Genomic DNA, 115,343 nt, shown 5'->3' with positions numbered 1-115,343 from the left:
CGACTAAAAATACCAAAGCAATCCAAGCGGCGGAACCAACCCAGAGCAGTTTTTTAGATTCAACCCAATTTTGGGGAGTAGCATAAGCTACGGGAACGCCAACAACCAGGACAAAAGACAATAGAACTAGGCTTATCAAAGCGAATTGGAATATTATGGTCATTTTTGCTTCTCCCAATACAGCGAAATAGTGATATGTCTTACACTAACAGTAAGGTGTACAGTGTGGGCAACGAGGGTTACTCCTGCTATTGCATAGGACATTTCCAGGAGCTTCTGGCCAGAAGCTTTGGTTTTATGTACCTGTGATCCCCCACGGTCAAAAATTTGATTTTTTCTTCCTTTCGTACCCCACAAATTTTACGACACAGGATGAATTGCTTATGACTTTTGCACTGATGTGTCAACCAATGGTAAATTTCCATTCTTTGAAAGGATGCCTACTTGTTTCCCGTTGTCCAACGTTTCACGTAGGTTTCCTAGAGGGCAGTAAGCGAGGTGTATCAATGACCGTGGTGGCGAGTAACTCTTAAATCATACAACGCCGCGATCGCGTATTTCAGAATATTCGACAATTAGGGCGCTGACTATGAGGGTTAAAAGGTGAAGCTCCTGTCCATTTTAGCTAAAGGGCAACACTGATACTTTTTTCTTATTTCTCAGTTACCAAAAATTACAATATTTTAGTCGTTTGTCCTTTGTCTAAGCACCAATGACCAATGGCTCTCAATACTATGGATTTAATTCTTTGCCACACAACAGCAGATTTTGACGCACTAGGGGCTGCGGTAGGGTTAACGCGCGTGTTACCAGGAAGTAAAATTGTTCTAAGTGGCGGTTCTCACCCTCCTGTAAGGGATTTTTTAGCATTGCATCGGGATGAATATCCCTTAATTGAACGCCGTTCGGTGAATCCAGAAAAAATTCGTTCTCTGACTGTGGTGGATACGCAACAGCGCGATCGCTTAGGGAAAGCTGCTGAGTGGTTAGATTTACCCCATATTGGAGAAATTATAATTTATGACCATCACTTAGGACAAGAGTCAGATATTCCAGCTACCGAATCATATATTTCCTCAGTAGGAGCAACCACAACTTTAATCGTTGAGCAATTGCAACAACAGGAAATTTCCCTAACTCCTGCCGAAGCAACTGTGATGGCTTTGGGTATCCACGTTGACACTGGCTCTTTGACTTATGATCAGTCCACACCACGAGATGCCCTAGCTTTGGCTTGGTTGATGCAACAAGGTGCGAGTTTATCGGTAATTTCCACCTACCGTGACCCTGGTTTATCTGTGCAATTGCAGCAATTATTAACTGAATCGCTGGAAAACTTAGAATATTTTTGTCTACATGGATATACGGTTGCTTGGGTAACTCTAAGAACTAAAAATTTTGTGCCTGGATTATCGAGTTTGGCATCAGAACTTGTGGAATTAACCGAAATTGACGCCTTATTGTTGGCTAATGAGTATCCTTTAGGTGAAGAGGATTCACGCTTAACTGTAATTGGGCGATCGCACATTCCTAAAACGAATCTTAATGTATTATTTCAACTTCTAGGTGGCGGTGGTCATTCACAAGCCGCATCGCTAAATCTAAGAGGAGTTGATTCAGAGGCAATATTAAAACAACTCCTTGACGGCGTAAAAGCACAAATTCCCCATCCCCTCACCGCTAGGGACTTGATGTCCTCTCCTGTTCGCACGATTCTACCTGAAACCACAATTGCCGAAGCCCAGCGTATTTTATTACGCTATGGACACTCTGGTTTATCTGTAGTTGATGCCCAAGGACAACTAGTAGGTATTATTTCACGCCGGGATCTTGATGTTGCGCTGCACCACGGATTTAGTCATGCGCCAGTTAAAGGCTACATGACCACAAATCTTAAAACGATCGCACCAGATACAACACTGCCAGAAATTGAGTCGCTGATGGTGACTTATGATATTGGACGCTTACCAGTATTAGAGAATGAACAGTTAGTTGGTCTGGTCACTCGTACTGATGTGTTACGGGAATTACATCAAGAAAGGGATGAAGACGAAGATGGACAAAAATTCAAAATTCAAAATGACGCTAACGCTACGCTAACAAAATTCAAAATTCCTCTCAGCACTGAGTTGCAAAATCGCCTTGTACCGCAATTGTGGAAATTACTCACTACAGCATCGCAAGAGGCAGAAAAACGGGGTTGGCATCTTTATCTTGTCGGGGGTGCGGTGCGGGATTTACTGCTAGCTGAAGCAACATCAGGCACTTTGATGATTAAAGATATTGATCTTGTGGTTGATGGCTTTCACAAATCAGCAGATGTTGGTGCTGGTGTGGAATTAGCAAAGGCACTCCAACAACTTTACCCTGCGGCTCGTTTAGAAATCCACGGGGCTTTTCAAACTGCGGCTTTGTTGTGGCATAAAGACCCAGAATTAGATTCTCTATGGGTAGATATTGCCACCGCTAGAACAGAATTTTATCCTTATCCGGCGGCTAATCCTGAAGTTGAGGCGAGTTCTATTCGTCAAGACTTGTATCGTCGAGATTTTAGCATCAATGCCCTTGCTTTGCGCCTTACTACTCCCCGTGCTGGTGAATTACTCGATTTCTTTGGCGGATTACTAGATTTACAAGCCAAGAAAATCCGGGTTTTACACCCCAACAGCTTTATTGAAGACCCCACCCGGATTTATCGTGGCGTGCGCTTTGCTGTGCGCTTCGGATTTCAAATTGAACCGCAAACTGAAGAGTTTATCCGCTATGCCATCAACAGTGGCGTTTACGATCGCACTGCTCAAGAGAATAGCAAAACTCCAGCCCTACAAACTCGCCTGAAAACAGAATTAAAGCACATCCTAGAAGCTCCCTACTGGAAATCGGCTTTACAATTACTCGATAATTTAGGGGCATTGCAATGTATTCATCCTACCCTGAAGCTAGACGCAGAATTGCTGCGACAACTACGTTTGCTAGAACGCTGCTTGCGGCGATTTGATGCTGAACAAACCCTCATCCATTGGGAAATGCGCTTAGAAGCGTTAATCGCTCATCTAGCACCAGAATATCGGGCGAAAGTAGCAAAGAATTTGCAACTGCAAGAGGATACTATTAAACGCTTGCAAAACTTGGCTTCTGCCCAAACTGAGGTGATGGAATCTTTGCCTAAGTGTCAAAGTCCCAGTCAAGTAGTGCAGTTGTTGCGACAGTACGATTTACCAATGCTGATTTTAATTGCTTTGCAAAGTCCGCGATCGCTTAGACATCAGATTTGGGAATATTTAACTGTTTTGGCTAATGTGCAGCCACTATTGAATGGCAATGATTTAAAGAAACTTGATTACAAACCAGGGCCGCAGTATCGGCAAATATTAGATGATGTAGTTGCTGCTACCTTAGATGGAGTGATTAAAGATAGAACGGAAGCTGAGGAGTTTTTAGCGCAACACTATCCTAAATGAATTAGCTCTGGTCTAAATTGTATCTGGATCGATATTTAACTCCCGTAGTTTTGCTGCTAAACGTTCAGCTTTTTGTTCGGCTTGTTCAGCTTTTTGTTCGGCTTGTTCAGCTTTTTGTTCGGCTTGTTCAGCTTTTTGTTCAGCTTGTTCAGCTTTTTGTTGTATCTGATCTGCCGTTTCTTCCGGTGTTGGTACTAATTGCCCATCTCGTGTAAAAAACCGCAATAAACCTTCATAAACTCCCAAGTTTAACCCTAGCTGATGACTCCACAAATATCCTTGTTCACTTGCTTGTAGAGGTTGATATTCTCCATCTACTAAATGAAATCCCGCAAATTCTTGTGTGTAAGGGTCGAACCAAAAATAATCGGGTGTGCGGAAGGTATCTTGATAAATCTTTTTCTTTAAATCTTTGTCAGTATTTGCTGTTGAGTCAGACAAAATTTCCAGAATTACATTCGGATATTTGCCATCTTCTTCCCAGACTACCCAACTTTTACGGGTTTTACGTTCACATCCCAGCACTACAAAAAAGTCTGGCCCCCGGAAGTGTTCTGATTTGCGTTGGCGTGGACTATAGTAAATAGTCAGATTTCCCGCCGCGTAGAAATCATTTCTATCTCGCCACAACCATTTTAGGCATTTGAGTAAGAGCATGATTTGCTCTAGATGAAGTTCGCTTTCCAAGGGAGGCTCATCACTATATAAATCACCAGGGGGAAATATAACATCTTGACAGATGCCTTTTTGATCATCTAATTCTTGAGCTATGGTCATAGAATGGATACGGCATCAAGTAGTTATGGATTTATTTTAGCAGTGTTGTAGTTAGCGATCGCTTAGTTATAGGTGCAGGACATCTAATCAAGATCCCTCCTGTAACTCTTGCCTTTGCGTTCTCTGTTCCTCTGCGGTGAAAAATTTTTATTAACCACAAAGGCACAGAGAAGAAAAAAGCGATCATTACCCTTCCGAAATACCTTCATGCTAGACTGTAGTCAATATCAAACCTCATCACAATTCCAACGAGATAGCACAAATGAAGTAGTACGAAGCACCTGTTGCGCCCAAGCAACAAATGTCAACAAAGAATAAACGCAACTAGTTTGACAGGGTTACTTCACATAGTCATGTACTAAAAATATTTTCATCACTCGTATCTACATTAAACCGCTTGACAAGTGTCTGCGGCTAAGTTCGCTTTGTGTCTAATCTACCCGTAATTGTTGTGAACAAGCGGGTGGAAGTTTGCGAATTGAGGTTTGAGAATAATGCAGAAAAAATCAATATTATTAGCTGAGAATTTAGCCTACGAACTCAGCTTAGACAGAACTTTGTTTCAAAAAGTTCAGGTGAGTATCGAAGCAGGCGATCGCATTGCTTTAATCGGTCGCAACGGTATAGGGAAATCAACCCTACTCAAGATAATTGCAGGTCAAATTAGCCCCAATGCAGGCTCAGTTTGGCGTAATGGTATTGTCTATTATTTGCCACAAATCAGCACTATCAGACAAAAAATAACAGCAGATACAGTACTTAGTTTTTTGATTTCCACGTCTGATGAATGGTGGAAGATTGAGGATATTTTGCAAATACAATTTGATACAAATATTGATTTGTATCTACCAATTACTAACTTGAGTGGAGGAGAACTCACAAAACTATTTCTAGCGATCGGTTTAGCTCAAGCACCAAATTTGCTGTTGCTAGATGAGCCAACCAACCACATGGATTTGCAAGCGTTAGAAAGTTTAAGGCAATTTCTCTTGAATTTTAATGGTGCGTATGTAATTGTCTCACATAAACCTTTTTTCCTAGACCAAGTTACATCTGTAACTTGGGAACTTACACTTGTTGGAATAAAGGTATATGGAGGCAATTTTTCTCAGTATCGAGAACAGAAAGAAATCGAGTTAGAAGCAGCGTTGCGATCGCACGAAGTCGCCAGAAAGGAACTCAAACGTACCCAAGCCACAGCTATGCAAGAACAGCAACGTGCAGCCCAATCTAGCCGCAACGGTCGCGCCAAGTTTCTTAATGGCAGTATTGATAAAATGGCAGCAGGGCTGATGAAAACCAAAGCTGAGGTGTCTACTGGAACTGCGAAAAAGAAACATGAAGCAGCAGTAGCAAAGGCTAATCAAAAGGTTGCAGAGACGAAGGTCAAAACTACGAAAATAACTAGTATTCAGTTAGAAGAAAAAAAATCAAAAGCGCCGAAATCTAATTAATATCCAGGGTGCAAATCTTAGGGTATCAGAACGTCTATTGATTCAAAATATTCAATTACATGTATCATCTGGCGATCGCATAGCCATTATCGGTGCAAACGGTTCTGGTAAATCGAGTCTGGTAAAAGCAATTTTGGGGATGGAAAACCAAACCACAGTTTTGGACTCAGGTGAGGTTTTGCTTGCACCAGCGATAAAAGCTGTATATCTCGATCAAACCTACGAATTGGTAAATCGACGATACACACTTTTGGAAAATATGCAAGCTGCCAATCCTGATCTCAGCTATCAGCTTTTGCGTCAACAACTAGGACACTTTCTGTTTAAATATGATGACGTTCACAAAAGCGCCTCTGTATTGAGTGGGGGTGAATTGGCAAGATTAGCAATCGCTATGATCAGTATCTCAGAAATCGATTTGCTGATTCTCGATGAGCCAACTAATAACCTGGATATTGAAACTGTTGAACAAATGGTAGTAAGTATTAATGACTATCAAGGCGCACTTTGGGTAATTTCCCACGATCTAGACTTCCTTAGCCGAACTAACATTACTCAAAGTTTTAAGTTGAGAGAACAAGCCTTGCAAATGACAACCTATTTACCCAATACACCAGAGCAATATTATTGGGAATTACTCGAAATCTCTGACCCAAGATCGTTGTAGCTCTCGCTTAAATGTCCGTAAACTTTGCAAATTCTATTCACTAAGGCTGAAAGTCGCCCATCCTGCCACGTAAATTTCTAACTCTACAACAGAAGCCGTAAAGCATACGGGCAAGTTATAATTCTCTTGCGGTGCAACGTAACAAAAATTTATGAGTAACCCCCTTGTGCAAGCCTTTTTCGTAGGCAGAGCAGTAGCTGAAGTAGTTAATGAGCGTTTAGAGGTCGCCTTGACCGATGCTTTGAGCGATCTGGGCAAATTTGATGCAGAAGCTAGAGAGCATCTGCGCCAGTTTACAGACGAAGTTCTAGAGCGGGCAAATCGGGCAGCAGAAGCTGCTAATGGTGGCCAAAGTACTACAGGTACTGGACAAGGCAGTTCTGATTCTGGTGACTTACAAGCAGATATTGATGAATTACGAGCAGAAATTGCCCTGTTACGAACAGAATTGCAACATTATCGTAGAACTTCGGCATAAATTTTAGTCATTAGTCATTGGTCATTAGTCACTTGTACAGAGCTTTGCCGTTAGCGCAGCCTCTCCAAGAGTTGTATTGGTCAAAAATTATTATGTACAAATGACAAATGACAAAGGACATTAAAAAAAAGTTTAGGAATCAGGTGTCTTTTCTTTCAAGGAATTCGGTTGCAAACCAACGGTAAACAAAGTATATGGAACAAGGTTATTCAGATAAATCATACCGTTGGAATCGGGAACAATACTCTAGCAGACGGCGTTTTGTGGACATTTGGTCTTTTGTTTTGACCTTATTGTTCAAACTTTGGCGATACAACAAATCTTGGAGTTATCCGGGTGGTGTGACTGAGGCAAAGCAAGCCGCAAGACGCAAAACCCAAGCGGTATGGATTCGCAATACCCTGCTGGATTTAGGCCCAACCTTCATCAAAGTAGGGCAATTGTTTTCTACCCGTGCTGATATATTCCCTGGTGAATATGTAGAAGAACTAGCCAAGTTACAAGACAAAGTACCGGCATTTAGCTATGAGCAAGTAGAAGCAACCATTGAGAAAGAACTAGGCAAGAAAATTCCTGAACTCTTTCATAATTTTGAACCGATTCCTTTGGCTGCTGCTAGCTTAGGGCAAGTACACAAAGCTGTGCTACATAGTGGGGAATCGGTTGTTGTCAAGGTGCAACGTCCTGGACTAAAGAAGTTATTTGAAATAGATCTACAAATTCTTAAGGGAATTACCCGCTATTTTCAAAACCATCCCGAATGGGGACGGGGACGAGATTGGTTAGGTATTTATGAAGAATGTTGTCGCATTCTTTGGGAAGAAATTGATTATCTCAACGAAGGTCGTAATGCTGATACTTTTCGCCGGAACTTTCGCGGTTACGATTGGGTGAACGTCCCAAAAGTATACTGGCGTTACGCTTCGTCTAGAGTGTTGACTTTAGAATATCTCCCTGGAATTAAAATTAGCCAATACGAAGCTTTAGAAGCAGCAGGTTTAGATCGAAAGGCGATCGCTCGTCAAGGCGCTCAAGCCTATTTACTACAATTACTCAACAGTGGCTTTTTCCATGCCGATCCTCATCCAGGCAATATTGCCATCAGTACAACTGGTGCTTTGATATTCTACGATTTCGGCATGATGGGGCGGATTAAGTCAAATGTCCGTGAAGGACTCATGCAAACACTGTTTGGCATAGCCCAAAAAGATGGCGATCGCGTTGTTCAATCTCTGATCGATTTAGGCGCGATCGCCCCAACCGATGACATGGGCCCAGTCCGGCGTTCCGTCCAGTACATGCTGGATCATTTCATGGATAAGCCCTTTGAAAACCAATCAGTGGCAGCAATTAGTGACGACCTTTACGAAATCGCTTATAATCAGCCATTTAGATTTCCAGCAACCTTCACTTTTGTGATGCGAGCCTTTTCTACCTTAGAAGGGGTAGGCAAAGGTTTAGATCCAGAGTTTAACTTTATGGAAGTTGCCAAACCGTATGCAATGCAGCTTATGACCGATATGAATGGTTCTGAGGGGAATAGCTTTATTAACGAATTAAGTCGTCAAGCAGCTCAGGTAGGTAGTACCGCGTTTGGTCTGCCACGTAGATTAGAGGATACCTTAGAGAAGCTAGAACGGGGAGACATGCGCCTGCGCGTTCGGTCTATCGAAACTGAACGCCTATTGCGCCGACAGAGCAGTATTCAGCTCTCAATAAGCTATGCTCTGTTAATCAGTGCTTTCACCCTTTCAGCTACGATCTTAGTAGTTACCAATTATGTATGGTGGGCACTCGCACCTGGTTTAATTGCAGCAGGGCTTTCAGTGATCCTGATCAGACTACTTTTACGCCTTGACCGTTACGATCGTATGTATTAATTGTTGGTTGGTTGCAAAAATAATTTATGAAACTTAATTTCACGGGTTTTAGCGATCCGGGACTTATTCGTTCTAATAATCAAGATGCTTACTATATCGACCCAGAGGGACGATTTTTCGTTGTCGCCGATGGAATGGGTGGTCATGCCGGAGGTGAAGAAGCAAGCCGCATTGCCACTGGAGAAATTCAGGCGTATTTGCTGGCAAATTGGGAATCTTCTAAATCTTCCCAAGAATTACTAGAGCAAGCTTTGTGGGATGCCAATGAAGCGATTTTGCACGATCAGCAAAATCATCCCGAACGCGCCGACATGGGTACAACGGTTGTAGCGGTAATTTTTCGCGCCCCAGAAACACCCTGGTGCGCTCATGTTGGCGATTCGCGCCTGTATCGCTTCCGAGACTCGCACTTAGAACAAGTCACAGAAGACCACACTTGGGTAGCACGGGCAATCAAAATCGGTGATATCACCTTAGATGAAGCACGATCGCATCCTTTTCGTCATGTATTATCGCGCTGTTTAGGGCGTGAAGACTTGCATCAAATTGATGTACAACCACTAGATGTCAAAGCTGGCGATCGCTTGCTGTTATGTAGTGATGGTCTCACAGAAGAACTTGTCGAACAGAAGATTGCTAGCTGCCTCCAAGACAGCCCTTGGCTTGATAAAGCCGCCATCTCTCTAGTTGAGGCTGCCAAAGACCACGGAGGGCACGATAACATTACAGTTGTCATCGTCTCACTCGACTAAATAGTTATTGGTCATTGGTCAAGAGTTACTTGGACAAGGGACAAAGGACAAATGACAAATCTGGTAGATATACTCAGCAATTTGTTCAGCATGAGCATTTTTACTTTTTACAATTTGATACAAATATTTTTAGCCTCTAAAGTGATTTAAAAGAGGCTAAATTTGCATAAATTGGTAGATTTACATCTTGCACCTAATAAGGTAGAGCAACTATAATTCACGCTTATTACCATCCATTCTCCAACCTCCTGAAAGTCCCAACCCTCCAAAGCTTCTTCCATATTGGGAGGAGACAAAATCTTAGTTTTTCTCAAACAAGGATAACTATGTAGGATTTAGGACAAAATTTGCTTATCTCCTCAAAGGAGATTTATGCAAAGCAAAAAGCAGTCAAGAGGTAGTCATATTTATCCAAGACCAACAGAGAATATTTTCCGGAATATGGCTTGGCTGACTTGGGTAGTATATCACTAGGATTAGGTGCAAGATATCAGAGCAGAAAAGTTCCACACTTTGGATGTGGGCAATGTGTCAAACACTTGTTATCTTTCGTAATACGGAGGAACAAATGTTGGACAGATATCAGTCCAAATATCATCCAATTTGGACTTCTGTAAGCGATATCACCTTTATTCTTTGTTTTTTCGGAGTTAATTATGAACCAACCAACGAAACTTTCCTTAGAACAGCAATTCAGCATCTGCTCATTTGCTACTCAGGTACAAAACATGAGCCACGATCAAGCTAAAGACTTTTTAGTAAAGCTCTATGAGCAAATGGTCGTGCGCGAGGCAACTTATCAAGAGCTTCTTAAGCACCAGTGGGGCTTAGATTCAGGTTCCACTATGGCATAGAGTCGTTCTACTGTCGCAGTGGGCGACCTCCTTCTCTTGCTTGGTTCCAAGGAGGAAAAGAGCTGGGGATGTCGGGGCGTCAACTTCGATAAACAATTTTCTAAACGTTGGACAAAAATTAAATTCCAAAAACTAACAATGAGTAAACTTTTCGACGATACATCTGCTAGAGTCTAAACTTACTTAAATCTTGTAGGAAAAATCTACTTTTGGCTTTAGACAGACTTTCTTTTGGTTCGTCTAATATGAAAATTAACCTGCGTAAATCTACAATCTCCCGGAATATATACACAGAAAGATTGAGAGAGAATTTAAATAGCCGTGATTTGGCAGCTAGTTTTTTCACTCTTTATACATATAACTAGAACTTACATCTTTATACATATTTTGTTTATAAAAGTTTACATTATTCAAGAAACACCCTTTAATTACATATAAGACATGTAACATAAAGAAATTATTCCTAGTTGGAAAGATCGTATGGAGAATCTGTATCAATACTTTCCAGTTTTGCGAGAATTTGAGGCTTAATCTTTTCATACTCACTTTTGAGTAAGCTTTTACTAATTTGCGAGTCGGCAGAAGAGATCAATGTATTGCTCATTGCAAGCCACTCTTGCAAACGTTGGCGCTGGGCGGAAGCGATGCTGGAATGTAAGATATGGGTACAGCGATTTGGTGTTTCTCGTGCAAAGAACAACAGACGATAATAACCTGTGTGCTGTAGTAACCGGGCAATTTCTTGACCAAGACTGGTTTTAAGATCAAGGTAGTAAGGTAACCATTTAGCGCCATGTTTGCGGTTGTAGATGACAGTAATCCATAGCAGCATGGGATGGGGAATAGAGATAAAAAGAAATTGGTTATAGCGGGTACAGAGTAAGCGCTTTTGAATTTCCTCTTGCGGTAGCATCACCCACAGAGCGGGTAAAAGCTCCCCATTGTTATTAATGGACTGGGGAAAAACAATATCGGCAAGTGGTTTATTTTGGGGCCAGGAAATAGCACGAGCGATTTCATCGTTTGCTGAGGATATCCGCGAATCACCTTTTGTCTTTTGTTCAAACTCATTGCTTACTTTAGTGGCAGGAACTAGCGCCTGGATGTCTTGCTTAATTTTGCGTGTATGCTCAGGCTGTTCTAGAGATGCTAAAACCTTAAGGATTTCAGTGATATTTTGGGGGCGATCGCGTGGTACTTTAGCTAGACAACTCATCACCAAATTTTCGATTTCTTTTGGTAATTCTAATCCGGGCGCAACCTCAGCAAAAGAACGTGGTTTTTGATAGTGATGTATTTTATACCACGCTCCAAAAGAGTGAGTTGATGGCGCCAGTGGCATTTTGCCTGTGAGCATCTCAAACATCATGACGCCCAAACTATAAATATCAGAACGATTGTCTAATTCTTTACCCTCCATCTGTTCGGGAGAAGAATAAGCCAATGTCCCCAAATAGAATTTTGTATGGTCGCCATCTGACTGTAATAATTTAGCAATACCAAAATCTAAAACCTTGACCAATTCTCCAAAACTGGGATCTTGAATTACCAGCATATTGCTTGGCTTAATATCGCGGTGGATAATTGGGTAAATATGACCCTCAACTGGGATGCCATCATGAGCGCACTGTAACCCCAGGCTGAGTTGACGCACCATACTCAAAAATCTTGGTAAAGGCAATCGTTGCTTGCGAATAATATTGTTCAGGCTTTGTCCTTGTAGGTATTCCATGACGTAGAACGGGGTATTATTGTCATCTACGCCATAGTCCATGACTCGGACAATGTGAATGCTTTTTTGCCCTAGTAAAGCACAGGTTTTTGCTTCTCGCTCAAAGCGGTCTTGCAATTGCATCTTTTCATTTTGGATTGATAGCGCTAGAAACTTAACCGCAACAGGTACACCTCCTAACAAAGTATCTTTAGCACGATAAACCCGACCCATTGCTCCAGTACCGATTAACTCCTGGAGTTGGTAGCGTTTGCTGAGTAAGCGACCAATGTTGGGGTCTGACATAGAGAATTTGAATCCAAAAGCAGGTTGTAAGTGTTTAGAAGGAAAAGTACATTCAAACTGATATTTGATTATTGTGCCTATAAATCACTTTCTAGGCTGATACCGCAAGGCAGAAGTCAAAAGGAGCCATTGCGCCCTTGCAGTGCCGACTTATAGCCCTACGGGGAAGTAAGCTACGCTCTTAGCGTTATGGCTCTCAAAAGTCAAAGAAATTGTATTCTGAGCTTCTTGCGCCATTTGAAATGGTGAACCAGCGCTGCGGGAGGGTTTCCAACGCCAGATGCTCCACTTGGGGAGACCCCAAGACCGCACTGGCTCCTCCACAGGCGACTGGTGTTAGCGTAGCGGTAGCGACGTAGGAGCGTCACCCGAAGGGTATATTTATTTCCGCGCTTGCTGTACTAGCTTTTTTCAGTCCTCTTTTAGAGATTGAAAGCATGATCTAGCCGTTTGCAACCGAGGCAGTTCTTACAACTGGTGCAACATGTAAGATCAAACAAGCAGAAAGGGTAGATTTATAATGAGGCTTTGTACCATTTTGCACTTTCATTGTGGTGTAATTTTAGTTTGCCCAATTTTGACTAAATAGATAACTCTAGGATCTACCAAAAAATTTAATTAGGTAGTACTACAATCACCATAGAGTTCTAAGAACTCAGTAATGAGTGTGGAGTTTTGAATATCAATAACGTCTTCAGGGACGACATGAAGTCGTGCTGGGCAGCTTTCATAAGCTCCAAACCCTCATGCCTTATAAATAATGCTCTAGCTTATTACGATTTATGACTGTTGTTTTAACGTGAATTCGACGGCTCATATAGTGTCAACCTAATTAGCCTTGCTCAAAAGACCTCTAATAAGTTTTACTACCCAAAATCGTCCCTATCCCAGTGGGAGAGGGAGGACTTAAACTAAAATTCAAGGGCAGGAGAGGTTCGTCAGACTCAGGTTATTTTAGTGAGCAGTAGTCTACAACAACTAAAGTTTTGCTTAATTTAGTAGTTTCCTCCTACCTCCAGCAAGGCTGTACTCTGCGTTTATTTTATAAGTAGGAATAATTAAACATACTTATTACCTTACCAGGTTTTTGACCTTCAAGCTGATTCTGACTACACAAAGATGGATTATTTATTTAAACAAATATGATAATACTAATTGCTAGTTTTTCGTTCTCTCTGTATGTTATAAGAAATGTCAAAAACTGATTTATTACCCATTACATAGTATTGAATTCGGCGTTCGATAATATTGTTTAATCGGGAAATAAAATCATAAAAGAAGTACGGATTTTTACCCATTTCTGTTAATGCTTTTAACCATTTCCCTTCCTTGAGAGGCTCTACAACTTGAAGGTAAGCTATATGTTTTTTATAGACTGAATTATTATAAGACATAGCACGCATTAAAGCTGGATTGTTTTTCACAACTTCTTGTTGCATGAAAGAATTACTAGCGTTCAAATATTGATTTAGACGTGACAATTGGCTTTTATGTACAAGAGATCCGGGGCGTGAGCGGTAGTAATAATAGGGTTTTGGCTCAAGGAAAAAGCGAGCACCTTTGATTAAGCATTTCATATCAATCCAAAAATCTTGACCCATCCTGATGGCATCATCGTACTCAATGCCGTGCTTAACCATAAATTCTCGTTTGAATAGAGGCTTGCTGATCCCAAGATGCAATCCTGGTTGTCCATAGACATCAGTTTCTACAAAATAGACGATATCAATTTGGAAAATTTTATCTATACTTTCTTCACTTTCTTGAATCAATGTACTCCAAGGAGATGTTTCGCCATCTTTGATTAAATAAAGATCGTCAGCAATCATATCTGCATTTTTTTCGTTTGCCAGTGAAACAAGCTTTTCCAATCTTTCAGGAGCATACCAATCATCTGAATCAAGCACAGCAATCCATTCTCCTTGGGCTGCTCTAAGGGCACGATTACGCGCAGCAGCAGCCCCAAGGTTTTGTTGATTAACTATTACTTTGAGACGTGGGTCAGTAAAACTTTTAGCGACTTCTACAGTTTTATCAGTTGAAGCATCATCGACTATGATAACTTCAATATCTGTGAGCGTTTGCTCTAAAACTGACTCTATTGCTTTCGCAAGATAAGCTTCAGTATTGTAAGCAGGGATAATTACAGAGACTTTAGGATTCATGAAACTGGACTCCAGACTACACGGTTCGGTAAAAATACTAAAAGTCTAAAGATAATTTGATAATTTCTTATTTAGTATACAACTCAGTAGGTCAGTGAGAATAAATGATGACTCGTTGAGGTCTAGCATGAGATATTAGGCTTTGAAGAAGCAGAAGCAGCAATAGATTAGCATTGTTTGAGCGGCAGGCTTCCAGCCTAGACAGACAACAGCGCTACTTTAGGTTGACTGACGCTCTAGGCTAGCTTCCATTGTGTTAGTTAAAAAATGACCAGCCAAAATGCCACTACTGAGGTAATATCTATCTTCCGAAATTCGGTGCAGGGTTTCAAAGCCACTACGACGCTGACGATCGCCTATTACCCAATAACGCTGCACAATAGTATCTAAACCAATCCAGCCTTCACCTTCAATCTGCCCCAAAGTATTATGTTGAAGTAAAAAAGTATACTGACGCTCTCCCTCATGCAGCCGCCCTTTATATTGCAGAGAGATTTCTGAGCGCTCGCTACCAGGAAATATCAGTTTTGTAGCCATAGTAAACCAGTTATCTCGATTCCAAGCTACCAAGGTCATACCCTTGACACTGATTGGCATACCATTACGTTCCAACCAATTTCCTTGCATTGTCCAGCGTCCTGGTTCCAATAAAAAAGTATGAGCCACCTTCTATATTCCCTATTCCCTGTCTTGATCGAGTGCCGCCAAGACTACAGTTATAGCAGTGCTAAGTTGCGTTAGCGATAGCAGGGTATTGAGCCAGTGCAGAATGAAGAAATTTTTGATCTTGTTTATTGTTCCTGTCTCAGCACTTAGTACTGACTTTGGTGAATTTCTCCCAAAAGCACTTCTTGAGGTGCCCCAGTCGCAGTAGGCAGGTTGCCAGGAATACCCAAAAGTCGCCAGTAGGCTAAAACTGCAAAGGCGATCGCTTCTTTAAAATCTGCACTTAAACCAACTTCATCTGTAGTCAAGACTGGTATTGATGGCAACAACAACTCTAATCGACGTTTCAAATAGAGATTGCGACTACCACCGCCACATAATAGTACCCTTTGTGGCATTTCTGGCAAAAAAGTACGGTAACTATGAACAATTGAAGCAGCTGTAAGTTCCGTGAGAGTTGCTAGTAAATCGGCAGCACTGAGTTGATATGCTTGGGCATCTTCTAAACACTGATGCAAGTAAGCTACACCAAATAACTCTCGACCAGTGGATTTAGGCGGGGGCAGATGAAAATAGTCTTGATTGAGCCATTGTTCTACCAATGGATCGCAAGGAGTACCACTTGCTGCCCAATTGCCATCTTCATCGTAAGTTTTAGCACCAGCGCTTAAATGCTCCACTGCTAGATCCAACAGACTATTTCCTGGGCCAGTATCCCAAGCGCGAATTTTTGAGAGCCAGTCGCCATGCCGAGGTGGAATATAAGCAACATTACCAATACCACCAATATTTTGAATACAACGCCCTTCTTCAGGATGGCTGAGTAAATAGGCATCTACTCTGGGCACGAGAGGCGCACCATGACCACCAATAGCGATATCAGCAACGCGAAAGTTGCTCACCGTTGTAATGCCCGTAATATGAGTGATTAATTCACCGCGCCCTAATTGGAGACTGTAACCTAGTGGGGAGTGGGCAGAGACGTGATTAATCGCGTCTGTACTAGAGAGTGGGGAGTGGGGAGTAGTTTTGTTTCTGATTCCCCTATCCGCAGGTGGTCGGTGATAAACTGTTTGACCGTGGGAGCCAATGAGAGTAGCTGGCTGATGACTAATTTGAATATTTTGGGCGGCTTGGGCGAAGACTTGGGCGATCGCATCATCTATTTCTGCTAATTCTGCCATTGAGATGGCAACACCAGCACCAACTGCCAAGATTCTTTCTCTGAGTTCGGCTGAATAAGGATATGTTGCCCCGGCTAGCAACTCAATTTTAAGATCCAATTCTGTACCAGATATCTCAACCAACGCAGCGTCTATACCATCTACGGATGTGCCACTAATTAAACCGATAACGCGAGTAGAGACAGCAGCTTCTTCAGTTGGATGCATTGATCAAGACTGTTTTGTTGCAAGACGTAGTTTAATTCATCTTACTACCCATGTCAAAAAAACTCAGGTGGCATAGTTGACTAGAGAAACACAAATGGTTAGGGAAGGGTTGAGAAGCAGGCTACAGCTACCCGTCAAAGAAAATGCTATTTCTTTGAACCAGAAAGAAGAATTAAATTTATTACTTTAAATAAAAACCAAGATAATCTTGAGCGTAAGGTTGAAAAACTATTCAGCCAAGGGATATGCACAGGTTTTCAATAAATTGGTATAGCACAACGCCTCATGCCTTCTTTATCTAGAACCCTAAAAAGATGAACTGCCTGCAAATCACAAAATCGCACTTTTTATAAATAAAGTTTGTTTATAATTTACCACTGATAACTTTGCGCTTTCTACATAAAGTGATAAACATCATAGCAAATAATCACAGTGATTACACTTTTAAATCAGTAATATATGTTACATTGCCTGTCTAAATATAATCAAATAGAAAAAGTAGTAATCCCTCTGATGTTGGAATCTAGAAGCACATCGCACAATGGGCATGAACACGAAAGATTTTAAAACGAGAAAGATTTGTAAAATGAAAAGTCTTTTAATTAAGTCCGCGATCGCTTCTGGTGTTGTTTTGTCTTTGGCTACTGTTACCCGCCCTGTAATGGCTGCGTCTTTTTCCATATCAATAGAAGAGGCAGGCAAACAAGCTGCAAATTACTCAAATCTTCTTAATTATAATGTACAAAATTTTGATGCTTCAACACTAGCAACAGGTTACAGTGCAACAGGCTTTGAATGGACTAATGTTGGTAGCTATACGAATACTTTAATCGTGGATAAAGACCAATATGGTGGTGCTGATGGAACAGGCAAATATTTTGACGTAGATACGAACAGATCGGGTGGTCAGCAAACGGTTTCTACCTTAAATTTAACAACCGCACAAAGTTACTTTGGACTTTGGTGGTCTGCGGGAGACGCTAATAACGTACTTGAATTTTATTCAAAAGGTAATCTTGTAGAAAGAATTACCACTGCTGATGTGGTTAGTTATATCGCAAAGCTACCAAATAAAACCAGCTACTACGGTAATCCTAATTCAGCATTCAAAAATCAAAATTCTGGAGAACCCTATGCGTTCATCAACTTCTATGATGTTGCCGGAACTTTTGACCAGGTTAAATTCACCAATATTGGCGGAACTGGTTTTGAATCAGACAATCACACAGTCGCCACTGGCTACAAGAGTATCACAGGTAATGTCATTACAGCAGTTCCTGAGTCTTCTTCTGTATTAGGAGTTTTTGTGATTGGTTTTGTGGGTGCTGCTTCAGTTATGACTCGTCGAGTCAAGAAAAAGTCAGTTTTAGAATTGTCATAAGTCTAGCGGCTTGCAAATAAGACAATTTATGGTTCACATTAAGCATCTTTTGCACTTCTGATCAAATTTGCGGGAATGTCAATCTCAAGCGATCGCCACTTTCATACCACCGTTTTAAAGCAATCTTATTAAAGATACCAGTTGTAACTCAGTAAGATTTGCCTGATTTTCTCTGTGTCGTACTCCCAGGCTCGACTTCGCATAGTGTGTCGTAGGGAGGATTTCAGAAGTTCCAGCAATAAGTAAATATTAGATACAAGTTAGGGTGAGCTTACTTAGGTAAACTCGCCCTAATTCTTTTGCTATCTATTTTATGAGCAGCCACTCTACAACACTCAGACAATGCCCGGATTACCTCCTGCTTCAGCTTGCAGGTGTCGTTATCACCCAGCCTATAGGCTTAACTGGGGATAAAGCTGATCCTAAAGCATACTTCTGAAGAATCGATATGATAGAAAAGTAGATAAAACTTAAAAAATATTTATCGAATGGTGCTTCAATCATCTGGCTTGTCCAAGGTCAAAGACTCCATAACACAAAAAATCTTCTTGGGTAATGAACCTAATGCAGAATTAATTGCAATTCTTACTGTTTATTTTGTCCAAGGAATTTTAGGATTATCGCGTCTAGCCGTTAGCTTTTTCCTTAAAGATGAACTGCTGCTGAGTCCAGTTGAGGTGTCGGCGCTGTTGGGAATTGTTTTCCTACCTTGGATGATCAAGCCGGTGTTTGGTTTCATCTCTGATGGCTTGCCTATATTTGGCTATCGTCGGCGTCCTTATTTGATTTTATCGGGGATACTGGGAACTGCATCTTGGGCGAGTCTTGCCACAATAGTTCATACTAGCTGGGCAGCTACATTAGCGATCGCTCTTGGTTCTCTTAGTGTCGCCATGAGTGATGTCATAGTTGACTCGCTGGTTGTGGAACGAGCTAGAGGCGAATCGCAAGCAAAAGCCGGTTCATTACAATCTTTGTGCTGGGGTGCTTCTGCGATCGGAGGTTTAATAACAGCATACTTTAGTGGTCTGCTGCTTCAATACTTTACTACCCGTACTGTCTTTGGAATTACCGCCTTATTCCCTCTCATCGTCTCAGGGGCCGCTTGGTTAATTGCTGAGTCTCCCGTTAACAAAGATCCTCAAGATAGTAATCAGACAAACCCTTTACCAATCAAACATCAACTGGGGCAGCTACGCCAAGCCATTAGCCAAAAAAGTATTTGGCTACCAACAGCGTTTATCTTCATCTGGCAAGCTACCCCAAATGCTGACTCAGCCTTTTTCTACTTCTCTACCAACGAACTTCACTTTGAACCAGAATTTTTGGGGCGGGTGCATTTGGTGACAAGTTTCGCTTCTCTAGCAGGTGTTTGGATTTTTCAACGTTTCCTCAAAAGCATCCCTTTTCGTGTAATTTTTGCTTGGAGTACCGTCCTTTCCTCAATTTTAGGGATGACGATGCTGTTGTTAGTGACTCACACAAACAGGCGGTTAGGTATAGATGACCACTGGTTTAGTTTGGGTGATAGTCTAATTCTCACTGTGATGGGGAAAATTGCCTTTATGCAAGTGATGGTGCTAACAGCAAGGCTTTGTCCCTCTGGTGTGGAAGCGACATTATTTGCCTTGTTAATGTCGGTCTTTAATTCAGCAGGAACGGTTTCTCATGCATTCGGGGCATTAATCACCTATTGGCTGGGCATCACCGCCACGAATTTTGAATCACTTTGGCTATTGGTGCTAATTACTAACCTCAGCACGCTATTACCCCTACCATTTATCAACTGGCTACCGGCTGCTGAGGAAGAAACTGAGACATCAAAAGATGAGGAACAAGCGTTTTTGCCAGATTTGATGTCTGAGTTGGTACTGAGAGAACCAGAGTCGAAAATAGTCGAATAATGTAATAAATTTCACGCTAATTCGAGATAGTGCGCTGCGATCGCGTTGTAGTAACTAGCGGAATAAAGCTGCAAGTAAATTATTTCGAGCGGCTACCAATTTTTTTGCAAAATAACAAGAAAAAACAAAGTATATGTATTTGAAAAGTCAAGAAAGCCGAGTTACAGAAAAATCCTACACCCGTGCAGACTGGCAAGGAGGATATCAATCTCTCCCTCAAGAGTTTGATTATTGGATTGATGATATAGAAGGGCAAATTCCTAAAGAATTACAAGGTACGCTGTTTAGAAATGGCCCTGGTTTGCTCGATGTGAATGAGCAACCTCTTCATCATCCGTTTGATGGGGATGGGATGATTAGCAAAATTACCATTACCAATGGTCGCGCTCATTTTCGCAACCGCTTTGTCCGCACAACTGGCTATTTGGCAGAACAAAAGGCGGGAAAAATTCTCTATCGCGGTACTTTTGGCACTCAAAAATCTGGCGGTTGGCTAGCTAATATTTTTGACTTTAAACTCAAAAATATCGCCAATACAAATGTTATCTATTGGGGTGGTAAACTGCTAGCCCTCTGGGAAGCGGCGGAACCATATCGTCTCGATCCTTACACTCTTGAAACGCTAGAAAATGAATATTTTAATGGTGCTTTATCAGCAGGTGAAGCTTTCGCTGCACATCCCCGCGTGGAAAACAATTGTTACCAAGATGGGGGCGCACCTTGCCTGGTAAACTTTTCAATTAAGCCGGGATTATCTACCACAATTACTATTTTTGAGCTAAACCTAGCAGGTGAAATTATCAGACAGCACGCTCATAGTGTTCCAGGTTTCTGTTTCATTCACGATTTTGTTATTACTCCCAATTACTGCATATTCTTTCAAAATCCTGTCACCTTTAATCCCATACTTTTCGCTTTGGGAATACGTGCGGCGGGAGAATGTATCAAATTTCAGCCAAATCAGCCAACTCAAATCATAATTATTCCCCGCTTTCCCAAAGAAGGGCAAGAAGAGATAAAATTTCTGGAAACTAAGTCTGGTTTTGTCTTCCACCATGTTAATGCTTTTGAGGTAGGAGACGAAGTTTTGATTGACTCTATTTGTTACCAAAATTTGCCAGAAGTGGAACCCGAAAGCGATTTTCGACAAGTTGATTTTGAGGCAATTTCTCCTGGGCAACTTTGGCGATTTTGTCTGAATATAAAAGATGGGACAGTCGGGGAGGAATTGATTGAGAGCCGATGTTGTGAATTTCCCAGTATACATCCAGCGAATGTGGGACGTCCTTATCGATATCTATATATAGGTGCGGCTCATGCAGAAACTGGTAATGCTCCCTTACAAGCATTGTTGAAAATTGATTTAGAATCTGGAGAAAGACAAATTTGGAGTGCTGCACCCCGTGGTTTTATTGGTGAACCGATTTTTGTCCCGCGCCCAGGTTCTGAAAAGGAAGATGATGGTTGGGTATTAGCTTTGGTTTATGATGCTGCCCATCACCGCTCAGATTTGGTAATTTTAGATGCTAGTGATTTCTCTACAGGCATAATCGCTCGCCTCCATCTCAAGCATCATATCCCCTATGGTTTGCATGGAAGCTTTACTTCTGAGGTTTTTGGGGAAATTTGATTGCCTATTTGGGTGAAACCATTTTTTCGCTAGCAATGATATGCAAATCTATATTTTTGAGCAAGTGGACTAATTTTTGCGTCAAAGATCCTTTGAGGAGCATTTGCCAGCGCGATCGCTGACTCTCTCCGATTACAATTTGGGTAATCCGATATTTCTCGGCGGTTTGGGCGATCGCATTTGCTACGTTACTGTTGGTAACACGAATAAAACTACCTTCAAATTCTTTACAGAGTTTCTCACAAGTGTGGATGTGTAAGCTTTCCTCTTTGGTGAGAAAACGTTCTGGATCGGCGACAAATAAGGTATAAAGCGGCGCGTTCATGTAGTTAGCCAGCCTCGCACCCCGGCGTAACAGCTGTACTGAGTTGGGATAAGTAGATATACACACCAAAACCCGCTCGTGAATATTACAAAATTGCCCATTGGGGGTAGTAGCGTTCGCATTTTCTTCCACATTGTCTGCCACTTCCCGCAAAGCCAACTCCCGCAAAGCAATCAGGTTACGCCGTTGAAAAAAATTATCCAGGGATTGTTGAATTTTTTCTGGTGCGTAAATCTTCCCTTCTAATAACCTTTCTTGCAGGGTTTCTGGTGTAACATCCACTACCACTATTTCATCCGCTTCATCCAGAATCCTATCAGGAACACGCTCACGTACTACCACACCTGTAATTCTGGCTACTAAGTCATTGAGACTTTCCAAATGTTGCACATTCATTGTGGAGTAAACATCAATACCTGCTGCCAAAATTACTTCTACATCTTCGTAGCGTTTTTCGCGTGGGGAACCAGGGACATTGGTATGGGCAAGTTCATCGATTAGGGCTAATTGGGGCGATCGCTTTAAAATTGCATCTGTATCCATATCCGTTAGCGTCAACTCACCGCGAGGATATTGCTTACGGGGTACAATCTCCAGCCCCTCTGCCTTCTCAACTGTGTCCTTGCGTCCGTGGGTTTCTAAAAGCCCAACAACGACATCAAGCCCTTCGTATTTAAGTGCATGTCCCTCTTCCAGCATCCGGTAGGTTTTGCCTACTCCTGGAGCCATGCCAATAAATATTTTATGCTTGCCCCGCCGCCGTCTTGGATAATGCGAATAACTTGCAGAATTTAAAGGTACAGTGCCAGCTGAACCAGTATTACTTTTATTTGACATTTAAAAATAGGGAGTGGGGAGTAGGGAGTAGGGAAGATGAGGGAGCAGGGGGAGAAGAACTATTAATTATTGCCCCATGCCCAATGCCCAATTTACTGATTTGGCTGACGATTAAAATCATTGAAGTCAAGAGCATAATTCAATCGGAAAACATTGACTCCCGGTTCGCCAAAAATCCCTAAAAATCTGCCATCAGTATACTCATTAATTAAACGTAGGATCTCATTTTCTTTTACTCCCCGCGCACTAGCAACCCGTGTCAATTGCTGCTGTGCTGCTTTGACGGAGATATGCGGGTCTAAACCAGAGCCAGAGGTATAAATCATATCAGCGATTGGTCGAAGATTTTCGTCTCGCAATTGATTTGCCTGTTCTAGAATCCGGTTGAGTAGCTCTGGATTGCTAGCAGCGAGATTGCTAGCTCCAGAGATGCCAGTTGGCTTGGCTTTTTTGCCTTGGCTATATCTAACAGTACTGGGACGAGAATGGAAATATCGATCAGATGTGAACACCTGACCAATCAAAACCGAACCAATTGGTTCTTTATTTATTAGATTCTCCTTGATGCTGCCATTAGCTTGGTAGGGCAAAAAAACTTGACCCACTACAAGGATTATCAGAGGATAGATGATTGCAGTCAACAACCAAAGCATTAGAGTTATAAAAATTGCTCTAATAGTTTCTCGAATAATAGCCATAAAAGTTTTCCAATTGCTGCTAATATTTTATTTTTTACTGTCTTTAAGCCAAGCCCACAATTGTAATCAGTAAATCTATCAACTTAATGGCGATAAACGGCGCAATCACCCCACCTAAGCCATAAATTAAGATATTGCGTTCCAGTAGCTGATTAGCTCTCAGCGGCCTAAACCGCACACCCTTCAATGCCAACGGAATCAAAGCGGGAATAATCAAAGCATTATAAATCAGTGCTGATAAAACAGCAGAATTAGGGCTAGTCAAATTCATAATATTTAAGCTTTGTAAATTAGCAGCGACAAATATCACTGGGATAATCGCAAAGTATTTAGCAATATCATTAGCGATAGAAAATGTGGTCAATGCCCCGCGAGTAATCAACAATTGTTTGCCAATGCTAACTATATCGATCAGTTTTGTGGGATCGGAGTCCAAATCTACCATGTTGGCGGCTTCTTTGGCAGCTTGTGTCCCTGTATTCATAGCAACGCCGACGTTAGCTTGGACTAATGCTAGGGCATCATTAGTCCCATCTCCTGTCATGGCAACTAATTTACCTACTGCTTGTTCTTTCTTAATGATGCTGATTTTGTCTTCTGGTGTGGCTTCGGCGATAAAGTCATCAACTCCAGCTTCTTTAGCAATGACAGAAGTTGTAATCTGGTTGTCTCCAGTTACCATGATGGTATTGACTCCCATCCGTCGCAGTGCAAGAAAGCGATCGCGGATACCAGGCTTAACTATATCTTTGAGATAAATAACCCCATAGATTTCGTTATCTAAGCTAACTGCTAGGGATGTACCTCCCAGGCGAGAAACTCGTTCGTAGGTAGCATCCAATTCTGGTGTATCGCGTCCGTTGCGGGAACGGATGAATGCTTTAATGGCTTCTACTGCTCCCTTTCTCGCCTCATATCCACCAGGCAAGTTTGTACCACTCATGCGTGTTTTGCCAGAAAAATCAACTCCTTCTGCCTGGTTGAAGTCGAAATCAAACCTTGCGCCTAACTTTTCTGCCAGTCGGACAATGGATTTACCTTCTGATGTATTGTCAAATACACTAGCCGCCCAGGCAACATTAGCAATTTCTGACATTGAATGACCGTTGATGGGAATAAATTCTTCCGCCAAACGGTTGCCGAGAGTAATTGTACCTGTTTTATCAAGAACTAAAGTATTGATATCTCCACAAGCTTCGACTGCTCGTCCTGAAGTGGCAATGACGTTAAATTGGGCAACTCGATCCATCCCAGCAATGCCGATGGTACTTAGTAAGCCACCAATGGTTGTAGGAATTAATGCTACTAATAGGGCAATTAAAACTGGCACGCTAACTGGACTGTTGACATAGTAAGCAAGTGCGGGTAGAGTTACTACGACTAACAAAAATACTAAGCTGAGAACTGCCAGCAATACTGTCAGAGCAATTTCATTAGGTGTTTTGCTGCGTTCTGCCCCTTCTACCAAGGCAATCATCCGGTCAATAAAGCCTTTACCTGGGTCATTAGTGATGCGGATAATTAATTCATCTGAGATAATCCGCGTTCCACCAGTGACGGAACTGGCAACGTCGGAACCTGATTCTTTTAATACTGGTGCGGATTCCCCAGTAATTGCCGATTCATCCACTGAGGCAACACCCATAATTACTTCACCATCGGCGGGAATGATATCGCCAGCCATGACGTAGATGTTATCGCCCTGTTTAAGGCTGGTGGATGAAACTTCATTAATTGTGCCGTCGGCAGCAATTTTTTTAGCGATCGCTTCTGATCTCGTTAATCGCAAGGCATCGGCTTGGGCTTTACCCCGCCCTTGGGCAATTGCTTCAGCAAAATTGGCAAACCAAACTGTAAAGAATAAAATCCCCGATAACAAGCCGTTAAAAACTTGCGGGTTCTTTTGCAGGGTTGGGCCAAATAGGTTGGGATCAATTGTTAGCAATAGGATGATGATTGTCCCTACCCAAACTACAAACATCACTGGATTTTTGATTGCATACTTAGGGTTGAGCTTGACAAAAGCATCTTTTATTGCCCTTAAGTACAGCCACTTATTAATTGTCCTGGCCTTTTTACGTGCTTGGCGGCGATCGCCAGAACGAGGATTTGGCCGTCTAGCTTTGAAGTTAGTTGCCACTTGATTTATGAATAAAGTTAGGAGTTACAGACGCGATGAATCGCGTCTGTACAAAAGTTAGGAGTATCGCTGTCAAGCTAAATCTTGTATTCATTACGAGCTTCTGAACTCGGAAGTTGAGCCTTTGAACTCGGAATTTTCAAAATTCTAAAAGAACAAGCGAAGATTTTGTTTGAGAGAATATGAAATTTAAGCTACATATCACCTTGACAGGGCTAGAGTTAGGAATTATTACAATACTGCTCGGTTAAGTTTAAAAAAGCACTACTTGGTAGGTTGGGTTGAGGAATGTAGCAACATCCCACAGAGTAAACCAACATTTTTAGGGCTTTATTGGGTTTCTTTCAACCCAAACTAAAAATCTACTTAACCGAGAAGTATTGGGAGTTATTAAGAACTTCCAATAAAAAACAGATCCAATCTGTAGAGTGCGCTACGCGTAGGCGTAGCCCGTCGTAGACATCGCTAACACACCCTATGAAACCGACGAAACCGGATAATTTATTTTTTAGTATTGTCTTAATATTCCAAACTTATAACTCATAACTCCTGTACAGACGCGATTAATCGCGTCTCTTTTGTCATAAATTTTTTAACTGCCAGATGCTAGTTTCATACTCTCGGCTATGGGGCCTAAAGCCAGAACGGGAAAGAAAGTCAATACTCCCAAAACTATTGTCACTCCAGCAGTGATACTAGTAAATACTAGAGAGTCCGTTCTTAGAGTACCAGGGGTTTCTGGAACTGGTTGTTTGCGAGACATGCCGTCAGCTAACAAAAGGATGGCAATTATCGGAATGTAGCGTCCTCCAATTAAGCTAACTATTGTACTCAAGTTCCACCAGGTGGTATTATCCTTCAACCCTTCTAAGCCGGAGCCATTATTTGCTGCTGCTGAGGCATATTCATAAACTACTTGAGAAATACCGTGATAGCCACTGTTGCTAATTCCAGATAGGGAGATGGGATAAGCCAAGGCGATCGCACTGGGAATCAAAACTAGAATTGGGTGAATCAACAGCACGACGCTGGCGAGAACGATTTCTCGCTTTTCAATTTTGCGTCCTAAAAATTCTGGGGTGCGCCCTGCCATTAGTCCGGTTAGGAATACTGTGAGAATTAAGTAAATAAATAGGTAAGCTGTTCCTGTTCCCTGGCCACCCCAGATAACCTGAATAAACAAGTTGAAGAGTGTCGAAAATATTCCTTGCGGCATTAAAGAATCGTGCATCCCATTCACAGCACCAGACATAGTAGCGGTAGTCATAACTGCCCAAAATGCCGTTTGTGCCCAGCCAAATCGAACTTCTTTACCCTCTAAATTGGGCTGTTCTAATCCAAAGGCGTTATTAACAAGGGGATTACCTTGGAGTTCTCCTACGGCTGCTACTCCTACCAGAACTACAAAAATCACAAACACCATCCAAAAAAGTAGCCAAGCTTGTTTGATGTTGTTGGCAAATATACCGTAGGTGTAAATCAAGGCTGCTGGTATAGAAATCATGGCGATCATTTCTATCAAGTTAGAAGCACCATTGGGATTTTCAAAAGGATGGGCTGAGTTTACGGCAAAAAAGCCTCCGCCGTTGTCGCCCAAAAGTTTGATCATTTCAAAAGATGCTACCGGGCCTCTGGCAATATATTGCGTTCCACCTTCTAAGGTTCTCAGAACTAAAGTCTCTTTTAATGTTTGTGGTACACCTGCTATAAGCAAGGCGATCGCTCCAATAATCGAAATTGGCAGCAATATTCGCGTAATTCCACGGACAAGATCGACGTAAAAGTTTCCTAACTTTCTACCCGTCAACCCACGAATAAAAGCAATTCCCACGGCTAACCCGGTAGCTGCGGAGGTGAACATCAAAAAGCCTAAAGCCGCTACCTGGCTAAAATAGCTTAAAGTTGTCTCACCAGCATAGTGTTGCTGGCCGGTATTGGTTACGAAGGAAATGGTTGTGTGCAGTAATACATCCCATTTGATAGCACCGAAGCCGTTAGGATTCCAGGGCAAGAGTCTCTGAAAATATATCAGTAAATACACTGAAATACCCATGAGCAAGTTACTAAAAACTACAGCCTGGATATACTGCAAACCCGTCATATCATCTTTCCTGCGGACACCTGCTAGTACGAACATACTTCGCTCTATCGGGTTTATTAGAAAATCAAGCAGTGTTCTTTCTCCCAAGAAGACACGCGCTATGTATTTACCTAGTGACGGAGTGATTGCTATGACAATACACAGCGTTAAGCCAATTTGCAAAAAACCTTGTCCCATATATTTCGCGCTCAATTAAATTTAAGTGCTAGCAAGCCAATTCTTAGAAATAACAGATTAACTGTTGGGGTATTTGATTTTGAGGGATTTGGTGATATTTTATGTCACCGTCATTTTTAAATCTGGATTTACTTTTTTCAGTTATTACTATCCAGATACTTATTCAATTTATTGTTAAGAATATTTAATTTTTTATGATTAATTCATTTATCTCGCTAGTTAGGATTATTTGTTTATACAATACATTATCGAAGTTTGCTACTTTCAAAAAATATAAATATTCCAGAGAATTTTAGGAAAGGAATTACAGTTTGGGAAGGTTGTAGTAAATACTCCACCCTTTATGGGTAACTACTTAGCCCCCAATCTTCAGTTAACCAAGGCTATTTCATTCTCAACTAGCCCGCCTCAGAATGAATTCTGAGTCTAATAGCGAAAGTCGTCTAAAGACGACTGAGAAAAGGTTATAGCCCGTTTTAACGGACTTTGGGGGTTTAAGTCCCTTTGAAGGGCAGCGCGAATTGAACGCCTAAATTTAAATCCCCGGATGCTCGCAGACTCGCTAACACAAAACGTAATTGCTCTCTTCTCTACGAGACGCTTTGCGAACGTAGCGGGGCGTTCGCTTTTAGCGTCTCCAAGAGTTGCCCATTGCGAATTGATTTAACGGACTTTAGCTATAAAAGAGGTTTAGTTCTGGGCAATTTATGTCTAGAACGAAATAGCCCTATTAGCCCCTAGTCGCGGTTTTTGCATCTGGACAAGATAGAATTTTCGGGTTAATGGTCAAGTTAACATTTGCAGATATAGATTGCAGATAAATCATAATCGCTGAATTAAATAATTGTAAAGATTGTAGGATAACGATTTTTTAGTAAATGAGAAATGAAGATATTAAATCGATTAGTAGCTATGAAAGAAGCTATAAACGAGCGTGGGGAGACTTATGGGCTAATAGCGATCGCCTTTGCGATCGTGATAGTGTTGGAATTTTCAACACCACCAGAGTACGTATTTGGCTACCTCTACACAGGAACGATTTTGTTAGCAAATTCACGATTGAATCGGGGTGCTGTGTTGGGTATCACTCTTGCAGCTACAGGATTAACATTATTAGACTTGCTTGTTCCCGGAAGAGAAATACTTTATCTCCCAACGTTGGCTAATAGGCTGATTGCAGTATTGGCGTTGGTGGTGACTGGTTGGTTAAGCGATCGCAACCACCGCAATGAAGAAGCGATCGCTTATACGCAAGCACAATTACGCTCCCAAGAACAACTAGCTACCATGCGTGAAGATTTTGTTTCTACCCTAACCCATGATTTAAAAACACCCCTATTAGGAGCAATTGAAACGCTGAAATATTTGCAAAATGAGCAATTTGGTGAAATTACGCCAATGCAAGCAAAAGTCTTACAAACAATGGCTCGTAGTCATCGGAGTACACTGCAATTAGTCCAAACACTTTTAGATGTATACCGCAATGATGCCGAAGGGCTGAAACTACAGTCATTACCTGTTAATTTGGCAAGTGTAGCCGAGGAGGTAATCGCCACCCTGACTGAACTAGCCAAAACACGCCAGGTTTATATTTCTCTCCACTATGGCGAATCAGATTTTCGCAGCTTTCTTTGGGTAAACGGCGATCCTTTGCAACTGGGGCGAGTCTTCACCAATCTCCTGAGTAATGGTATAAACCATACCCCTCGTGGCGGTAAAGTAGAAGTAGTACTTGAAAGTTATGCTAGCGATCAAGTAGTAAAAATACTCGATACTGGTTCCGGCATTACCGAAGAAGAGTTACCCCACTTGTTTGAAAGATTTTATCAAGGACATAGCGATCGCCATGTTTCAGGATCTGGACTAGGGCTTTATTTAACTAGGCAAATTATTACTGCTCATGGGGGTACAATTTGGGCAGAGAATCGCTCACCGCGAGGCGCACTGTTTGGTTTCCGCCTCCCAGCTTGTCCACCACCGGGGAGATGAGGGCGGGAGGCAGGGGGAGCAGGGGAGGCAGGGGGAGAATAATAATTGCTAACTTCTGACCAATGACCAATGACCAATGACTAATGACAAATGACAAAAATCTTACTCGTTGAAGATGATGAATTATTTCGGCTTGGTCTGCGGATGCGGTTGCAACAAGAAACCACTTTGGAGATTGTCGCAGAGGCAGAAGATGGAGAACAAGCTGTAGAATTAGCAAATCGCTATCCCTTGGATTTGGTCTTGCTGGATATAGGTTTACCGGGGATTGGCGGGATTGAGGCTTGTCGCCAAATCAAGCAGAAGCACCCAAATTTACCAATTCTTGTTTTAACCTCTCGTTCTGAAAAACCCCTGATTTCGCGGTTAATTGCCGCCGGGGCCCAAGGTTACTGCCTCAAAGGTATTCCGGCTGAGTCTTTAATATTAGCAGTGCGATCAGTTGCAGCAGGGGCTTCTTGGTGGGATCAAACAGCAACAACAGAAATTAGAGCAGCTTTTGAGGGCAATTCTACTTTCATGCTGCCTGCAAAAACTGAGGAATCCTTAGAAAATCCTCTAACCAAGCGGGAACAGGAAATTTTGGCACTCGTGGCAACTGGCAAAAGCAATCAAGAAATTGCTGAAATTCTCTACATTGCCCCTGGTACAGTGCGGGTTCATGTCCACACTATTTTACAGAAACTAGAAGTACGCGATCGCACTCAAGCCGCAGTTTTAGCTATCCAAAAAGGATTGGTAGCACCAGAATTGTTGATTAATTAGATTAAAATTCAATCTTAAATACGTTTGTAGTGAGGACTTTAGTCCTCAAATATTCAAGCACTGAAGTGCTTACTACAAACCTATCAATGGACTATTTTATATAAATCAGATTTCTCAATCTTTTAGCCCAAGAAAATCACATAATATTTAATGGGTCTACATCAATAGTTAAACTCACAGATAAAGGGCAAAGTGATCGCACTTCTTCCCAATCTGGCAATTGTGGTAATGCATCGGGGGCAAATTTAATCAATATCTGCCAGCGATAACGATTAGCTACCCGCAAAATACTTGCTGGTGCTGGGCCTAATATCTCAAATTCTTCTTCTGTACTCAAGGTTGTGGCAATTATTTGCGCGGTATTTTGCACTTGAATAGGATCGAGACTACTTAAGCGCAATAAAATTAACCGCCCATAAGGGGGATAATTGAGAGCTTGGCGTTGTTCTAATTCAGCTTGGGAGAAAGAGTGATAATCGTGCGATCGCACAGCTGCAATTACCTGATGCTCTGTAGTATAAGTTTGTACAATCACCCTCCCTGGATCGTCGCCTCTACCAGCACGTCCAGCTACTTGAGTCAAGGTTTGAAATGCCCGTTCACTGGCGCGATAATCTGATAAATTTAGCAATCCATCGGCAGCGACAACGCCCACAAGTGTCACTTGGGGTAAATCCAATCCTTTGGTGAGCATTTGCGTACCTACTAATAAATCTGCTTCGCCGTTGGCAAATTGGGTGAGTAGGGTACGGTGTGAGCCTTTGTTGCGGGTGGTATCGCTATCAAAACGAATCAAGCGTAACTCTGGGAACTGTCGCGCTAGTTCCTGTGTTACTCGCTGAGTACCGCTACCGAAAAATTTTAGGTAAGGGGAACTACAATCAGGGCAAAATTTGGGATGCGATCGCGCATAATTACAATAATGGCAGCGCAATAATTCCGGCGCTTTTTCTTCGCTGTGGTGATACGCTAACGACACATCACAGTGCGGACATTCCAATACATATCCACAACTGCGGCAAGATACAAAAGTACTGTGTCCCCGCCGATGAATAAATAAAATTCCCTGCTGTTTTCTCTCTTGCAACTCTTGCAAAGCTTCTTGCAGCGATCTACTAAATATAGAACGATTTCCCTGCTGCAACTCTTGTCGCATATCCACTATTTCCACCGGCGGTAGAGGCCGAGAGTTGATCCGTTCGGGCAAACTTAAATAATGAGTGTTGAGTGAAGAGTTAGGAGTGAGGAGTGAGGAGTGAGGAGTTATGAATTCTCTCCCTGCTCCCCTGCTCCCCTGCCCCCTGCCCCCTGCCCCCTGCCCCCTCACCCTTACCCAACTCTCCAACGAGGGCGTAGCAGAACCCAACACCAAGGGGCAATTTTCTAATTCTGCTCGCCATTGGGCGACGGTACGGGCGTGGTAGGTGGGTATAGGGGAGTCTTGTTTAAAGCTGCTGTCGTGTTCTTCATCTAAAATAATTAAACCCAGGTTAGGCAAAGGGGCGAAAACTGCACTGCGCGTACCAATGACAACTTGAGGTTCTCCGGTGAGCATTTGTCGCCAAGTGTCGTAACGTTCACCATCGGAGAGGGCGCTGTGATAAACGCTGACTTTATTACCAAAACGGGCGCGAAAACGATCGGTTAGCTGGGGTGTCAGTCCAATTTCTGGGACTAAAACAAGGGCGGATTTGCCTTGGTTGAGGAGAGGTGCGATCGCTTGCAAATATACTTCTGTTTTTCCTGAACCTGTCACCCCATGCAATAAAACTTCAGCAAACCCATCTAGTGTCTGGATTGTTTCTAAGGCGCTAGCTTGAGCAATAGTTAAAGATTTAGCCCCATCGCCTGCTAATGCTGGCCCCTGTTCGGTTCGCAATACTTCCCGTTCTTCGATGACGATGTAACCCTTTTGTGTCAACGTTTTAAGGATAGAAGAACTAGCATTACAAATTTGTAGTAATTCATTTTGCCACAACTCGCCATTATGCCGCCGCAGCACTTCCAAAATCTCTCTTTGACGAGTAGTTAATTCGTGGTCAATTGTACCTGTAAGCGTGACTGCTTTTTGCAGCTTTGGTCGAGTTAGTCGCGGTGGTTCCAAATAGCTTTCTACTAAACCAAATCGCAGTAATTCCCGAATTCCTCGATAGGCAGATTTAACTTTTTGTTGCAGGTAGACAAAACTGTAGTCCCCCGCCGGTTGCGCTTGTAAAAGTTCCCAAACTTGCCGTGCAGTAGGAGTCAAAAAAGCTAAAGGATCAGAAGATGCCAGCAAATAACTACTCCCCCCTGCCCCCTCTCCCCCAATCCCCACTCCGTGGGGGCCCCGAGTCCCCCTGCCCCCTGCCTCCCTACCTCCAACAAGGCGGATACGACGCTGCGATCGCCCCAGTAACCCTGGTGGCAGAGCAACCCGGATTACTTGAATTAGAGGCGTATAGTAATATGCAGCGACTCGATTGAGTAATTCCCAATAAGCACTTGGGAAAAATCCAACGCTGACAATATCTTCTACTTCCCGGATTTTTTCTGGTGGTAAATCGACATTTGGTTGTGCCAGTAACCGAATTGCGATCGCTCCTAATTGTTGTGCTCCAAATGGCACGCTCAAAATATCCCCTGGTTTTATTTCTAACTGGGCTGGCAATCGATAAGTAAATAGTCCTGTACTTCCTGGACAGTCTACCAATACTTCAACCCACCTATTAACAGTTATACCTGACTGGTATGATTCACTAGCTTGGGCTACCAATAAAGGAGATAATTTTACGTTATTAATATACATAGTTTCTGGCTTTATAATTAGATATTTCCCTTACATAGCTGGTCAAAAATAGCCTAGCTTAATTAAGTCTAATTTTTTATTTTGTTAGACTTAAATGGTATTTCCCAATACTGTTATCCTTCATAATACTTGATAAGTTTCCTCTTATGTAATCTACTAGACAAATTCGTATCAACTATACATGCAATAAATATTTGGTACCCACTATACAAATAAAAGCATGTCAAACCTTCCTGCAACAGTTGCTCCATCTACTAAATAGGGAGTAGCCTTTTTCCGCCTATCGATAGATATTCAACCCTTTCTGTATATGAGATGCTTTTATACAAATAAGAATATCTTAAAGTTAAACTGCCATTATTATAATTTCTCTCATCTGGGTAAATTGAAATCAGAAATGCATAACTCCAGCACCAAGTTTTTAATTTATCCTGTGATTTCCAACGGATAAACATTAAAAATATTTATAAAAATATATGAAAGTTTAAGATATTTAGAAGGTTAGCTGAGATTCCTATATTTGTTAAGGTTGAGAAAGTTTGAGGGGGTTTGACATATTTGGTAATTAAGAAAAAAATGAAGAATATAATCAATTGAGAGCCTGAGAAGAAAGTTTTGTTGGGTGCGAAGGCCAGTTTAGTTATAGGTTGTATCTAACTGTAACGTATATGTGTTAGGTAGATGCCGATTTTCATTCCTGAAGAAAAATTAGCATAAGCCTGAATTTAGCTATATAAACGGGTGCATTCGTCCCTTAGGGAAAACTACCAAGCCTCAAACGAGTAGCTGTAACTAAATTATGTACCAAACAAAGCAACAATCCCTAAAGGAAACTATGAATATTGTTGAATTAGGAGAAATGGAAATACTGGAGAATACTGCTGATATTGAAGAACCATTACTCGATATTTTAGAAGCAGTGGCAGATGAAGAGCCTCCAATTGTAGTAGAAAATCTGGAATCAGACGAACGCGATGGGGATGAGATGGCTGCGGCTCGTCCTTCGGGATACAATAAAACCGAGCATGATGATGCCGTCGGCGCGTTTTTTAAAGAAATGGCGCGTTATCCACTTCTAAAAGCTGATGAAGAGGTAGAGTTAGCGCGGCGAGTTAGGTTTTTAGAAGAAGTTAGGGAATTACAAGCAACCTTAGAATTAAAACTAGGACAGGAACCTAGCAAGGTAGAGGTAGCTTCTGAGCTAGAAATGACGGAAAAGCAATTAGAAAATCGCTTGTATCAAGGTAGAGTAGCGAAACGCAAAATGATTCGCTCTAATCTTAGATTGGTAGTTTCTATTGCTAAACGATACCTGAATCGGGGAGTGCCTTTCCTAGATTTAATTCAAGAAGGAGCAATGGGTTTAAATCGCGCTACAGAAAAGTTTGATCCAGATAAAGGATATAAGTTTTCGACTTACGCCTATTGGTGGATTAGACAAGCGATTACCAGAGCTATAGCTAACGATGCGCGGACAATCCGCCTACCTATTCATATTGTTGAAAAGCTTAACAAGCTGAAAAAAGCACAACGAGAACTCAAGCAAAAACTTTGTCGTAATCCTACCGAAGGAGAAATGGCAGAAACTTTAGAAATTAGTGTGCAACAACTACGCCAGCTACAACAGCTACGCCGTCAAGCACTTTCGCTCAACCACCGTGTCGGTAAAGAAGAAGACACGGAATTGATGGATTTGCTAGAAGATGAAGATAACCTGTCTCCAGAAGCAAAAATGAATGAAAACATGATGCGTCAGGAGATTTGGGAAGTCTTGGGTGACGTGTTAACGCCACGAGAAAAAGATGTAATTTCTCTACGGTATGGTTTGACAACCAGCGAACCCTGTACTTTAGAAGAAGTTGGTAACATGTTCAATCTTTCTCGTGAGCGAGTGCGACAAATTCAAAGCAAAGCCATGCGAAAATTGCGCCGTCCCCACATAGCCAAACGTTTAAAAGGTTGGTTGATTTAATTGCATATACGAAGCTAAATTAGCTTCCTTAACGAACACGGATCAAATAAAGTGCAAAACTTTAAATCTAGTAGGAGAGCCAGTGCGTTGCGGAGGTTCCCGACGCTCGATAGCGTAGCGTAAAGCCTGCGGCATGGCTTCGCTTAGAGCGACGTAGGAGCGTCTGACTCGCTAACGCTGCGCTATCCGTTGTAGCAACTGGTGTTGCGTTATTGTACGCGATAACGTACCATCCTAGATTTTAGGTTCGCTAGGACAAATGCCCGTAACACACCTTAAAAAAGTTGCTCTTTATTAAATCAAGATACCTAATGAATGAAGGCGAGCTAGGATCTTGCAAATTGCAAAAACAGGGCGTTTTGTACCTTTTTTCGGCTTTTCTTTAATCATTAGTCAAAAAAACTTGCACAGTTGCCTATAAACTATGGACTATGAACTATAGACTATAGACTAATGACTTTGCATAGCAATTTAATTGTGCGTTTTGCTGAACCAACTGATTACAGCGTACTGTTTAAATTAATTCAGGGGCTGGCTGAGTATGAGAAATTATCTCACGCTGTCACTGGCAATGCTTTGGAACTTAAGGAGCATTTATTTGGATCGCGCAAATATATAGAAGCGATTTTAGCAGAATCTGCGGGTCAAGCTGTTGGTTTTGCCTTATTTTTTCATAATTATTCAACATTTTTGACTAAGCCAGGAATTTATTTGGAAGACTTATTTGTTTTACCAGAATATCGTAGGCAAGGTATTGGTAAGGCTCTCCTGACTAAATTAGCTCAGATAGCTATAGAACGTGATTGCGGGCGCTTAGAGTGGAGTGTGCTGGATTGGAACGAATCAGCCCAAGAATTCTACCGTAGTATGGGAGCATCTATATTAGATGATTGGCGAATTTGTCGTGTTACAGGAGATGCGCTTACTCAGTTAGGGGCTGTTCAAATAATTCACAATTGATAAATTGAGAATGATGCTCTTACCTTGCTAACGTAATTCCTAATAATAGCGGTAAGCAGTTTGTAATAAGGACTTTAGTCCTTATTTTTAAGGAACTTCCAAATAAAAAATACTCAAAAAAGTAGCGGAAAAACTCTCTTTTTCTTATTACTCTGTGTTTTCTGTGTCTCTGTAGTAACCTGCGGCAAGCCGCTTTGCGTCTACATTTCTTTGGATAATTTAAACCATACTTAAATACAAGAAAGAAAAACGAACCACAAAGGACGCAAAGAACACAAAGAAAGAAAAAGTTAAGAGGGTTTAGTGCAGTATCAAAAAACTTGATAGCGAAGTTTGACAGCTTGTCATTTGACTATAGCAGCACATCAACTGACAATTATGAAGGATATCGTAGCGAATAAGCTGTTATTGGAGAGAGACAGAACACGACATGAAAAAAATTATTACAGTGATGCTGTTAGGCATAGCAATCTTCACCTTTGCCTTCAGTAGTCCAGCTTTGGCAGCAGATGCTGTTAGTGGAGCTAAAGTATTTAGTGCTAATTGTGCCTCTTGTCATGCGGGAGGTAAAAATTTGGTTCAAGCTCCGAAGAACCTGAAGAAAGAAGCTTTAGAAAAGTATGGTATGTACTCAGCAGAGGCGATTATCGCCCAAGTTACAAAAGGTAAAAATGCCATGCCTGCTTTCGGTAGCCGTTTAAAAGCTAACCAGATTGAAGATGTAACAGCCTATGTGCTTTCACAAGCAGATAAGGACTGGAAGTAGACTAAAATCTAACTTCAATAATTAAGAATTTGCGGGGCTTTTTGTCCCGCTAATTTTAAGGTTGCCGAAGTTGTTAAATAGGATGCATATACCAATTTTGGATTTTAGATTTTGAATTTTGGATTAAGGTTTTTACAAAAAGACTGTTCCAAGAATATCAAACAATACTCCCTATCCTCATTTGGTATTATGAGTTATTTGTGGCGATTATTTCTCAGTGTAGTTATTGTTTTACCGCTTACTTTCCTGACTTTATCTGCACATTCAGCACCCATCTTAATTACCGAAATTACAGCAAATCACTTCTTAGAATTGGGTGTAGATAAGATGCGGCAGGGTAATTACCAGGAAGCTATAGAGAATTTTAACCAGGCAATTGATGTTGAGAAAGATTTTGCTGTAGCTTATAGCGATCGCTGTCTGGCTTATCTCCAATTACAAGATTACCAGCAAGCTGTTACAGATTGTACTCAAGCCATAAATTTTGCACCGGATAACTCAGAGGCTTATCTAAACCGGGGAGTAGCACACTACAGACAAGGGGATTATCCAGCTGCCATTGTCGATCTTAATCGAGCGATCGCACTTAAGCCATCCGATTTTCGAGCTTACTACAACCGAGGGTTAGCCCGTGCTGGGGATGGGAAAGACTCGGAGGCAATTCTTGACTTTAATTTAGCTTTAACTCAAATTCCCCCAATCAGCAGTTTAATGCTTGCAGATATCTATAATGACAGAGGTTTAGCGCATTTTGCCTTGCAAGATATCCAAGCAGCCATGCTCGACTTTAATTTAGCAATTCGTTTCAATGCTAATGATTATAGAGCTTACTTTAACCGGGCTTGTGCTTGCGGCAGAAATGGAGATAATTTTGGTGCAGTACGTGATTTTTCTCAAGTCATCAGACTTAACCCAAGTAATGCCCAAGCTTATGTTAATCGAGGAGTAGCTAACTATCGCTTAGGATATCATTTAGGAGCGATGTCTGATTTACAAAAAGCATCTGAATACTATGAACAGCAAGGAAAAAAAGTTGCCTACGAAAAAACTTTAGATTTACTGAAGAGTTTGCGACAACAAATTTCGTCTATAACGGAAATCGCTCTTTTCTAATACTGTAAGAGTTATACAGGGTATCCACCAGCTTGAAAAATCTGTTCGGGGGTTAAATTTAATTCGGGGAACAGAGGTGAGATAATGCGTTCCCCGGAGGGGTTGCCGCAGGCATCGCTACCTCGAAACTGGCTGACTTGGTATTCTCCATCAACTAAGGTGTAGAGCGAAACAGTTGGTTGTTTCGGGTTGCCAATAAATCGCCTACCGCCTAAAGCCGCATAGTCTACAATCCAGTATTCTGGAATGCCTACAGCCTCATAATCAGCAGCTTTTTTTAAATAATCATCACGCCAATTGCTACTCACCCTTACGGGTTCGTCAGATGCTTCAACGCGGGGAACCCGCGCAACGCACTGACTCACTACCTCAACTACTAAAGGTATTGATTCTGCTTGGCTTACAGTAGATTCTTTTCTCCACAGAGGTTCATTTATAAAATTGGGGCGATTTAATATCAGCACATCTGGTGAGTAAGCAGATTCATTTTCAGGCGGTTTGACTAATGCCGTTTTGGGTATGAAGTAGGGGAGATTTAAACGAATACACTCTCTAGTAACTTCAAAGGCTAAAAATCCAACTACCTCTTCATGGTCGCCTGTTGGTTGGGACATTTCAACTATTACTCCATCATGTAATTCATAACGTTTTCCAGTGTTGTCAGGATATTTAGCAACGAATTCATCGAATGTAACTAGTTTGCGTAAAGTTTGAACCATAATTTATTGTCTTCTATTGTGTTTGCAAAGCTTCCAATTTTCTCAATGCTAACGTAATTCGTAATTGCTACAAGGTAAGGGACTTTGAAGCTTATTCCCTTTCACCTTTTGGAGCCTAGCTTGCTTATGAAGCCGAATATCTTTACCACTTGGAGAGCGCACGTCTGGGAATTTGAGCGCTTGAGACAGAATAAAAGATATTTCAAGACAGATTGAGATCATATTACCAGTAGAACCGAGATCACACTTAAATTAATTCATCTCGGCTAAAGTCAATATTTATACTTCAATATGACAAATGTTCATATAGGAACTTAAACTATGACAATGAAGAGAGGAGATCGGAAAGATTCTAATTATGACAATGCTGTTAATCATCCTCGCTCACGGCAGAAAGAACCAGTTTCTTATCATGAGCTTAAACTTTCATTGATGACTGTTCGCGCCAATTTTGCAGAAGTTGCATCTCAACGCGATGAAGCAGAACAACGTGCAAAAGAAGCTGCATCACAGCTAGTTCATGTTCAGCAAAAGATTCAAACTTACCAAATCGAGGCTAATGATCTAAAAGAGCGTATCGCTCAAAATTCTCGCTTTTATATTGATGAGCAAGAAAATCATCAAAAGACGCTCTACCTTTACAACGAAGAAAAAGCGAAAATATCCCAGCTAGTTCATGCTCACCAGCAAGAGATCCAAACTTGCCAACTCGAAGCTAATGAGCTAAAAGAGCGAGCCACTCTAAATTATCAGTTCTATGTTGATGAACAACAAAGTCATCAACAAACGCTATGCCTCTATAACGAAGAAAAAGCGAGGGGGACTGAATTACTTACCAAATATGAGGTAGTAAACTCTGAACGAGAAATGTATTTAGGTTTATACAATGAAACTAAAGCAGAACTCAAGCATGAGCGACGTTCCAAAGCTAGTATTAAGGGCTGGGAAACTCGCCGGAAAACCGAGAATGAACGACTAAAACGGGAAATTGCCCAGATGGTTGTTTTACTGCGTGAATCGTTAGAAAGTAAAGATGAAGCAGTAAACAGTCTTTACGTTGTAGCAGAGCGTATGGATCGGATTCAATCTCTAGTTGATTCGGTAGAAGAAGAAACAACCAACAATCCTATGGGTTTGGTACAAAAGTTTAAACGCATCTGGCTGGCTATTAAAGATATACTTTCTGAATAAATAAGCATACTCATGAGTAAAAAATCACTCCCAACGACGCAAAAACAAGGTAAAGCGAGGTTGGGAGATCAAATTCGCAGTATTGCCGATCGCCTTAAACAAGAGACTGATATACAAATAAAAGTAACTTCTAAAATTTTAGGGGCTGCTGCTCAAATTGCCGAAAATCATGATCGACTTATTACTGAAGTAGTTGATATGGTTGAGTCAGACCTTAATCTAGAAAGCCAGGTATCTCAAAAGCATATTTATACTATTGATATTCTAAAGCAACAGTTTAAAACATTACGGAATGCAAAGGCTCACTTTAACCTGAAAGTTAGTAGTTGGGAATCACTTGCTAATAAATTAAATGCTCCATCTTATCAAATCAGTATAAAACAACATAAAACTCAATCAAATCAGATTTATACAAATAATTTTGAAGATAATTCCAATAATATTGAAAAATTGATAATTTTTTTAGAACCTGATGTTGCAGAAATGTTTCCCAATTCGGAAGCAGTAAATGAAGCTCTGCGTTTTCTCATTAGACTTGCGAGTAAAAATTGTTTTTAAAACTATAAAGTTGTATCTATAAAAATTGGACATAATTCACGCAATTACAAACTACTATAGCCCTACTTAATCATTTTTGAACAACAAAATTACCCGAACTCTCAGAGAAATCGGGAATCTAACCGTAGAAATATGACAGCGTGTCTTTTGACATGATTTTACTCTTACAGCAACAATACTGCGTGGTGGCTATTTTTAGTTGGTGTGAAAGAGAACGTGAAAAAGGATTTTTTGTTGCTAACAGTTGCTTTACCGAGTTTACTGATAGCGTCTCCTGGCTTTGCTGCTGAAAGTGAAATTGAGCAAATAAATACTGATGAATCAACCGAAATTATTTTAGATATTCCGAGTTTGAGTGAAATTGAGCTACCCGTCACTAATGCTGAATTATTAACTCAACAATCTGCACCGAGTGAAGTTAATCCAGATCAGCCAGAAACAGAGCAAACTCCGAGCGATGATGCAGACATTTCTATAGAAGTCATCGCAGAACCAGACAACTTACCTCAATCTACTCCAACTTACGTAATTGATAAAGAAGAAATTCAAAAGCAAGGCGCTACAAGTTTAGCTGATATTTTAAAAAGAATGCCTGGTTTTGCTATCAATGATGTAGGTCATGGTGCAGATATTCACACAGGTACATACTATAGGGGAGCCTCAATTAATCAGTCTGTATTTTTGATTAATGGCAGACCAATTAACAATAATGTCAACACTTATCATGGTGGAACTGACCTAAATAGCATTCCTGTAGAGGCTATTGAACGAGTAGAATTATATAGTGGCACAGCCTCCGCTTTATATGGTTCTTCAACTTTTGGAGGAGTTGTAAATATTATCACCAAGGAAGGTTATGGCAAACCTAAATTGAGTGCTAGTACAGAATTTGGCTCATTAAGTTTAAATAATCAACAAGTAACCTATGGTGGTTCATCTGATAATGTCAAATACAACTTTAGCTTTGAAAGATTCTTTACAGATAATCGTTACCGCGTCCCTGTAGGTGCTGCTAATCGTGATGAACAAGGATTTTTATTCAATGCAGACACAGCTACAAGTACCTATTTTAGTAGTATTGGAGTAGATTTAGATAAGAAAAATTCTTTGAATTTAGATGTTACTGCACTCAGCAGTCGTCGCGGCTTAATTTATTTTGGTTTCCCTCTGCAAAGAGATAGATTAGACCACGATGGTTTAAATGTTGGCTTATCTTGGAAAACTCGACTAGGTAATGGAGAAAGCTCTAATCTTACAACATCAATTGGTTATAACCAAGATTATTTTAGTACTTATGGCCCTACAGGAGTATCATTTTATCGTAGAGGGTCTTTAGATACACAACAACTCACAGCCAGAGTAGATCATGAGTGGAGAATAACTTATAATAATAAATTGCGCTGGGGATTAGATTTGAAAAACACTGATTTAATCGGTGATGTTTTTAGTACAAATCCTAATAGTATTGCTGAAAATGAAAAGGAAGATCGGAGTTTGTTCAATACAGCTTTATTTGCTGTCAATACTTGGAATATTAGCGATAATTTTCTGATAGATTTAGGGCTAAGGCAAACCTTTGATAGCCAGTTTGGAAATTATCTCAACCCTAGTGTTGGGTTACGTTATGCTGTCACACCAATAGTAGCAGTGCGTGGAAGTTGGGCAGGGGCACAACGCAATCCTGGGTTAGATCAGTTGTATGTTTATGATACAGTTCATAGTTGGAGACCTAATCCTGATTTAAGACCGGAAACTGGCTCTACTTGGAGTGCGGGAGTAGATGTAAATTTTTCTCAAAATCTAATTGGACAGTTTACTTACTTTGGTAGTAGTATAGGCGATCGCTTGGGAGTCATCGCTGGAAGATGGGAAAACATTGGATTAGTAGATACCAATGGTTTAGAAGCAGCTTTGCAATTAAGAATTGCTTCAGGCTGGTCAACTTTCCTCAACTATACTTATACAGATGCTCAAATAAAAACAGGTACAGAGAGAGGTTTACAGTTAGGTTTAATTCCCTACTCTGTACTTCAAACTGGTGTAGGTTATGAAAATGCGGGATGGCAGGCTAACTTGTATGTTACCTACAATAGTGGCGCTCGTAGATCCATCTTCGCTAACTCTACTGACAAGCCTACAGATTTTGCACCATCTTTCGTAAATTTAGATTTGACTGGTCGTATACCTTTAACTACCAATTTAGGATTAACAGTCTATTTAGAAAATCTCCTCGGTGAGCAATATGAGCGAGTTAATCGCATATACAGCCCTGGATTCACTTTTCGTCTGGGTTTAAGCGCTAATTTTTAGGTATTAAATGTAGAGATTTTGCAATGACAAAATCTCTACATTATTATGCAATACAATTCAGTTAGCGTCAAAAACCATAAACTGCGTAGTTGGGTTGAGGAACAAAACCCAATATTTTCGGCGCTTTGTTGGGTTTCACTTCGTTCAACCCAACCTACGATTCTAAAATATAAAATTTACATGAGAGCTAAAATTGAAAATCAAATACTTTTTATTCACCACGAAGATTTACCAGAGTTTAAGAAGGGTGGTTCGGTGGTGCGGAACTCTTATTTCTGGGCGCTACGTTCAATTGCTGGTAAAGCTTCGCGTTATCGTGATTGGGAATACGAACCGGAGGTTTGGCTAGCGCTTTCACGAATGCTTTTGTCGTTTGCTGAATCTGGGTATTTGGGTCTTAGAGAAACCTTACTGGAGTTTCCTTTATCTCAAGGGGAAATTCCTAGTTTACTGCGAGATGTATCCACTTTTGAGTAGGGTTGCTACCGTGAGTATCAAAAAATATGTAAAATATGCGCGATGCAGATAAGTGTTTCAGATGGAAGTTTAATACTTCATAAAGCGATCGCATTTGCTTGTTGAGCGACAGCATTTGCTTGTTGAGCGACAGCATTTGCTTGTTTGGCGATCGCATTTGCTTGTTGAGCGACACCATTTGCTTGTTCGGCGATCGCATTTGCTTGTTGAGCGATCGCATTTGCTTGTTGAGCGATCGCATTTGCTTGTTCGGCGATCGCATTTGCTTGTTGAACGACAGCATTTGCTTGTTTGGCGACAGCATTTGCTTGTTGAGCGATCACGTCTCCTGCTGTAACTAATATTACATGACTAAAATAATGATTGCACTCATCGGGCACTCAAATGAAGTTTAATCCGTCACGAGCCATCATGCCCAAACTTTGGTTGAAGTAAGGGCAGTTGTGAGAAGACAATTAAAATACACTAGTTAGTGGAAGAAAATAACGTGAAAATAACGATTATTGCTAAAACATTACTTACACCTATATGTTTATTAGCTTTATTTACCCCAAGTCAAGCATCGGCTCAACTTATACCGCAACCTTGGGTTTCAGTCGGTGGAAAAGATGGTGATGTAACTTATGCTGTAGGAGCTAGGGCTTTAAATTTTGGAGTTGAGCTAGGAACTGGCCCTGATGGTGCTACAGGAGTAGATGTTTTAAAATTTATTAGCTTGCCTGTAATTTCACCTTATGTAGGAGTTGGACTTTATTCAGAAGATAAAGGTGTTGCAGTTTCAGGTGGCGTTCAGGTAAGTGCTACTAATAACGTTTTTGTTGGTGCTGGTTACAATTCAATTCGTGGGTTTAACGGACAACTGGGAATCAGATTTTAAACAGTGCTGATAAACCATCAAGTGGTTTTTTTGTTGACGCGTAGGACAAAAGAAAATAGTATCGAATCAGGTACTTAATTAGGTGCTAGTATGGTTAACCTTGAAAATATCCACTCGTTAACGGACTTCCGGCGCAATGCCAGCAACTATGTTGAGCAAATCAAGGAAACGAAAGCTCCACTGGTTTTAACGGTGAATGGTGAAGCAGCAGTGGTGGTTCAAGATGCTCGTACTTTCCAGGAGACGCTTAATAGATTGCAGCAGCTTGAAGAGGAACTAAACCAATTGAAGTTAAAAAGCTTGCAACAGGAAATTCAAAAGGGTATTGACCAAGCTGACAGAGGCGAACTATTAAACGGGGAAGAAGTGATGGCAAGGCTCCAGGCTCGCTATCAAGCTGCTTTGACTGATACTTGATAATGAGCTATTACACTTTTACGCCGTTAGCAGTCAGCGACCTTGATAACATCTATGAATACATAGCTGCGGATGACCTGGCAATAGTGGGACGATTACTTAACCGCTTTACCGAATTATTTCGGAAACTTGCTGCTATGCCTGGAATTGGCCGTAACCGCCCTGAGTTAGGGGAAGGTATCAGGAGCTTTCCTTCTGGAAATTATGTCATCTTTTACCGCACGGTTGAGGGAGGCATTGAAATTATGCGTGTCTTGCATGGGGCGCGGGATATTGAGAAGATATTTGCTCAAGACACCGAATTTACGCCGGGGGAATAACTGAAGTTGACATTAGTTCTCTAACATGCTCTGCGGAATCTTGTTGTAATGCTGATGCCACGATCGCTTCACTTTCAACTATACTAAACCGAGCGATCGCCTGTTTCACTCCAGGTATACTTTGAGGATTCACGCTCAATTCATCCAGCCCTAAACCTAATAAAATTGGTGTTGCTAAAGTATCTGCTGCCAATTCTCCACATAATCCTACCGAAATTCCCGCCGCATGAGCAGCTTGGATTGTTTGCTGCACCATTCTTAACACGGCTGGATGTAGCGCATCAACTAAATTTGCCACGCGGGGATTAGTACGATCGCTAGCCATGACGTACTGACTCAGATCGTTAGTCCCTATACTAAAGAAGTCTACTTCAGCAGCCAACTTATCTGCGATCGCAACTGCTGCCGGAACCTCTACCATAATTCCTACTTTCATCGCTGCATCAAAAGAAATACCAGCTTGATTTAGTTCAGCCTGCACTTCACCCAAAATTACTTTAGCTGCGCGTACCTCAGTTACACTAGCAATCATCGGCAACATAATTTTAATTTGGTGTCCTACACTAGCTCTCAAAATTGCCCGTAACTGAGTTTTGAACAAATCCAAATGATCCAAACAGAAACGAATTCCCCGCCAACCTAAGAAAGGGTTAGCTTCGGGAAACCCTACTCTCAGATAAGGAAGTGGCTTATCACCACCTACATCTAAGGTACGAATAATTAGCGGACGATTATCTAAAACTTGAGCGATCGCCTGATACACTTCTAGTTGTTCTTCTTCAGTGGGGGCGCTTGTCCTATCTAGATAAAGAAACTCTGTGCGGAGTAGTCCCACACCTTCTGCACCGCTAGCTACCGCAACTTGAACATCATTAATACTACCAATATTGGCGAATACGCTAACTTGCCGACCATCACGAGTAATTGCTGGCTGATGTGCTGTAGCTCGTGCTTCTTGTTGGGCAGTTTGCCAAGCTTCTTGCTTTGCTGCCAGTAAATCTAGGATATGTGATTCTGGTTCTACCCAAGCTTTACCACTTTCACCATCAAGTGCCATAAGTGTACCATCTGCCAAGTGCAACACCTGGGCATCTACTCCCAGAACTGCCGGAATACCTAATGTTCGGGCGATAATTGCGCTGTGAGATGTAGCACTACCTGAAGTTGTACAAATACCTAATACCTTTGTCGGATCTAGTCTTGCGGTATCCGAGGGAGTTAAATCAGTTGCCACCAAAATTGCAGGTTCTTCAAGATGCAGGTTAGCAGGGGCATTCCCAGCTAATAATCGCAGCACCCTTTGCCCGACATCCACAACATCGTCAACTCGCTCTTGCAGATAAGAATCCTCCAGTGTGCGGTAGGAAGTCGCTACTTTATCGACTACGGCTTGCCAAGCGGCTTCAGCATTTATATGGTGTTCAAAAATGCGCTCTTTAGCCGCTTCCAACAGTACTGGATCTTCTAAAAATAGTAATTGGGCATCGAAAATAGCGGCTTCCGCGTCACCAATTTGCAGAGAAGCTTGGGAAAAAACTGCTTGGATTTCTTGTTTGGCGGTGTGGATTGCTGCCTGTACTCTTTGCCACTCTGCATCAGGTTCATCTACGTGGTATTCTGTAATCGAAATGTGTGTGGGTTGATAATGAACAACAGGTGCGATCGCAACTCCAGCAGAAGCAGCAATTCCCGAAAGTTCGCCGTGAGTTGCTGGTGTCACTTCATGGTGCAATGTTGGTGGAGAATTCAAAGCAACATTATCTTCACCCTCCGGGTTCGGCAGTCCCTCTTTGTTGGAACAACAAGACCGGGCTGCCTCACCAAAATTATTTGCGAATAATCCCTGTAATGCTTCCAGTGCTTCATCTGCATCAGCACCAGTAGCAGTAATCAGCAATTCGTGTCCTTGACGCACCCCTAAAGTTGTAACTTGGTTAATACTGTCACCCCTAACAAGCTCAGTATTTCTCGTTAAATTCTGCACCAAAATTTGGGATTGAAACCGGACTGCGGTTGTCACAAACTGCGCTGCGGGACGGGCGTGTAATCCTAAGCGATTGCTCACTATTACCCTGATTTCTCGCGTTGATGATTCTACATTAGTTGTTGGGGTATTGTGGACAAGTGACAACGGCCTACTAACTACGCCCAATTGAGTTGCTTTTGCTAAGAGTGCGCCGCGTGCTTCCGCCATGACTTGGTGAATATTCCTACCAGCCGCCGCAGCTACCACAGCAGCGATCGCACCTTCTACTAGAGGTGCTTCACACAAATACACTTTTTGCTGCTGTGCTTCTGGCAAAAACTCTATTGCCATTTCTGCACTCAGCAAAGCACTACCCAAATCCATTAATACCAGGACACCATCATCAGAAAAAACAGAAGCGATCGCTTCATAAACCTGGATGGAATCTGTACCCAGTGGATTTTCTGGATCTTCAATACCTGCTGCAACAGCTATAGAGACTTGGCCCTGAACCATTTGCGCGGCGAGTTCCCGCACACCTAGAGCTAGTTGTTTACTGTGAGAAACGATAACAATTCCGATCACTGCCACACCGCCAAACTTGTTGAGAGGTTTGCGTTTAGCTAGTTATCCATTTCATTTTCCCATTCCGCACCGCTAAAAACAGTGTTTATTTTGATTACAGTTGCAACTGCCCAAAAATATTCCGGTCTTTCCAGCTAGAAATCCGAATAAAATAGCCTTCTTTTACAGAAATACGTGGTGTCCATTCATAAACTCCATCGCTAGCGGTACGGGAAGAAATGTTTTGGATAAGTTTGTTTCCATCGTACAACTTAATCGAGACATCGCCGTTAAGATTATCCCGCCACAATATTAAATAAGGCTGATCTTTTTTTGCAAGTACTTTATTCACTGGCTGACTGATCAATATTTTTGGTGCAACCTGATTTTTAGTTTTCTTACGGAGTCCCAAATAATGAGGTAAGTCTCGGAAGGCAGAATTTTCTTGTGAATTAGACAGTTGTGGAACAATAATATTTCCGCTCTGGGAATTAAATAAATAAGTTGATCTCCCCCCATCAACGGTAATGATATCCCCTTTAACTCCTAATTTCCGTAATAAATCGGCTGCCTCATCCAGAGTTGCTTGGTTTACCGTCATAATTAACAAAAGCTCGTCACCCTTAACACCATCTTTGTTCAGAGTACCCATGACTTGATACTTATTCGCTTGATTTTGGGCTAATATTTTCGCCGGATGATCGCTGTATCGGTAAGTGACGATTGCATTCTTCACTGCGTTTTGGTTGAGAGGCGAACCGCTAACCTGGTCATAATCGGTAATGTATGCCTGCTTACTGTTCCAGACTAGAGCTTTCAGGTGAATATTACTATAATATTTATCTTTTGGTTGCTTAATTGGGCCATAAGGGCTAGTGCCGCCACTGATAACTACACCATTGAGTTTAATTGGAAAGGATAATTGAGAACTAGATTCATATTGTTCAAAAAAAGAACAATTAATCATCGAAAAAACATTGTTTGCATAAAGATTCTTATATTCGTCTGTTACTTCCGAGAACAACTTGGTTTTGAAAAAAGGGCTGTAATGTCCACCTTCGCCTTTATAATATTTACCTTCATTTAGACCCATATTATCTACCTCTCCGGTAATTTGGTCTATTTGCATTTTGCGAAGATCAATAACTTGTAAATATACTTCGTTACCATTTGTTAATTCTTTTTTATATATAGCTGCCCCGTCTATGGTTTGAAGAGTCTGATAAGAAGATAGAGGGTTGAAACTTTGAGCAATCCAAAGGCTACTCAGAATTGGCAGTAAAAAAAGCAATAAATTGATGACAACATTCATTGGTATTTTGTTGAGGCAAAAATATTTCTCAGGAATTATAATCTAGATTTTGATATTACCCAGGTTTTGAAGTCCAAGTTTGAGCCTCAGAAGGTCAAAGTTGAGCCTCAAAAGGTCAAAGTCGAGCCTCAGAAGGTCAAAGTTGAGCCTCAAAAGGTCAAAGTTGAGCCTCAAAAGGTCAACGTCGAGCCTCAAAAGGTCAACGTCGAGCCTCAGAAGGTCAAAGTTGAGCCTCAGAAGGTCAACGTTGAGCCTCAGAAGGTCAACGTCGAGCCTCAGAAGGTCAAAGTTGAACCTCAAAAGGTCAACGTCGAGCCTCAGAAGGTCAAAGTTGAACCTCAGAAGGTCAAATTTCAAGCAACCTTAGTTGTAGTATAGTTTTGCTTTTGTATTATTAATGGTATAAGAGATGACGCCTAAATTTGAATACAGCACTCTTGCCCATCCCCAGGATATCCAGCAGCTTGCGAGTATCTTTGAGCAGTGTTTCATCAGTGGACTTGGTGGCGAGGAAGCTTACATTAATCTGCTTGGCGTAGAAAACTTCCGCATTATCCGTGAGTCAGAACAATTAATTGGTGGATTGGCAACTCTGGATATGGGCCAATGGTGGGGTGGTGTGCGTGTACCAATGACAGGAATTGCCGTAGTGGGCATTGCTCCAGAGTATCGCGGTTCGGGAGCTGCGATCGCTCTCATGCAGCACACCCTCAAAGAACTTTATGCTAGAGGTATACCGCTCTCTGCTCTTTATCCAGCAGTTCAAAGCTTATATCGAAAAGTTGGGTATGAGCAGGGGGGTAGCTGGTGTAATTGGGAAGTTCCGACTAAAAGTATCCAAATACGAGAGCAACCCCTACCTTTGCAACCAATAGTGCCAATCAATCATCAAGTCTTTCATGAACTATATCAGCAGCAGGCCAGATTAACGCATGGATATTTAGACCGACATCCCGCAATCTGGGAGCGCTTAATTCAGCCAGATGAGAAGGAAAGATTTTACGCATATTTTATCGGTACTAAAGAGAAACCCGAAGGCTACATCCTCTTTAGCCAACATTCAAAAGAGGATGGTACAATCCTGCGGATAAAAGATTGGGTAGTTCTTACAGTTGCGGCTGCACAAACATTCTGGTCTTTTCTTGCCAGTCATCGCTCCCAAATTGAGCAAGTGCGATGGAGGGGTTCTGCAATTGATTATTTGACATTGCTGCTACCAGAGCAAACTGCCAAACTTAGGAATACAATGCGTTGGATGCTGCGGGTAGTAGATGTAGTCAAGGCACTAGAGATGCGGGGTTATCCATCGGCAATTCAAGCTGAACTGCACTTAGATATTCAAGATAATTTGTTAGATGCAAACAATGGTAAATTCATTCTTTCTGTTGCCAATGGACGCGGTAAAGTTACCAGAGGTGGAAAAGGTGAGTTGCAGTTAGATATCCGAGAACTAGCACCAATATATACAAGTTTGTTCACACCTTACCATTTGCAAATAACCGGAAAACTGCATGGGACAGAAACAGCTATTTCAGCAGCTACGCAAATATTTGCAGGTAGTTCTCCTTGGGTAGCTGATTTTTTTTAATGTGAGTAGAGAGTGGGGGTTTCCACGCCATATTGTAACAACAAAAGGTGGAAAGCAAAAGTTGCAAAAGTTATTTTGTATTGTTTTGTATAAACCCTTGATTATTTTATTTAGGGTTGATATATATTCAGTGTAAAGTCAATAGCGAATTATACCAATTTGAAAAAAGAATCCGACCAATAGACCATTTGTAGAGACGTGATGAATCACGTCTTTACCCAAAGATGTGTTGCAATCATTAATGGAATTGGTATTACACAAGTTCGCACTCTCATCAAGGGATTCTATTTTTCAGAGTAGCTCAGGTTGCGGATTCGATATTTCACTTATTAATAATTGTATGCAACTACCCTTATTTTCACGAGTTGCCCAGGTTCCGATATTAACACAACATACATTAATAAGATTAAATTTATGACTAAAAATAAAATCAAGGCAAAAGCAGCCGACGACAAAAATCTGCAAGCTCTAGTTTGCGAGGAACTTTCCGACTCCGAATCGGCAAGAGTTGTGGGGGGATTGTCCCAACCCTCATTAAAAGAACTTTTGGCGGATGTAAAAGCAAAACCAATAAAGGCGGAATCCGACTTTGACTTAACAAAAACAGAATTTAAGGCGGTTTGGGAATCCGACGACTATTGCGGGACTAAAGTACCGGGTAGATTGCCTGGTAAGGGAGGTGGGGTGATTTGGGGGGTGAGTCGTGGAGGTGAGACTGGGACTTTGTGAGTTGGTTGTTGTCAGTTGCATAATACCTCACACCCGCACATCAAACTTAATACGTCGATTTGCTTAGACGAATTCTGTACGACTTCTAGTAGTTTGGGGCGTGACGATACCTGGCACTTACTTTCTCTCTGTACAAAACATAAGAAACTTCCAAATAAAAAACATTTAACTTTTCTTGTGGGGTGGACATCTTGTCCGCCCTTGTTGATGGGCGCTCGTGTCGCCCACCCCACAAGTAGTAGTAATTTATTTCTTAGTAATTCCTAAGTTGGAAACATAATTAATCCTTTGCTCGTCCTTCGGCTAGATTAACAATTTCTGTTGTTGTCAACTCACACCACAAATAAAACTGTCAGCGATTTACTTTTAATAAGTAATGATGATTTATCGTGCTTATCTAATCCCAAATATAATCTCAAAAAATAACTTAACGGGATTTATAACTTTTTCTCCGGAAGTTCAGCACAATCATCAGAAAAAAATCTAAGTAAAGCTGATTAGTCGCTCCTAACTTGCACACCCACAATCACAACATGAAATCACATCTACTAGCGATCGCTTTAAGCAGTTTGGTTATAGTTGCAGGACAAGCTAAAGCCTCACAATTACAGTCTTGGTACTATGATTCTAGCCAAAACCAATTAGATTTAACTACCACTTCGGGAATAGAACCAAAAGCCTTTTTATTAGATAACCCTAGCCGATTAGTAATTGACTTACCTGGAACTAATTTTAATTCTGATACTGTCAAACAAAGTTTTGGCAAGGCGGTGAAAGAAATTCGCCTTGGCAAACCAGACTCTCAAACTACTCGTTTTGTCGTAGAGTTAGCTCCTGGTTATGATGTTCATTCCCAAAATATATCAATTAAAGGAGATTCTCGTTCTCATTGGATTTTTAAATTCAATTCATTTGACCACCAAAACCATCCTATTGTTGGGGAAAATAGAGAAGATATAGCCATCAAATCTACAGATGCTTCCACATTTGCTGGAGTTGTGAATCTTGGTCAAGAGATGGTTGGTATCACTTCTCAAATTCGTAGCTTGTTAGGGAGTTATAAAACATTAAATCCCGGAATATTTTTCTTAGATTTAGCTACAGGAAACTATATAGATATCAATGGCGAAAAAAGATTTGCTGCTGCCAGCACAATCAAATTTCCCTTATTAGTGGCTCTTTTCCAAGAAATCGACGCTGGTAGAATTAAACTCACCGATAAATTAGTGATGCGGCGCGATTTAAAGGTTGGCGAATCTGGAACTATGCAATACAAACCCATAGGAACTAAATTCAGCGTCCTAGAAACTGCTACCTTGATGATGACAATCAGCGATAATACCGCTACAAATCTGATTCTCGATCGCTTGGGTGGTGCAGCAAAAGTTAGCCAACGTTTTCGTAGCTGGGGATTGCAAAATACAGCATTTCGGAATCTACTTCCAGACATCGCTGGCACAAATACAACTAGTTCTAAAGATTTGGTCAGATTGGCGGCGTTAGTTTATAACAATCGTTTGCTATCCCCAAACAGCCGCAATCAAGTTTTAGGTATTATGCGTCATGTCAAAACCAATAGTTTACTACCAGCTGGTATTGGCCAAGGAGCGACGATCGCACACAAAACTGGTACATTGAGATTTATCATTGGTGATGCCGGTATAATTCAAATGCCCAACGGCAAAAGCTATTTAGCAGGTGTTTTGGTGCAAAGACCAAACTACGATCCCAAAGCTGGAGATTTTGTCCGTGAACTTTCGAGAAGAGTCTATAATTACCTAGACAATACCAAAGTTAGCAATATACAACCGATAGTTGGCGATGCCTCCGGTGGGTTAGACCTACGCACTCCTTAATAAATGTAGGGGCACACATCTGTATGCCCCTACATATCTATCGGTATCAGCTATTTCGTGAAATGTTGTTAGTTCAAGAAATTTTGTATAGCACCACCGCCATTCCTACCAACAGCAGGAATTTCTAGGAAGCTATCTGTAGCTTTGCCCGTACCATCGTCCTTAACGGATGTCTGGTTACCCGGATGTCCATTGGGAACGAAAAGTTGCGGATGATCAAAAGGCGCTTTCTCGTACCTAACTCGGTCATCAGTTAGTCCTTTTAAAAAGGCGACCAATTGCTGTTTTTCTTCTGGTGACAGATTCAATGGGGGGAGAACTCCAAAGTCACCACCTCGATTGTAAAAATCAACCACTTGTTCTAAAGTCGCTTGACCTCCATTGTGGAAGTAGGGGGCAGTGAGTTCGACATTGCGAAGTCCAGGTGCTTTGAAAGCTCCGTTTGCAGTCACAGTTTCACTAGAATTCAACGGTGGAGTCAGGGTGGGAGGATTTTCGCCCAGGAGAAGCTGGAATTTCCCTAACTGAGCCAATCTTGCCTCTGAAAGCGGATTATTCTGCACAGGGTCACTACCACCTAAACCGGGGTCATCCGTAACAGGTCTAACGCCGATATTGAAGAAGCCATTGTCTTCAGGGGGTTTTGCACCGAACGGCGCACGTTTGATTCGTCCATCTTTAGCCACGCTGCTTACTGAAGCAGCTGTTAATTCTGAACCAACGTGGCAACCAATACACAAAGCCTTGCCCTGAAACAGGTTTTTACCTAGTTGCTGCTGAGAGGTTAAAGCTGTGGTGTTTCCTGCCAAGAAGCGATCAAAAGGCGTATCATTGGCAATGAGTGTAGACTCGTACAACTGAATTGCCAGCCCAAAAAACAGCGAGAAGTTATACTCCAACAGCGTGTACTCATTGGTTTGAGAAGAGTTATCAGCGTTGTTGATAAAAGTCCGTCTACCTTGAGCATCAACTTGGATGAGTTGATTAGACTTCCACCACTCTGGCTTAAAGGCATCTTTAATCAGCTGGTCGTAGGTTTTATCCTTCAGTCCGGGCTGAGGATATCTACTATCTGCACCTAAAACGCTGTCTTGTGGATGCACAACCTGTTTACCTAGCGGTCTGAGGGTAGATAACTTTTGCCCCAAGACTCTGGGGAGCTTTGTACCCCTAAGTGACAAAACATTTTGTAGCAGTGTGTTGATAGATTTAGTGTTGCCAATTTGCGCCAAATTACCGGTAAGTTCATCAACGGAACTCAGTAGCGGCCCAACTAGAGTATCAGCAAGATTATCTATATTATCTAGCGGCAGCTTGCTGAGAGATTTTTTGTTGTCAATTCGCCCGAATTTATCACCAATTTCCTGAAAAGTACGACCATCAGCCGACAACTCGAAAGAACTTAGTGGCGGCCCAAGCGCCTGAGAAGCCAAAGACGAATTATTCAGTCTGATTTTGACAAATTTAAGCTGATTTGGTTTTTCTGCTTTTACCACAGAAGCGTTAGGATCTCTTAAACCAAAGGGATTTACCCCATTAAAGATGTTCTGTGCCCTTCCATCCCAAAAGTTGCGGAAGTTGAATACTGAATTAATTACGGTTGGGGTGTTACGCGGCTGGACGCGGCGCACATTTGTACCTCCCACGTTAAATACCGGATCTAGCTCGGTTTTTACTTCGTCTTCCGCGCTACCAGGTTTAACATTAACAAACTTAGCATTGGAGACACCCTGAGAGGAACTGACATCATTTCGGTCAGATACAACGGTTTTAGGATCGTTCGGATTTGACAGCTTGTGGAAGGGGAAATCTCCCGGTTTAAGCTGGTAGTTTGGCCCACCACCTATATTAAAAACTGTATCTGGATTCGCTGTACCATCAGCGTTAATCCGCAAAAGCCCAGGAGAAATCTGATTTTTGGATCTATTGTCGGCTCCAGCATGGAAGTGACAACTAGCACAGGAGGTTTGTCCGTCGCTCCCAACCTGCATATCCCAGAAAAGAGCTTTTCCTAACTTGATTGCAGCTACTTTGTCTTTTACAAAGTCTCCTAGATTGTTAGGCTCTGGAACCGATACGCTCTTGAGTGAAGTTAGAGGCGGCGGCGTAACCTGGGCTGATACAGTATTTCCAGCTATTACTGCTGCCAGAATAATGGCAGCAATTGTTATAGTCTTTGAAAATCTTGATCTCAGGTAGTTAATCTTGTTATTCCTGAATTTCCACCCTTGGCGTTTTATTTTTGTCACCAAAGATTTGAGTAAAAACCGACCTCTTGAGGTCAGTAGCAAGTAAATTGATAAGCCAGTAATAAAGACTACTAAGCTTATTATGGGTATGATCCCCATAGTTTTTTTGTAGTAAATTGACACCGAAAAAATTATACATCTCTAATCAAATTTCAAATGTAATATTCATGTAAAGTAATTACACTATTTACAAATTTTATGTGAGCAAAAAACGCTATTAGACTATAAAAAATTCATTAGAGTAGGTAAACTATTTTACATTTAATTTCTATTATTCAGCTTATTGACAAGCTTTATCTACAAGAGCTTGATAAAATTTAGGTATACAAATTAGATATGTTTTAATTTATCATCTGCCCTACTCTGGGTAAAATATTTGAATGTTACTACATAAAACTTCTGGTCGTTGGCCTTTAGGGCTAGGGTTATCGCTATTAACGGTCTTATTGTGGGGAATTTTACCTATTACTTTGACGATCGCTCTGCAAGTACTTGATGTATATACCGTCATTTGGTTTCGGTTTTTTGTATCATTTTTACTGCTTACTATATATTTAGGAATACGGGGTAAATTACCAAAGTTAGAACAACTGCGTTCTGTTTCTTGGAAATTATTAGCGATCGCTACCCTTTTTTTAGGGATTAATTACTTTCTTTTCATGCAAGGTTTAGCACTAACATCGCCTGCTAACGCTGAAGTTCTCATTCAATTATCTACCCTTTTATTAGGTTTCGGAGGGTTAATAATTTTTCAAGAACGTTATCGACTGCATCAGTGGATTGGTGTCAGTGTAATGATTTGCGGTTATCTTTTATTTTTTCGAGAACAACTAGCAAATTTAATTACAGCGCATGGCACATACATACTAGGTAGTATCTTGATTGCGCTAGGAGCAACGTCATGGGCTATTTATGCTTTGGCACAAAAACAGCTATTACAATCTTTATCTTCCCCTAGTATCATGCTGATTATTTATGGAGGCTGTGCTTTATTATTCACTCCCCTAGCCAAAATCCAATCACTTTTTATACTTGATAGCTTCCATTTATTAATACTGGTTTTTTGTGCTTTGAATACTTTAATCGCTTACGGTGCTTTTGCTGAATCATTAGAACATTGGGAAGCATCACGAGTAAGTGCAGTAATAGCTTTAGCTCCCATTGTGACATTAATAACAGTTGCAGTTCTATCAATTATTGCACCTAATTGGGTACCATCAGAAAACTTTACTTTCATAGCTATATTAGGCGCAGGTTTAGTAGTCACAGGTTCAGTAGCGATCGCCTTGGGAAAAGCTAGTTAACAACAATAGTTTTCAGGATTATTACTAGGTTTTTCATCTAGTAAAATCGTGCCATCTTCAAAGCTACAACATAAATACTGAGGCAGAGCATTTTTTATTTGTTATGATTTACTAGTGAAGGCAAACTACGGGGTCAGCTTCTTATAAGATGGATACTTTACCCATTTGTGTGACTCTGTAAGATCTGATTTTTGAATTGATAGCCAAGAGAAAATTCTTGAAGAAGAATTCAGAATTCAGGAGTCAGAATTAATTACTAGAGGATTCTAACTACTGACTCCTAAATTCTGTTTTGATAAAATTCCGGCTAATAACTTTAAGTAAACCAAGCAGGGCGCCAGAATAACTACCAAAGCCAACACCTGATAAAACCAGAGTACCGAAACAGTTGAGCGATGAATAGTTTGTTTGGTAATTGGGCCAGCACCCTGAGAAAAAATTCTCTATTGCTGGTTCTTTCAATGGTGCTGCCAACGTTTGGAATTAGCAATTCTATCTTGGCAGCAGAGCGGATTTATGCATCTTATTCAGCTTTAGAGCTTTCTATTTCAGTTACTACTTTAGAAAACTATGCCAAAACAGGTGTAATTAACGAAGACTTGGCAGCCTATCAGCAATATCTGCCTTTTCAACAGCTTCAAGAATTGCGGCAGATTTTACTTAATCGTGTGAAAGTTAGTCCGGTAGTAGTTTCACAACTTCTCTATACACCCCAAGGAGAGTTGTTGCTGCATCGGTTGGCGCAAATTATCAAAACCAGTCACCCAGAACCAGGATTTGGTGCTTTGCGTTCGGCGCTAATTTTAGCCTCTGGTGAATCAGAAGGCTTGACACTATTGAATGTGTTGCGTAAATATCCCACCAGCAGCATTCGCCTTGACGTAGCACAGACTTTAGAAATAGCTACGGAATTAGAGAAACTTGTTAACCAAACTCATCGAGCGATCGCAGCAGTATCGATTGAGTCTAAAATAGAAGCTGCTAGCATCAAACACCCGAATTTCTCACAATTACCTGATTTACAAGTTCCGGGAAAGTTTAAGTCGCAAAAATACACCCAAAAGTTTTTCGACTCAACACGCAATCGGCTTTTATTAACTGATGTTTATATTCCCAATGTCCAGAATGCTGCACCCGTAATTGTGATTTCTCACGGCTTGGGTTTAGATAGCAGCAACTTTCAATATTTAGCCACGCATCTAGCTTCTTACGGATTTGCCGTTGTCGTTCCCAATCATCCTGGTAGTGATGCTAAACAATTACATTCTCTGTTGAATGGACACGTCAATGAAATAGCAGAACCAAGTGAATTTCAAGACCGACCAATGGATGTAACATATATCCTGAATCAATTGGAAAAAGCTAATCAATCTGATTCACGGTTTAAAGGTCGCCTAAATCTGCAACAAGTCGGAGTATTTGGTCAATCTTTGGGAGGCTACACAGCCTTAGCCCTGGCAGGCGCTAAAATTAACTTTGAGCAGCTAAAACTTGACTGTCAACCAGCAACACTGCAAAACACTTGGAATATGTCTTTAATGCTCCAGTGTCGCGCTTTAGAATTGAGCATTAGTAAGTCTGGCAAGGATTATAACCTGCGGGATGAGAGAGTGAAAGCTGCGATCGCAGTTAATCCCATCACTAGTTCTATTTTCGGCAAAGCTGGCTTAAGTCAAATCAAAACTCCAGTGATGATTGTCGGTAGTAGTGAGGATACAGTTGCACCAGCTTTATCCGAGCAAATTCTCCCTTTCTCCTGGTTGGCGAATTCACAAAAGTATCTCGTCATGCTTGTAGGTGGCACTCACTTTTCCACTATTGGCAATGCCAACCCCGCAAATCAACAAGTAGCATTACCTGCTGATATGATTGGCGATGCTTCTCAAGCGCGTCGTTACATGAATGTTTTAAGTTTACCTTTTTTCCAAACTTATGTTGTAGGAAGACCGCAATACACCCCCTACCTTAACGCCGCCTACACTCAAAGCATTTCTAGTAAGTCGCTTGGTTTGAGTCTCGTCAAGTCATTGAATACAACCGAATTAGCACAATTGCTGGATATTAAAAAAGCCAAACCTGCAAAAGAAAAAGTTCCTAATACCATAGTCAGCTTCGGATTTTGGATGTTGGATATTGGCGTTGCATTGCTGCATGTGATGATTTTTATTTGACTTTGTACAAATGTAATTAATTGAACCATCCTAAATGTATAAATCAATACGTTAGGGTTAAGCAAAGTTAAACCCAACAAAGCCCAGGAAACGTTGGGTTTTATTGCTCAACCTAATCTACATAACTTAATTATTAAACGAACCGCCAAGTACACCAAGTACGCTAAGAGGATGTTTGAAAAGTCATGATTCATGTATCACATATTTTTTACCCCACCCTAACCCTCCCCTTATAAAGGGGAGGGAACCAGATTTTTCTTGTTTCCCCCCTTTATAAGGGGGGATTAAGGGGGGTAAAAATGTGATTAAAAGCACAAGATACCACTTTTCAACATCCTCTAAGGAAGAAGGAGTAATTAGACAATCGCTAAATTAGTTAAGTCGCCTTTGTAGCCACTAATTTCAATAACAGTATCCGTGAGAGCAGAAAATCCATTAGTACTGTCGTTGAGTGCCACAAAAGTTCGCCTATTACTTGTACCTAAAGTAAAAGTTGCCGCACCTTTAGCCACAAAAACAGTTGCAGTCAATATTTGTTGTATATCTGACAGATTCAAACTTGCAACAGGGCCAAGTTGAAGCAAATTAGTGGCAGAAACAGCATTCAGTCCATCAATTTTATCTTCACCAATTTTCAAGTCAGTAATTTTATCAAAACGAGACAGTAGCGAATCACTTAGGTTATCGATTACAAATTGATCGTTTCCGCAACCGCCTGTTAGGTTATCACTACCAGCGCCACCGTTGAGGATGTCATTACCTTTACCACCAACTAGTTTGTCATTTCCTGCTAATCCAAATAATTTATCGTCGCCGTTTTTACCGAAAATTTGATCGTTGCCAGCTCTACCAGTCAGTGTATCTTTACAGTTGCTACCGTATAAGGTTTTGTTGGGTACATTTGCATCGTTGGTGGTTGTACTGAGCAGTTGACCGTTGGTATTATATAAATAACTGGTAATTGCATCAATTATACCATCGCTGTTATTATCAATATCTGCTGAAGTGAGTTTGCCATTGGCATCGTAGTTGTAAATAGTAATCTCATCACCGAGTCCATCATTATTTTTGTCAACTACCTGTGCAGTGAGTTTGCCGTTAGCGTTGTAGCTGTAAGCTGTTACCTCATCAATGATGCCATCCTGATTATTATCAATCTTCTGTGTAGTTAGTTTTCCTTTAGCATCGTAGCTATAGATACCAACTGCATCAATTACACCATCATTATTGAAATCATAGCTGGCGGTTGTGCGCCCATAGGTATAGGTTTTGACATTATCAGCTATGCCGTCGGTCTTGTAGTCATAAATACTATTAATAATTTCGCCCTTGCCTTTGTAGTCTTGGCTAGAGGATGTTAGATTGCCGTTAGCATCATAAGTATAGGTTGTGACACTATCAGCTATGCGATCGCCATTATAATCTTCGCTAAAGGATATCCGGTTGCCTTTAGCATCATAAGTATAGATATAGACATAATCAATTGCGGGGGGGCTGGTTTCGCCATAATAGACAGAATCAAATATGCCGTTGCCGTTATAGTCTTTGCTTTCTGATGTCAGGTTGCCGTTAACATCATAAGTATAAGTTTCGATATAATCAGTAATGCCGTCGCCGTTGGTGTCACGGCTAAAAAATGTCAACTTCCCGTTGACATCATAAATATAAGTATTTTTTGATATAGAATCACCAATGCCGTCGCCGTTGGTATCAATACTTTCGGATATCTGATTACCCTTAGCATCATAAGTATAAGTTTTAACATAATCAGCTATGCGATCGCCATTATAATCTTCGCTAAAGGATATCCGGTTGCCCTTGTCATCATAAGTATATGTTGTGACATTATTAACGATGCCATCGCCGTTGGTATCACGACTTTCGGATGTCTGATTGCCCTTAGCATCATAAGTATAAGTTGTCACATAATCAACGATGCCGTCGCCCTTGTAGTCTTCGCTTTCCGATATCCGGTTGCCCTTAGCATCATAAGTATAGCTATAGATATAATCAAGGATGCCATCGCCGTTGTTGTCAAGGCTAGAGGATGTTAACTTACCGTTGGTATCATAAGTATAGGTTGTGACATTATCAGCTATGCGATCGCCATTGTAGTCATAGCTTTCAGATATCCGGTTGCCCTCAGTATCATAAGTGGAAGTTTGGATAAAATCAGCGATACCGTCGCTGTTGTTGTCATAGCTTTCCGATGTTTGGTTGCCCTTGGCATCATAAGTATAGGTATAGAAATAATCAGCGATACCGTCGCCGTTGTCGTCACGATTAAAGGATGTCCGGTTGCCCTTAGCATCATAAGTAGAAGTTTCGACATAATCAGCGATGCCGTCGCCGTTGGTATCACGATTCAAGGATGTCCGGTTGCCCTTAGCATCATAAGTAGAAGTTTCGACATAATCAGCGATGCCGTCGCCGTTATTGTCACTACTTTCAGATGTCTGCTTACCGTTGGCATAATAAATATAAGTTTTTATATCATCATCAATGCCGTCACCGTTGTAGTCAGAGCTTTCCGATATCAGGTTATAGCCGTAGTTAATAACTGAGTTTATTGTCCCATCACTGTTGTTGTCTGTGCTTTGGGATATTAGTTTGCCGTCGGCATCGTAAGTATAAGTTGTGGTTGAGATCATAAACTTATATTCCTAAATAAATATTTGTATAGCTTCAGTTGGGTACTACTACGGGTTTTAATGACATTTATTTTAAGAGCAGTAGGGTAAATACTGAATGTCAGTATTCTATCAACATCATAAATGCTTTGCAATTAATGCTGAATACAGTGATTACTCGGTTGCATTACATACTCTTATTTTGTTATTAGCATTTACAAAAAATTTTCTCGCATTCATTCTTATCGGCATATACTTTAAAGAAATGTGACATTTAATTGCGCTATTGTAAAAATCAGCTTTACATAAGTTGATTTATGAGGCAGCCTGAAAATACTACTACCCAAGCTACTGCTCTGACTAACCACGATCGCAAACCTATTCACATACCTGGCTCTATTCAACCTCATGGTGTTCTACTGGCACTCAGTACTCAGCTAGAGATACTGCAAGTTAGCAACAATACCCAAGAACACTTGGGCAAAGAGCCAGAAGATTTGCTTGGTAAACCGTTGAGCTATTTACTAGAAGCTCAACAAATAGAAACTGTAAAGCAGTGCTTGGGAAAAAAAATTGGCAGTCCTAATGTTTTCAGAGTATCAATAAATACTTTGCATCGGCAACGAGATTTTGACGCTATTGCTCATCGCACAGAAGAAGCTGTGATTCTGGAGTTAGAACCGACAGACTCAAAATCTGAGGTGAGTTTCTTAGACTTTCATGCTTTGGCGGGTGAAGCGATCGCCAAAATGCAAAGAACATCCAACCTGATAGAATTTTTGGATGTAGTGGCACAAGAAGTCCAAAAAATCATCGGTTTTGATCGGGTAATGGTCTATAAATTTGACCAGTCGGGAGCGGGTTCTGTTGTTTCAGAAGTCAAACGAGAGGATTTATCACCTTATTTAGGACTCCACTATCCCGCAACAGATATTCCAGCGCAGGCTAGGGAGTTATACACGCGCTGCTTTCTCCGATTTCTCCCCGATTTGACGGCTGAACCTGTTAACCTAGTTCCAACGGCAAATCCGACAACACATCAGCCTCTTGACTTAAGTTACTCTCTGCTACGAAGTTTTGATTCGTGTTGCGCTGAATATCATCAAAATATGGGAGTAAAGGCTCTTTTGGTGATTTCGCTGATTCAAGAACAGAAGCTTTGGGGATTAATAGCTTGCCATCACTTAACACCAAAGTATATTTCTTACGAAGTGCTAAAGATGTGCGAATTTTTGGGACAGATTGTGTCTTCTGAATTAGCGCACAAAATTAGTTATTCGGAATGGAACTATAAGGTAAAACTCAAATCGCTACAGTCTGATTTCCTTGAATCTATTTCCCAAGCAGATAATTTTATCGATGCCTTAATTAAACCAGAAATCCGCTTGCTCGATCTTGTTAGTGCCACTGGAGCGGCAGTTTGTCTGGATAATGAAATTACTCTTGTAGGAGCAACACCGAATATTCATGAAGTTCGGGCGTTAATTGAATGGGCGGATGTTCAAGTTAGTGATAACCTGTTTTCCACAGATTCTCTGCCGAAGCTTTACCCAGAGGCGCTTGTATTTAAAGATACTGCTAGTGGATTGCTGTTACTGCGAATTTCTAAAGTCCGGCGTTATTATATTCTTTGGTTTCGCCCTGAAGTTATCCAAACGGTAAACTGGGCAGGTAATCCCAACGAATCCATTCAAGCTCAGGCAGATGGTAGCCTTAGCCTATCTCCACGAAAATCCTTTGAACAATGGCAAGAAACGGTTAGATTAACTTCTTTACCTTGGGAAACTTGTGAACTTGAGAGTGCGATCGCTCTGAGTAATGCGATCGTTGGTATTGTACTATCTAAGGCGGATGAGTTAGCTAAAATCAACCTGGAGTTAGAGCGCAGCAACCGCGAATTAGCTTCCTTTGCTTACGCTGCTTCCCATGACCTAAAAGAGCCTTTGCGGGGAATTTATAACTTCTCAACGGTGTTGCTAGAAGACTATGCCCAAGTATTAGATGATGACGGAATTGAGTGCTTGCAAACAGTAGTTTCCTTGTCTGTACGCATGGAAACCCTCATAAATGCTCTACTGCGGTTATCGCAGTTAGGACAAGCACAACTGCGAGAGCAAGCAACTGACCTTAACGAATTAGTTACCCAAGTGATTGAAGTCTTTCGTGCTAGTCGCCAAGACTCTGCGCTTGTAGATATTCGCATTCCTCGACCTTTACCAACAGTTCAGTGTGACCGAGTTCTCGTTAATGAAGTCTTTAGTAATCTCCTGGGTAACGCCTTCAAATACAACGATAAGCCACAGCAATGGGTTGAGATTGGCTACTTTTCTCAAGAAGCATGGGGAGCAGGGGAGACAAGGGGACAAGGAGACAAGGGGATAAGAGGTGAGAACTTGAAACAAGTCTTTCCCTTTGTCCCCAATTCTCCTTGTCCCCAAGTCCTCTTGCCCAATCCCCAATCCCTAATCTTCTATATCCGAGATAACGGTATTGGAATTCCACAGCATCACCTAGAAACTATCTTTCGACTATTTAAGCGGCTCCACTCTCAAGAAAAGTACGGTGGAGGAGCAGGTGCTGGACTAGCTATTGTTAAGAAGATTGTTGAGCTTCATAACGGCCAAATTTGGGTTGAATCTACCGTAGGCGTTGGCTCGATTTTCTATTTCACGCTGGAATAGTTTAAGATAATAACCAAATATATATTTTTGTTAAGCTCTTTTAAGACCACGAATGACAAAAAAACTTCATGAACCTCTGCTCGTTGTTGAGGACAGCAATGAAGATTTTCGGATGCTACAACGTCTGATGCGGCGCATGTCCGTCCAGAACCCCATACATCGTTGTACTAATGGGGATGAGGTTTTAGACTTTCTTTATCAACAAGGAAGCGAAGCCTTACGCAACTCTAAAGTAGCACTAAGACCTTCTGTTATCTTGCTCGATCTAAATTTGCCAGGTATTGATGGCCGTGACATTTTAGATAGGCTTAAGCAAGACAAGAGTTTCAAGGAAATCCCCATCGTTGTTTTTACCACATCATCTAACCCCAAGGATATTGAACTGTGCTACCAAAAGGGCGCAAATGGATATCTGGTAAAGCCGATGGATGCTCAGGAATTAAAAAAGACAATTCAAGCATTCGTGGACTATTGGCTTGAAGCCAATATGCCGCCAGCTTTGGATTAATTTGTTTATTATCTGTTGATAAAGCAATAGTAAGGAAAGGATAACAAAAGAGACGACCGAGAGGACACAGAGACATTTTCCTCTTTGAGTCACTGTGTCTGCTTGTCTCTATTTGATGCACTTTCCCATTTTGTTATTTATCTTACTGCTTAAATTACTTTAGAATTTCTAAAGAATTTAGATTTTATTTACAGTTATTTTATATTATTTTTAGAATTATGCAATAAAAACATAATCTGGATAAAAGGGATCTACATGGCTCCCCAATCCTCATACTTAATATGTTGGACACATGGACGCTACTCATCATTGATGATTGTGCAGCAGATCGAAAAATCTATCGTCGATATCTGTTGAAAGATCCGCATCAGTCATACCAGATTTTGGAAGCAGACTGTGCAGAAGAAGCACTTGCTTTGTGCCAAAAAATGCGCTTTGATGTCATTCTGCTGGATTTTTGCCTACCTGATATGAGTGGGTTAGAACTCTTCGATCAGATGCAGCAGGAGATATTAGAGGCTTCTGTCCCTGTGATTATGCTGACAGGACGCGGCGATGAGGAGATAGCTGTGCAAGCAATGAAACGGGGTGCATTGGATTATTTGGTCAAGCAACATCTGACACAGGATGTACTTCAACTAACAGTCCGCAACGCCATTAAGCAATCGTGCTTGCAAGCCCAACTTTACAAAACTCAGGAGAGACAGCGCTTAATTGCCACGACTGCTTTAAGAATTCGCCAGTCTCTTAACCTAGAGCAAATTTTGAATACGGCTGTAGCCGAGGTACAGCAACTTCTAAAGTGCGATCGCGTGATGGTGTATCAGTTCGCCCCAGATACCGACGGTAAAATAGTGGCTTCCTCAGTTGAACCATGCTACACCGTAGCATTGTGCGATCGCGTTGAGACACTGGAGGAAGCAGGACAGAGGAAGGAAAGAGGTATAATCACTCATCCCCCTTGCACCCTGCACCCTGCCCCTCTGCCTCTCCTGCCCAATCCCCAATCCCCCATCCCTTATATCTATGAGCTTGGCTTGTGTAATTGTGTCAACCTGAAAGAGCAATTTAATACTAAGGCAAATCTGGTAGTTCCCATTAATTTGAGTAACAATGGAAATCCAACCCCCAAGCTTTGGGGTTTGTTGATTGCTCACCATAATTCCGGGGAACGGCAGTGGCAAACTGATGATGCCCAAATGCTCAATGAAGTTTCGGTGCAATTAGCGATCGCCATTCAACAAGCTGAATTGCTAGCCCAAACTCAAGCATCACTTGCCAAAGAAAAGCAACTCAATACATTTAAATCGCAAATTATTGCCACAGTCTCCCATGAGTATCGAACGCCCCTAACTTCAATTCTGGCTGCTGCATCAACTTTGGTAAAACATAGCCAGCAACTAGATGAGTCTAAACAACACAGGTTCTTGGGAATCATTGAACAGAAAGCCAGGTATATGTCCAAACTTGTGGATAATATGCTTCTGGTTAACCAATTTGAACTGGAAAAACCTAAATTTCAGCCAATCCAGCTTGATTTACTGCAATTTTTTGCTGACTTGATCGAACAAGAGCGAGAAACAGTAGGCGATCGCCACGAATTGATTTTTCAAATTACTGGTAATAACCGGGACTTTTGGGGCGATCGCGGACTTTTGCAGCAAATTTTTACTAATTTAATATCCAATGCAATTAAGTACTCTCCAGATGGAGGTACTGTAGAATTCCACCTCATCGGTAAAGAATCAGAAGTAATCTTTTATATCAAAGATCAGGGAATTGGTATCCCGATAGCTGATCAAAAAAATTTGTTTCAATCCTTCAGTCGTGGAAGCAACGTTGATACAATCCCCGGTACAGGATTAGGGCTAGCGATCGCTAAAGCTTGCGTAGAGTTACATGGTGGCGATATTACCTTGTCTAGTCAAGTAGGGCAAGGAACTAAAGTTACAGTCAGCTTACCGAAGATATTCCCAACGGCTCAACTATTCCCATCATCAACTTGACTTGTGGCAATTTGATTATCAGTTATCAATTAATCTTTATACTTAAAAGCTTGTTACTGTAAAACTTTAAGAAAAGCTTTTATGAAAAATAGATTAGTTATGAATGCGATTCAAGGTGACTTATTTTCTGGGTTTGACTCTGCTATCAATGAGCCAAAGAATAGTACAGAGAAAGAAGTATTATCTATGCCAGATGCAAATGTGATTTTATATCACAATTTTTTCAATCAACAAGAGAGCGACGAGCTTTTTCAAAGCTTGTTTAACGAAATCAAATGGCGGCAAGACAAGATGAAGATTTACGGCAAGGAAGTAAATTTGCCAAGAAAAACTGCTTGGTATGGAGATAGAAACAAATCATATACATTTTCAGGCATTCATCTTGAACCAGAACCTTGGACACCTACGTTGCTACAAGTAAAAGAGAAAGTTGAGAATATTGCAAAAATTAAGTTTAACAGCGTTTTGCTCAACCTTTACCGAGATGGAAATGATGGAATTTCCTGGCACACTGATGCTGAACCCGAACTAGGTAAAAATCCTGTAATTGCTTCTGTTAGTTTTGGTGGAGTAAGAAGGTTTATGTTTAGGCATAAGCACGATAAAAATTTGAAAGCAGAAATTGAGTTAATACATGGCAGTCTCCTTGTTATGGCAGGAGTAACCCAGCATTTTTGGCAGCATCAGATTCCAAAAACATCTAAAAAGGTTCAACCAAGAATTAATCTAACTTTCAGGGTAATTGGTCATTCTCGTTGATGGTATTTAGAAACAATCATTTGCAATATACAGCCTCCCTTACACAATAGGGAGGTTTTCTCTTATTCTGAGACTTACGCAAACTCTACGATTCTTGGCGTTCTTCTCTAACGAGACGCTACGCGATGGCGTCTTGGCGGTTCGATAAATTAAGCTTTTTAGCACTTTTTGCGTAAGTCCTATATTCAATAAGTTATTGAACAATTAACTACACACCCTCATCTAGTGCCTTCTGAATAGCTTGACGGCAAAATTCAGGTGGGTCATCCTTAGCTTTAACCGCATCCTTCATTTCCTTAGTGACACGGAAACTAAGCTGTTCATTTAGCTCTTTACTTTGTGGATTACCAAAATTTTCAGGTTTACCCTTGCGGTCAGACATTGTTTAGAGATGTAAATATAGCTTTAAACCGGCGAAACCATCGGATAATAGTTTTAAATCGGTGAGCGTACTGTCTGGAAAACTTGTAACTCACCGATACCACTTTTGAGAAATGGTAACTCTATGTTTACACGTTCGGAACTCGAAATCAAAACCATCAAAGAACTACGTGACCTATGCTTACGCTACGGCATCAAACCAACCGGGAATAAAGGGTACAAGACCTCATGGATTACATCCTTGATGGTATTTCCTCGAATGGCATTATCTCAATTCGAGGCAGATAAAGGATTAAAACCTCCTACCTTTGCTTTCATGCAAGCACTGAGTAACGCTATAGATGAGATGAATGCTCCTACTGATGAGCAAGCAGCGCTCATCAAAATCACGATGGAAGGAAAAATCATGAATTACCCAGATAGGTACACTCAAGAGAAACTGCTAGCTTTGCATAAAGCAAAAATGTATCTTGAAATGGCGATCGGGTTACTAAGTACAAGTCACCGGAAAAAAGGGTCGGAAATAGAGGAAGATATCCTCTGTAGGGTTGCACAAAAAAAATCGGACATGCTTTCTCCGTATCTCAAGTATCCAGGTTCAAATGACTGGTGAGCAACAAGACGTACTAAACAGTTGGCTGCGTAAGTCAACAACTCCTGTGGGTTTAGCAAAACGCGCCCGTGCAATATTAATGTTGGCATCAGGGGAAACTTTTTGTAAAACCAGTGAGTATGTTGGAATGGGAGAACGTCATATCAGAAAGTGGGCAAGACGATTTGTAGAGCAAGGTATCGAAGGATTATACGATGGCAAACGACCGGGACGACAAGAAAGTTTTTTCCCCCTCAAGTCGCATTGTATCTGGTTAAAATAGCTTGTGAGCGACCCGATATGATGGAGCGCTCATTATCGCAGTGGGACTGTACAGAGTTAGCGCGTCAAGTAATAACAGCAACAATAGTTGGTAGTATTTCCGCATCTACGGTGTTCCACCATCGATTACAACAATTCATTTGGTATTGGATAATTTGAGTGTACATAAGGGTAAGAAAGTGCAAGCTTGGTTACTCAAAAATCCACGTTTTATCTTCCATCATCCGCCTGTCCACTGTTCCTGGATGAACCAGGTTGAACAATGGTTTAGTATTCTCCAACGTAAACGTCTCACAATTGCAGATTTTGCTGATAAACAAGCGCTTTCACAACGTTGTTAGCATTTATTCATGAGTGGAATGTTATCGCCCACCCTTTTAATTGGAGTCAAAAATCAACTACAAAAATTCTTGCCAAGTGTGAAATTGTTAATTCCGACAATACTACTAAAATCCTAGATGCGAAAGCGGCATAATTTCCGACCCTTTTTTATGGTGGGCTGTACTAAGCCAGTAATCATCTATTAATCTCTGTCAGCTAATACCATTTCACTAAAATCCTGATACAAATTCTTTCCCCTCTGCTCCCCTGCTCCTCTGCTCCCCTGCTTGCCTAAATGTATCAACCCTAAAGTGAAACGGTATAACTCCCTTCATGCTAAAGGGGAGTTTTTTGTCAGTCCTTTGGGGTGCAGGGTAAGGGTATGTGACTTTTTTGATGTTTTTAAAGGAAAAATCGATGTGAATTTCTAAATAGATGTTTAGATATCTGGAGTTATTGGAGTAATACTTAAGAACTCTGAGGATATAGGATAGAGATATGCTTTTATTACCTTTTCCCTGATAAGGGGGTTGAGAAAGTAAGCATTTTATGAGCATGATTAACGAGTATGATTTTATATTTATGCTTAAATGAATGCTGAAATTAAGATATTTGAGCATTAAATGAGTATTTGAAATAGAAAAGAGTAAAAGTATTGATTTTGTGTTAGCTCAAGGTTTTCTCAACTTAAACAAACCATTTGACTGGACTTCCCACGACTGCGTAGCGCGAGTGCGAAAATTGTTGCGCCTCAAACGTGTCGGACATGCGGGAACCTTAGATCCATCTGCTACAGGGGTTTTACCAATCGCTCTTGGTAAAGCTACAAGATTATTGCAATATCTGCCAGAAAACAAAGCGTACAAAGCCACTATTCGCTTAGGTGTGCGTACTACAACCGATGATTTACAAGGCGAAATTATTACTTCTCAACCTTGTGCTGGATTGAGTTTGGCACAGGTGAAAAGCGTATTACCACAATTTGAAGGCAAGATTGAGCAAATACCACCTAGTTACAGTGCAATTCAAGTGGATGGTAAACGCCTCTACGATTTAGCACGCCAAGGTAAAACGGTGGAAGTTCCAGTGCGGACAGTGGAAATTTTTCGGATAGATATTTTGGACTGGAGAGAAGGAGATTTTCCCGAATTGGATGTAGCGATCGTCTGTGGTTCTGGTACATATATTAGAGCGATCGCTCGTGATTTAGGTGCAATTTTAGAAACTGGTGGCACTCTTGCCGCTTTGATTCGCACTCAAAGCAGTGGTTTCGATCTAACAGATAGTCTCACTTTGAGCGACTTAGAAACTAAACTACAAGCGGGAATATTTCAACCGATTTCCCCAGATGCAGCTTTACAACATTTGTCATCTGTTACTTTACCAGCAACATCTGCTCAAAAATGGTGTCAAGGTCAGCGAATTTCTCTAACTTTCGATGTTCCTGAAATAGTACGAGTTTATGATGAAGAGACTCGCTTTTTAGGTATTGGGCAATTACAAGATGAAGTGTTAATTCCCCAAATGGTTTTTGAACCGATTTCTTAGAACTATGATATTGACTGAAATATTAGAAAACTTAGATGTCCGTAGACTAGTTCAAGAACATCTCGAACTATGTGATTATAAAGTTTGTGGCTACTGGGATGAGCAAGATAAATATTATGAAATAATTACTTTGCCTCCTATCCTCAAAACAGAATTAGTTAGCAGTTCTATTGGGTTTACTAACAAAAAACGCTTTCTAAAGCTAAAGTTTGTTTTCACAGTCTCTAATGTTGATGCTATAGATAAGCCAAGTCATAATGCTCAAAGAATCGGTGAGTTGCTTCTTGTCTATGATGAAAATCTAGGATTTGTAGATGAGAATTGGCTTTTAGATATTAATTCCCCTTTTTTGGATATCAAAGTTTCTCACACCTGAATACTGTAGCAGCTTCAACTGTAATCGAATACTGCAATGCTTGGCAGCTAGCAGTATGACACGATTGGAAAAATAATATAACGAACTACTATGACACAAAGTCCAAATCCAATTGAGGCAATTTTAGAGCAGACAGCAGAAAGGGCTGAAGCGAATGCGACAGGAATAGAAGCGATCGCTAGACAGGAGAACTACAAGTAATGAGCGATCGCCATCCTACCACTGCACGTCTCAATGTCTACATCCAAGGTCAAGGATTCCCCATTTTGGGCTTACATGGTCATCCTGGTACTGGTCGTAGTCTATCTGTCTTTACTAATCATTTATCAAAACGTTATAAAACTTTTGCCCCTGATTTACGTGGATACGGCAAAAGTCGCTGGAATGGTAATTTTAATATGAATGACCATTTAACTGATTTAGAAGCGCTGCTAGACCGCTTTGAGATTGAAAAGTGTCTAGTATTGGGATGGTCGCTTGGAGGTATTCTGGCAATGGAACTGGCATTACGTTTGCCAGAGCGGATTACAGGGCTGATTTTGGTGGCGACAGCCGCAAAACCCCGTGGTAGTCATCCTCCTATCACTTGGCAGGATAATTTATATACTGGGGTTGCTGCCCTGATAAACTATATAAAACCGAGTTGGCAATGGAATATTGATACTTTTGGTAAGCGATCGCTTTTTCGCTACTTAATCCAACAACATACATCTACCGCTTACAAATACATCGCTACCGCAGCAGTACCAGCTTATTTGCAAACCTCTCGTGCTGCTACTCGCGCCCTGTATAGTGAAATTCAATCGGGATACAACCGACTTCTAGATTTGCCACAAATAGAATGTCCTAGTTTAGTACTTGCTGGTGAACAAGACCGCCACATTACACCTAGTTCCAGCTTAGAAACTGCTCAACACCTCAACAATTCTCAATGGAAGTGTTATCCCAACACCGCCCATCTTTTTCCTTGGGAAGTTCCCCAGCAGGTGCTGAATGACATTGACCATTGGCTGGAAGTTAATCCGCAGGTAATTAGTAGTCAATAGTCTAATATTTAAAAAATATTTAAAAAATTTTGACTATTGACGAAGAATAAATCGAGAGTGAAGATGTGGTGACGCGGTGAGTGAAAAAGACGCATTAACGCGGTAAAAGAATCTCAATCTCTCCGTATCTTTGCGTCCCAGCATTCTCGCATCTTTTCCATTCTCTGGCCTAACTTAACTTAAATCTGACCGCCAAAGGCAGGCTGTACTTTGCGGTCAAATCTTTCCCCCAAGTCTTCAGCAATTGTTAAGTTATTAGGTTTACAGCGCTTGATGTTCACAGAAATTCCTTGCGCTCCTTCGCTCTCCAAATCTTCTATATATCCAATGCTTGATAATTTTGCATCAGAAGAACTAAGAAATGGCCCGAAGTAGTATGTGCAACGGGGATTTTGCGTCTTAATCTCTACCCACCAAGCCAAGCCGATGAAGTCGAATGTGTTAATTAACACTTCCTTGAGGTTATGCCAAATGGTTTTCATGGTTTTAGCCAGTTTATAAACGTCTACAGGGTGTTAAACGATATGTTGCTTTATTATCTTTTACATTTCTTTATACTCTGTTACTGTTATTTTTTCAAAGAGTTTTTTTGTAATTTATCTAAGTGCAAGGTATTTAGCGATCGCTGGCGATAAATTTCATAAAGCGTCATACCTGCTGCTACAGAAGCATTGAGGCTGGGAGTCTTACCTTGTAGAGGAATCGATACTAAGAAATCACAGGAGCGTTGAGTCAACATACTCAGACCTTCGCCTTCTGAGCCGATTACCAAAACGATTGGGCCAGTGAAATTGACTGTATGCACAGGTTCGCTTCCACTTGCAGCAGTACCGTAAATCCAATAGCCAGCTGCTTTTAATTCTTCCAAGGCGCGGCTGAGGTTGACAACTCTAGCTACAGCAAAATTTTCTAAAGCACCTGCTGCCACTTTCATGACAGTAGAAGTGATCCCAGATGCTCTTCTTTGGGGAATCACTAAACCTTGAGCGCCTATTGCTTCGGCGGTGCGAATAATTGCTCCCAAGTTGTGGGGATCAGTAATTCCATCAGCCACGACAATTACGGGATCGGTTACAGCTTTTGCCTGTTCAATTAGATCGGGCAATTCGATGTAAGCGTAGGGAGCAACTTGTGCCGCCACACCTTGGTGATTGGCTCCGTTGGTGAGATAGTCTAAACGCTTGGGTTCAACCTCGTCAATAACTGTGCCATTTTCTTTCGCTTGCAAGAGAAAATGGTGGAAGCTGGGGTCGTAGCGCAGACGGGTAGTAATCCAGATACGGTTGAGATTGCGCTGATTTTGCAACGCACTCAATACTGGATGACGACCGTAGATGAGATCGTTATCTTCTTCTGTCGGTGTAGATACAGGCGGCTGGGAGAAATTGCTATTCCGTTGGCGGGAGTTGTCAATAGGGTTGCTATCTATTTTCCTGGGATTACGAGTCGGATTTGCAACATCTATTTTCCTGGGATTACGAGTCGGATTTGCACCAGAAACAGGGTTGCTATCTATTTTTCTGGGATTGCGAGTCGGATTTGCATCAGAAACAGGGTTGCTATCTATTTTCCTGGGATTGCGAGTCGGATTTGCACTAGAGACAGGGTTGCTATCTATTTTTCTGGGCTTGCGAGTCGGATTACTAACAACACGCTTACCCTGAATTTTTACGGGTTGCCCACGATTTGATTCGTTAGAAGTCTTGATTTTTCTAGGTTTATTCTGCATTTGAGTTATAGATATAGCGTATGGTTGGTCATTACAATTACGTCAATTTCTTTAACCAAATCTACTGATGTGGCTACTTAAAATTAAGTTCTCACTCTTTTTTTACATGAAGCATTTGCAACAGTTCGGTTAGACGCTGGTAATCGGTGAGATATAAATAGCCAATTAAGGTTTCTAGACTGGTTGCCTGTTGATAAATTTCGGGATTAAGTCGCTTAGGGCGTCCTGTGGCGGCGTTTCTACCCCGTCGGACAATTTCTAATTCAGTGTCCCTGAGCTGAGGAACCAGCGATCGCAAATGTAGCGCTTGTGTTTCCGCTCTTACCTGCTCCACTACCAGACTATGGTAAATTCCTGCTCGCTGCAATGGCAGCAGATAGAACATTCTAACATATAACTCATAAATTGCATCCCCCAAATATGCTAAAGCAGTAGGAGAAATTTGTTGCACTTGTGAGAGAGAAATCTGTTGGAATGGCGCTGTGGTTGTCAAGAGTGCTTGAGTCCAAGATAAAGTCTGTTTGGAAGTTTCATCTTGTCCATCTAATACCTCTTCCTCCTGTGACTTCACAAATAAATCATTCCTTGACGGGCTACATTTGGCAGGCATTCTTTGCAAAGACTGATTTTTCTGAAGTAAGCCATAATCCTATACTTAGCATAATCAATACTATCAGAAATACTTAGCTAATTCTATCTTTTTGATTAAGAGTTGGCATTTAGCTCACCCTGATGTCAATGCCCATAAAGCCAATTTTCCCTACTTGTGGTCTGTGTCTAAAATAGGGTAAAATTTTGACATCAAATTCACCCTGTTACTTGATCGAATTGTCATGCTTACTTAGTAAGCGACAATTTTTAACTATACACTATCAAGTCAAGTTTACCTATAAACAAATCTGCTGGCTTTGTATTTCTTACAAATTTCTCAGACTTGATGTTTATCCGATAAGAATCCAAAAATTACATACCCAAGAACTGGGTGTCTATATCTTTAATTATCGCTCATTTAAAAATAATAGCTTAACTGGCTTTGTGCCTCTCCCACGAGGAGAGAGGTTTTCTGCCAGAAGTTTTAAAAATTAAGCTATCCGATGTTGAATCTAGATAGCCAAATTGATCTCTCGGTTCAAGCAATCAAGACTACTTAACGTTTTCTAGAGCTTCTTCAACTGATTTTTGCAGGGAGAGAAACTTCTCTAGGCGAACAAGCTTGACCGTTTGAGTTACCCGGGCATTAGTGACGATTTGCAAAGTGCCTTCGGCAGTTTGAGCCTGCTTGGCTAGCTGCACCAAAGCACCCAAGCCAGAGCTATCAATAAAGTCGATTTGTGAGAGATCCAAAATAATATGCTTAGGGCCCTCGTCAATCTTACTGCCAAGTACCTTGCGAAATGTCGGCTCAGAAAAGGCATCTAACAAACCTGTGAGGCGGAATAGCTGACAGTTATCCCGGACTTCACGAGTGCCCCTCAGGCTAACGGTTAGATTCAATGGATCAGCAATAATTCCCTCCTCATAAGTTAAAGTGAACGCTCAAGTATAGATGGTTTTTGAGCAAGTTGTCTACAATCTACTAGAGGATTGGGGATTGGGGATTGAAAAGAGGCAGAGGGGCAGGGTGCGGGGGGCAGAGGGGAAAGAAAATTCCTCTCCCCTGCTCCCCTTCTTCCCCATTCCCCATTCCCCATTCTCCATTCCCCATTCTCCATTCCCCATTCCCCATTTTTACCTCACTTCGGCTGTCTCGGCTTGACGTGCTGTTCGCATGGCTTGAACAAATTGCTCAAACAAGTAATCAGCATCGTGAGGGCCAGGACTGGCTTCTGGGTGATATTGTACAGAGAATACAGGTAGAGATTTGTGACGTACCCCAGCAACGGTGCGATCGTTTAAGTTCAGGTGGCTGATTTCCACAACTGCCGTAGGTAAAGAATCTGGATCTATAGCAAAACTATGGTTTTGGCTGGTAATTTCTATCCGTTGTTGTAAACCGGCTGGCTGATTTAAACCACGGTGACCAAATTTAAGTTTATAGGTTTCTGCCCCTAGTGCATGACCTAAAATTTGGTGTCCCATACAAATACCAAAGATGGGCTTTTCACTTAACAAAAGCGCTTTGGCAGTTGCAATTCCTTCAGTGACGGCAGCAGGGTCGCCAGGCCCATTTGAAAGAAATACACCATCTGGATTGTAGTTGAGGATTTCCTCTGGCGGCGTATCAGCAGGCACAACAATTACCCGACAACCATAACTTGTTAAGCGACGCAAAATATTACGTTTTACGCCAAAGTCAAGGGCAACAACGGTAAAGGGTTCTCCAAGACTTTCCGCAGCCTCCGAGTTGAATTCCCAAGCTGGAATTGTGGGATCTGACCATTCATAAGCCTTTGTTGTGGTAACTTCTCGAACCAGATTCAATCCCGCCATGTTGGGAGCCGCCTGTACCTGCTCTAGCAATTCCGCCTCATCGAGAATAGTTGTGGAAATGCCACCGTTCATGGCTCCAAACATCCGAATTTTGCGGGTGAGGGCGCGGGTATCGATGCCGTAGATCCCTGGTACTTGATTTTGTTTAAGGTACTCTGGTAAGGATTGTGTCGATCGCCAGTTACTCGGATGGTGACAAATATTCCGAGCGATCGCACCCCGAACTTGGGGCCCATCTGATTCTTCATCTTCAAGATTGACACCAGTATTGCCTAATTCAGGATAAGTAAAAATGACAATCTGACCGCAGTAACTTGGGTCGGTTAGTACTTCTTGGTAGCCAGTCATACCAGTGTTAAAGACCACTTCTCCGATCGCGGTTCCCGTAGCACCAAAAGACCAACCGCGATAAGTGGTTCCATCTGCTAGGACAAGTAAAGCTGGTATTGCGTCAGACAGGGGCATAGTAAATTGGGGAGTGGGGAGTGGGGAGTGGGGAGTGGAAGAGGCAGAGGGAAGGGTGCAGAGGAGAGGAATTTTCCCCCTGCTCCCTGCTCCCTGCTCCCGTGCTTCTTCCCCATCCCCCAATACTGCGATTGTTAATTATCCCATGAGTTAAGCAATTGGAAGTTTTTAAAATAGTTAATTAAAATTAAAAGGGAGTTAAATTAGCGGGAGTGGCTTTGGCAAAGCTTGGACGGTTAAAATTAATTATGCTTCAGTCTTTTTTATCCCGTGCAACCCTAATTTTTCTATCAAGCGCTCTAGCGGTTTTGTGTGTTGCCTGTAGTGAAGACCAACGGAACACTGCGACTGGTGGCAATGAGCAACCTGCGCCAATTGGGGATCAAGCATCAGTACAGCCTGCCGTCGAACCAACAACACCAGCAATTACCCCTACTCCAGAAGCACAGGCGCTAGAGCCGCTAACGTCTGAAAGTGAACCAAGTCTTTTTGAAATGGGACGAGACAAAGCTGTTGGCGCTTGGAGTATTAGCCGATCTGCTCAATCTCCAGATGATTGGAATTTGGTGGCAAGTCAGTACCAAGATGCGATCGCGCTGATGCGAAGAATCCGGCGACAAAGCCCAGAATTTGCGATCGCTCAAACCAAAATTACTGAATATCGTCGCCAGATTAAATATGCCCAACAGCAAGCTAATCCTCGCCCTGTGCGCGTTGCCGAACCGAAGAAGATAGTAGTTGTGGTTCCCCAAACAATAACCACACCAAAGTATACCTCACCTATATCGCCTCCACAAGAAATAAGCCCGTTACCGCCAAAACCAGCTTTGCCTTCATCAGCAGTGGTAATTCCAACTCAGGAAGTATTTACAGCCCCGATTAAAAGGCGAATTGGTGGAACGCCAATTGTCGAAGTTACTTTTAATGGCCAGCAACAGTTTGACATGATTGTGGATACGGGAGCCAGTGGCACTGTAATTACCCAAGAGATGGCTAATAGTTTGGGAATAGTGCCAGTGGGAAAAGCTAAGGCAAATACTGCGAGTTCTAGGGCTGTAGAATTTCCTGTGGGCTACGTTAATTCGATGGCAGTTGGCGGGGTAACAGTGAATAGAGTAGCAGTAGCGATCGCAGGTACGGAACTAGAAACTGGACTTTTAGGACATGATTTTTTTGGCAACTACGATGTCACAATAAAACGTAATGTGGTAGAGTTTCGTCCGCAATTGCGATCGCAAATTAATCCGCCAGAAACTCAACTAACTCCTCCAACTTCGTCCAAGCGGCCCCGCTTTGTAGGATATCCTTAGCGATTTTAATCCCTTGGGCGTGATCGAGAAGTGCGATCGTACCCCCTACTTGCAACGCCAACGACGCATTTAAGGCTACTGCATCTTGTTGTGCCTGAGTTCCCTTACCCTGGAGTACAGCCTTGAGAATCTCCGCATTTTCTTGGACATCTCCACCTCGAAGCATACCTATAGAAGCAGGTGTTAGATCCAAATCTAGGGGATTAATGCTAGTTAACTGCACTTCTTTGTCTGATAACACCGCCAAGTCAGTTAAATCTCCTAACCCAGCCTCATCAAGTTTTTCTCGTCCGTGCAGCACAATCGCCTTTTCTTTGCCCAAATTCTGTAAAGCCTCGGCAACTGTTGCCAAAAGCTTAGGAGTAAATAAGCCCACTACCTGCCCAGTTGGACGCAAGGGATTTACTAACGGCCCGAGCAAATTAAAAATTGTTCGCACTTTCAAAGTCCGGCGTAATGAAGCAACCGCCTTGAGTGCTGGATGCCAACCAGGGGCAAACAAGAAAGTGATCCCGACTTCTTGTAGTGCGGCTTGTACTTTTTCACTAGAGGCACTCAAGTTTACACCCAAGGCTTCTAAAACATCTGCACTTCCCGTGAGACTTGAGGCTGAACGATTGCCGTGTTTGGCGACAGGTATACCAGATGCTGTGGCGACAAATGCAACGGCTGTAGAAATATTAAAGGTTGATGAACCATCTCCACCAGTGCCACAGGTATCTATTACAGTGCTGAGTGATGAGTGGTGAGCGCTAAGTGGTGAACATTGAGATTGTAATACTTCAGCCATACCAGTCAACTCGTCGGCAGAAATGCCTCTAAAGTTCAGCGCTGTTAAAATAGCCCCTGATAACTCTGGGGGAACCGCTTCACTGAGCCATCCTTGCATCAATTCAGCAGCTTGAGTACGGGACAAGGATTGGCCATCTATTAATTGTTGCAGCAGGACATACCAGCTAGCAGAGGATTCTTGAGCAGGGATTGGGGAAGTTATCATAGCTAAGGTTTGTATGTTGTAGCTATATTAAGAGCTATGGGGTTATCCTACCGGAAAATTGGAAGCTATCAAAGTTAGGCTTAAATCTCAAGCCTTAATTGCAAAGCTGGATTAGCAAGATTCTGAACTTGTGATTTTTTTTCCAAATCAAGTTTAACTTCGTAATTGGTAATGAATAACTCTTTTCCTTTAGCCGCACCACTCTGCTTATAGTTATTCATCCCATACTGTAATTCCCACTCTGAAATATTAGCCCATTGAAAATTTTCTCGAATGTGCAATGAGTCATCGTAGGTAATTAACCAGCGATGATGACATTGTTGCAATAAGTTAGCAAATCTCTGATGTTCAAAAGAAGTGTGCAAGTCACCATCTTTACCGTAGAGTTTTGATTTCGTAGCGCTAAAATATGGCGGATCTAAAAATAAAAATACATCTTCGCCTTCTGATTTTAATAGGTGACTGTAATCCAAATTAGTAATTTGGATATTTTCTGAGAGAATATTTTCTAACTTTTCTAATCTTTTTATTGAAGAATCAGTAAATCTTTTATGAAAAGCTTGTTCAGAAAAACCGCCTGATTCTACGGTTCCAGAAAAAGTAATTCTATTGAGGACGAAAAAGCGAACTGCTCTTTCTAAATCAGATAATTTATTTACATCTACACTAATCAATTCCGAAAATAATAATTTGCCATTTGTATATTTTACTTTAATATGTCTAATTTCTTTAACTAACTGAGTTATATCAGACTGGGCAACCTTCCAGAATAAGAAGAGTTCACGGTTTAAATCGTTAATCCAAATCTTGATATTAGGGAACTTTTGTCTTAAATAAATAAATACAGAACCACCACCTACAAAAGGTTCTCGGAATTCCGAAAAGCTTTCTGGTAAATATTCAGATATTTGATTTATTGCTTTCGATTTACCGCCAGGATATCGGAGAGGACTTTTGAGCATAAAGTAATTTTTATGGCTTAATAATATATTTAATTATTCAAATATTTAGAAAAAAGACAACCAATTACTTGATGGATAATAACCAGTCATGTCAATTGGAAGAAATATGGAATTTTGCAGTTTAGTCCACCTAATGGTGGTAGTATTTCCACTAATCACAATGTAATTGCCTATTTGGGGATATTAGAGTGCGGTTTTTCTGTCTAATCATCAGAATTAGAGGTATTAGACCGATAAAACCAGTCTAATAAATAGTTTGGCTGCTACAAAATCTGACTGGTGGGAAATTTTATATTTATCCCAGCCAGAACAGCATTTTGTTGCAACTGATATCTGACAGCAGCCAAGAGAGTTAACCGTTTCATGTAGCGGTTGCGCTTGAGCTAGTCTTTAAGCTTTTGTGTCATATCTCAAGTAGGGAATCTCAATTTTTAGTTATTAAAGCGAGGCAAAAAAATGCAAAATAAATCTGTTCTGAGAAATATTTTCAAGGTAATGGTAGTAATTTTGGTCATACTGGGTATCTATACTGCTCAGTCTGCTATGGCCAGCGATCAGACTTTCACAAAGGCCAGTCTTCAGGGAAATTATGCCTATATCAACAACAGTGCTAATGTTGCCAGCTTAGGACCGATAACCTTCAATGGAAAAGGTGGACTAACTATCGATCTCATAGCGAACTTACCGTGTAGCAATCCCATTCCTAATTGTTCTAGAAACATTAACGATATTCCCCGGGTGACGAATGGAACTTATTCGGTAGCAACAAATGGTACAGGTATTGCTACGATCCCTTTTTCTACCGGCACGGTTACATATAATTTTATAATCTCCGAGACTGAGAAAAAAGGAAGCATACTCTTAGCAACCCAGGTTTTTGCGATTGGTCAAAAAGGAGGATTGGCTGGGCAGTTAATCGCTCCTACATGGAGTCGAGTATCAGACTAAGGATGGAGCAAGCATAACCGAGTAGAGTGAGCAAGACTGAAGCCTTGTTCACTCTAACGGTTTTTGTAACATTTTATTTGTCAGTGTACATAAGCGATCGCAAACTATCTAAGATAGAAATTACGCACCCGTAATATTTGCCTATAAATTTTATCTAGAGTTTATGTTGCATTTTCGTAAAAACCTGTTACATTACTTTACAGGCAGTAATAACTGTTACAACATAAAAGCTCGGAGTATTATTTATGGCAGACGTTAAGAAGACTACGGCTTCGGTTCCAGAAGATCCTAATGCTTTACGCTGGGGCTTCACTCCTCAAAGCGAAAATTGGAACGGTCGTTTTGCAATGATTGGTTTTTTATCTGCCGTTGCGCTTGAAGTATTTTCTGGTCAAGGGATTTTACACTTCTGGGGCATCCTCTAGATTTAAAGGTTTTTAGCTTCATTAGATTATGAGGCAAGGCTGGGATTAGTAAAATTGTCTGCCTTGCCTCGTAATCTCAAGAATTAAAAAAGTTGCTAGCAGTTAGCGTGATGAGCGAAATATTACACGACCGGGAGATTCTTCCTGATTAATTCGTGCATATACTCGAAGACAAGTTAAGACTTCGCCAGGAATACCACCACAGTCTAGTTGTAAGTCATCTTTGGATGAAGCACAGATATCTGCATAAAGTCCTGATAATTGGCGAATTCGCACTTCATTACCTGCATTAATAGCTTCGTCAGCGACTTTCTTCAAGATGCGCCGTGATTCATGTTGTAGCTTTCCCCACCAAGAATAGCGTTCAGCCGGTGGTACAAACACTAGGGAATGTATAGCTTCGTCCATGTCAATCCAAGCACGGAGAATTGACAGGGGATCAGTATTTTTTTCAGCTTTTTGGGTGCGTTGGAAGCGATCGCTTAAAGCATCAATATATTGATCGCGCTGTTCTACTTTGGAGTGTAAGGAAATGACATCGAAGCTAAAAACGCTCTTTAAAGCATGATGTAAATCTGGGTCTATTTCGATAAAATTCATATATAAAAATAGGAATGCTGCTGGTAAATCGGATACATTAACTTGCGTGTTTTTAGGATTTGAAAGTGTTTGTTGGTACAAGGATAATCCCTGAGTTTGAACAGTACCACTAAGTCCGGGGTAGATAATTTCATCGCGGATAAAGGGAAGTTGATAGAGGTTAGAATTATCTGCGATCGCACCAACTTCTTGGGCTAAATCCAAAGTGCGCGATCGCCAAGTTGCAGCTAAATCCTCTGGTACTCGCAACAGCTTGCGTTGAATCTCATTCCACAAATCTGAGTCCGTTGTGCTTTGCAGTTGGGAATTACCCAGATAATAATTAAGTTCTGAGTCAGAATCAAAAACTTCCCGCAAATGATTTAGTTTTAAATCATCTGGCGCATCTTCCCAACCAGTATTTTGCTGTGGAAGTGAAGGTTCCAACAGGTTATGAAGTTCTTGCAGCACCTCATCGCATATTTTAGATCCTGGATCTAGTGGTAATTCTGTGCGAGCCTGATTTAAAGTAGCCTCTAGCCCATACAAACTAAACCGCAGTAACTGGGCTAACTCTGAATTTTCTATCTCTAATAATTGACGCAAGTGCTGCATGAATCTCACCTCCAAATATTACTTGTATGTGATTCGTAGCGAATTAAACTTGGCAAACCTCTGCGCCCCTATGCGTTTAAAATATTAATTTTTTCAACGCAGAGGAACGCAAAGGTTAGCGCAGAGGAACGCAGAGGTTGAATACAAGAGTTAATGTATGCCGCAAAATGGATCGCGTTCTTTATCTACTTCGTTGGGCTGCAATTCTAATTCAGCAAGATAAACGCATCCCTCTTCTTTTAGGCATTCTTGACTGTTTGATGTCCAGTAAGGGACTTCACCAGCGTGCATTCGCAAAATGCCTTGATCGTCTAGAGTTACACGATATTGGCAAGGGTAATCTGTTGTTACATCTGGTTTGCTGAGTGCGCCAATTCTTATCCATTTTTTGCTGTTGGTTTCGGCGTCTGTTTGATAAATATAGAAAGTGTGTTGGCCAGTTTGCGGGAAGGGAGGTAAGGGATTACTAATTAACCCAATTCCTGGTTCCGTCACGCCATCGCGCAGATAGTGAAATTTTTGGAACAATTTACTACCATCATTACCTACTTCAAATACAAGATGATAGGCATCTGGTTGATCAACAGTTGCAGACTCAAGAACATTGACGGCAATATCACCATCATTCAAGTCTTTATTGAAGCGTTCCACAGCAATATTCCAGTTCAATTTGCCATCAGCAAATAGCGCCGAAGTTCCTGAAACTACCGATTCCAAATCAATGCCAGGAATGTCAATTAAATAATGCGGATTTCCCTGACAAAGCAACACACTAAATTCAAGGGTTTGGTCAATCTCAAACTGAACTTTAATTTTTCTCAAAAACTCTGCTTCTTGCATTCCCAGTTTATTCATGAGATTTTTACCGTCGAAGCTACCCCATAGTCGTAAATCTCCATCTTCGTAATCTTGACGGTAAATAATATTAGTTAATTGGATTCCTTGCCATGCAGTCCGAACCTTGGCGACAGTTTCCCAAGGCGCAAGTTGATAAAGTTCTTGTCCAGCCTTAAATATGGTGAGTAAATCGTTACTTTGGGTTTTGCGTTTAAAGTTGCAAGGCAAATAATAAAACAGATTTTTGACATCAATTTCTAGCTGGTTAGCCCCTTTACGTAGCAAGCTTTTAGACTCTTCTGGATCGAACCTTAATCTTCGTAGCTTCTCGGCATAGCAAGCACCGGCGGAGGTGGCTAATTTGGTAAATTCCAGCACAAAGGTAATTCGTTCTGGATTCCAGACAAAATATGGAGATTTACTAAATTCTTGATAGATTTGGCGCTGTACTATGTCTAAATTACAAGTTTTTCCAGACAAAATTAACCAATCAACTTTTTGAGAATTCCAAGAGTCTTTGGTGATATCATCGGGACGTAAGCGACTTTCCATTAATCCTTTGGCAATACCGATCGCTTCTTTAATTCCTGAAACGGCGGCTCGTTCAAATTGCTGGTTATCTAGGGTAATGCAGATGTTATTTGGATCGTTGACTTGCAATTTTACGGCGCTTTGGGTGAGCAGTTCGGAAATTTGCTGTTCAGAAAGTGTGAAGGTTAATAGAGAATTATCTGCTGCTGGCTTTTGTCCAAGTTTAAGTTTAGCGGCTTCTGCATAATCCCAGAGGATATAAAATGATTGCAGGCGTTGGGGCGCTTGTTGCCAACGGGTGGGTAATACTTTCTCGGCAGTATCTAGGGCATCTTTGTAAGCAATATCACCTTCTGGATTTTCTTTATCTAGACATTTTAAAAGACTACCAGTTTTGAATTTGCCTTGTTCTAAAAAGCGCTCGTTTAACTCAGAGTTAATTAAATCTTCTAGCTTTTCACTTTCTATATAACCTGATGTCACTGATGTCAATAAAAAATCTGCGATCGCAACTTTTAATAATCTAAAAATTCTTAGCGTAATTAATTCACCACCTAACTGTAAATGACCAGATGAACCTAATAGCTTGGGGGTAAGTTTATAATAACGTCCTCCTAAACCCCGGTCTTCATAATCGGCAAAACTAGGAGTCTTATCTTCTAAAGTCAGTTCAATTAAAGCTAAGTCTGTGGTTCCGCCGCCAATATCCAAAACGAGAACATTTTGTGACCATTTATTTCCGGCTTGGCGACAACGGGTTTTGAATGACTCGATGCCAATGTTGAGATTACCACCAAATTCTCGCCATAAAAAGAATATTGCCACAGAAACGGCTTCATCATAAGCAGTTTGCACATCGTCGATCCCCAACTGCTCAACTAATTCCTTAACTTCCTTACGAACAACTGGTGGGGCGACAGTAGGGTAGGTGACAACTGCTGTCAAAAAATCTCCTTCTGAAAACCTGCGTTGGGCGCGTTGGCGGTAATCTTCAGTTAACTCGATTAAATGCGCCCAAGCAGATTGGATCAGTTGGTTAGCGGTAATTAATTCTTCTTCACCATCCAAAACAACTGGAAACAAACGATCCTGACCAAAATAGCGTTTGGGTGAATGGTGAAATCTGCTGATAATTTCCTTTAAAGAACCGCTTGTACCTTGAGCGATCGCCTTTTTTCTATTATCTCTCGCTTCCCTTCCCATCCGCAGTTTTAAGTCGCTTAACTGCGAAATTTCCGACTCGCTGGGAATCTCCGTATCGCGGCGATCAATATCCAGCACAACTGGAATCAGATTTTGCGACTCTAGAGTAGGAACGCGGAACACTTCATGATAGATTTGGTAAAGTTTTTTGCTGACAGCACGGCGGAATCTCTCACTGTTTCCTAAAGAAAGTTCAATTTGGCGAATTGCTTCCAAAAATCGCTCTTTATTGTCACTTTCAAAGACTTCACTCAATCGGCTGGGTTCTATCTCCAGGTTTCTGCTAATTTCTACAATAAACTTTTCCCAATCATCAGCACTGACATCTGGTAAAGCCACTGAGGCGGGAGAACTCAACCATTGTGATAAGCGATCGCGCAGTCGCATTTCTTGTTCTTTGGGTAGAATTTCTGCGATCGGTACTTCAATAGGATCGAAAAGTGTAACTGTAGAATTTGATGTACCAAAATCTAAAGCAAACCATCCTGGAAATCTTTTTTGTTGTTTCTCGCTTGGTTCTTGCTCGCTATATTTGTTGAGTTGAAAAGGGTTCATTATAGTATCACTTTCTGTTGTTTGTTTTATAGCTGGCTAAAAACTGTAATGTTCTATCATAAAATTACAAATTTAGAGAATTTTTGGTCTTGTACCATTGATTCTCTTTAGCACTGGCTTTTTTATTTGTCCCGATATCTACGTCGGGCTACGCTTTTATATGAAAGGGCATAGGCGTAGCCCAAACTAGGCATCCCTATTAAAATTACGGCAGTTACTAAGTTGATCTTGAAGATTCTTGCTCAGTTGCAAGTCTTACTTGTTCGATGCTTAAACTAAGTAACTGAGCAACATCTTCCATCGACATACCACGAGCTAAAAACTGAGGTACAAGTTCAAGCTTTAGTTCTTCTCGTCCTTCTTTTCGTCCCTCTTGTTTAGCTTCTTGATAAACTCTAGTTTCTTCTAACTTAACTCCTAACATTGCCTCTACCTCTTCACGACTTAAGTTGGCAAATTTATAAACAGCGATCGTTGTGATTACATCTATTATCTCTTCCTTAGCTAAAACAGTTATCTGTTCTTGTTGCACCCGCTCAATTAAACGTTTCGCATCTTGCACCATTTGAGTATCTGAGGCAATAGTTAACTGCATCAAACTAATACCTACTTTCTGCTCATCAGGACTACCTAACTCATCTAAATAAATCCGTTGTACTTGAGAACTGTTCAGTAGCGATCTGTGAATAGTAGTCTTTTCCGGTTCCAAGCTGCGAGATTGTAAAATAATTACTCCGTACCAGTCATCGTAAAGCGACGGGTTACGATACATATACAGCATGGATTCTGAGAAAAACCGATGGTACAGTAACTCATCCTTTTGGAATTGCACCTCAGCAAAAAAGATCATCTGAGGTGTTGCATCAGGTGGAGGTAAAAATACCCCATCAATCCGAAATGTTGGTTCTTTAACTTCAACAGATTCAAAACGATAGCTAGCAGCTTCGGCTGGTGGCTGTTCTACTAACTCAAAAAACAATCCTGGGACACGCTTGAAAATTGTATAAAAAATAGCATCCCGTCTCACAAATACATCCTCATAACCATACCCGATCGCTTGAAAAAATGATTGCGCTTCGCTTAATGTATTCACAAAACCCAGACACACAAAGGCGATTTCCAATCCAAAATTTAAAATCCAAAATCCAAAATGGTATGAGTTAGCTTATCTCAAATCATCTAAGTAAGAAACAGCAGCAAGTTCTGAAATAATTTGCAACCAAGTCGGAATTGCTATCTCAGATGGCAATTCTCCAGCCGCCAAATACCTCAGCAAAGTTTCTTTTTTTGAAAGGTTTTGCAAACTAGGAATAATTTGATCCAAAATGCCTTCTATTTCAGAATTTATTTGCTGATTAACTTCGCTAACATACTGCACAAGGTGAAGACTGGCGCTAGCAGTGATTTCATCTCGCAGCCGCAGTACTAAAAGTTGATGATTGCTCGATCTAGGTAAACCTTGGCTTTTTTCTGGTGCCCAATCAAAGATTTGTCCAACGTTGTGTTTTTCGTCTTTACGTGCTAAAGGAAAGATAATTTCGGGTGCAACGGTTTTGTCTTTACTAGTGATTTCGGAAATGATTGCATCTTTCCATTCATTAGGATCGCATCCTAGTAATAATTTGTAAAAGAGATCGGCATCTTCAAAACCAAATTTTTCTTCGATTTCTTGTTCCATATCTGGATGGAAAAATGCCTGCAATTGTTCGCGTTCTGGGGCTACATAATTTGACAATTGATTCAACAAATCTACCACTGCTTGATGGATGCGATCGCGGGCAAAATCTTCTACTTCTTTAACGGTTTTTTCAAATACTGGATAAAAATCATCGCTCTTAGTTGGAAGGGAACTATTGACGCGATTTCCCCGATCAAATAATTTCCCGGCTGCACCTTTAGATTCTGCCAGAGCGATCGCTCCATTGTTGGCTTTGTTGAAGAGTAAAGTCCACTGGTTCCAATTCAGGATTCTAAAAGTGAGTTCGTCTTTAACTACATCGCTGACGACTACACCACGTCGGTCTTTGAGTGGTTCTTTCCCTAAATCTTTTTGAAAATTCCGATAGATTTTATCCAAGCTTTCGACCACAAAGCGCAATTCGATAAAGGCGGGACTATCACCTGTAGGGATACCTTGCTCGTGAATTTCATCTATGATGTCCTTTAAGTGATCTTGTTGCTGACTCACCACATCAGCCGCTCTGCGAGTATCTTCATACAGTTGCTTTAGACCATGAGTGGCTACGTGGGTTTGAATCAATTCCCGCAGCTTACTAAGTCCCCCATCTTGACTAAAGTAACCTAGCTGTCTGCCCAAATAACTGCGAGTGTTAGATTCTAACAGTCGTTCACTTAAGTGCTGCCATTTTTCTTGTAGCCGTTTAGATCGATCTAGATAATCAGGATAGTCTAAGTTAGCCAAAAACTCTGTTGAGCCTGCTTTGACGCTACTAGAACGTTTCGCCAAGTCAGCTAGTCCCAACAGTGGCGATAGTAAAACGATGCGGTCTTTTTGAGTTGTAAACGCTTCTGCACCGTCAATGGTTGTTTGCAGAACTTTGAGTTTTTGGAAAACGGTTTCCTCTTGTAAATGGCTATCTTCAATCAGTTGGTCAAGTTCTCTTTCACCACCTTCGCTATCTAGGGGGAGTTGATCGAAGCGACCTACACCTACGAGAATTAAATCTTTCAGGTCTTGTCCTGGTCGCTGCTGCTGCATCATCGTGAAGATTTTATTGGCGCGATCGCTCCCTGGAGATTTACCATTTAGCAATACCAAAATTGTTTGTACTTCTGCCAATTCTCGCAGCGACAAAAAGGTATCCCTAGCCCCCGAATTAGCAGCCCCCAATCCTGGAAAGTCGATAAGAATAAATTTAGCTGCACCTGCAAAATCCCAAATTTCCCGTGAGATTTTCACATCAATATCGACGCGGCGGATCAGTGGGAAACTGTTTTGCAATAACTTTGTTGGTAGCCTTTGGGGTGGACTTGGTAATCGGATATGCGCTGGCGGTAAATCTTCAAATTTCAGAGTTTGGATTGCCATTGGCTGTTCGACTAGCTGTAGCCCCTCGCGGGCGGTGGTAGCATCAATCTGGTAACGCCCACCACACATAACTTCTCCATAAGCCTGATAAGCCCGCAGGAATAATACCAACTCCCGGAGCAAATAACGTAGCTCTAAATTGTTACTGCTATTCCATGCTTCTTCACACCAGCCAATAATATCTGTGCCAGAGTTGAGTTTCGATACTGGTATAGGAGGAAGCCCTGCTGCTGTCGTCCGTTTATTGGCTTCCCCTAACATGAAGCGTAGACACTCATGCACTCCTTCATGAGAAAGATAATCTACCGTAAAATTACTTAATTGAGTAGTGGCAAAGTCATCTTGCGGTATGATGTGTATGGCGGTAACATTACCTGTAGTCGGGTTTTCGCTAACAGGCAGAGCATCGGCATATCCAATTAGACTGCCTAAAAGTAGAGTTTTCCCACTACTGAATTCCCCCATCACCCCAATTTTGACAGGTGAAGTTGCCAAGTCTACAGTTTTCTGGGCAGCTGACCGCAGACGCAGAAGACAGTCGTCAAGACTAGCTGGAACCCAATCTTCTTGTTTTGAAGGGTGCTGGGGCACAGAATCTATCTTTCGGAGGATGAATTCGCCGTACTCCTTAAAACGGCCCAGTTTATCGGGTTCCATAAAGTAGTTTCCGCCTAACATTAATTTCTGTGAGCTTTATAACATATAAAATGCGATTGCTAGCCATTGTTGCAACGTGTTGATATCACATTTAGCATTTCTCTCATTTAATTTGCGATTTTGGGATGAGGCGTTTTGAACGGTCAAGATAACTTTGAAAAATCGGGTTTTAATTGGAAAATCGAAAAAGAATTTAGAAGTCAGAATGGGCTAAACGCCTCGCTACCGCTAACAGGAGCCACAATGAAGTAAGTAGAGTTTTATACCACAATTTAACTAAAGACTCCTTGATAGAGACGTGGGTATTAAACCCTTTTATAGCCTTTATTTTCAGAGGATGTCGCAAAAGTATTAGATGAATATAATTCGCTACTACATTAGCATTGTCTACCTACGCGGAAAACATAAAAAATTTATTAACCGCACGGTATTGAGTCGCCAGGACTCTAATTCATGCTGAATTCTTCTTGATAAAAAATCAATATTGATTTGATATGAATTTTCTGATTATTGTAAATTTCTGATAAAGATGTAAACACTACATAGTGAATCATGTAGTTTCTGTGAAGCTAAATCACGCTCTTGAGCAATGCGATTACATAGCTAAGATAAATTTGTAGCGAATTTTAATAAGACACAAAGTAAACAAGTTTCTTGACACATGGATAGCTTAAATTTCACCAAGCACGCTGAAATTCATCTTAATGATAACTTTAGTATTTTCTTAATTTATTTACAGTAAAAGATAAATCTTTGCAAACAAAAAACGAAATAAAGTATTAAAATAAATAACAGATTGAAATGAAATTATATTTATTAACAAATTATATTTTCACACTATTATTTTAATAATTTAGGCAGAGCAGGCAGGCAAAAGTGTTTTCTAAAAAGGTGCAGAGCAACATTAACCAAATCATGATCGAAGAGGAAGAAATAGAACAGGATGAAAAAGTATTTTGCCAGCAGGCGGATACTGCTCCTCTGATGATTTGGATGACTGGATGCAATGCACTTTACTGTTATTTAAATGCAAGTTGGTTAGAATTTACTGGAAAACATCTAACAACAGACGCGTCTGTATCTGCGCGAGAAGAGGAGATAGGCAATATCTGGGCTTGCAGCGTCCATCCAGAAGATAGACAGCGATGTGAAGATATATATCTACGAGCATTTACGGCGCATGATTCGTTCCAGAGGCAATATCGTCTGCGTCGGGCTGATGGCGAATATCGCTGGATTTTAGATACAGCCGCGCCACGGTTTGCAGCAAATGGTAGCTTTGTTGGTTACATCGGTTATTGCATAGATATAACAGAAGTGCCACCTACCTTGAGAGAAAGCAGCCAGGTATCTACAAATTATCAACGAAGCCAGGAAGCAGAATTAGCAAAAGCACTAGAACAACTACAAGCTGAAACTGCAAAACGCCAAGCAGTTGAAGCACAATTACACCAAAAAACATCAGAATTTGCAGCGATTTTGCAAGCGCTTCCTGATTTGTACTTTCGTCTTGATGCTGATGGAAGTATTATAGATTACAAACTAGGGAAGATGGATTACCCGTATATCCCAACAGGAGATTGTCAGGGCAAGAGTTTGCGAGAATGCTTACCGATCGCTATAGGCGATCGCTTCCAGCAGGCAATAACTCAAGTACTTGAAACTCAATATGAAGTCAGTTTTGAATATACCTTAGCACTACCATCCGGGAAGAATAATTTTGAAGCTAGGTTATTACCATTAGCAGACCAGCAAATCATAATTCTTGTCCGTCACACTAGCGACACCATCCAAGCAGCATTCATAGAAAGTGATAACAAGTTTCGCAGCATTGTCGAAAACGCCAATAACATTATTTTTGCCCTGACACTTGAAGGGATATTTTCTTACGTTTCTCCTAACTGGACAGAAATTTTTGGACATAAGGTTGCAGAAGTTGAAGGTAAATCCTTTGTTCCCTTTGTACATCCTGACGATGTGCATATTTGTGCCGATTATTTTCAAAGAATTTTGACAACAAGTGAGAAACAAGACGCAATTGAATATCGCGTAAAACACAAAAATGGTACTTGGCGATGGCATACAAGCAACTCATCTGTTATTAAAGACGCCAATGGCAATGTTTTAAACTTCGTTGGTATTTGCCATGACACCACTGACCGCAAACAAGCAGAACTTGCACTTAGAGAAAGCGCCCAACGAGAAGCCCTACTCAATCGTCTTTCTAACCAGATTCGAGCTTCCTTGGATCTCAATTACATTGTGCAAACCGCAGTACAAGAAATTCGTAACTTATTCCAGATTGATCGTTGCGCCTTCTTTTGGTATCGCCAAGACGTTGATGTACCCTGCTGGGAGAGAGTATATGAGGCGAAAAGTTCCTCTTTCCCCTGTACGCTTAATCAGCAAGAAGCAACTAATGCAGAAATCGAACTAATCGCAGCCAAAACCTTAAACAGAGAAATTATCCGCATTAATGATGTTGAGACTGTCAGCGATGGTATTACACAGCAGTTTTTGCAGGATTTTGGTTTCACTGCTTTTATGTCGCTCCCCGTACACACCCAATCAGGTGAAATTGGCACATTTAGCTGTGGTTCTTGTAGTGGTTTCCGGCCTTGGTTGGACAGCGAAGTAGAATTACTACAAGCAGTTACAGTTCAATTAGCGATCGCCATTGACCAAGCAAAACTTTACACCCAAAGTCGCATCGCTGCCCAAATAGCCCAAGACAAAGCCCAGCAACTAGAAGCGGCGCTGCTAGAACTTCAACAAACCCAAGCACAACTGATTCAAACTGAAAAAATGTCCAGTTTGGGACAATTGGTTGCAGGTATTGCCCACGAAATCAATAATCCTGTCAATTTTATTTACGGCAATATTAGCCATGCCCGTGAATATACCAAGGATTTGCTGCACTTGGTAGACCTTTATCAACAGAACTGCCCACCAACACCAGAGATTCACGAACAAGTCTACGCCATTGATTTAGACTTTCTCAAGCAAGATTTACCCAAAATCCTAGATTCTATGGACATGGGAGCCGAACGCATTCGGCAAATTGTCCTATCTTTACGCAATTTCTCTCGCCTTGATGAAGACGGTACAAAGCCAGTAGATATTCACGAAGGTATTGATAACACTTTGCTGCTGTTGCAAAATCGCCTGAAAGCCAAATCAGGACATTCCGAAATCCAAGTAATCCGAGACTACGGCAATCTGCCACCAATAATGTGTCACGCTGGACACATGAATCAAGTGTTTATGAATCTGTTGACAAATGCGATCGATGCTTTAGAAGAGGGAGTGGGGAATGGGGAATGGGGAGTGGGGGAAGAAACACTCTCTACTCCCTACTCCCTACTCCCTACTCCCCAAATTCGCATTCGCACACTCATCCAAGAAGGCGATGTAATCATTGGTATTGCCGACAATGGTCTAGGCATGACTGAGGAAGTACGCAAACGCGTATTTGACCCCTTCTTTACTACGAAACCCGTCGGTAAAGGCACGGGCATGGGATTATCAATTAGTTACCAAATTATTGTCAAAAAACATGGTGGGCAAATCCAGTGTATTTCAGCACCAGGAGAAGGTACCGAGTTTGCGATCATGATTCCATTCAAGCAACAACCCGATTTGTAATTATTACGCAATTTTAATCAAAACTTAATTAAATGTTAACCTACTAGTTGTTAACTAAGATTAATTCGCTTTTTGCTGCAATATTTGAACCCCCCAAGAACCTAAAATTTAGAGTAATTGGGGGATTATTTCTTCTAATACGGGGAAATAAGAGTAGAAATGTTGCAGTTTAATCATTTAAAAAACGTTGTAATGATAGTATTATCTTTGCGTAGGTGTAGTCCAATACCATTCGGTTAAGGAATTTCTTGGTTCAGGCAGGCTCTTGAGGTAGTTCGGGAAGACAAGCAGGGGGAAGAAAAATTATGATACAACCCCAAAGTCAAAATAGTATCACCTACACACGCGTTATCCACCTAAGTCATGTAATTGATATAGATATTCCCCAATGGTCTGGCGACCCTCCAGTAGAATTTGAAACTGTGGCTGAACTGAATAATGATAGCTATTACCTGCGACGTTTTTCCTTGGGGGAACATAGCGCTACTCATATCAACGCCCCTAACAGTTTTCATAGTTATGCTGTGGGAATTGACCAATATCCCGCCCAGTCTTTGGTTGTACCTGCGGTGGTCATAGATATTCGCCAAGCCACAGCAGTTAATCCTGATTATGCCTTGACTATTGCTGATGTTCTGGCTTGGGAAGAAGAATACGGTGAAATTTATCCTGGTTGCGTAGTTATACTGAATACTGGTTGGCAAAAAAAGTGGTTTGATAAAAGTGCATTCCTAAATCATGATTCTCAAGGAATTGCCCATTTTCCAGGCTTTGGCAGCGATGCGACTCAATTATTATTGGATGAACGGCAAATAGCAGGGGTAGGAATTGATACTCATGGTGTAGACCCCGGACAGGATAACAGTTTTGCTATTAACCACTTGGTGTTGGAGAAACCGCGCATTGTATTGGAGAATCTCACTAACTTGGATCAATTGCCACCGAAAGGTACTACTCTAGCGATCGGCATTCTCAGGTTGCGTGGTGGTTCTGGTTCTCCTGTAGGGGTGTTGGCGTTCGTGCCTTAATTTTTATATCGATATTTTTTCTGGAGTTTACAACGCGCTCAGATAGCTCACCGCAGTTAATTACACGCAATATTGACATCCCGACTGCAAAACTTTCGCAAGTCTTACAACACGCTGCGCGATCGCTCAGTTTCACAAAAATTTGTGTCACTTTCAGCAAAGAATAATTTGTAGCCATGCCCTTACCAACGTATTTGTATTATTACAGCGAAATCGTAAAACCCTTATTAATAGGAACTTTCGCAACAAGAAAATCTAAATGACACGCATCGGAATACAAAATTTGTAGTATCCCCTTGACACCATGTAATTTATGTATTACAAATGTAATATCAAGAAAAAAGCTTCCTCAAAAGGCAAAACTAAAACCTCTCGGAACCTTGACAATTGCATAGATGCTAGTTTTTAGGGATTAGTTTAACAATCTATTGAAGGTTGCAATAACCTCAATTAGAGCATCGCAATTATGCTTTCCTTGGGTCTGTAGCTCTAACGGTAGAGATCCCGGATGTCACTTGTGCCCTAACAGAAAAAGCTTACATACTAGCTCAATAGTAGAGCAATCGTCTCTAGAACGATAAGTTGCAGGTGCGATTCCTGCGTGTGACACCACAGCTTTTTCGACTCGCACGAGGTGTGAGTGTAACTCTCACAGGGAGGGTATCGGTTCAATCCCGATCAGATCCACTAATATCAATTCGTAATTAAAAGAAGAGGTGATTGCAATGGTTCATATTCGATTTGAAGGACGTTCTATTGATGTCCCAAAAACACAATTGGGAATTGCAGCAGGGATGAATGATGTGGCAGTGAAAGAGCGCGTTGCTCGGCATTTAGATGTGAATAGCGATCGCCTTTCTGCTTACGTAATTGATCGCCGTCCTAGTGGCGATTTGATCGTCCGCCCTGAAGCTGTCTATGGTTAAATTTCCGAGTAATCCGGTAATTTAAGATTTAATTCCGCGCCCTAACTTGTAAAGCCTACACACACTCCGGCAACGGAATGCAGGTTCGATTCCTGCCGCTTCCATTCATGGAAGCGTAGCCAAATTGGTATAGGCAATTGTGAAAACTGCTTTGCTAACTTGTGCGGAATTTAAATTATTTAAATCGTATTTATCTATAACCTTTACTCAATCCAGAGGTGAGTTCAATGATGTTAGCTAACTCATGTTTAATAACAACTCAATTAGAACAACTGCATTTAAACAACGTGAGACATGAGCGAACATCGTTTGAGCGAGATTGTGATTGAGCGTCCTCGTGGTGGGAGGAGAATTAGCCTTAAAAAGGTGACTGGCTTTAAGAAGCAATTATACAAAATCACCCAGGATGCAATTCAGGATGGATTGTTGAATCCCTACCTGATTAAACCAATAAATAAATCTAAGTATCTTTCAGACCATCTCGGCCCTCTGCGTCGGTTTTTGCGCTCAAATGTCGGACAGCCTTGGAATGACGTTTACAGCCAACTGTGTCAACGATTAGATCCCAGCACAATGGCCGGACAGCATGTTATCGATCATGTGTGGGACTACGTTGAACGGTATGTAGAAATAATTGATGGTGGTTTTTACAGCAAGCCTTATCGAGGGTATCGAATTCGGCTAGATGCAAACCATCGCGATCGCTTCTATATCCATCCTGAAACCGGAATTCTTTGTGCAGCCGAGAAAGTACCTCGAAAGCAGAAGCTAAAGCAGGAACAAACTGATATTGTCATCATTGACAATTATCATCAATACCAGAAGCTAAACGAGATTTGGTATTTAATTACCTTTGAAAATTTTCCACCGCCACCAACTGATTATGTGACGGATGTTGTCAAAGGGATAATTCATCGTTCTGCTGCAATGTATAGAGGTCGAATGATTTATGCTGTTAGGAAACAGCAGTGTAACAAGAAAGAAATTCGATTTATTTTAAATCAACTTTCTCAAAACTAAAATTTTCACTTCGTGCCCTAACTGGAGAAGCTTACATACTAGCCTAATTGGAATAGGCACTTGATTTGAGATCAAGCAACTACGGGTTCAAATCCCGTGTGTGAATCAACAGCTTTTTCGACTTGCACGAGGTGATTTTAATTTGATGATAATTTCTCTTTGCTTTCAGTGTCTTTTTGCGTAAGTTCTAGTACTTTTGAGTTGCGAAAACTAGTTTTTCAAACGAACCGCAAAGAACGCTTCGCGCAGCGTCTCGTCAGAGAAGGACGCGAAGGTGAAGAGAAAAGACAGAGAATTTCACTTACTAATCAGCTCATTACCCAGTTCCTAATCCCCAGTCCCTTTTACTTGGCAGTTGTTGCCGCGCCCCGATCGCAGAAGCTTACATAACTCTGCACAAGTTATACACAATAGCTTCTACAACTTGCGCGGTGATATCGCCTCGCGTGCAACATCTGCCTCCTTCAATTTCGGATTTTGGATTGCAATCTAAAATCCAAAATCCAAAATCCAAAATTTTTAAAGGAGGTTCATAATGAATACCGCAGAACGTGACTTGCGTTTGGAAATGCTCAACAGTTTGCTGACAACTCCTCACCGCAAACTTGAGCAAGTCACAGAAATTCATCAGTTAATTGTTGAACTCGATCCCATCTTTTACGGACATTTGGCAGTTTGGTATCAGCATCATGGTGATGTCCGCGACCACAAAGAAGTGTTTCTTGCTTACTTGTTAACTAGCAATTTAATCGAACACCGCGATGCTGGATTTATGATGCTACAAGAGTTTCCACCCTATCAAGTAGCTCGTGTAGTGGACTTCATGAAGCAGCAGCAAAACAAGCTACCCCGTTCGGCTCGGACTGCGGTACGGCGTTACTTGAAGACACGGGAGAGCAATCCGGCTCTGTTTGATCGCGCCGCTTTGCGAGGTCGTAAGGCTATGAAGCACTTATATGCTTCACTGCACATCAAGCCAAATGAGCGGGCAAATGCGATTCTGTTTGGCGATACTCCTCCAGAGGGTTCCTTAGCAAATGTGCTGAAGCAGCTTGCGAAGGCTGAAAATGCCGCAGAACAGGCACGGCTAATTGTGGAGTTCAAAATTCCATACACGATCGCAATTGGTGCAATCAAGCAACTTACACCAGTTGTATTGGTGGCGTTGATCAATAGCATGTCTCCACAAGAAGCGATCAACAACCTCAAATCTCTCCAGACTAGAGGCGCAATGGATCACCCAGAAGTTAAAAAGCTGATTGATTCCAAGCTGGAATCAGCGTCTAAAAGTGGGCGTGTCTCAGCATTCAAAGCACAGATTGCAACAGACGCAGCAGATTTTGACGCAGACACCGTTGCTCGACTGGAAAAAGTGACAAATGAGCAGGTGAAACGGCGCGGTGCGATCGCTCGTCCAACTGCTTTATTGGTGGATAAGTCTGGTTCAATGGAAAATGCGATCGCGATCGGTAAGCAACTCGCTGCTTTAATCTCTGGTATCACTCAGGCAGAACTCTTTGTCTACGCCTTCGACACTATTCCTTACGCTGTTACAGCAAAGGGCAAGGAATTGAGCGACTGGGAGCGTGCTTTCCAGCATATCAATGCAGGCGGTGGTACTAGCATCGGCTGTGCATTGGAAGCAATGCGGAAGAAGAAGCAGGTAGTTGACCAGATTATCATAGTGACGGATGAGGGCGAAAATGCGGCTCCTTACTTCAGTGAAGTCTACAAGAATTACTGCCGGGAGTTGGCGATAATGCCCAATGTGGTGATTGTCCGTGTGGGTGGTCATTACAACTGGGTGGAGAGTCAATTGAAGCAGCAGCAAGCACCTGTAGATACGTTCACTTTTGCGGGTGACTACTACAGTTTGCCGAACCTTGTCCCACTCCTGACACGCCCCTCTCGTCTAGATTTGCTGATGGAGATTTTGGATATGCCGTTGCCTGTGCGAGATGATAAGTAGAGTGTATCGGGGTGCGTCATACTTACTTCTAACGCATCCTGATATTATCTCACTTCATGCCTTGTCCTACTTACGTGAAAACGGTTGATTTAACAAATTTTCTGATCGCAAACAAGAGCCACATCGAAAAAGAAATAATTTGATCGCTCAACCCAATGAGGTAATACTAATGAGTGACATGAAAAATGCGTATAAATTAACAGCGATCGCTCTACTCCAAAATCCCTCTTTTCATCTCTTCCAATTTTATGTAGTATATTGTATTATATTAATATCCTGCGTGCCCTAACTCTTGGAGCCTACATACTAGTACGAGAGGAAAAGTAACACTGTCAAATACAGTGGGCGTGTGTGAACGGGGAGTACAAAGAACCTGGGAGGTAGGCTTAAAAGTAGCCATCCTTGAAAGAGTGTGTAACAACTCACCAGTGGAGTCCCTCTAGTAACTGAGAACACGCAATAATGCTCCACAAACTTGCACGCAGAATTTTATTAATTCGTAATTCGTAATTCGTAATTCGTAATTAAGAAGATCAGATTTTATAGGGTTGCAACTGTAACCTTGTTTAAAAAAATTGGTAGTTAGTTATGACTAACATATTTAAGCTAATTAACCAAATTGCGATCGCACAAGCACAATTGTCTGCTACCCAATTCCTTGCACCCTGTGTCAAAGGTGGACGAGTTCGCACACGGGTAGCTGGGATGATCTACACCTTCAGTCCAAAGCCTAGTAAATTTCAAGGTTGGGGTATCTTTCAAGTTTTGGATGAGAAAACAGCAATGCTTGTAGAAGAAGCAGACTTACCCCAGATTGCGGAATACCTGCAACACTTTCCCCAAATGCGACTGCGGTTAGCATATCAACTGCAAAAACAAACTTGGTTAGCATACCCTGTGAATGAAGCAGATATGCGTCAACGGTTGAAGGTAGTTAAGCCGATCGCAGTCCACCTAGTTACCGAGGGCGTTACCTTTGAGCAAATTATTGCCCGTTGGAATGGACAGTCTTGCTGGTTCGAGGAAGTTGATCGCCGTACCGATCCGGCAATTGTTGAAACTCTGCAATCTGCCGTCAAGCAACTCATTCCTGCTGAGGAATTACAGTTTAAGGGCATTACTCCAGAAATCCGCACGGTGTATGAATTAGCAACGCGGCGCATTGAGGGCTTTACTCAACCCCAACAGGATGAAAAGCGACTGAAAAAGGCATTGCGGATGGGTGGCGGTGAATTAAATCAATTCCACGATCGCGGCGATTATTGGACAGTCGATTGGACAACTGCTGATGGTGTTCGCCATACCAGTGCGATCGCTAAAGCTGACTTGACTGTTGTCAGTTCTGGCATTTGTCTGAGTGGACGCGATCGCGATTTTGACTTGCAATCTTTAGTAGGTGTGATGGAACAACAAGAGTGGTGAGGACAATGAACATGTTTTTTCACGAACAGCTTTACCGCAGCAATGCAGTGATGGCAAAGCTAAAAAATTATCCTGTAACCATTTGTGGCGCTGGAGCATTAGGAGCTAACATTGCGGAAAACTTAGCTCGGTCTGGTTTTGATAAACTTACAGTGATTGATCGCGATCGCATTGAGGAGCGTAACCTTTCGACTCAGCCTTATTACCGTTCTGATGTTGGAGCCTTCAAAGCGAAAATTTTGGCTAACAATTTATATCGAGCAATTGGTACTAAAATTGATGCTAGAACTCTTGAGTTGACATCAGCAAATACAACTCAATTACTCAAAAATAGTCAGCTAATTGTTGATGTCTTTGATAATAGTGTGGCACGTCAAGCAGTGAAAGATTATGCTGAACAATTAAGCATTCCTTGTCTTCATGCTGGGCTATCGGCTGATTATGCAGAAGTGATTTGGAATGATGTTTATCGCGTTCCTTTAGAGGTTAATGATGATGTCTGTGATTATCCCCTGACACGAAACCTAGTAATGTTAACCGTAGCTGTGGCGTGTGAAGCGATCGTTTCATTCATTGCCACAGCAGAACAGCCTAACTTCACCATTACTCAGAAGGATTTGACTGTTCAATCTCTGTTTTTGTAGATTGCGTAGACGCTCTTATATCAAATCCGGTTAATCACTTATGATTACCCCATATGTGCAAAAATCAGAAAAGCCTCTTTCTCCTTCCTCCCAGCAAGAACTAAGCCTAATTCCTTACTCCCTACTTTTCGCCCACGTAGATAATTTCAAAAATCAAATACGATTCCTATAGCTGTGTATCTTATCCTTATGTCTTCGTAGAGTACTCAAAGCTTGTTGCTCTATTTGTCGCACTCGTTCTCGACTAATACCTATGCGTTGACCAATTTCCACTAAAGAAAGTTCATTTCCATCTGTTAAACCAAAACGTAAAATTAATATTTCCCGTTGCTGGGGAGTTAATTTTGATAACAAATTTTGAATATTTTGTTGGAGAAACTTTTGGTCAGCGTATAATTCTGGCGAGAGTCCATCATCCTCCAACATATCTTGTAATTCTATATCTTTTTCTGAGCCAACTCGCAATTCTAGAGAGACAGGTTGACGTGCTAAAAGTAAATAATGTCGAATTTCTTTAGGTTCTAAAGATAGTTCATCAGCGATATCAACTACTGTAGGAGTACGACCTAATTTTTGAGTTAGTTCACGTTGAATACGCTTGATTTTGTTCAGTTTTTCTGTAACATGAATAGGTAAGCGGATAGTACGTCCTTGTTCGGCGATCGCCCGTGTAATTGCCTGACGAATCCACCAATAGCCATAGGTTGAAAACTTGTACCCTTTAGTAGGGTCAAATTTTTCAATTCCTCGCTCTAAACCTAAACTTCCTTCTTGAATTAAATCAAGAAAATCTAAGTTACGTCTTTGATACTTCTTAGCAATAGATACTACAAGTCGCAGGTTAGCCTGAATCATTATATGCTTGGCTTCATGTCCCTGATGTAGCTGTTGCAGCAGTGATTTCTCACCGATATTTATATTTTCAACCCATTCTTGCTGTGTCGGTTGGCGTTTTAATTGAATAGCTAATTTTTCTTTGGCAGCAAGTAAAGCCATCATTTGTTGAACTTGCTTGGCCAAATTAATCTCTTGCTCATGAGTTAATAAAGGTATACGTCCAATCTCGCGCAGATAAGTACGCACTGAATCAGCAGTAGATAAATATTTTTGATTTTTATAACTTCTTTCTAGAGACTGGGTAGATAGAATATTCATAGTTATTTGAACCTTCAGAAGTACTTGTTGCTTTAGAGGAAAATAATACCAATTTGCAATGGGCAACTCTTGGAGACACTAACAGTGGACGTCCCGCTACGAAGAGAGCAATTGAAAAATTTAGATCCAGCAAGTTGGAGAATTGGTATAAATTTCAATCCGAGAGGATTAGTGTAAAATTCAAAAATGAAATTAGAATGCAATTCTTAATTTTGATAATTAAGTTGCTAAGGTTAATTTGACTAGAATCTTTTGTTAGCTTGACTTTAAAAGGTCAAACTCAAGAATTAGTCTAGATTTTTCTGGTTGTTGTCATGTATAATTATTTTTGCCAAAGCTAATCTTTTTTAAGTTAATAGCTTGATGTGACAGGAGCTTGTCAAAAAATTGAAAAAGTTATGTCTATCCAAATTCCAGAGGATTTCAATTTAGTGAAGTATAGGAATCGTATTTGATTTTTGAAATTATCTACGTGGGCGGGGAGTGGGGAGTAGGGAGTAGGAAATAAGAAATTAGGTTTTTCGATCTGTACAGAGCTTCTTCAGAAATCAAATATTAGTTTTACATACAACCTAAGTCTCAAAATTAGGTATAAAGCCTGTTTTATTTTATAGTTCTACTGTAAGTAGCCATTCAATAAAAGTTCTACCTTTTGACGCACAGCATTGTCTGCAACCTCTTTTGGGTAGTTATTTGGGTTGAAAAAATTAGCTGTTGCATACCTACATAAACTGTTGAAACAATTCTCAATGATCAAAAGTCTATTTAGACAAATTTTTTATTTACACTAACTAATTGTTAATATAGTTTGCTCCAAAAATAATTGCATAACAATGACTCCAATAACTAAACACCAATCAAGGCTCGGAGTTGAAGTCCTACGGGGTTGTAATCTTAGCAACCTCACAAATCTAGAGTCGCGTGAATTAAAGGAATCACTTTGGAAACACGGCGTTGTGGTAGTTAGACAGCAAGACATCACCGCAAAGCAGTTGAAAGAATTTTCTAGTAAAACCTTTGGTGACTTCATGTTTGGCTATTCCAAAACCAAAACATTAGATCCCGATATTAGCCCAGACTTGCAAAGCCAGGGTGTGTATATATTGGGTAATCCCAAGGGACTTACTGAAACACCTGTAGGGAAGTTCGCTTGGGAATGGCATCATGATAAAGATGGTGTCCCCAGCACAGAGGGATTGGATATGAATGCACTATATGTTGTAATGCTTTATGGTGTGGAAGTGCCTCCAGAAGGTGTAAATGGGCAGCCCCATACTACAGAGTTTCTCGACATGATAGAGGCTTATAATAACCTAGATCACCAACATCAGCAGCAGTTAGAGCAGATGTCGATGTATCACTCACCACCAATGTTTTCTAAAAGTAGCAATGTAGAGGATGTACCAAGAAAAGTGCATCCGATTGTGTCTACTCACAAAGTCACTGGTAAAAAGGGATTATATCTAGGTTCGGACACTGCGATCGCAGTGGGTATGGAAGATAGACCAGAGGAAGCAAAACGTTTCTGGCAGGATTTGTTTACGACTGTTCTAGACTGTACACCAATCTACTCCCATGTTTGGCAACCAGGAGATATTATTTTTTGGGACAACTCCCAGGTGATGCACAGAGGTACACCTTATGATGCAATGAAATACAAACGAATTGCGTTGCGTTTAGGAGTTGTGGACAAGGAATAATTTGAGGCAGGGGGGCAGGGGAGCAGGGGAGGCAGGGGAGGAATTTTGGAAGTTACTAAATTATCCTGCAATTATGCAACGCGGTTTATTGAGGTGCTGTCTCTGGTGTTGGTGTCGATGTAGGAGTGGGGGTTTCTGTGGGAGTTGGTGTAGGAGTTGGTGTAGGAGTTGGCGTTGAGGTGGGTGTTTCTGTGGACGTTGGTGTTGGCGATGGAGGAGGGGTGGGATTTTCTGCTGTAATGCTGAGTTGATAATCTATTGGTTTCGATGCTGTGGAAACCACGACAAACTCGTAAAATCCGTTTTCTGGTAATTTAGTTGACAAACTTCGCTCTTTAGAATCTTCTAAAAATTTGATTTTGCCAGAGGGTGAATAGACTGATAACAAAACTTGGGAATTTGCTTGTAGCTTCAATCCCAAAGATTGCTCTTTAGCAAGTCCAGCGATGAATACTTTACCACTACCAGGTTGAAGAGTACCACTAACTGTTTTGCTGATAGCGCCCGGATCAAAGACAAGTTTCTGGAAGGCGCTACCGGCGAGGATAGCACTGAGTTGATCGCTAACAAAACCGTACCAAACTTGTCCAATGGGCTGATCTCGAAAATCTTTACCACGCTGTTCAGAGAATACATTGAAAAAAGCTGCATCTCCTAAATCATACAAAGAACGACTGCCAACGTTGATTTTGTTTACTTCCACTTTCCAGCGATCGCGTTCAGCACTTGTATAAGTTCCCAGTTGTCGGCGTGCATTAGAACTCAGTGGCGCTAATTTTTCCAACAATTCTGAAGCTGTTTTATCCCATTCTGCCCGTAAATCTGCATCTTCAGGGCCATCGCTGAGAGTGCGTCCTCGTAAACTAGGATTTCTATCCCAAAAAACTTCATTCACCAAGTTTACGTAAAAGTTAGAGTTAATACCCAACTGTTGACGGCGATCGCTTAATTGTTCTTTACGCTGCCGTTCGGCTGGTGAATACTGCGCTAAAGGATCGGTTGGTTGCTCACTGGTTGGGGTTGGGCTGGCTGTAGGATTAGGTTTGTCCGCTATATCACGGTTACTATTCAGTCCCCACCAAAGTAATCCAACAGTACCGGCTACTATCGCCGCTACTAGGAAGGTTTTTGTTGGTGTCCACCAGCTTGTGGGTTGAGGGGATGGGGGAGATGAGGGGTATGTAGCTTCAGCTTCCCGCAGAGTGGGGGATGGGGGAGGTGGAGAGACGGCGACGGTGGCGGCTGTGGGTTGTGGTGGGGTAGGGTATTGAGTTGGGGGAAAGTTAGCTGGGGGCGGGTTAAGGGCTTGGAGTACTTGACTGGCTGATTGATAGCGATCGCTTGGTCTGGCAGATAACATTTTATCTAATACCTGTCCCAAAATCGGACTCAGGCTTACTTCCCGTCGCCACTGCCAGGTCAGATTGTAGGTATCAATTAATTCTTGGGGTTGTTTACCTGTCAGTAAAACCAACATTGTTGCAGCCATTGCATACAAGTCGCTGTGGGGAGAGACTAACCCAGTTTGCATCTGTTCTGGGGGTGCAAATCCTACCTTACCCAATAGGGTTGGTGATGGGGAAGATGCAACTACGCCGGGTTGATAATATTGGGAAGCAACAGTTGCTACTACTTGTTTGACACCGCCAAAATCAATTAACATTGGCAATTTGTCAACAGTGCGAAGCATTAAGTTATCTGGAGATATATCTCGATGAATAACGCCTATAGAGTGGATATACTCTAACACTGGCAAAATTGAAAGCAACAATTGCCGTACTTCTACTTCTGTAAAGCGCAAACCCTGTTGTAGTCGGGCATTTAACAACGAGTTGTAAGTTTCCCCTTCTACGTAATCTTGCACCAAAAACAGATATTCTTTCCCCCCTAAGTTCATCCGAAGCAGTTCCCGGAAGCGGGGAATTTGGGGATGTTGCAGTTTATAGAGAACACTCGCTTCTCTCTCAAACAGTTCTTCAGCTTTTTGGACAACGTAGGCGGTTTGAACTTGGGGGGAAAATTCTTTTAAAACACAAAGTTCGCGGAAACGATTGACATCTTCAGCTAAATAAGTGCGTCCGAAACCACCTTGGCCAATTTGACGCACAATCACATAGCGATCGCCTAAAGTTAGTCCCGGTTGGATACTATAACTTATGGGTGTATCCAACAACTTTTCACCACACTGGAGACAGAAGCGACTACCTGGGGAATTTTCATGTCCTTGAGAACAATATATTTTAGTCATTTGTTATTTGTCATTTGTTATTAGTTATTCTTCCCCAGTCTCTAGTCCCTAGTTCCCAGTTCCCAATCCCTTTACTTGCCAGATTGTACTTTACTGACTTGATCGGCTGCGATCGCATACCAAACTTGACCAAAAGTTTGTTGATTGAGTTTCCCACGTTCTTGATCGGGAAACAACCGATCAAATTTTTCATTTGTATCTTTGGTCAGCTGATCAATTGTATAATTCCCAAACTGCCCCGATCGCGCTTGCCGTCTCCATGTTACATAATCTTTTTGACTATATTTACCCAATTTTTGACGAGCTGCTGTACTGAGGTCAGCCTGTTCTAGTTTATCCAATAAATCGTCAGCAATACCATACCATTCATCTCGTAAACCAGCATCTTCAGATTTAGATGTGAGGCTACGTCCCTTTAATTCTGGTTTTTTTGTATAAAATAAATCATCTACAAAGGGAGTAAAAAATCCTTCAGTAATTTTTAGCTGTTGACGACGACTGATAATTTCCTGAAGATTGCGATTTTTTCCTTTGTCGCTGACTGGTTTACCGATTGGATTTGGAAGCTGTGGAATTTGCGGTAATGAGATTGATGGGATAGTAATAGAAGTTACGCTTCTAATGACTGCATTTACCACCGCCAAAGTACCTGCACCAGTTAAAACAATTAAAGCTGTTCCCCCTAAACTCATCACAAAAGGGCGAATCCAAACAGGCCAAGATATGGGTTTCGCTATTGCTTGCGTTTTGTTCTGGAATCTACTCATAACAGCACTGGCGCGTTGTCTTCCTGGAGCAACTACCATCGTTTTAATCTTGGTAGTAATATAATTACCTGTGGATTTAGTCGCAGTTGGCGATGGTAAATCTTTGAGGATTTGCTCGGCTCTTTGATAGCGATCGCTTGGTTTATAAGCCAGCATCTTTTTTAACACTGCTTCCAGTTGCGGACTAACTCGGATTTCCTTTCCCCATCCCCAAATTCCCTGGTAGCTGTCGTATAATTTTTGTGGCTCTTTTCCTGTGAGCAACACCAGTGATGTCACCGCTAAAGAGTAGAAATCACTACTAAAAAATGCTTTTCCCTGGCGTAGTTGTTCTTCTGGGGCGTAACCCTTTTTACCCAGCAAAGTGTTATTTCCAACTAACTTGGTGCGCCAAAAACCTTGAGAAGCTGGCAATTGCTTAACACCACCAAAATCAATCAGCACTGGCAGATTATCAGAACGCCGCCAAATCAAATTATCAGGAGAGATATCACGGTGAACTACATCTCGTGAGTGAATGTAGGATAACACAGGTAAAATCTGTTGCAGTAGGGTGATTATTTCTTCTTCACTAAAAGTTTTTCCTTGAGTTTCACGCTGTTCTGATAATTGGTAATAATTATCACCATCCACATAATCTTGCACTAAAAAGAAAAAATCTTTAGTGCCTATCTTCACTTGTAGCGAGGCGTGAAAACGCGGTATCTGTGGATGCTGGAGTGTTTTCAGAACGTTTGCTTCTCGTTCAAATAACTCTTTAGCTTTTTGTAAATCTTGCTTTTCTTCTACTTGGGGTGCAAATTCCTTCAGCACACAGGTTTGATGGGATTTAGTTCTATCCTCCGCTAAATAAGTGCGTCCAAAGCCACCCTGCCCTAATTGACGGATAATTTGATAGCGATTATTCACCATCTGTCCCACAGCAAGAGGTAATGGTTCACCACAATGGGTACAAAAGCGGTTACTACCATTATTTGTGTGTTGTTTACTGCAATAGAGCTGCATGGTGCCCAAGGATAAATGAAGGTTTTATTGAATGACTACAAGTGCATGATCTCATTTTCGGATATTTTAGGAAATATTAGGGGCTGAGTATTCCTATATTAAATCCGTGTTGCTAAGAATAATTGGGGTTTTGGGGGTATTAGATAACAGCTAAAATACTGGCAGCAAGTAACGGTGTTGGTTCTACTTCAGGATAAACAACAAGCGTCATGAACCAGAAATCAAGACAGCAGCAAGTAATTAAAGCATTTGAAGATTTTCTGTCTACCCCCCTAGAAACGATACTGCAACGGCATCTCAACACTCAAACTTCCGCAGCTCTGAGTTTTTTTCACGATGTCGCGGCTAATGTACCTGCCTACAAGGCTTTTTTAGCAGAGAGGGAAATTAATCCCGCGACTATTCAAACTTTAGAGGAGTTTCAAAAACTACCAGCGATCGCTAAACAAAATTATATACTGCGTTATCCTTTAGCTGACTTGTGCCGCAACGGACAACTCCAAGGATGCGACATGATAGCTGCATCTTCCGGTTCTAGTGGTAAACCGACATTTTGGCCTCGTTTTTTCACAGATGAACTCCAAATCGCCACACGCTTTGAACAAATTTTTCACGATAGTTTCTATACAGATACCAGACGTACCCTAGCAGTGATTTGTTTCACTTTAGGCACTTGGGTAGGTGGAATGTTTACTACTAATTGCTGTCGTTATCTTGCTAGCAAAGGTTATCCCATCACTGTAATTACTCCTGGTAACAACAAAGAAGAAATCTTGCGAGTTGTTCAAGAATTAGGTTCAGCATTTGAACAAGTGGTGTTATTGGGATACCCGCCATTTTTAAAAGATGTGATTGATACTGGTATCGCTTCTGGTGTGGAGTGGCAGCAATATCAGATTAAGTTAGTTATGGCAGGAGAAGTATTTAGTGAAGAATGGCGGAGTTTAGTTGGTGAAAGAGTTGGTTCACAAAATCCTTGTTATGATTTTGCATCACTTTACGGCACTGCGGATGCAGGAGTTTTGGGTAATGAAACACCGTTAAGTATCTGCATTCGCCGTTTTTTGGCAGAAAATCCTAATGCTGCTAGAGCTTTATTTGGGGAATCACGTTTACCCACGCTGGTACAGTATGATCCTTGCAATCGCTTTTTTGAAGTTCAAGATGGCGGATTGCTGTTTTCGGGAGATAACGGTATTCCCTTAGTCCGTTATGACATCTTGGATACTGGCGGGATAATTAGTTATGATGCCATGCTGCAATTTTTAGCAGAATGGGGATTTAACCCTGTTGCAGCGTTAGAAAACTCCCCACTCCATACAGACGCGATTAATCGCGTCTCTACCCACTCACCTAGAGGTATTCATCAGCTACCTTTTGTTTATGTCTTCGGGCGTTCTAACTTTACAGTTTCTTACTTTGGCGCAAATATCTATCCTGAAAATGTGACGGTGGGATTAGAACAACCAGGAATTCAAGAATGGGTGACGGGTAAATTTGTGTTGCAGGTGAAGGAAGATGCAGATAAGAATCGATTTTTATCTGTGGTTGTGGAATTAGGAGCAGGGGTAGAGGGTAGTGAAGAGCGAAGAAAAGCGATCGCATCTTCTATTCTTTCACAACTGCTACGTTTAAATAGCGAGTTTGCTAATTATGTTCCCGCAGAATATCAAACACCACAGATTACGTTAGCACCAATGGGTGATTTTGAATATTTTCCTATTGGGGTGAAACATCGTTATACGCGTCAATAACGATGAATCAAACACAAGAAGACGCGATGAATCGCGTCTCTACAAGGGGGAATGGGGTGGTTGTTCGTAATCGCGTTCCCAATTGATTGGGTTATTGATAATATATTGTCTAATGCGATCGCGGGCGAATTCATTACGAATTATGTTGTCATGAAACCTTCCTTGCCATCCAAAACCTTCATAAATTTGATTAATTTCAAATGTACATCGTCCTTTGTACCACCTAATAATTTTAGAAAGAGAATTTTTAGACAACATCGGATTAAATAACCCAGTAACCCCACCCCGTTCCCCATCCCCCCGTTGACTTGTAGAGACGCGATTCATCGCGTCTTCTTCCAGTGTTCGTGGATTCATCGCGTCTCCTTCTCGTATTTGATTAATAACCAAAATCCCATGAATATGATTAGGCATGACGCAAAACGAATCTATCTGACAATTAGAAAAATGCTCAGGAATTTCGTACCACAATTTATGAGCAATTTCTCCAATGGGTGATAACTGCATTTCACCCTGCACAACCTCACCAAAAAAGCATTTTTTCCCGTCGGTGCAAATAGTAACGAAATATCCAGCATTGCTAGCATAACTCCATGCTGGTAAACGGGTTGAATCAATTCGATATTTACCTTTGTATTTGGGTTTGTTGTTTTTTGGTTGAGGATCGAAATGATTCATGATTACATCTTTGATTAATACAAAAATTTATGCAATTATTGCTTTGCATTGATGTAATTGCCAACCCAAAAAACTCGGAATTATTGGCGCTGTGTAAATGACGGGAAGGAAGAAGACGCGATGAATCGCGCCTCTACAAGGGGGGATAAAAAAACGATGCCTGCGGCGGGCTACGCCTACGCATTCCCATTCTGTTCACAATATCTGTTTGATTAGCTGCGATCGCCTCTGCCACAGTTTCTCCTAAGATAACCAAAGCACCTGGAAGATTTGATGCATAATAAAAACTAAACCTTAAAATTCTGAAGTAGGCAATGAATACTACCGATAATTCTCCGATGGATGATGGGTCATCAGCAGATTTGATTTCTGTCGCAGAGTTACAGCAACAGCTTAATGACTTACTCCAGCAACTATCTCCAGAACGATTACAGGTGCTAACTGATTTTGCTGCTTATTTGGCAAATGCTGAAAGCGAAGCTGCAACCCAAGAACTTTTGGCAATTCCTGGATTGTTAGAGCGAGTTAAGCACTCATCAGTAACGCCTAAAGCCCAATACACCGCTTGGAGAACTCTTCGCTTTGATGTATGAAGTTATTCTTCATCCCGATGTCTAGGAAGTTTATGTTAATGCTGACAGAGCTTTTGCTAAAAAAATTGCCCGATGTTTGCAGCAGCTAGAACAAACTCCTTGATCGCACCCCAACATTAAAGCCCTGAAGGGAGATTATACAGGTTACTATCGCTACCGAATCGGGGATTACAGAGTCATTTATTCTATAAACGATGAAGTTGTGCAGGTACTTGTTGTGGCGATCGCTCATCGCAGTGAAGTATATAGAACCCATTTGACATCTTAGGAAGGGACTGAAAGCCTTTTAATCATTAACCTGATGAAGCAGAGGTTGAGTTTGGCAGTGGCACCAGCGAGGGTTCGTTCAAAGTTCTTAACCAGAATTTTACAACGCTCCATCCAAGCATTGGAGCGTTCGATCACCCATCTGGCTATTGCCGGAACAAATCCAGATTTTCCTTGTGCTGCTTTATCTTGTTTTGAAGGTTTCGTAGAAAGTTGAAACTGGATTTTGGTCATGATCTCTGGGTAAACCCGCTCTAACTCCTGAGTCAAATATTCTGGGTGATATCCATGATCTAGCAGGATGGTGCTCTTAGGAATATCACTCTTGTTTTGACTTGAAATAGTCGATGTTGAGAGTAAACTTCTCTTTTAATCCGGCATCATCCGAGACATTGGCTCGAGTGCAGTGTGTAAAGAAGGGAAACCCAAGGGTGTCAATAGCCAGATGTCTTTTAATACCGTTGGTGGCTTTGTAGAAACAAAAACCTTTCGACTCCACACTGGCATTGCAGGTATTTTTCACCGCTTGGGAGTCAATGATAATCAACGTCGTCCAGTGCGGTTTTTTTTAATCTGTTCACGCACTTTTCCATGTAAGACACTCATCAGTTCCTCAAATACCCCAGCCCCTCGCCACTGTTTGTAGTGCCAATAGACGGTGGAATAAGGCGGAAAATCCTTGGGTAAGTCTTGCCAATTGCACCCATTTTTCAGTTGATAAAGAATTCCATTGAATATCTCTCGCTTTGTCCAGTTGGTCGGTCTAGTCTGCTTCTTAGTCGGTAAGATATCTTGCAATAAGGGTTCAAAAATTTCCCATTCTGCATCAGTGAGGTTGCTGGAATACGCCATTAACATTGGATTGTAGATGCTGAGAAGTACCTTAATCTAAAATCTTATAAGATGTCAAATGGGTTCTATAAAACATAAAGGCGATCGCATTTCCATTCTGTTTGCAATTTCGCTTATGTTTTGGTTGGAGGAAATATTTTTCTTTTTTACTCTCCATCTTTCACTTTCTCTTGTTGATACCAAGCTTGATAAAAAGCGGGGTAGGGCATACTTTGGGCGCACTTCCAGATAATTTCGTAGCACTTATCAAATCGCTTAAAATCATTTTTGTAAGTTTCAGGTGATAAGTAATACTTCAACACAGTGATAACACTCGGCATCTGTTCTTCTAACATAATTTGCCCTAAGCTTTCTGTCGCTAGTGAGCGGGTATCATCATCCAGTTGTGTTTTGCCAATTAACTCGATTAAAGCAGCGATCGCTTTTTGGTTGCCAGAGCCAATTTTCCCTAGGCTTTTTGGCACTTCCAATCGGGTAAAATCATGCAGTTGTGGTTTGCGGATTAATTCCACCAAAGCATCAATTGCTTTTTGGTTGCCTGGGTCAATTTGTCCTAAGCTATATGCCGCTTGCCTTTGGATAGAATCATGCAGTTGTGGTTTGCGGATTAATTCCACCAAAGCATCAATCGCTTTTTGATTGCCAGAGCCAATTTTCCCTAAGCTAGATGCCGCTTGCCATCGGGTAAAATTACCCAGTTGTGGTTTGCTGATTAACTCCACCAAAGCATTAATTGCTTTTTGGTTGCCAGAGCCAATTTTCCCTAAGTTAGATGCTACTTGTCTTTGGGTAGAATCATCTTGTTGTGGTTTGCGGATTAATTCCACCAAAGCATCAATTGCTTTTTGATTGCCAGAGCCAATTTTCCCTAAGCTAGATGCCGCTTGCCATCGGGTAGAATCATCCAGTTGTGGTTTGCCGATTAACTCCACCAAAGCATCAATTACTTTTTGGTTGCCAGAGCCAATTTGCCCTAAAATGTATGCCGCTAGCGATCGGGTAAAATTACCCAGTTGTGGTTTGCCGATTAGCTCCACCAAAGCATCAATCGCTTTTTGGTTGTCTGGATCAATTTGCCCTAAGCTATCTGCCACTTGTCTTTGGGTAGAATCATCCAGTTGTGGTTTGCCAATTAACTTCACTAAAGCAGCGATCGCTTTTTGGTTGCCAGAGCCAATTCTCACTAAGCTTTGTGCCACTTGCCAATCATACAGTTGTGGATTGCCGATTAACTCCACCAAAGTAGCGATCGCTTTTTGGTTGTCTGGGTCAATTTGCCCTAAGCTATCTGCCGCTAGCCATAGGGTAGAATCATCCAGTTGTGGTTTGCCAATTAACTCCACTAAAGCAGCGATCGCTTTTTGGTTGCCAGAGCCAATTTGCACTAAGCTTTCTGCCGCTTGCCATCGGGGATCATCATGCAGTTGTGGGTTGCTGATTAAATCTACCAAAGCAGCGATCGCTTTTTGGTTGCCAGGGTCAATTTTCCCTAAGCTAGATGCCGCTTGCCATCGTGTATAATAATACAGTTGTGGATTGCCGATTAACTCTACCAAAGCATCAATCGCTTTTTGGTTGCCAGAGCCAATTTTATCTAAGCTTTCTGCCACTAGCCTTCGGGTATCATCATCCAGTTGTGGATTGCCGATTAACTCTACCAAAGCATCAATCGCTTTTATGCGATTTGTCTGAGGTAGTGCTGTCCTTGCTCCCTTTTCGATTGGTTCGAGAAATTCCACCCACTCGTTTTGTTCAACCTTAAACTCGCCAAAGCCCCATTTAACAATTTCCGCCACAATAGCATCTGCGTTGCAAGAATTTTTCCACTCATCAACCCCCACAGCAGCGAGAAAATAAGCGCGAAACTCGTAAAACCCCCTTCTGACTCTATCAATAGCTCTGCATTCTCCGCACCCATCATCAAATTCCACCAACGCCTGAATAAACTCTTCCTTCTCCTCCCTCCCCACATCCTCACGTCCCAACCACAGCAAAATCACCTCTTTCCACTGCGGTGCAAAAATGCGATAAACGCCTCGCGCGGGCTTATTGGGAACATGATTCAGAAACTCATGCCAATCATCAACCGCCAACGCTGCAAAATATTCCTCAAATGTGGTGTGGTAAAAAGCGTAAACTTTCTCTTTCGTTGCTGATTCCGCAGCCAGTCCAACTTCATTTAGCCATCCCAACTTTAACGCTAACCAAAATAAAGAATTTTGCTGTTTTGGATCACCTAATTCCTCACGCACAAACTTATGTCGTAGCCGAAACCGTGAGGTTTCTTGATCGATTGCTCGTTTCGCCAAATGTCCCAACGCTGCGTTTAATTCCTCTTGCTGCTGTTCGGTGGTAGGGAAGCGATTTTCTTTCCACTTGTAAACCTCTTCCACAAACTGCTGATAAAGTCCGGCTTTAGTTTCCGGTAAACCTTTATCGGAACCTTGCCAAGTGCTACACAACAGCGCTAACCGCAAAGGATTTTTAACTAAATCTTGGATGCGTTGACGTTCAGCTTTATCTAATTCCTGCCATAATCTTTTCCCTTTGTCTGCATTCTTGTTGTGAAACCAACGCCGAATAAACTCTTGCACCTGTTGCGGATATTCAAAATTGAGTAACCGATACGTCTCGAAATTTTCTAAAGCGTTGGCGTTTGCTTCCCAAACATTCACCCGACAAGTCAGCACAACCCGCGCATTTTTCACCCATCCCATCAACTGCTGGGAAATATCAGTTAATGGTTGGAGTGAAGACATTTCATCTGCTGCATCCAACAACAACCACACACGATTATTCTTGAATAAATCTGCAAAAGCGTTTTCCTGTTCTTCTGTTACGCGTACCACTTCTAAAGCATTCTTCAGCCAATTTTGCAACAGATAATTTTCTACACTCTTTCCTTGCAAGTCTGCCAAAGAAATCCAAATTGGTAAACCCAGATTGTTGTTTAATATCCAAAAAGCTATAGTTTGCAACTGAGTAGTTTTTCCCGCACCCGGTTCCCCAATTAAAGCGATGCGGTGTCCTTGAGTTTTACCAACACCATTACGGATAATTTGCTCTAAAAAAGCCTCATGTTCAAATCGCTGCTTTTCTTCATAACTCGGTTCGTAAAGTCGTGAACCTTGTTCTGCGGAAATATCCTCGCTGCACTTCTTCGGTTTGTTACGCTCCACTAATGCTAAAGGGACATGAATTGCCTCTAGCTCAAATTTCATCTCATCATCAGCGAACAGCAACTCATTTGTGGTGAGACGCTTGTGCTTTTCCAGCATAGCGCCGCAGATTTCTTGCCAATCGAAGCTATTATCTGTTGTTTTCACCTGGGATGTTTTTTTTAAATTCGTCTTTTGGTGTTCCTTCCACTTCTGCTTAACCACCTCCAGATTCTCTTTTATCGTCGCTGTCTGATGTTTTAGCGTCAGAGTAAATTTCCAATAACCTTGATTATTCGAGGCTTTTTGCGGTTCTCGCACTCCCAACTTCCATAGCCAGTCAAGTGCAATTTGAAGTTCTTGTAATTCTCTGTCTTTCTGAGAAACGTTAGATTCTGCTTTTTGCAGGGGAAGTTTTAAAGTTTTGCCAGCATCTTTAATCTGGTTGAGTAAATATTCCTTCTTTGTACCAACTTCAGTTGTTTTGCTTCTGTTTCCTCTTGTTTGTTGGCTTTTATATCCGGTAATTCGCAACTTCTCAGCATTCCAGACAACGCAAAGTGGAAGTTTTGATTCACAGTCTTGCTCTACCGACAGTTGCAGCAATCCTTCTACCAGACTAAGTACATTCTCTAAAACTGATTCATCTGCACGAATATTTCTTGACATCAGTCAAATAATTTTTAATTACCCAAACAAACAAGCTTCCCCAAGCCGCAAAAGCTGACGATACAAGCATTATAGACGTTGCGTGGGGGATATGTCTGGGGAAACACCCAAAAAAATAATTGACCTTGTAAACTCAAAAACAAGGTGAATTTTAGATGTCAGCTAAAAAACGTGGTAAAAGTGCAAGACAAAGAGCGATGTCTACGACGGGTTACGCCTACGCTTTCTTCCTTATTCTGCAAACAATATTAATTGGCGTAAATGCCGAAAACCGCCTTCAGCAAGGAGACTCACCAATCGAGGTTTTAATGTGGATGATTAACCAGTGTATTCCAGTCCTGAAACAAGCTAGCAGTTTCCAAGAAAAACAGAAAAAGAGCCTGTTACCCAGACATCCCCATTCTGAGGACAAATAATATCACAAACTCTCTTTGCTCGGTGTACACACAAGTCAAATTACCCCCCTCAATCCCCCCTTGGAAAGGGGGGAAGCCGGAAAGAAATCTAGTACCCTCCCCTTTACAAGGGGAGGGTTAGGGTGGGGTAAAACCTTGGTTAATCAGCTATTTCAGACTTGTGTACACCACTGTAGCCTTAGCAAGGGTGAGCTTCTTCAGGTTTAAAAAGTAATTAAGTGGACAAGTCCATTTGTTCAGAACACAAGTTCATTCGTTCAGAACACAAGTTCATTCGTTCAGAACACAA

Annotated in this window: 91 protein-coding genes and 1 tRNA gene (1 of these 92 running past the window's edge); 54 read left to right on the top strand and 38 right to left on the bottom strand. The window is 41.4% G+C overall.

Going from position 1 to position 115,343, the window contains the following annotated elements:
• A protein-coding gene (psbZ, locus tag RMY00_RS09035) for a photosystem II reaction center protein PsbZ (RefSeq protein ID WP_109008404.1) crosses the window boundary here: on the bottom strand, positions 1 to 163 show its 5' portion. The gene continues 26 nt to the left of window position 1, outside the view; 163 of the gene's 189 nt are visible here — the first part of the coding sequence; it begins with the start codon at positions 161 to 163; the stop codon falls past the left edge of the window.
• Between the two features lie 571 nt (positions 164 to 734).
• Here psbZ and RMY00_RS09030 point away from each other — a divergent pair.
• Positions 735 to 3,461: a CBS domain-containing protein gene (locus tag RMY00_RS09030; RefSeq protein ID WP_322647383.1), complete on the top strand. Its 2,727-nt coding sequence runs from the start codon at positions 735 to 737 to the stop codon at positions 3,459 to 3,461.
• Between the two features lie 12 nt (positions 3,462 to 3,473).
• Here RMY00_RS09030 and RMY00_RS09025 read toward each other — a convergent pair whose 3' ends face one another.
• The gene (locus RMY00_RS09025) at positions 3,474 to 4,238 is read right to left on the bottom strand and encodes a Uma2 family endonuclease (RefSeq protein WP_322647211.1); all 765 of its coding nucleotides are present in this window, start codon (positions 4,236 to 4,238) and stop codon (positions 3,474 to 3,476) included.
• Positions 4,239 to 4,732: 494 nt separating this feature from the next.
• Between RMY00_RS09025 and RMY00_RS09020 the strand changes: the two genes are divergently transcribed.
• The 6 genes from RMY00_RS09020 (at position 4,733) to RMY00_RS08995 (ending at position 10,323) form a co-directional block, all read left to right on the top strand.
• A complete protein-coding gene (locus RMY00_RS09020) occupies positions 4,733 to 5,692 on the top strand; it encodes an ATP-binding cassette domain-containing protein (RefSeq protein ID WP_322647210.1) in 960 nt (319 codons plus the stop codon).
• A gap of 37 nt (positions 5,693 to 5,729) precedes the next feature.
• Positions 5,730 to 6,359, top strand: a complete 630-nt coding sequence (locus RMY00_RS09015) for an ATP-binding cassette domain-containing protein (protein WP_322647209.1) — start codon at positions 5,730 to 5,732, stop codon at positions 6,357 to 6,359.
• Between the two features lie 151 nt (positions 6,360 to 6,510).
• Positions 6,511 to 6,837 carry a DUF6825 family protein gene (locus RMY00_RS09010; protein WP_322647208.1) on the top strand — a complete coding sequence of 109 codons (327 nt, stop codon included), beginning with the start codon at positions 6,511 to 6,513 and terminating at the stop codon, positions 6,835 to 6,837.
• Positions 6,838 to 7,031: 194 nt separating this feature from the next.
• Positions 7,032 to 8,717: an AarF/ABC1/UbiB kinase family protein gene (locus RMY00_RS09005; RefSeq protein ID WP_322647207.1), complete on the top strand. Its 1,686-nt coding sequence runs from the start codon at positions 7,032 to 7,034 to the stop codon at positions 8,715 to 8,717.
• A gap of 26 nt (positions 8,718 to 8,743) precedes the next feature.
• Positions 8,744 to 9,469, top strand: coding sequence for a Stp1/IreP family PP2C-type Ser/Thr phosphatase (locus RMY00_RS09000; protein WP_322647206.1), 726 nt, complete (start codon positions 8,744 to 8,746; stop codon positions 9,467 to 9,469).
• A 656-nt stretch (positions 9,470 to 10,125) separates the two neighbouring features.
• Positions 10,126 to 10,323, top strand: a complete 198-nt coding sequence (locus tag RMY00_RS08995; RefSeq protein WP_190732564.1) for an NblA/ycf18 family protein — start codon at positions 10,126 to 10,128, stop codon at positions 10,321 to 10,323.
• Positions 10,324 to 10,786: 463 nt separating this feature from the next.
• On the opposite strand, the gene RMY00_RS08990 is transcribed toward RMY00_RS08995, so the two are convergent.
• The 4 genes from RMY00_RS08990 to RMY00_RS08975 form a co-directional block, all read right to left on the bottom strand.
• Complete coding sequence (locus RMY00_RS08990; protein ID WP_322647205.1) at positions 10,787 to 12,340, bottom strand: serine/threonine-protein kinase; 1,554 nt, start codon at positions 12,338 to 12,340, stop codon at positions 10,787 to 10,789.
• Positions 12,341 to 13,491: 1,151 nt separating this feature from the next.
• Positions 13,492 to 14,505 (bottom strand): glycosyltransferase family 2 protein, encoded by a 1,014-nt coding sequence (locus RMY00_RS08985; protein WP_322647204.1) that lies wholly within the window; start codon positions 14,503 to 14,505, stop codon positions 13,492 to 13,494.
• Positions 14,506 to 14,724: 219 nt separating this feature from the next.
• Entirely contained in the window at positions 14,725 to 15,171 is a 447-nt protein-coding gene (locus RMY00_RS08980) for a hypothetical protein (RefSeq protein WP_322647203.1), read from the bottom strand.
• Between the two features lie 146 nt (positions 15,172 to 15,317).
• Positions 15,318 to 16,562 (bottom strand): anhydro-N-acetylmuramic acid kinase, encoded by a 1,245-nt coding sequence (locus RMY00_RS08975; protein WP_322647202.1) that lies wholly within the window; start codon positions 16,560 to 16,562, stop codon positions 15,318 to 15,320.
• A gap of 586 nt (positions 16,563 to 17,148) precedes the next feature.
• Here RMY00_RS08975 and RMY00_RS08970 point away from each other — a divergent pair.
• From RMY00_RS08970 to RMY00_RS08960, 3 genes are all read left to right on the top strand, one after another.
• Positions 17,149 to 17,943, top strand: coding sequence for a hypothetical protein (locus RMY00_RS08970; protein ID WP_322647201.1), 795 nt, complete (start codon positions 17,149 to 17,151; stop codon positions 17,941 to 17,943).
• 488 nt (positions 17,944 to 18,431) lie between these two features.
• Positions 18,432 to 19,847: a folate/biopterin family MFS transporter gene (locus RMY00_RS08965; RefSeq protein ID WP_322647200.1), complete on the top strand. Its 1,416-nt coding sequence runs from the start codon at positions 18,432 to 18,434 to the stop codon at positions 19,845 to 19,847.
• Positions 19,848 to 19,980: 133 nt separating this feature from the next.
• Positions 19,981 to 21,477, top strand: a complete 1,497-nt coding sequence (locus tag RMY00_RS08960) for a carotenoid oxygenase family protein (protein WP_322647199.1) — start codon at positions 19,981 to 19,983, stop codon at positions 21,475 to 21,477.
• 4 nt (positions 21,478 to 21,481) lie between these two features.
• Here the strand turns inward: RMY00_RS08960 and RMY00_RS08955 are convergent, their stop codons facing one another.
• The 4 genes from RMY00_RS08955 to kdpA form a co-directional block, all read right to left on the bottom strand.
• Positions 21,482 to 22,639: a universal stress protein gene (locus tag RMY00_RS08955; protein WP_322647198.1), complete on the bottom strand. Its 1,158-nt coding sequence runs from the start codon at positions 22,637 to 22,639 to the stop codon at positions 21,482 to 21,484.
• A 92-nt stretch (positions 22,640 to 22,731) separates the two neighbouring features.
• The gene (gene kdpC / locus RMY00_RS08950) at positions 22,732 to 23,337 is read right to left on the bottom strand and encodes a K(+)-transporting ATPase subunit C (protein ID WP_322647197.1); all 606 of its coding nucleotides are present in this window, start codon (positions 23,335 to 23,337) and stop codon (positions 22,732 to 22,734) included.
• Between the two features lie 43 nt (positions 23,338 to 23,380).
• Positions 23,381 to 25,486 carry a potassium-transporting ATPase subunit KdpB gene (gene kdpB, locus RMY00_RS08945; RefSeq protein WP_322647382.1) on the bottom strand — a complete coding sequence of 702 codons (2,106 nt, stop codon included), beginning with the start codon at positions 25,484 to 25,486 and terminating at the stop codon, positions 23,381 to 23,383.
• Between the two features lie 583 nt (positions 25,487 to 26,069).
• A complete protein-coding gene (gene kdpA / locus RMY00_RS08940; protein WP_322647196.1) occupies positions 26,070 to 27,755 on the bottom strand; it encodes a potassium-transporting ATPase subunit KdpA in 1,686 nt (561 codons plus the stop codon).
• Between the two features lie 912 nt (positions 27,756 to 28,667).
• Between kdpA and RMY00_RS08935 the strand changes: the two genes are divergently transcribed.
• Together RMY00_RS08935 and RMY00_RS08930 are read left to right on the top strand one after the other, a co-directional pair.
• Positions 28,668 to 29,744, top strand: coding sequence for a HAMP domain-containing sensor histidine kinase (locus tag RMY00_RS08935; protein WP_322647195.1), 1,077 nt, complete (start codon positions 28,668 to 28,670; stop codon positions 29,742 to 29,744).
• Between the two features lie 90 nt (positions 29,745 to 29,834).
• Positions 29,835 to 30,509, top strand: a complete 675-nt coding sequence (locus RMY00_RS08930) for a response regulator transcription factor (protein ID WP_322647194.1) — start codon at positions 29,835 to 29,837, stop codon at positions 30,507 to 30,509.
• A gap of 136 nt (positions 30,510 to 30,645) precedes the next feature.
• Here RMY00_RS08930 and priA read toward each other — a convergent pair whose 3' ends face one another.
• Positions 30,646 to 33,297 (bottom strand): primosomal protein N', encoded by a 2,652-nt coding sequence (priA, locus tag RMY00_RS08925; protein WP_322647193.1) that lies wholly within the window; start codon positions 33,295 to 33,297, stop codon positions 30,646 to 30,648.
• A gap of 799 nt (positions 33,298 to 34,096) precedes the next feature.
• Between priA and RMY00_RS08920 the strand changes: the two genes are divergently transcribed.
• The 4 genes from RMY00_RS08920 to RMY00_RS08905 all read left to right on the top strand — a co-directional run bounded on the left by RMY00_RS08920 (position 34,097) and on the right by RMY00_RS08905 (position 38,108).
• Positions 34,097 to 35,269, top strand: a complete 1,173-nt coding sequence (locus RMY00_RS08920) for an RpoD/SigA family RNA polymerase sigma factor (protein ID WP_322647192.1) — start codon at positions 34,097 to 34,099, stop codon at positions 35,267 to 35,269.
• A 453-nt stretch (positions 35,270 to 35,722) separates the two neighbouring features.
• Entirely contained in the window at positions 35,723 to 36,229 is a 507-nt protein-coding gene (locus tag RMY00_RS08915) for a GNAT family N-acetyltransferase (protein WP_322647191.1), read from the top strand.
• A gap of 430 nt (positions 36,230 to 36,659) precedes the next feature.
• Positions 36,660 to 36,995: a cytochrome c6 PetJ gene (gene petJ / locus RMY00_RS08910; protein ID WP_109008433.1), complete on the top strand. Its 336-nt coding sequence runs from the start codon at positions 36,660 to 36,662 to the stop codon at positions 36,993 to 36,995.
• Positions 36,996 to 37,184: 189 nt separating this feature from the next.
• Entirely contained in the window at positions 37,185 to 38,108 is a 924-nt protein-coding gene (locus RMY00_RS08905) for a tetratricopeptide repeat protein (protein ID WP_322647190.1), read from the top strand.
• An 11-nt stretch (positions 38,109 to 38,119) separates the two neighbouring features.
• Here RMY00_RS08905 and RMY00_RS08900 read toward each other — a convergent pair whose 3' ends face one another.
• Positions 38,120 to 38,827 carry a Uma2 family endonuclease gene (locus RMY00_RS08900; protein WP_322647189.1) on the bottom strand — a complete coding sequence of 236 codons (708 nt, stop codon included), beginning with the start codon at positions 38,825 to 38,827 and terminating at the stop codon, positions 38,120 to 38,122.
• A gap of 321 nt (positions 38,828 to 39,148) precedes the next feature.
• Between RMY00_RS08900 and RMY00_RS08895 the strand changes: the two genes are divergently transcribed.
• The 4 genes from RMY00_RS08895 (at position 39,149) to RMY00_RS08880 (ending at position 43,363) form a co-directional block, all read left to right on the top strand.
• The gene (locus RMY00_RS08895; RefSeq protein ID WP_322647188.1) at positions 39,149 to 40,018 is read left to right on the top strand and encodes a hypothetical protein; all 870 of its coding nucleotides are present in this window, start codon (positions 39,149 to 39,151) and stop codon (positions 40,016 to 40,018) included.
• Positions 40,019 to 40,030: 12 nt separating this feature from the next.
• Entirely contained in the window at positions 40,031 to 40,576 is a 546-nt protein-coding gene (locus RMY00_RS08890) for a hypothetical protein (protein ID WP_322647187.1), read from the top strand.
• Between the two features lie 216 nt (positions 40,577 to 40,792).
• Complete coding sequence (locus tag RMY00_RS08885; protein WP_322647186.1) at positions 40,793 to 42,886, top strand: TonB-dependent receptor; 2,094 nt, start codon at positions 40,793 to 40,795, stop codon at positions 42,884 to 42,886.
• 180 nt (positions 42,887 to 43,066) lie between these two features.
• Positions 43,067 to 43,363: a hypothetical protein gene (locus tag RMY00_RS08880; protein ID WP_229553069.1), complete on the top strand. Its 297-nt coding sequence runs from the start codon at positions 43,067 to 43,069 to the stop codon at positions 43,361 to 43,363.
• Positions 43,364 to 43,440: 77 nt separating this feature from the next.
• On the opposite strand, the gene RMY00_RS08875 is transcribed toward RMY00_RS08880, so the two are convergent.
• A complete protein-coding gene (locus tag RMY00_RS08875) occupies positions 43,441 to 43,743 on the bottom strand; it encodes a hypothetical protein (protein ID WP_322647185.1) in 303 nt (100 codons plus the stop codon).
• 107 nt (positions 43,744 to 43,850) lie between these two features.
• Here RMY00_RS08875 and RMY00_RS08870 point away from each other — a divergent pair, with 107 nt between their 5' ends.
• The 3 genes from RMY00_RS08870 to RMY00_RS08860 all read left to right on the top strand — a co-directional run bounded on the left by RMY00_RS08870 (position 43,851) and on the right by RMY00_RS08860 (position 44,977).
• A complete protein-coding gene (locus tag RMY00_RS08870) occupies positions 43,851 to 44,240 on the top strand; it encodes a hypothetical protein (RefSeq protein ID WP_322647184.1) in 390 nt (129 codons plus the stop codon).
• Positions 44,241 to 44,330: 90 nt separating this feature from the next.
• Entirely contained in the window at positions 44,331 to 44,657 is a 327-nt protein-coding gene (locus RMY00_RS08865) for a type II toxin-antitoxin system Phd/YefM family antitoxin (RefSeq protein WP_322647183.1), read from the top strand.
• A 2-nt stretch (positions 44,658 to 44,659) separates the two neighbouring features.
• On the top strand, positions 44,660 to 44,977 hold the full coding sequence (locus RMY00_RS08860) for a type II toxin-antitoxin system RelE/ParE family toxin (RefSeq protein WP_322647182.1): 318 nt from the start codon (positions 44,660 to 44,662) through the stop codon (positions 44,975 to 44,977).
• Here the strand turns inward: RMY00_RS08860 and ptsP are convergent.
• The 3 genes from ptsP to RMY00_RS08845 all read right to left on the bottom strand — a co-directional run bounded on the left by ptsP (position 44,961) and on the right by RMY00_RS08845 (position 49,176).
• Complete coding sequence (gene ptsP, locus RMY00_RS08855) at positions 44,961 to 47,528, bottom strand: phosphoenolpyruvate--protein phosphotransferase (RefSeq protein ID WP_322647381.1); 2,568 nt, start codon at positions 47,526 to 47,528, stop codon at positions 44,961 to 44,963. The genes RMY00_RS08860 and ptsP overlap by 17 nt on opposite strands.
• 94 nt (positions 47,529 to 47,622) lie before the next feature.
• Entirely contained in the window at positions 47,623 to 48,819 is a 1,197-nt protein-coding gene (locus RMY00_RS08850; RefSeq protein WP_322647181.1) for a hypothetical protein, read from the bottom strand.
• 42 nt (positions 48,820 to 48,861) lie between these two features.
• A complete protein-coding gene (locus RMY00_RS08845) occupies positions 48,862 to 49,176 on the bottom strand; it encodes a hypothetical protein (protein ID WP_322647180.1) in 315 nt (104 codons plus the stop codon).
• 52 nt (positions 49,177 to 49,228) lie between these two features.
• On the opposite strand from RMY00_RS08845, the gene eis reads away from it, so the two are divergent.
• The 3 genes from eis to RMY00_RS08830 all read left to right on the top strand — a co-directional run bounded on the left by eis (position 49,229) and on the right by RMY00_RS08830 (position 52,992).
• On the top strand, positions 49,229 to 50,407 hold the full coding sequence (gene eis, locus RMY00_RS08840) for a GNAT family N-acetyltransferase (protein ID WP_322647179.1): 1,179 nt from the start codon (positions 49,229 to 49,231) through the stop codon (positions 50,405 to 50,407).
• Between the two features lie 414 nt (positions 50,408 to 50,821).
• On the top strand, positions 50,822 to 51,136 hold the full coding sequence (locus tag RMY00_RS08835) for a hypothetical protein (protein ID WP_322647178.1): 315 nt from the start codon (positions 50,822 to 50,824) through the stop codon (positions 51,134 to 51,136).
• A 533-nt stretch (positions 51,137 to 51,669) separates the two neighbouring features.
• A complete protein-coding gene (locus RMY00_RS08830; protein WP_322647177.1) occupies positions 51,670 to 52,992 on the top strand; it encodes a serine hydrolase in 1,323 nt (440 codons plus the stop codon).
• 68 nt (positions 52,993 to 53,060) lie between these two features.
• Here the strand turns inward: RMY00_RS08830 and RMY00_RS08825 are convergent, their stop codons facing one another.
• A complete protein-coding gene (locus tag RMY00_RS08825; protein ID WP_416212054.1) occupies positions 53,061 to 55,340 on the bottom strand; it encodes a cytochrome-c peroxidase in 2,280 nt (759 codons plus the stop codon).
• A gap of 281 nt (positions 55,341 to 55,621) precedes the next feature.
• Here RMY00_RS08825 and RMY00_RS08820 point away from each other — a divergent pair, with 281 nt between their 5' ends.
• Positions 55,622 to 56,545 carry a DMT family transporter gene (locus RMY00_RS08820; RefSeq protein ID WP_322647175.1) on the top strand — a complete coding sequence of 308 codons (924 nt, stop codon included), beginning with the start codon at positions 55,622 to 55,624 and terminating at the stop codon, positions 56,543 to 56,545.
• 395 nt (positions 56,546 to 56,940) lie between these two features.
• On the top strand, positions 56,941 to 58,716 hold the full coding sequence (locus tag RMY00_RS08815) for an alpha/beta hydrolase (protein ID WP_322647174.1): 1,776 nt from the start codon (positions 56,941 to 56,943) through the stop codon (positions 58,714 to 58,716).
• 356 nt (positions 58,717 to 59,072) lie between these two features.
• Here RMY00_RS08815 and RMY00_RS08810 read toward each other — a convergent pair whose 3' ends face one another.
• Positions 59,073 to 61,367, bottom strand: coding sequence for a bluetail domain-containing putative surface protein (locus tag RMY00_RS08810; protein WP_322647173.1), 2,295 nt, complete (start codon positions 61,365 to 61,367; stop codon positions 59,073 to 59,075).
• A gap of 296 nt (positions 61,368 to 61,663) precedes the next feature.
• On the opposite strand from RMY00_RS08810, the gene RMY00_RS08805 reads away from it, so the two are divergent.
• From RMY00_RS08805 to RMY00_RS08790, 4 genes are all read left to right on the top strand, one after another.
• Complete coding sequence (locus RMY00_RS08805) at positions 61,664 to 64,027, top strand: ATP-binding protein (protein WP_322647172.1); 2,364 nt, start codon at positions 61,664 to 61,666, stop codon at positions 64,025 to 64,027.
• 52 nt (positions 64,028 to 64,079) lie between these two features.
• Positions 64,080 to 64,535: a response regulator gene (locus RMY00_RS08800; protein WP_229486558.1), complete on the top strand. Its 456-nt coding sequence runs from the start codon at positions 64,080 to 64,082 to the stop codon at positions 64,533 to 64,535.
• A gap of 281 nt (positions 64,536 to 64,816) precedes the next feature.
• Complete coding sequence (locus tag RMY00_RS08795) at positions 64,817 to 66,541, top strand: ATP-binding protein (protein ID WP_322647171.1); 1,725 nt, start codon at positions 64,817 to 64,819, stop codon at positions 66,539 to 66,541.
• An 81-nt stretch (positions 66,542 to 66,622) separates the two neighbouring features.
• Entirely contained in the window at positions 66,623 to 67,300 is a 678-nt protein-coding gene (locus RMY00_RS08790; protein ID WP_322647170.1) for an alpha-ketoglutarate-dependent dioxygenase AlkB, read from the top strand.
• Positions 67,301 to 67,508: 208 nt separating this feature from the next.
• Here RMY00_RS08790 and RMY00_RS08785 read toward each other — a convergent pair whose 3' ends face one another.
• Positions 67,509 to 67,682 carry a hypothetical protein gene (locus RMY00_RS08785; protein WP_229463161.1) on the bottom strand — a complete coding sequence of 58 codons (174 nt, stop codon included), beginning with the start codon at positions 67,680 to 67,682 and terminating at the stop codon, positions 67,509 to 67,511.
• Between the two features lie 123 nt (positions 67,683 to 67,805).
• Here RMY00_RS08785 and RMY00_RS08780 point away from each other — a divergent pair, with 123 nt between their 5' ends.
• The 6 genes from RMY00_RS08780 (at position 67,806) to RMY00_RS08755 (ending at position 71,846) form a co-directional block, all read left to right on the top strand.
• A complete protein-coding gene (locus RMY00_RS08780; protein ID WP_322647169.1) occupies positions 67,806 to 68,294 on the top strand; it encodes a hypothetical protein in 489 nt (162 codons plus the stop codon).
• Positions 68,284 to 68,556, top strand: coding sequence for a helix-turn-helix domain-containing protein (locus RMY00_RS08775; RefSeq protein WP_322646449.1), 273 nt, complete (start codon positions 68,284 to 68,286; stop codon positions 68,554 to 68,556). Before RMY00_RS08780 ends, RMY00_RS08775 begins: the two co-directional genes overlap by 11 nt.
• A gap of 139 nt (positions 68,557 to 68,695) precedes the next feature.
• Positions 68,696 to 68,896 (top strand): transposase, encoded by a 201-nt coding sequence (locus RMY00_RS08770; RefSeq protein WP_322646448.1) that lies wholly within the window; start codon positions 68,696 to 68,698, stop codon positions 68,894 to 68,896.
• Between the two features lie 643 nt (positions 68,897 to 69,539).
• Positions 69,540 to 70,424 carry a tRNA pseudouridine(55) synthase TruB gene (gene truB, locus RMY00_RS08765; RefSeq protein ID WP_322647168.1) on the top strand — a complete coding sequence of 295 codons (885 nt, stop codon included), beginning with the start codon at positions 69,540 to 69,542 and terminating at the stop codon, positions 70,422 to 70,424.
• Positions 70,425 to 70,428: 4 nt separating this feature from the next.
• Entirely contained in the window at positions 70,429 to 70,800 is a 372-nt protein-coding gene (locus RMY00_RS08760) for a hypothetical protein (protein ID WP_322647167.1), read from the top strand.
• 200 nt (positions 70,801 to 71,000) lie between these two features.
• Entirely contained in the window at positions 71,001 to 71,846 is an 846-nt protein-coding gene (locus tag RMY00_RS08755) for an alpha/beta hydrolase (RefSeq protein ID WP_322647166.1), read from the top strand.
• A 179-nt stretch (positions 71,847 to 72,025) separates the two neighbouring features.
• On the opposite strand, the gene RMY00_RS08750 is transcribed toward RMY00_RS08755, so the two are convergent.
• The 5 genes from RMY00_RS08750 to carA form a co-directional block, all read right to left on the bottom strand.
• Complete coding sequence (locus RMY00_RS08750) at positions 72,026 to 72,328, bottom strand: DUF1816 domain-containing protein (protein ID WP_322647165.1); 303 nt, start codon at positions 72,326 to 72,328, stop codon at positions 72,026 to 72,028.
• A gap of 86 nt (positions 72,329 to 72,414) precedes the next feature.
• Positions 72,415 to 73,575 carry a 23S rRNA (guanosine(2251)-2'-O)-methyltransferase RlmB gene (rlmB, locus tag RMY00_RS08745; protein ID WP_322647164.1) on the bottom strand — a complete coding sequence of 387 codons (1,161 nt, stop codon included), beginning with the start codon at positions 73,573 to 73,575 and terminating at the stop codon, positions 72,415 to 72,417.
• Between the two features lie 91 nt (positions 73,576 to 73,666).
• Complete coding sequence (locus RMY00_RS08740) at positions 73,667 to 74,146, bottom strand: Mini-ribonuclease 3 (protein ID WP_322647163.1); 480 nt, start codon at positions 74,144 to 74,146, stop codon at positions 73,667 to 73,669.
• 572 nt (positions 74,147 to 74,718) lie between these two features.
• Entirely contained in the window at positions 74,719 to 75,069 is a 351-nt protein-coding gene (locus RMY00_RS08735) for an STAS domain-containing protein (RefSeq protein ID WP_199326607.1), read from the bottom strand.
• 234 nt (positions 75,070 to 75,303) lie between these two features.
• On the bottom strand, positions 75,304 to 76,470 hold the full coding sequence (carA, locus tag RMY00_RS08730) for a glutamine-hydrolyzing carbamoyl-phosphate synthase small subunit (RefSeq protein WP_322647162.1): 1,167 nt from the start codon (positions 76,468 to 76,470) through the stop codon (positions 75,304 to 75,306).
• 248 nt (positions 76,471 to 76,718) lie between these two features.
• On the opposite strand from carA, the gene RMY00_RS08725 reads away from it, so the two are divergent.
• Positions 76,719 to 77,780 carry a retropepsin-like aspartic protease gene (locus RMY00_RS08725; protein ID WP_322647161.1) on the top strand — a complete coding sequence of 354 codons (1,062 nt, stop codon included), beginning with the start codon at positions 76,719 to 76,721 and terminating at the stop codon, positions 77,778 to 77,780.
• On the opposite strand, the gene trpD is transcribed toward RMY00_RS08725, so the two are convergent.
• Positions 77,710 to 78,777: an anthranilate phosphoribosyltransferase gene (gene trpD, locus RMY00_RS08720; RefSeq protein ID WP_322647160.1), complete on the bottom strand. Its 1,068-nt coding sequence runs from the start codon at positions 78,775 to 78,777 to the stop codon at positions 77,710 to 77,712. The two genes, RMY00_RS08725 and trpD, sit on opposite strands and share 71 nt — an antisense overlap.
• Positions 78,778 to 78,857: 80 nt before the next feature.
• Positions 78,858 to 79,739 (bottom strand): DNA adenine methylase, encoded by an 882-nt coding sequence (locus RMY00_RS08715; RefSeq protein WP_322647159.1) that lies wholly within the window; start codon positions 79,737 to 79,739, stop codon positions 78,858 to 78,860.
• A gap of 456 nt (positions 79,740 to 80,195) precedes the next feature.
• On the opposite strand from RMY00_RS08715, the gene RMY00_RS08710 reads away from it, so the two are divergent.
• Positions 80,196 to 80,687, top strand: coding sequence for a hypothetical protein (locus RMY00_RS08710; protein WP_322647158.1), 492 nt, complete (start codon positions 80,196 to 80,198; stop codon positions 80,685 to 80,687).
• Positions 80,688 to 80,932: 245 nt separating this feature from the next.
• Positions 80,933 to 81,112: a high light inducible protein gene (locus tag RMY00_RS08705; RefSeq protein WP_109008463.1), complete on the top strand. Its 180-nt coding sequence runs from the start codon at positions 80,933 to 80,935 to the stop codon at positions 81,110 to 81,112.
• Between the two features lie 102 nt (positions 81,113 to 81,214).
• Here the strand turns inward: RMY00_RS08705 and RMY00_RS08700 are convergent, their stop codons facing one another.
• The 4 genes from RMY00_RS08700 to RMY00_RS08685 all read right to left on the bottom strand — a co-directional run bounded on the left by RMY00_RS08700 (position 81,215) and on the right by RMY00_RS08685 (position 89,138).
• Entirely contained in the window at positions 81,215 to 82,306 is a 1,092-nt protein-coding gene (locus tag RMY00_RS08700) for a hypothetical protein (RefSeq protein WP_322647157.1), read from the bottom strand.
• 150 nt (positions 82,307 to 82,456) lie between these two features.
• Entirely contained in the window at positions 82,457 to 85,432 is a 2,976-nt protein-coding gene (locus RMY00_RS08695; RefSeq protein ID WP_322647156.1) for a molecular chaperone, read from the bottom strand.
• Positions 85,433 to 85,649: 217 nt separating this feature from the next.
• Positions 85,650 to 86,459 carry an Rpn family recombination-promoting nuclease/putative transposase gene (locus RMY00_RS08690; RefSeq protein ID WP_322647380.1) on the bottom strand — a complete coding sequence of 270 codons (810 nt, stop codon included), beginning with the start codon at positions 86,457 to 86,459 and terminating at the stop codon, positions 85,650 to 85,652.
• 138 nt (positions 86,460 to 86,597) lie between these two features.
• A complete protein-coding gene (locus RMY00_RS08685) occupies positions 86,598 to 89,138 on the bottom strand; it encodes a proteasome protein (RefSeq protein WP_322647155.1) in 2,541 nt (846 codons plus the stop codon).
• A gap of 915 nt (positions 89,139 to 90,053) precedes the next feature.
• Between RMY00_RS08685 and RMY00_RS08680 the strand changes: the two genes are divergently transcribed.
• The 8 genes from RMY00_RS08680 to RMY00_RS08645 all read left to right on the top strand — a co-directional run bounded on the left by RMY00_RS08680 (position 90,054) and on the right by RMY00_RS08645 (position 99,792).
• A complete protein-coding gene (locus RMY00_RS08680) occupies positions 90,054 to 92,783 on the top strand; it encodes a PAS domain S-box protein (protein WP_416212058.1) in 2,730 nt (909 codons plus the stop codon).
• A gap of 305 nt (positions 92,784 to 93,088) precedes the next feature.
• Positions 93,089 to 93,811 (top strand): cyclase family protein, encoded by a 723-nt coding sequence (locus RMY00_RS08675; RefSeq protein ID WP_322647153.1) that lies wholly within the window; start codon positions 93,089 to 93,091, stop codon positions 93,809 to 93,811.
• Positions 93,812 to 94,536: 725 nt separating this feature from the next.
• Positions 94,537 to 94,737 carry a hypothetical protein gene (locus RMY00_RS08670; protein ID WP_322647152.1) on the top strand — a complete coding sequence of 67 codons (201 nt, stop codon included), beginning with the start codon at positions 94,537 to 94,539 and terminating at the stop codon, positions 94,735 to 94,737.
• A gap of 294 nt (positions 94,738 to 95,031) precedes the next feature.
• Positions 95,032 to 95,757: a hypothetical protein gene (locus RMY00_RS08665; protein ID WP_322647151.1), complete on the top strand. Its 726-nt coding sequence runs from the start codon at positions 95,032 to 95,034 to the stop codon at positions 95,755 to 95,757.
• Between the two features lie 32 nt (positions 95,758 to 95,789).
• Positions 95,790 to 95,860 (top strand) — tRNA-Ser (locus RMY00_RS08660).
• A gap of 432 nt (positions 95,861 to 96,292) precedes the next feature.
• Positions 96,293 to 97,726 (top strand): vWA domain-containing protein, encoded by a 1,434-nt coding sequence (locus RMY00_RS08655; RefSeq protein ID WP_322647150.1) that lies wholly within the window; start codon positions 96,293 to 96,295, stop codon positions 97,724 to 97,726.
• A gap of 588 nt (positions 97,727 to 98,314) precedes the next feature.
• Positions 98,315 to 99,148: a hypothetical protein gene (locus RMY00_RS08650; protein ID WP_322647149.1), complete on the top strand. Its 834-nt coding sequence runs from the start codon at positions 98,315 to 98,317 to the stop codon at positions 99,146 to 99,148.
• 5 nt (positions 99,149 to 99,153) lie between these two features.
• Complete coding sequence (locus RMY00_RS08645) at positions 99,154 to 99,792, top strand: ThiF family adenylyltransferase (RefSeq protein WP_322647148.1); 639 nt, start codon at positions 99,154 to 99,156, stop codon at positions 99,790 to 99,792.
• A gap of 153 nt (positions 99,793 to 99,945) precedes the next feature.
• Here RMY00_RS08645 and RMY00_RS08640 read toward each other — a convergent pair whose 3' ends face one another.
• Complete coding sequence (locus RMY00_RS08640; RefSeq protein WP_322647147.1) at positions 99,946 to 100,947, bottom strand: RNA polymerase sigma factor, RpoD/SigA family; 1,002 nt, start codon at positions 100,945 to 100,947, stop codon at positions 99,946 to 99,948.
• Between the two features lie 833 nt (positions 100,948 to 101,780).
• Between RMY00_RS08640 and RMY00_RS08635 the strand changes: the two genes are divergently transcribed.
• Positions 101,781 to 102,647, top strand: coding sequence for a TauD/TfdA family dioxygenase (locus RMY00_RS08635; RefSeq protein WP_322647146.1), 867 nt, complete (start codon positions 101,781 to 101,783; stop codon positions 102,645 to 102,647).
• Positions 102,648 to 102,732: 85 nt separating this feature from the next.
• On the opposite strand, the gene RMY00_RS08630 is transcribed toward RMY00_RS08635, so the two are convergent.
• Together RMY00_RS08630 and RMY00_RS08625 are read right to left on the bottom strand one after the other, a co-directional pair.
• Entirely contained in the window at positions 102,733 to 104,895 is a 2,163-nt protein-coding gene (locus RMY00_RS08630) for a serine/threonine-protein kinase (protein WP_322647145.1), read from the bottom strand.
• A 71-nt stretch (positions 104,896 to 104,966) separates the two neighbouring features.
• Complete coding sequence (locus RMY00_RS08625) at positions 104,967 to 106,667, bottom strand: serine/threonine-protein kinase (RefSeq protein ID WP_322647144.1); 1,701 nt, start codon at positions 106,665 to 106,667, stop codon at positions 104,967 to 104,969.
• A 209-nt stretch (positions 106,668 to 106,876) separates the two neighbouring features.
• Here RMY00_RS08625 and RMY00_RS08620 point away from each other — a divergent pair, with 209 nt between their 5' ends.
• Positions 106,877 to 108,421, top strand: coding sequence for a phenylacetate--CoA ligase family protein (locus RMY00_RS08620; protein ID WP_322647143.1), 1,545 nt, complete (start codon positions 106,877 to 106,879; stop codon positions 108,419 to 108,421).
• A gap of 39 nt (positions 108,422 to 108,460) precedes the next feature.
• Here RMY00_RS08620 and RMY00_RS08615 read toward each other — a convergent pair whose 3' ends face one another.
• Positions 108,461 to 109,099: a transposase gene (locus RMY00_RS08615; protein WP_322647142.1), complete on the bottom strand. Its 639-nt coding sequence runs from the start codon at positions 109,097 to 109,099 to the stop codon at positions 108,461 to 108,463.
• A 314-nt stretch (positions 109,100 to 109,413) separates the two neighbouring features.
• Here RMY00_RS08615 and RMY00_RS08610 point away from each other — a divergent pair, with 314 nt between their 5' ends.
• Positions 109,414 to 109,692, top strand: a complete 279-nt coding sequence (locus tag RMY00_RS08610) for a hypothetical protein (RefSeq protein ID WP_322647141.1) — start codon at positions 109,414 to 109,416, stop codon at positions 109,690 to 109,692.
• Between the two features lie 115 nt (positions 109,693 to 109,807).
• A complete protein-coding gene (locus RMY00_RS08605; protein ID WP_322647379.1) occupies positions 109,808 to 109,960 on the top strand; it encodes a type II toxin-antitoxin system RelE/ParE family toxin in 153 nt (50 codons plus the stop codon).
• Here RMY00_RS08605 and RMY00_RS08600 read toward each other — a convergent pair.
• From RMY00_RS08600 to RMY00_RS08590, 4 genes are all read right to left on the bottom strand, one after another.
• Positions 109,957 to 110,193, bottom strand: a complete 237-nt coding sequence (locus tag RMY00_RS08600) for an IS5/IS1182 family transposase (RefSeq protein ID WP_416212053.1) — start codon at positions 110,191 to 110,193, stop codon at positions 109,957 to 109,959. The two genes, RMY00_RS08605 and RMY00_RS08600, sit on opposite strands and share 4 nt — an antisense overlap.
• Positions 110,194 to 110,278: 85 nt before the next feature.
• A complete protein-coding gene (locus RMY00_RS36120; RefSeq protein WP_335166749.1) occupies positions 110,279 to 110,458 on the bottom strand; it encodes a hypothetical protein in 180 nt (59 codons plus the stop codon).
• Positions 110,459 to 110,502: 44 nt separating this feature from the next.
• Positions 110,503 to 110,817 (bottom strand): transposase, encoded by a 315-nt coding sequence (locus RMY00_RS08595; RefSeq protein ID WP_322647140.1) that lies wholly within the window; start codon positions 110,815 to 110,817, stop codon positions 110,503 to 110,505.
• A gap of 140 nt (positions 110,818 to 110,957) precedes the next feature.
• Positions 110,958 to 114,638 (bottom strand): HEAT repeat domain-containing protein, encoded by a 3,681-nt coding sequence (locus RMY00_RS08590; RefSeq protein WP_322647139.1) that lies wholly within the window; start codon positions 114,636 to 114,638, stop codon positions 110,958 to 110,960.
• 155 nt (positions 114,639 to 114,793) lie between these two features.
• Between RMY00_RS08590 and RMY00_RS08585 the strand changes: the two genes are divergently transcribed.
• Positions 114,794 to 115,054, top strand: coding sequence for a hypothetical protein (locus tag RMY00_RS08585; RefSeq protein WP_322647138.1), 261 nt, complete (start codon positions 114,794 to 114,796; stop codon positions 115,052 to 115,054).
• Positions 115,055 to 115,343: the final 289 nt, after the last annotated feature.

The sequence above is a fragment of the Nostoc sp. ChiVER01 genome (assembly GCF_034531155.1).
Lineage (GTDB): Bacteria > Cyanobacteriota > Cyanobacteriia > Cyanobacteriales > Nostocaceae > Nostoc.
The sequence above is the reverse complement of the archived record's forward strand: the minus strand, read 5'-3'. Positions and strand labels throughout refer to the sequence as shown.

Bases quoted from the DNA above. Each gene is read 5' to 3' on its own strand.
- RMY00_RS08935 (WP_322647195.1), top strand. From the start codon at position 28,668: ATGAAAGAAGCTATAAACGAGCGTGGGGAGACTTATGGGCTAATAGCG.
- RMY00_RS08675 (WP_322647153.1), top strand. From the start codon at position 93,089: ATGATACAACCCCAAAGTCAAAATAGTATCACCTACACACGCGTTATC.
- RMY00_RS08650 (WP_322647149.1), top strand. From the start codon at position 98,315: ATGACTAACATATTTAAGCTAATTAACCAAATTGCGATCGCACAAGCA.
- RMY00_RS08795 (WP_322647171.1), top strand. From the start codon at position 64,817: ATGTTGGACACATGGACGCTACTCATCATTGATGATTGTGCAGCAGAT.
- RMY00_RS08775 (WP_322646449.1), top strand. From the start codon at position 68,284: ATGACTGGTGAGCAACAAGACGTACTAAACAGTTGGCTGCGTAAGTCA.
- RMY00_RS08710 (WP_322647158.1), top strand. From the start codon at position 80,196: ATGCAAAATAAATCTGTTCTGAGAAATATTTTCAAGGTAATGGTAGTA.
- RMY00_RS08790 (WP_322647170.1), top strand. From the start codon at position 66,623: ATGAAAAATAGATTAGTTATGAATGCGATTCAAGGTGACTTATTTTCT.
- RMY00_RS08965 (WP_322647200.1), top strand. From the start codon at position 18,432: ATGGTGCTTCAATCATCTGGCTTGTCCAAGGTCAAAGACTCCATAACA.
- RMY00_RS08990 (WP_322647205.1), bottom strand. From the start codon at position 12,340: ATGTCAGACCCCAACATTGGTCGCTTACTCAGCAAACGCTACCAACTC.
- RMY00_RS08780 (WP_322647169.1), top strand. From the start codon at position 67,806: ATGTTTACACGTTCGGAACTCGAAATCAAAACCATCAAAGAACTACGT.
- RMY00_RS08585 (WP_322647138.1), top strand. From the start codon at position 114,794: ATGTCAGCTAAAAAACGTGGTAAAAGTGCAAGACAAAGAGCGATGTCT.
- RMY00_RS08810 (WP_322647173.1), bottom strand. From the start codon at position 61,367: ATGATCTCAACCACAACTTATACTTACGATGCCGACGGCAAACTAATA.
- RMY00_RS08955 (WP_322647198.1), bottom strand. From the start codon at position 22,639: ATGTCAAATAAAAGTAATACTGGTTCAGCTGGCACTGTACCTTTAAAT.
- RMY00_RS08890 (WP_322647187.1), top strand. From the start codon at position 40,031: ATGAGTAAAAAATCACTCCCAACGACGCAAAAACAAGGTAAAGCGAGG.
- RMY00_RS08645 (WP_322647148.1), top strand. From the start codon at position 99,154: ATGAACATGTTTTTTCACGAACAGCTTTACCGCAGCAATGCAGTGATG.
- priA (WP_322647193.1), bottom strand. From the start codon at position 33,297: ATGTATATTAATAACGTAAAATTATCTCCTTTATTGGTAGCCCAAGCT.
- kdpC (WP_322647197.1), bottom strand. From the start codon at position 23,337: ATGGCTATTATTCGAGAAACTATTAGAGCAATTTTTATAACTCTAATG.
- RMY00_RS08865 (WP_322647183.1), top strand. From the start codon at position 44,331: ATGGTTAACCTTGAAAATATCCACTCGTTAACGGACTTCCGGCGCAAT.
- RMY00_RS08820 (WP_322647175.1), top strand. From the start codon at position 55,622: ATGTTACTACATAAAACTTCTGGTCGTTGGCCTTTAGGGCTAGGGTTA.
- RMY00_RS08880 (WP_229553069.1), top strand. From the start codon at position 43,067: ATGAGAGCTAAAATTGAAAATCAAATACTTTTTATTCACCACGAAGAT.
- trpD (WP_322647160.1), bottom strand. From the start codon at position 78,777: ATGATAACTTCCCCAATCCCTGCTCAAGAATCCTCTGCTAGCTGGTAT.
- carA (WP_322647162.1), bottom strand. From the start codon at position 76,470: ATGCCCCTGTCTGACGCAATACCAGCTTTACTTGTCCTAGCAGATGGA.
- RMY00_RS08615 (WP_322647142.1), bottom strand. From the start codon at position 109,099: ATGAATCATTTCGATCCTCAACCAAAAAACAACAAACCCAAATACAAA.
- RMY00_RS08640 (WP_322647147.1), bottom strand. From the start codon at position 100,947: ATGAATATTCTATCTACCCAGTCTCTAGAAAGAAGTTATAAAAATCAA.
- RMY00_RS08635 (WP_322647146.1), top strand. From the start codon at position 101,781: ATGACTCCAATAACTAAACACCAATCAAGGCTCGGAGTTGAAGTCCTA.
- RMY00_RS08830 (WP_322647177.1), top strand. From the start codon at position 51,670: ATGAAATCACATCTACTAGCGATCGCTTTAAGCAGTTTGGTTATAGTT.
- RMY00_RS09010 (WP_322647208.1), top strand. From the start codon at position 6,511: ATGAGTAACCCCCTTGTGCAAGCCTTTTTCGTAGGCAGAGCAGTAGCT.
- petJ (WP_109008433.1), top strand. From the start codon at position 36,660: ATGAAAAAAATTATTACAGTGATGCTGTTAGGCATAGCAATCTTCACC.
- RMY00_RS08915 (WP_322647191.1), top strand. From the start codon at position 35,723: ATGACTTTGCATAGCAATTTAATTGTGCGTTTTGCTGAACCAACTGAT.
- RMY00_RS08960 (WP_322647199.1), top strand. From the start codon at position 19,981: ATGTATTTGAAAAGTCAAGAAAGCCGAGTTACAGAAAAATCCTACACC.
- RMY00_RS08900 (WP_322647189.1), bottom strand. From the start codon at position 38,827: ATGGTTCAAACTTTACGCAAACTAGTTACATTCGATGAATTCGTTGCT.
- RMY00_RS08630 (WP_322647145.1), bottom strand. From the start codon at position 104,895: ATGACTAAAATATATTGTTCTCAAGGACATGAAAATTCCCCAGGTAGT.
- RMY00_RS08625 (WP_322647144.1), bottom strand. From the start codon at position 106,667: ATGCAGCTCTATTGCAGTAAACAACACACAAATAATGGTAGTAACCGC.
- RMY00_RS08725 (WP_322647161.1), top strand. From the start codon at position 76,719: ATGCTTCAGTCTTTTTTATCCCGTGCAACCCTAATTTTTCTATCAAGC.
- RMY00_RS08985 (WP_322647204.1), bottom strand. From the start codon at position 14,505: ATGAATCCTAAAGTCTCTGTAATTATCCCTGCTTACAATACTGAAGCT.
- RMY00_RS08705 (WP_109008463.1), top strand. From the start codon at position 80,933: ATGGCAGACGTTAAGAAGACTACGGCTTCGGTTCCAGAAGATCCTAAT.
- RMY00_RS08750 (WP_322647165.1), bottom strand. From the start codon at position 72,328: ATGAAAACCATTTGGCATAACCTCAAGGAAGTGTTAATTAACACATTC.
- RMY00_RS08700 (WP_322647157.1), bottom strand. From the start codon at position 82,306: ATGCAGCACTTGCGTCAATTATTAGAGATAGAAAATTCAGAGTTAGCC.
- RMY00_RS08670 (WP_322647152.1), top strand. From the start codon at position 94,537: ATGGTTCATATTCGATTTGAAGGACGTTCTATTGATGTCCCAAAAACA.
- RMY00_RS08920 (WP_322647192.1), top strand. From the start codon at position 34,097: ATGTACCAAACAAAGCAACAATCCCTAAAGGAAACTATGAATATTGTT.
- RMY00_RS08595 (WP_322647140.1), bottom strand. From the start codon at position 110,817: ATGTTAATGGCGTATTCCAGCAACCTCACTGATGCAGAATGGGAAATT.
- RMY00_RS08850 (WP_322647181.1), bottom strand. From the start codon at position 48,819: ATGAATGTTGTCATCAATTTATTGCTTTTTTTACTGCCAATTCTGAGT.
- kdpA (WP_322647196.1), bottom strand. From the start codon at position 27,755: ATGGGACAAGGTTTTTTGCAAATTGGCTTAACGCTGTGTATTGTCATA.
- RMY00_RS08835 (WP_322647178.1), top strand. From the start codon at position 50,822: ATGACTAAAAATAAAATCAAGGCAAAAGCAGCCGACGACAAAAATCTG.
- RMY00_RS08805 (WP_322647172.1), top strand. From the start codon at position 61,664: ATGAGGCAGCCTGAAAATACTACTACCCAAGCTACTGCTCTGACTAAC.
- RMY00_RS08905 (WP_322647190.1), top strand. From the start codon at position 37,185: ATGAGTTATTTGTGGCGATTATTTCTCAGTGTAGTTATTGTTTTACCG.
- RMY00_RS08695 (WP_322647156.1), bottom strand. From the start codon at position 85,432: ATGAACCCTTTTCAACTCAACAAATATAGCGAGCAAGAACCAAGCGAG.
- RMY00_RS08680 (WP_416212058.1), top strand. From the start codon at position 90,054: ATGATCGAAGAGGAAGAAATAGAACAGGATGAAAAAGTATTTTGCCAG.
- RMY00_RS09030 (WP_322647383.1), top strand. From the start codon at position 735: ATGGATTTAATTCTTTGCCACACAACAGCAGATTTTGACGCACTAGGG.
- RMY00_RS08665 (WP_322647151.1), top strand. From the start codon at position 95,032: ATGAGCGAACATCGTTTGAGCGAGATTGTGATTGAGCGTCCTCGTGGT.
- RMY00_RS08975 (WP_322647202.1), bottom strand. From the start codon at position 16,562: ATGCATCCAACTGAAGAAGCTGCTGTCTCTACTCGCGTTATCGGTTTA.
- RMY00_RS09000 (WP_322647206.1), top strand. From the start codon at position 8,744: ATGAAACTTAATTTCACGGGTTTTAGCGATCCGGGACTTATTCGTTCT.
- RMY00_RS08995 (WP_190732564.1), top strand. From the start codon at position 10,126: ATGAACCAACCAACGAAACTTTCCTTAGAACAGCAATTCAGCATCTGC.
- RMY00_RS08610 (WP_322647141.1), top strand. From the start codon at position 109,414: ATGAATACTACCGATAATTCTCCGATGGATGATGGGTCATCAGCAGAT.
- RMY00_RS08895 (WP_322647188.1), top strand. From the start codon at position 39,149: ATGACAATGAAGAGAGGAGATCGGAAAGATTCTAATTATGACAATGCT.
- RMY00_RS08760 (WP_322647167.1), top strand. From the start codon at position 70,429: ATGATATTGACTGAAATATTAGAAAACTTAGATGTCCGTAGACTAGTT.
- RMY00_RS08755 (WP_322647166.1), top strand. From the start codon at position 71,001: ATGAGCGATCGCCATCCTACCACTGCACGTCTCAATGTCTACATCCAA.
- rlmB (WP_322647164.1), bottom strand. From the start codon at position 73,575: ATGCAGAATAAACCTAGAAAAATCAAGACTTCTAACGAATCAAATCGT.
- RMY00_RS08800 (WP_229486558.1), top strand. From the start codon at position 64,080: ATGACAAAAAAACTTCATGAACCTCTGCTCGTTGTTGAGGACAGCAAT.
- RMY00_RS08930 (WP_322647194.1), top strand. From the start codon at position 29,835: ATGACAAAAATCTTACTCGTTGAAGATGATGAATTATTTCGGCTTGGT.
- RMY00_RS08685 (WP_322647155.1), bottom strand. From the start codon at position 89,138: ATGGAACCCGATAAACTGGGCCGTTTTAAGGAGTACGGCGAATTCATC.
- eis (WP_322647179.1), top strand. From the start codon at position 49,229: ATGACGCCTAAATTTGAATACAGCACTCTTGCCCATCCCCAGGATATC.
- RMY00_RS08655 (WP_322647150.1), top strand. From the start codon at position 96,293: ATGAATACCGCAGAACGTGACTTGCGTTTGGAAATGCTCAACAGTTTG.
- RMY00_RS09020 (WP_322647210.1), top strand. From the start codon at position 4,733: ATGCAGAAAAAATCAATATTATTAGCTGAGAATTTAGCCTACGAACTC.
- RMY00_RS08815 (WP_322647174.1), top strand. From the start codon at position 56,941: ATGAATAGTTTGTTTGGTAATTGGGCCAGCACCCTGAGAAAAAATTCT.
- RMY00_RS08620 (WP_322647143.1), top strand. From the start codon at position 106,877: ATGAACCAGAAATCAAGACAGCAGCAAGTAATTAAAGCATTTGAAGAT.
- RMY00_RS08590 (WP_322647139.1), bottom strand. From the start codon at position 114,638: ATGTCAAGAAATATTCGTGCAGATGAATCAGTTTTAGAGAATGTACTT.
- RMY00_RS08600 (WP_416212053.1), bottom strand. From the start codon at position 110,193: ATGACCAAAATCCAGTTTCAACTTTCTACGAAACCTTCAAAACAAGAT.
- RMY00_RS08860 (WP_322647182.1), top strand. From the start codon at position 44,660: ATGAGCTATTACACTTTTACGCCGTTAGCAGTCAGCGACCTTGATAAC.
- RMY00_RS08785 (WP_229463161.1), bottom strand. From the start codon at position 67,682: ATGTCTGACCGCAAGGGTAAACCTGAAAATTTTGGTAATCCACAAAGT.
- RMY00_RS08970 (WP_322647201.1), top strand. From the start codon at position 17,149: ATGAAAAGTCTTTTAATTAAGTCCGCGATCGCTTCTGGTGTTGTTTTG.
- RMY00_RS09025 (WP_322647211.1), bottom strand. From the start codon at position 4,238: ATGACCATAGCTCAAGAATTAGATGATCAAAAAGGCATCTGTCAAGAT.
- RMY00_RS08825 (WP_416212054.1), bottom strand. From the start codon at position 55,340: ATGGGGATCATACCCATAATAAGCTTAGTAGTCTTTATTACTGGCTTA.
- RMY00_RS09005 (WP_322647207.1), top strand. From the start codon at position 7,032: ATGGAACAAGGTTATTCAGATAAATCATACCGTTGGAATCGGGAACAA.
- RMY00_RS08715 (WP_322647159.1), bottom strand. From the start codon at position 79,739: ATGCTCAAAAGTCCTCTCCGATATCCTGGCGGTAAATCGAAAGCAATA.